Raw genomic sequence first — 89,685 nt, forward strand, 5'->3', positions numbered from 1 at the left:
GGCGCCGCCGCGGAAGGGCAGGCGCCAACTCGCGACATTTGCTTCGACTTCACGCTCGGACAAGCCCTTTACGGAGACGATTCGATCCGCACGGCGCATTTCGACCAGACTGTGCCCGAGTAGACCAGCCGCCGTGCCCAATCCAACGGCAATAAAGAGTCCTGCCGTGGCGACGCCGACCCCGGATTGTTTGATGATATTTGACAAAAAACTATCTCCCTCTCGCTGCTGCTTTGTCATGCAGCATCAGATCTGCCAGCCCAATCTGTCGGAAGTTAGGCAGCTTCAAGGCAGATCGTCTCCATAAAAGGGAAAGAGTTAGAGCAGTTTGCCTTCAAAGGGATGGCTGCCGTCGCGGGATTCGATTTCGACAACCCAGAGATCCGGATCACGTTTGACCGCGCGCTCGATATAGTCATCGGCGTCGCGCTCTTCGATCAGGTCGCCGTTTAGTGCCGGCATCCAGCCGAGCCTACCATCCATATCGCGCATCTGGGTCAGCACGCGGCAGCCCTGCCCAAGCTGATTGAGCTTAAGCAACAGCATACCGCTCATGCGTTCGCCTTTGTGCACGACGGTCGCGGGCGTTCCTTCTGCCGAACAACGTCGGATATGCGCCTGAATCCAGAGGTGCGTTGGCAGTCTGTCGTCGGACATAAAGTTGTGTCTTGGCTTTAGTTTCCAGGGGAATTGCTTGCTTGAGTTTGCGCCAGGCAAATTAGGCAGGTTCAAGGGCGTCGGTAAAGAACGAAGCGCGGCTTGCTGTTGAGCAACAACTGTCTATAGCCGGGCAGGGCGGCATCTTGGCGTTAGAAATGAGTGAAAATTACTTGAGAACAAATATAGAACATTGTACGGTTCTGGCGTTGTTTTACTCCTATGAGGCGGATCATCATTGGCTGAAACAGGTGAAATATCTATCCATGCGGCGACCGCTGAACGCTGGCCGGACTTTGTCGCTCTGATGGGTGAGCGTGGCGGGTACGGCGGCTGTTGGTGTATGAACTGGCGGCTAACCAGTAAGGCTTATGAGACGCACAAAGGCGAAGATAACCGTCAGGCGATGAAGGATCTTTTCGAAGCAGACCGCCCGCCTGGACTACTCGCGTACGAAGGCAGTGAAGCGGTCGCCTGGTGCTCGGTCGCACCACGTTCTGAATTTACCCGCCTGAAAGCCTCTCGCGTTCTAAAGCCGGTCGACGCGCAAGAGGTTTGGAGTGTTTCCTGTTTTCTGATCCGTAAAAGCCACCGCAAAAAGGGGCTGTCAGTGGCGTTGCTGAAAGCGGCATGTGAATTTGTGAAGGCGCAGGGCGGACGTATAGTCGAGGGCTATCCCATTGCGCCGAATAAATCTCCTTATCCGTCAGTATACGCCTGGACGGGTTTCGATTCAGCTTTCAAGGAGGCCGGCTTTAAGGAAGTGCTGCGGCGGTCTGAAACCCGGCCGATCATGCGGAGGAGCTTGAAGGCTCTATGAGGTTGGATCTTGCCTTTCCTGCCCGCATCAAGAGAAGGAATGCACCTGTTATGACGGATGATGTGACCGTAACGAGAGGATCTTGCCTCTGCGGCGCCGTGGCGTTTGAAATTGACGGGCCGCTTCAGCCCGTCGTGAACTGTCATTGTGGCCAATGCCGCAAGATGACAGGACATTATCTGGCTGCGACGGACGTCTCGCATGATCACTTCCGCTTCACCAACGATGATGAACTTAAGTGGTATCATGCGAGCGATATCGCCCGGCGCGGCTTTTGTGGTGCCTGTGGTTCAACGTTGTTTTGGGAACAGCACGGATCAGGACGAATCGCGATTGCTGCCGGCTGCCTGGAAAATGCCGAAGGCTTAACGACGGCGGCGCATATATTTGTGGCCGACAAGGGCGATTATTATGAACTTGCCGACGGTTTACCACAGTACGCGCGGAGTGATATGACCGATGAAGCAGAAAAATAATTCATAATAAACAAATCGTTATGTGCATTTTTCATGGTTCCGTCAGAGCACGAAATAACGCCGAAAACGAAGGATCGTTTTTTTGCAGCCACAGGCGCTCAATCTGGTTGCCATCACCGGAAAGAAGCCTTAGGTTCCGCGCTGTCGGGGAGTAGCGCAGCCTGGTAGCGCATCTGGTTTGGGACCAGAGGGTCGGAGGTTCGAATCCTCTCTCCCCGACCAACAGCAAAAAATGATTAATCTTCCCCTCGTGGTGTCTGATGATGCGCGCGGCTTTATGATGACCGAAGCCATCTTGCCTGCGGATACACTGGACCTTTAGGCCCGAATCACATTAACTTCGCTTCAAGATGGCGGATTAACCCACCATAGAGATTTATTCCGCTAGTTTGGGTCATTCCCCAGGTGGGATGTTCTTAGATGCGAGACGGCTGAAAAGCCAAGGAACACGTCAATGCAAGTGCGAATCTTCCAACCACCCAAGAACGCGATGCAGTCGGGGCGCGCCCGCAGCGAACGATGGCTCGTCGAGTTCGAGCCCGAGACCGCGCGTCAGGTCGAGCCGTTGATGGGTTGGACTTCGTCCGCTGATACCAAGACACAACTGCGTCTTTGGTTCGACAGCAAAGACGAAGCCATCGCCTATGCCCAGCGCAAGGGCTACATGTACACGCTGGAGCAGCCGCGCGCGCGTAAAGTATCGCCAAGAGCCTACGCGGACAACTTCGGCTTCAAGCGGTCGGGTCGCTGGACCCACTAATCTAAGCTTAAATACCTGTGCCGGCAGGTTTGCTGCCGGCAGGCGGGGCTTAGGTTTTTAATTGTAACGACGCCTGTTGCTCTCTCACCCTGGAATCTGTCATAAGAGGCGAGAAGGCGAGGCTCAGCCCCGTTTTACTCAATCTCTTTGGCGCCGCCAAAGACCGATATGCGCCCGTAGCTCAGCTGGATAGAGCAACGGACTTCTAATCCGTAGGTCGCAGGTTCGAATCCTGCCGGGCGCGCCACCCCATTTTCTTCAACAAAAATAGTGCCGTATCCGTTGCTGAGAGCGGAGTTCATAGGGTTCGAACTATTTTTATCGTTATGGCAAGAGTTCGAAGTTTCTCCTGCCGGGCGCGCCATTTTTTTAAACGCTTACATCATATGCACTTGTTGTAGAAACAATACTGAGGCCTGTACGTATCGGGTGTTTGCGCCTGTTTTGAGGTCAAATGCCGGACGGGGTAGAAATTTGCGCTATCGCCGTCCTTAAGGGGCACACTTTGTATTGCAGTCACATACAATTTCTAAATCTCGCAAAGTAAGCTGATCGGAAGTTTCATATAGCTGGTGCAATGAAGTTCGCGAGGCTGCACCCAAATCCGTACAGCGGTCAATCGCTGCGCTGCGCGCGAATTGTAAGGTGCGGACTTCGCTGCCGTTGGGTCTATTCGTAGTATTTTCCGCCAAGGAGGATTTCAGCGCAAACTCTCCAAGGATTTGCGCCTGGAGCAATTCCACCGTTGCTTAGATACGTTTGTCCAAATGCGGTTGCAGCCGAGAGGTAACTGGCAATACAACCATTTTCCCAACCGAGTTGGCCCGGCCCATATGGAGATGAAGGAGTTGTTGTTTCTAGTGCATCTTCGGCTTCTTTGTCCTGGGCAAGAACATCTAAAAACTCGATAAAGCTCGTTTCATCTCTGACTAGTTTGACCTGTTGCTCTGGATCTGCACGCATAAGTTTCAACCCGCCGAATCTCGCATTCGCCTGCAAAAATTATTTAAACCACTTGGCAGCTACAGCCACAAGCATCAGGAAGTGATGTCCTATCACTAAGGCTTCGTTCGGGCCGTTCGCTGCAACACGCGCGAAGGTAGGCTGTCCGCCGAAAGCGTAGGATTCTGCCCCGTCTGGCATTTGACCTCTGTCTTCAATCCCAAAAAGAGAGCCCCGGCACTTAGGTGGGGCGGTATCGTGAAAACTGCGTCACCTTTCTTCCGGGGCGGCGAGGCAGATTAATCGAACAACCGAATGACAAAGGTTGAAAGAACACATTCGGAAAGCACCGAACGCTTGCCGCCAAATCACATGAAGAATATTCACAATTTGTGCCGAGTTATTGAATTTGTGTCGCACGGGTTTTGAGCTTTAGTGGATCCACCGAGGTGGGATCAAGCATGGCAAGACGGACAGCGCGGCGACAGGCTAAAGAAAAGGGTCTTGGTGAAGATGCCGGGCCGAGCCTGCACGTCGGTGGCCGGTTGCGCCCGCTTTCAGCGGCTGATCTGTCTCTGATCGTGGATCATGCTTTTGAAATTCTGTCGACGATCGGCATATCGGGTTTGCCGCAACAGGCGAGCGAACGCGTGCTCAGACGTGGGGCGCGGCATCGCGATGACGGTCGTTTATGCTTCCCGGCGGAAATGATCCGCGACGCGTGTGATCGCGCACCCAAACATATTGACCTTCCCGGACTCACATCCGACCGGGATCTCAGGATTGGCGGGGGCCGGGTCCATATCGGCACCGGCGGGGCTGCAGTGCAGGTGCTCGATGCCGCAACCGGGTCTTACAGGGACAGCAACCTCAGCGATCTCTATGATCTGACGCGCGTTCTCGACGCGTCGTCCCATATTCACTACGGCGTACGTCCGGTCGTTGCCCGAGATCTCGTAGACCCCTTTGAGTTGGATATCAATTCAGCGTTCGCCTGTATGAAGGCAACATCGAAACCTATCGGCGTCAGCTTTTGCGACGCGGATCATATCGGTCCGATTGTCGATATGTTCGACATGGCCCTTGGCGGTGCAGGGGCGTTCCGGGAACGTCCGTTCTGTATGGCGGTCATTGTGCATGTGGTGCCACCGCTGACCTATGCAGCCGAAGGCATTGCCATGCTGGAACAGGCAATCGCTGCGGGTATGATCCCACAGATATGTTCGGCGGGGCAGGCGGGAGCAACCAGTCCGGTGACATTGGCCGGCGCCCTTGCCCAGGGTCTTGCGGAATGCCTGGCTGGCTTGATCGTGGTCGATAGCGTCCGGCCTGGTGCTCCCTGTATCTACGCATTCATGCCATTCATCTCTGATTTGCGAACCGGTGCGATGAGCGGCGGCGGCGGAGAGGCCGCGGTCGCCAATGCTGCCGCCGCCCAATTGCTGGCACATCTGGGCCTGCCGTCGACCGTTTCGGCGGGCATGACGGATTCCAAAATCGCGGATGCTCAGGCCGGATTCGAAAAGGGTTACACCGTCGCAATGGCCGGTCACGGTGGCGCGGACATGATCAACCTGTCGGTGGGCATGTTGGGATCCATCATGGTGGCAAGCCCCGAAGCGATGGTGATCGATGATGACATGTGCGGTGCCATTCTGCGTTCGATCAGGGGGATCGAAGTGTCCGATGCCACGCTCGACCTCGGATCGGTGGAACGCGTGGTGACGCAAGATGGGCATTATTTGGGCGAGGCCGAGACCCTCAAACGCATGAAGTCCGACTATTACTATCCGACACTTGCAGATCGCCAAAGCGTGGATGACTGGATCGATGCAGGCCGGAAATCCATCTGGGACAGGGCGCAGGCGCGCGTGGCTGATATTCTCGCAGGTCCCCCCCCAACACATCTGAGTGCTGAGATTGAGACGAAGATCCGCGCTGCTTATCCCATTCGCCTTGCGCCATAACAGGAGGACTTATGCAGATATTCCGCAGCATGATCATCGAAGCCCCCATTGAAAAGGTTTGGGCTGCGGTCCGTGCTTTTGATGGTGTTGCCGCCTGGAATCCGGGTGTGACCAATGCCAGACTGGAAAGCGGCGCAGCAACGGCGACCGGGACCATCCGTAGCCTGCAAATCGCCGACGGCACCGTCTTTCGCGAAACGCTGCTGGCGCATTCAGACGTCGAGACCTTCTACACCTACGACATTCTGGAGAGCCCGCTGCCGGTTACCGGATATGTCTCGACCCACCGGTTTTTTCCGATCACCCACAGCGACCAGACGCTTGGTGTTTGGGAAAGCCGGTTCGAATGCACGCCCGAGGACGCCGCCCAGATGGAACGGGTGGTTGGTGATGTCATTTACATCGGCGGAATGACCGGACTGAACATGTTTTTGAAGGAGAGCTAAAATGCCTGATACCCTGGCCCCGCGCGCTGTGATCGGCGTTATGACCCCCGCCATGAACACGGTTGTTCAGCCTGAATTGGAACTCCTTCGGCCGGACGGCGTAACCAACCAGATGCAGCGCTTTCGATTGGGCGGAGACTCAATTTCGGACGACCTGCCAGAGGAAGCCGCGAAGCTGATGGATTGCCAGCCCTCAGCCATTGCTGTGGGCCTGACCACAGATGCGGGGCCCGGTGGGCCGGATAAGCTGAAAAAGCGTTGTGATGAGGTTTCGGAGCAAATCGGTGTCCCGCTCATGGGGGCATCCTTCGCGGATTATGAAGCGCTGCACAGTTTGGGTGCGACTTGCATCGGTATTGTCACTCCGTTCGATGCCAAAGTGGATGCCGTCGTTAAGGCCAACACGGAAGCGGCGGGTTTTCAGGTCGTAGCGATCAAAGGTACCGAAGCTCCGTCTCTGCCCGCTATTTGCGAGACGCCGCTGGCAGACATTCGGAGAGTTTTTGCGGAAGTTGCCGCCTCCGATTGCGATGTGATCCTTCAGGTCGGCACCGCGCTGCCCGTTGTCGCGATGATTGCGGAGCTCGAAAAGGCGCACGGCAAGCCCATCGTCGCATGTAACGCCGCAGTTTATTGGCAAACGTTACGCAGTATCGGGATCACGGATCCCATCCATGGTTACGGTCAGTTGCTGGAGTCACATTAAGTGTCTGATCATGCCGAGGTGGTGGTCATCGGCGGCGGCGCTGTCGGGGCCGCAGTCCTTTATCATCTTGCCGAGGCCGGCATCACCGACACAGTCCTGATCGAAAAGAACGAACTGACATCCGGATCTACCTGGCACGCGGCCGGCAATATCCCGACCTACGCAAATTCCTGGCTCGGGATGCGGGCAGGCAACTATGCGTGGCAACTTTATAAAGAGCTCGCAAAAGACCCCGAGGCGCCGATCACCTATCGGCATACTTCCGCCATCTGGCCTGCACACAGCCAAGAGAGGATGCAGCTTTTTCAGCATTTGTGCGGTGTATCGCGCTCTGCGGGATTCGATCTTTCCATGCTTAGCCCGGCGGAGGTTGAGGCAATGCATCCCTATTGGCGGACCGACGCTACGGTACTGGGCGGCATCCTCGATCCTTATGAGGGCGACATTGACCCAAGCCAGTTAACACAGGCTCTGGCGAAACATGCACGTGCCAAGGGGGCTCAGGTCAAACGCTTTACACGTGTGACAGGATTGACGCAGCGGGCGTCGGGCGAATGGGAAATTGAAACATCCCGTGGGGAGATTGTAGCGGGTACAGTGATCAACGCCGCAGGCTCAAGCGGCGCACTCATAGCTGAAATGGCCGGATTGCATCTGCCGGTCATCACGCTGGAGCATCAATACATGGTGACCAGCGCGCTGCCTCAACTGGAAAAGGATACCGAAACCTTTCCTTTGATCCGGGACCCGGATCTCCGCTTTTACCTGCGCCGGGAACGCAATGCGCTGCTGTTGGGGTCCTACGCGCACGAAGGGCGTCCGGTCTGGCGCGACGGGGTGCCCGCCAATTTCGACCACCAGCTTTTTGCGGATGACATTGATGGCATGATGGCGGTTTTTGAGGCTGCGGCTTCGCACGTACCGCTTTTATCCGATGCAGGTGCGCAGCAGTTTGTAAACGGGCCGATCCCATATGCACCGGACGCGCTGCCCCTGGTCGGGCCCGCAGGCGGCATCCGCAATTTCTATCACGCCACGGGTGTTCAAATCGGCATCACGCATTCCGCGGCAATTGGCAAAGCGATGGCCGAATGGCTAAGCGAAGGCGAAACCGAATGGGATCTTTCCGCTTGGGACCCGCGCCGCTTCGGACGTTGGGCGACAGAAGACTATGCAGCTGCGCGCGCGTCCGAACATTACGATCTGCAATATGCCATTCCCTATCCGCACCGCATCCTGCAATCGGGACGGCCCGTAAATCAGACTCCGCTTTACGAACATCTGCGCAGCCAGGGTGCCGTGATCGGACAGATCGGTGGCTGGGAGCGGGCATTCTGGTTCAAACGGAACGCGGCGGATGATTCAGAGGCGCTGAGCTTTGGGTATGAACCATGGCAGGACGCTGTGCGCGTTGAGTGCGAAACCGTAAGAGATGCGGTCGGCATCATGGACCATGGCGGTTTCACAAAATACCTGCTGGAGGGGCCAGAGGCTGTTGCAGTTCTGAGCCGCTTAATTTGTGGCGCATTGCCCCGGGTTGGTCGTGTGCGCCTGTCATACATGCTGACCTCAAAGGGGCACATATGGTCGGAAGCGACGATCGCACGCCTGGCGGAAAACCGCTTTCTGCTATGCGGCCCGACGCTGGCCGTTGACCGGGATTTCGATTGGATTTCCACCCAAATCGGGCAGGCAGATGCAGCGCTTGCCAAAGGCTATGTGCATGACGCGGCTTTGCTGGTAATGGGGCCCAAGTCACGTGCGCTGTTGCAATCCCTGACATCGGCTGATCTGGGCTCAGAAACCGCCCCATGGATGAGCGTGACTGAGATCGAAATCGCGGGCGTCCCCGTCACGGCCATGCGGGTCAGTTATGTGGGCGAATTGGGGTGGGAGCTGCATACATCGTCTGATCATCTGACAGAACTTTATCGAGCCATTTGGCAAGCGGGTTTGCTGCACGGCATCTGTAATTTTGGCTCCTATGCACTGAACGCCATGCGGATCGAGAAAGGCTACCATGGCTGGGGGGCAGATTTCGGCACGGAATACACCTTGTTTGACGCGGGTCTGTCGAACTTCGCCAATATGTCGAAAGGCCCGTTCACAGGGCGAGAGGCAGTTGTCCGGCAAGCGAACAACGACGCTGACTGGAACTTCATCGGGATGGAAATCACAGACCCGGGTCCCGACCCGCTGCCGTCCGATCCAATTGTGAAAGACGGCGAAGTGATCGGCTATCTCACTTCGGTGTCCATGGGGTACCGAACCGGCAAGCTTCTGGCACTCGGCTATGTCGAGAAAGGGGCGTTGAACATGGGCGAGGCCTGCAGCGTCCAAGCGTTCGGGACCGAGCGCCGGGCTGTCCGGCATTCGCATCATGTCTATGACCCGGACAACCGCAAACTGCGGGCTTAGCCGAACCCTCCTTCTATATTCGACCACGTGGCCAAGGCCTGTCCGACGTCCATAATCGGACCGTTGTCCTCGTCTTCGGTGCGCATCAGAACCTGCCATGGAACCTCGATCCCATCCTTTCCAACGCGGGCTCCGACGATGCGTCCCGCCTCGATCGCCGGGCGGACGGCCCAGCCTGCCAATACGCTGCTTCCCTGGCCGGCGGCAACCAGTTCGACGATGGCTTCAGGCAACTCCACAGTTGCGGTCCAGCGGGGATAGCTTTCTGTAGGACGGAACAGACGCGCAAACTCCCGGTCCGGTTCAGGGGTCTTGGTGTAGGTAATGAACTCCTCGCCTTCGATATCCACGCCGTCTATGAAGGCTTTTCCGGCATGGCGGTGGTTGGGTGGCATGATGAACAGCAGCTCATCCCGAAACAGCGCGATCGGGCAGGTCCCAAAGGGGACAGCTTCGCCCGAGACAACGATCAAATCCACATGCCGATTGGTAAGTGCCTGAATCGGCTCGCGCCCGGCGCTTGCCATGACCTGCAGGTCTACGCCCGGAAGATGTGTTCGCAAATAGCTCGTGAAGCCGGGCAGCCAGTGATACGAGCTATAGGCTTCTACAGCGATGCGCACAACGTGCTCGGCCCCGCGATCCATACGCCGGACATCTTGTTCGGCACGGTCCATCTCAGACAAAACGCGTTCGGCAGTATCAGCGAGATAATCGGCGGCGGGCGTCATACGCAGTCGCTTGTGCATACGCGTAAAGAGGACGACATCCAGCCGGCGCTCCGCCTCTTTTATGCGATGTGAAAGGGCAGACGGCGTGACACCTAAGGCCTCGGCCGCATCGGTTACGCGCCCATGCATCGCAATGGCTCGAATCATCTTGAGGTGACGCAGTTCAAGCAGCGGGCCGTCTGGCATGAAATTACCTGAATTACTTTCACAAGAACTACCAATTTTCTTAATTGCTTTTCATCTGAGGTCAAGTCGAAACTCATGCTCACGTCAGCAGAGGAGTGCGCAATGACCGAATCAGTTCAGGATATGTGGTGTGCACGGGCGCGATCGGTTTTGCCAGCGGGCGGGTTTGGGAATTACGACCCAAGCATCGTTATCAAAAGAGGGCGCGGCGCCCGTGTCTGGGATGAAGATGGTAAGGAATACATCGACTACCTGATTGGCTCCGGCCCCATGCTCGTCGGTCACAACCACCCGGAAGTGATGGAGGCCGTACAGGAGCAGCTTGCCAACGGCATGACGTATTTTGCCAATAACGCCGCCGGAATCGAATTGGCTGAGGTCATTTGCGAGGCCGTCCCCTGTGCGGATCAACTGCGGTACGTCTCATCCGGATCTGAAGCAGACATGTATGCCATGCGGTTGGCCCGTGCCCATAGTGGGCGCAATCTTATTCTGAAGTTTGAGGGCGGCTATCACGGCATGTCCGGCGAAGCGCTCATGAGTATGGCACCCCAACGGCTGGAGAACTTCCCGCAAGCCGTTCCCGACTCTGCAGGCATCCCCCAGGCGACCCGTGATGGGGTTATTGTCGCGCCCTTTAACGACATCTCATTTGCGCGGCAGATTATCACCGAATATGCGGATCAATTGGCAGGAGTGATTGTCGAACCTCTGCAACGTCTGATCCCACCTCTACCCGGTTTTCTCGAAGCCCTGCGCGAAGAAACGACGCGCCACGGGATCGTGCTGATCTTCGACGAAGTCGTAACCGGATTCCGTCTCGCTTATGGCGGTGGTCAGGAGCTTTATGGTGTTACCCCTGATCTCTGTACTTTGGGGAAAGTCATTGGCGGCGGTTTTCCAATGGCTGCAATTGCCGGAACATCCGACATCATGGCCCATTTTGACGTCGAGAAAGTCGGTCCCGAAGGCCTCACTTTTCAAATCGGAACCCTCAGCGGGAATCCTGTTGCCGCCGCCGCTGGCTTAAAAACACTGGAAATTCTGCGTCGTGCAGGGGCTTACGAGACGCTTCGCGCCACCGGGCGCAAGCTGATGAAAAAACTTCAAACCGAGGCCGCCCGAATGGGTTTAACCGCGACCCTGGTCGGGGACCCGGTCCTTTTTGACATGGTTTTCGCGAAGGCGCCGGTGGCCGACTATCGCGATACCTTAAGAGCCAACTCCGACCAGCAGCGGACCTTCAATGCATCACTTCGCGCAGATGGGATTCTCAAAGCCCCAATGAAGTTTTACGTATCGCTTGCTCATACAGATACCGAAGCCGAAGTGACCGAACGCGCAATTACCCGCGCAATCGAGGCTGTTGCGACCGCGTGAAGAGCCTTTAGTGCGACATTGGCACAACTGACGGACTCTGCATCGAAATACACCCGAGTTGCCGGGCGTCGGCGATACTGTATTTGTTGTTTGTATCCGTTAGTCCCGCAATATCCCGGCTCAACTGGGACGATCGAATTAACCAGCGTGGGACAACAGGCACGCTAATTCCTATCAAGCCTTTCCTAGAAATATAAGAAACGATCCCGTTTTGACCGAGGCGCTGCGTCTCTGTTGGCTCACATCAGGGATGATTCTGACGCCAGACCTGCATTGATCACCAAAACTCAATATCATCGGTGTCGGCCAGGACCTTGGAGGCGGTGAAACCATCCGGCACACGCGCGCCGTCGTTGGTGAGCACCGCGCCGCCGCCGCACTTCAAACATTCATGCCAAATGGTGGTGAGCTGCGCTTGGCCGATGGTGTTGAGGACATTGAAATTGTTGAGCACGAAAAGCTGGTTGTGCGTATCGTTCACCTGAGTTGCGAACAGAGTCCAGACATAGTCAGCCACCTGAACATCCTTCTTCGTCTCACTTCCCGTCTTGTAACCCAAGCCCTCAAGGCGGACCTTTTCGGACGGATCGGTGGTCCCGACAGAAGTGGCGCCTTTTCTCTTCAGCTTGCCCGGTGGCTTCATCGTATAGAATTTGGCGGAGGTGGTTCGCTGGTTCACGCCAATCACCCGCTGACGGTCAACCCGCAGCTTGCCGCTGTGCTTTCCGGTGTCACTGGTCCAGAGCGTAGCGTTGGCTTGGCCGGCCCCCAGGCCAATCGGATTTTGACTGTGTGCCCGCAAGGTCGCGAGCGCGGTACTGACCCATTCCACGACGATCTTTACGTCTTCTTTCAGGACCGGCATTTCATCGTAATTGCCCATAACAATCGTCATTTCTTGTGCTCCCAAAGGATATTCATTTTAGTGACAGTAACATCGATCGATCGCGGCGATATTTTAATCTCTGAATGGGTTCCGCGATCGAATTGCTCTAGGGATGCGAGATGGTCTGCGCCCGGGCACTGTGGAAAACCGTAACCGATGACTTGATCAACCGAAAACGAAGGTATTGGACGTCGAAGAGCAACACGAGGAATTCAGCGAAGAAAACTTCAACAGCTTTGAGTTTTTTGCACTTGTTGGAAAAGCCGCGTCGGTCATAGCTTTGACACCTGCTTTGCGGCACTTGGTGATTCGGATAAGGAAGCGGCAGTTATGTTTTCAGGGCGAATGGACGAACTTCGAAGAAAACTGATTGAGTCAGATTTCGATGTTGCACTGATCACCGACGACGACAGTGTCTATTACTTCACCGGCTACTACGATTATCTCCATATGGAATTCGGGCGCCCCACGATCCTTGTCGTTCCCAGAGAGGGTGAAAGTCTGTTGATCACGCCCAGCATGGAACTGGACATGGCCGAAGCCGCAGCGGTCGTGGACCGGATCGAAGCCTGGAATGACGGTATGGGTGAGGAATGGCGCACGGCTCTGCCCGCATCGCTCGCCGGGTCGGGCAGGGTGGCAATTGAACCGGACGTCATGCCGCCGCTGGTGCGCAATTATCTTGATACCATCGTCGCGGTGTCGCGGCTGGGCGACGTTACACCCATCGTTTCGGATATGCGGATGATCAAGTCGGAGGAGGAGATGAACCTCGCCCGGCACGCGGGTCAGGTGGCGATGGCGATGATGGACGCCGGCCGTGAGGCAATCGGTGACGGTGTCCGGGAATACGAAGTGGCGCTCGCCACCTCGGCGGCGGGGACGCGCAAGGCGGCCGAACTGCTCGATGCGCACTATCAGGATGCGCGCATGTCACCCAACACCCATTTCCTGCAGATCATGGCTTCGGGCGCGGAAATCACCAAGCCGCATCATCGTGCGACAACCCGGGTGATGCGTCGGGGCGAACCTGTATTTCTATGCTTCTGCGGAATGACCAACTTCCATCGTTTCAAGCTCGGCTTCGATCGCACCTTCTGGATTGGCGAAATCGCAGATAAATCACAAGAAGCCGTCTATCGGGTCGCTGTCGAGAGTCAGGCAGCGGCACTCAAACTGCTGCGTCCCGGCATCACCGCAGAAGAAGTTCATGCTGCCTATGCCGACGTCATTCAGGGTGCCGGCTACGAGTATCCTTTCCGTTGCGGACGCGCCACCGGCTTTAGTTTTCTGGAGAAACCGCAATTGGTTTTTGGGGACAAGACAGTTCTTCAGCCGGGCATGGTTCTCGCCGTCGATGGGTCGGTCAGCGTGGCAAGATCTTTCCGCGCCCAGGTTGGCGACAGTTTTATTGTGACCGAAGACGGCTATGAGCAATTGACCATCCACCCCAAGTCTCTGAATGACGTCGTTCTCTAGTGGAGGCAGGCAATGTTTAATACAGGCGATAAAGTACGATCGGCGCCACGGACCCCTGAACTTGATGCAGGCCAGCACTGGCGGGCAAAGCTTGGCTTTATACTGATGTCCACGGATCTCGCGGCCGAATCTGATATGTTTGCCATGGTGCCGGAGGGTGTGGCGATACACTTCACGCGCCTTAAGACCGAGGATTATACGACCAATGAGACCCTCGCGCGGCATATCGACGCCATGGCGGATGCCGCTTCCCGCCTGCAACCGGACACCAGGCCTGACGTTATCAGTTACAGCTGTACGAGCGGCTCGATCGTAAACGGCGAAGAGCAGGTTATGTCTGAAATCAGGCGGGGGGCACCCTACGCGCAGCCCATGACACTGGTGACCGGTGTCGTCGACGCTCTGCGCGAATTGGGCGCAAAGAAACTGGTCGTCGGCACACCTTATCTCGACGAGGTCAATACCGCCGAAGCGGAGTTCCTGGTTGATAAGGGCTTTGAGATTCTCGATATCCAGGGTTTGAACCTGGAGACCGGCGTCGAATTCGGACGCGTGACACCGGACTATTGGAAGCGTTTTGCGCTGGAGATCGACCGACCTGACGCGGATGCGGTTTTCTTGAGTTGTGGCGGTATCCGGGCTCTCGAAGTTGCCGAGGAAATCGAACAGGAGATCGGGAAACCCGTCGTTACCAGCAATCAGGGTCAAATGTGGAGTTGCCTGCGCCGTGCCGGCATCAGAGATGAAATCAGCGGCTTCGGCCGGATCTTCTCCAGACCCGGAACATCACTCCTCCCCGCAGACTAAACGGCGTTGCTGCTTCAATTGAATGAATCACTCTTGATAGGAAAAACGCTGCGTCCGTATCTGCCTTCGTCATCGCATCCTTGCCATAGGCATGATTTACTTCCAGCTTCGAAGCGGAATCAACTGATCAAATTCGAGAACGAGGGAAGGGGCAGGGGCCTCGCAAAATGAAACTGATCCACTTGACCGACACGCATTTCGTACCTCGGGGAGAGACGCTCTATGGCGGTGACCCGCGCGCTGTCCTGGAAGCCGCGGTTGCAGATATCAATAAACACCACAGTGATGCGGATCTTGTTTGTATTACCGGCGATCTCACGCACTGGGGCGAAACGGAAGCCTTTGAAAGTCTCGCCGAGGTCTTGTCGCCTTTAACACCGCCGGTCCAGTTGTTGCTTGGTAATCACGATAACCGCCCGGTCTTTACCGCATGCTTTCCCGATCAGAAATGTGACGAAAGCGGATTTGTGCAGTCCGTGCGAAAGACATCGCAGGGACATCTGATTTTTCTGGATACCTATCTGGAAGGAAGCCATGCGGGGTGGTTTTGTGACAAACGGCGCGTCTGGTTATCGGAACAATTGAAGGGGGCGGAGGAGGCGGGGGCACCCGCTTTTCTCTTCATGCATCACCCACCTTTCAAGATCGGTCTGGCACCACTTGATAAGATTTCGCTCCAGGAACCTGAAGCCTTCGCCGCCGTTATTGCGCCTTACGCCGATCGTATTCGCCATCTTTTTTTCGGGCATATCCATCGGCCTTTATCAGGAAGCTGGAAAGGAATCCCGGTATCGAGCCTGCGCGGTATGAACCATCAATGCTGGTTCGATCTGGAGTCCGAAGATATCCTTTCAGGAAGTTTTGAACCGCCGGCCTACGCGGTTGTCTTGATAGCCGATGATACGGTCGTCATTCATACCCACGACTTCCTCGACGGCAGCAAAAAGTTTGATATACGCAACAGCCCGTTCGACGATTGGGCTGTCAGGTATAGCCATGCCTAATTCAACGGAGGCATTCCACCAGTGGATCATCCTCTAAAACCGCCCAAGCAAAATACCGTTGCACCAACCCGCCTGCCGTCCATGCAGTCGCTCAAGGCTTTTGACGCCGTCGCGAAATTCGGAAGCACGGTGCAGGCGGCAGAACACCTGCACATCACGCCGAGTGCCATCACCCATCAACTCCGTAAACTGGAAGAGTCTTTCGGTGCCCGTCTGGTCCGTAGGAACGGACGCAATTTAGAACTCACCTCAGCAGGCAATCGCTACGCCGCAGAAGTCAGGCGCGCCCTGCAGATTATCGCGCAGGCCTCGATCCCGGTTGGTGACGAGGAGCCCTACGGCCATCTCTGCATTAACTGTCAAAGCGGCTTCGGCGCTCATTGGCTCAGCCAGCACATAGGAAAGTTCAACGGACTCTATCCGAATGTTTCGATCAAGGTTGTCACACCCGACGACCGGATCGATGTCTTCAGCAATGACATCGATCTTTCCATCGTCTATGGCGACGGCGTCTGGCCTGGAATGCAGGTGGAGTTGCTCTATTCACCGAGGTTCTTTCCGGTTTGCAGTCCACGGCTTATCGAGGCCTTCGGTGAGGTTTCTCATCCCAATGACCTCTCAAACTATCCTTTGCTTCACCACAAGGATTACAGTGATTGGGCGATCTGGCTGGCCGCCGTTAAGGCCAACGGCGTCAAGTCCGACCAGGGCACGGTCTTTACCGACGTAAATCATTGTATCGCAGCGGCCCGGGCCGGACATGGTATTGCCATTGGCGACAATGTTCTTGCCAGTCAGGCCGTGCGTGACGGCGCCCTGGTGCGGCTGTTCCGTGGCGATGTTGTCGGCTCCAAGTCCTATTACCTCGTGACACAGGATGAAAAACGGAAACGCCTTGCTGTAGCCGCTTTTCGAAAATGGGTTTTTTCTGAGTTTGAGAAGTCGGTAGCTGACGGCTGAGAGTCCGGACCGTCTGGAGCGGAAGGTCGGTCCAGAGCAGCTTTAAGCCAACGCCAGTAACAGGCAATCGCTGAATAAAATTCATAAAATTGGGCAAAAACGTTTCAGTTGCGCGGAATTCGTTCGCCGTAATCATATGTGGCTGCGGAGAATTGCCGCGTCCGCGCTTGATTGAACGAAGAGATTACTTTGGCCCAAATATCTACGAACGGCGTGTCGAAACGCTACGGCGGCATCACCGTTCTGTCGGAAATCGGTATCGAAATCAACGACGGTGAATTCCTTACACTGCTGGGGCCATCCGGTTCGGGCAAGACCACATTCCTGATGATCCTTGCCGGTTTCGTCGAGCCTTCAGCCGGCCAGTTGTTTAAAAACGGCAGCGATATCACACAGCTGCCCGCCGAACAGCGGAACTTTGGTATGGTCTTTCAGGGCTATGCCTTATTTCCGCATCTCACAGCACGCCAGAACATAGACTATCCCTTGAGGATTCGCGGTGTTCCCCAGGATAAACGCCGGTCTGACGTCGAACGGATTATCGGGACCGTTGGGTTGGACGGACATGGGGACAAGAAACCTTCACAGCTGTCTGGCGGGCAGCAGCAGCGCGTCGCCCTGGCACGGGCTCTGGTGTTCGGTCCTGATCTTCTTTTGCTGGATGAGCCCTTGTCCGCGCTGGACAGAAACATGCGCGAACAGTTGCAGGTGGAGTTAAAGCGATTGCATCGGGAAACCGGAACGACCTTCGTGTTCGTCACCCACGATCAGAGCGAAGCTCTGGCGCTGTCCGACAAAATTGCAATCTTCGATCAGGGAAAATTGGTACAGACCGGTACGCCTGAGACGATCTATCGCGAACCGAACACCCGTTTCGTCGCGGAGTTCCTGGGCAGCATCAATATTGTCCCTCTACAGGGGCCGGTGCAGGACGGCTCGGTGCTGAGGGGGACTTTTGGCGGGCAGCTTCTGGCGGCACCTCAAAGCAGTGACATGAACGGTTATACCAGCTGTTGCCTCGCCATTCGGCCTGAACATATGCGCGTCAGCCGCGATCGGCCGCAGGATTCAACCAATGCTCTGAAAGTTCAGGTTCGCGATCTCACTTATCAAGGCGCTACGACCGATCTGGTTTTGTCGGCAGCCGATGAATTGATCCTGACGTTTTCGGTTCCGAGCACGACCGCTGAATTTCAACCTCGCGCCGGCGAAAAAATTTGGCTGAGTTGGCCCGCCGACAAAGGAAAAGTTCTGACCGTTTGACATAGAGGCTTTGAGAACCACCAAAAAGGGGAGAAGACATGAATAAAGACTTCAAACGCGATTGCGTCGACCTTCTCAGGTCGAAATACGAGGCCGGTCAACTCAATCGACGCACGCTTCTCGCGGGCTTGACCGCACTCGGAGTGAGCGCAGTATGGCGACCAGGCAAGGCGGGCGCCGCAGACCAGCTTGTGGTGGTCAATTGGGGCGGCGACGCGATACCGGCCTATGAGCAGGCCTTTACCAAAAGTTTCAGCACGGCCACGGGTACGACCATCCAAATAGACGGCTCCGGCCCGCTTGAAGGCTCAATGAAGACACAGTTTGAGAGTGGTTCAGTACGCTGGGATGTTTGCGATGCTGAGCCCTATTCAGCACTGCGTCTTGGCCGGGCCGGCATGATTGAGCCCATTGATTATTCAATCGTGGACAAATCCAAGATCGAGCCAGGATTCGCCGACGAATTCAGTGCGCCCTCCTACTTCTACAGCCATGTGATCGCCTATGACGCAACCAAGTTCGGCGCGAAGCCGCCGAGCTCCTGGGCTGATTTTTGGGATGTGGAAAAATATCCCGGTAAACGCACGCTCTACAAATGGATGACCGGCGTGTTGGAAGCGGCACTTTTAGCCGATGGTGTCGATCCTGCGGAGCTTTATCCCCTGGATGTGGATAGAGCGCTGGCCAAGATCGAAGGTTTGAAGCCCCACGTAGCGAGCTTTTGGCAGTCCGGTGCAGAAAGCCAGCAGCTTCTGCGCGACGGTGAAGTCTCGATGGGTTTTCTCTGGCATACCCGGGCGAGCCTTACCGAACGCGACACGGAAGGCGATGTCCGCTGGACCTTCGACCAAGGGCTGGTAACGCCGTCAGGCTGGACAGTCATTAAAAACAATCCTTCGGGTGCAAAGACGGCGATGGAGTTCATCGCGCACTGCCAGAAACCTGAGTACCAGGTGATTCTGCTGCAAGAACTAGGCAATGGCCCGGCGAACCCGGCGGCGCATGCCCTGGTGCCCGCGGACTTCGCGAGCGTTGATGCGAGCTCGAAGGAAAATTTTGCACGTCAGATTGCCATTCAAAGCGAATGGTATGCCGAACACTTTGGCGGTGCTCTCGACAAATATCTCGCGCTGATCGGTAGCTAAGAGACTGGAGCAGGGATGGGGAGCGTGCGGCAGACCCAAGTGTTGCAGACGGTGTTGCTTTGGACTCTGCCTGTCCTGGTGCTTCCGTTTTACATCGCGCCTTTGCTAGGCGTTTTCGAGTGGTCTCTGTCGCGCCCAGAACCCGGGTTGCAGAACTATGTTAGGCTGGTAACGGATGGAGACGTCATCGCTGTTCTCCTCCGAACTTTCCGCATCTGCCTGCTTGTGACTCTGATCAGCGTTCTCTGTGCGTATCTGCTCGCTTACCATTGGGTGTTCGGTTCACCGGCGCGACGCCTGATCATGGAGATCTGCATCTTTATCCCCTTTTGGATATCCGTGCTGATCCGTGCTTTCGGATGGATTGTTCTTCTGCGGACCAAAGGCGTGGCGAACGACATCCTGTTGTTTTCCGGGGTTATTTCGGATCCGCTTTATCTCGTGCGTACCGAGTTCTCAGTTGTCCTGGGTATGGTCCATTTCATGGTTCCCTTTGCGGTCTTCCCTCTGGCATCGGTGATGCGGCAGATCGATCCCAAGATCTTACTCGCGTCACGCGGCATGGGCGCCAGCGCCAGCTTTACCTTTTTCAACGCCTTTCTCCCCCTGACTCTGGCCGGAATCGTCGCGGCCATCATTATCGTGTTCGTGTTTTCGCTTGGGTTCTTCATCACGCCGGCCGTCCTTGGCGGCGGTAAGATCGTGATGATCGCGGAATACATCTACATCCAGATGTTCCAGACTACGAACTGGGGGTTCGGCGCTGCGCTGAGCGTCGGGTTGTTGGCGATCGTGGCGATTCTGAGTGCTCTGCTCTTTCGGGTTATTCGGCCGGAAAGGCTTGTCAGATGACCTCATTCGGCGAGCATCTCAAGCGGCGTTGCCTGATCGTCATGGCTTATCTGGTCGGCATTTTCATGTTGGTACCGCTGATCGCAGTCATCCCGATCTCCTTTACGCCGAAGCGGTTTTTGTCCATGCCGGGCTCGGACTGGTCGCTCCGGCACTATCACGCCCTTTTCACCAGCGACGCCTGGACAGGAAGTATCGCCGACAGCGCCGTGATCGCGCTCGTCAGCGCCTGCCTGGCGACCCTTTTGGCGACGGCGTTTGCACTGGGATTTTGGTACCGCCGGCCGCGTTTCGGTGCCCTTTTGGTTGGCCTGGCAATCCTGCCGCTTGCCGTGCCGCCCGTCGTCTCTGCCGTCATCATTTATTTTCTCGAGGCACGCCTGGGCATCATCGACAGCTATCTTGGACTCGTGATCACCCACGTCATCATGGTTTCTCCCTTCGCGGTTATCGTAATGCTGACTGCGGTATCGAGGCTCGACAGATCGCTCGAACTCGCATCGCGAAACCTGGGCGCATCGGCGGTACAGACGACGTTTCTGATCGTACTTCCGAACCTCAAGTTCGGTCTCTTCTCCGCCTGGTTTCTCAGTCTTGTGCTGTCCTGGGAAGAGATCGCGGTGACCCTGTTTGTCAGCGGCATCGATGTTATCACCCTGCCCAAACGCATATGGGATGGTTTACGCCTTAATGTCGATCCGGTCATCGCCGCTGTATCGGTTATCCTCATGGCGGTGACTGTCCTTGTCATCTTGGCCCGTTCATTTCTGGTCTACGCCGGAAGGGCGAAAAATCACACCTGATCTAACACTCCAAGCGGCTCAACGCATTTTAAACAGAGGAACGATTGCGATGCTCACCACGCCTGATCAAATGCAGACACAGGAACGTTTCACGCTTCAGCGCCGCCGCGAAGGCGGTTCCACGCCGCGTATGAACTTTTGGGGTGCAGAGGACGAGTACGGCATTTTGACCGACGTGTTGTTGGGAACGCCGGCAAACCTGAAACACCTCTCAACCTCCTCCTTGTCGCGCAAATACCTGCGTGAAGCCCCTTGCGACATCGCAGTTGCCAAAGATCAACACAAGGAACTGATTGCCGCGTACGAGCACTTCGGGGTGCGGGTGCATTACCAGTCGGAGGATTCGGCTCTGCCGATGCAGGTCTATACCCGGGACTCCAGTTTCATGACTCCGTTCGGCGCGGTCATCACCAATATGTGCAACTGGTGGCGACGGGGCGAGAACTTCGCTGCAATCCGCACCTATGAGAAGTTGGGAATTCCGATCTACGACTGTATTACGGCCGGCTTGTTCGAGGGCGGCGATTTTAACGTTATCGAGCCGGGATGTGTTCTGGTTGGCTGTGGTGGTGAGCGCACGCAGGATGAGGCCGTTCAACAGGTAAAAGGCTGGTTCGAAGCGGAAGGCTGGGAAGTCAAGCCAACCTATTTCGATCCTTACTATGTGCACATTGATCTGATGGTCGTAATGCTCGCTGAGAAACTGGCGGCGGTTTGCCTGGAATGTACGGCTCCGGACGTGGTTGACTGGCTGAAGGGCAAAGGCATTGAAATCATTCCCGTGCCGTTTCAGGATACCGTCACTTTGGGCTGCAACGTCATGTCTCTGGGTAAGGACAGGATTATTGCACCGAAGCACAGCCGCAGCCTGATCGAACAGGTGAAGGCACGGGGCTTCCAGGTTGCCGAGATCGATATGAGTGAAATCTCGAAAACCGGCGGCGGTATTCACTGCATGGCGCAGTCACTTCGCCGGGAGTAGAAAACATAGGGGGAAGAATGCTCGACGAAACATTAAGCCGGGAGATCCTGGCGGCGGTTGATGAAGGTTTCGGCGGGCAGCTTGCCTTTACCCAGAATTTGGTGCGGTTTCCCTCCCTGCGTGGCCAAGAACACACGGCGCAGGATTTCCTCTTTGAAGAGATGCGCGCCCGGGATCTGACAATGGATCGCTGGGCAATCGAGGTTGGCGACATCGAGCACCATCCCGGTTTCTCGCCTGTCAAAGTCGACTACAGTAATGCCATCAACGTGGTCGGTACGCATAGGCCAGGAGAGGAGCAGGGGCGTTCCCTGATCCTCAACGGACATGTCGATGTAGTTCCGACCGGTCCGCTAGATATGTGGAGCAAGCCGCCCTTCGACCCGCATGTGGAGGGTGACTGGCTCTACGGTCGGGGATCCGGCGATATGAAGGCGGGGATCGCAGCAAACATCTTTGCTCTCGATGCTCTGAAGAGGCTTGGGTTTCATCCTGCCGCACGCGTACATCTTCAATCTGTGACCGAGGAAGAATGCACCGGCAATGGAGCACTTTCCTGCCTTGTCCGCGGTTACCGTGCCGATGCCGCAATCATCCCTGAACCGATGGATGGCAAATTGGTCAGGGCCAACGTCGGAGTTCTGTGGTTCCGCGTTCATGTGCGTGGTGTGCCGGTTCATGTGCTGGAAGCTGGTTCCGGCGCGAATGCCATCGAGGCGGCTTTCCCTCTGATATCCGCTCTCCATGAACTGGAAGAACGCTGGAACGGCGAGAAGTCGGCGCAGAAATACTTTGAAAACCTTGAACACCCAATCAATCTGAATGTCGGCAAGATCGCGGGCGGTGATTGGGCCTCTTCAGTGCCTGCCTGGTGTTCCTTCGATTGCCGTATTTCCATCTATCCCGGTTGGAACCCGGCCGAACGGGCGGCGGAAATCGAAAGCTGCCTCAGAGCCGCGGCACAAAACCATCCTTTCCTGGCCAACAATCCGCCCGAGGTTGAATGGAATGGGTTCTTCGCCGAAGGTTATGTACTGGAGGAAGGCAGCGACGCAGAACGGTTGCTCGAACGCACGCACCTGGCGTCCCACGGGCATAACCTAGAGAGCATGGTCACACCGGCCTATCTGGATGGCCGCGTTTTCGTGCTTTACGATAACTGCCCGTGTCTCGTTTACGGCCCTTATTCAGAAGGCATCCACGGCTTCGATGAACGAGTGAGCCTGAGCTCCATCAAACGCGTGACCGGCGCCATAGCGCTCTTCATTGCCGAATGGTGCGGCCTGGAACGCATTTCTGACGGCTAGAGTCTAATCGTTAGCGTGCTGGAAGCTGTGTCTCGACCAGCTTGGTCCAGTAATCGCGGCCAATCGTCAGAATCTCGTCGTTCAGATCGTAATGCGGATTATGGAGCGATGATCCGCAGTGCCCCTCCAATCCGTTGCCGATCAGAATGTAGCAACCCGGTTTCTTCTGCAGCATACGCGCGAAGTCTTCCGAAGCGCCGCAGGTAGGGCAGTCCGGGTCGACGGCCGGTTCGCCCGCAACCATGCGCGCGGCAACGATTGCGGCCTCGGTTTCAGCCGGCGAATTCACCGTGGCGACAAAATCCTGTTGATAGTGAACGTGTCCCTCCGCGCCATAGGCGCCGCAGATTCCCGACACGATCTCACGCATACGCCGTTCAATGAGCTCCTGGGTATCGCTTGATAACGCGCGGCAGTCGCCTTTGATGGTCACCTCGGAGGGAATGATGTTCCGCGCACCGTCTGTGAGCATTTCAGTAACCGAGACCACACACCAGTCCTGGGGGCCGACAGAGCGGGAGGCGATCGTTTGTAACGCAAGCACGACTTCTGCCCCGATCACGACCGGATCGATGGTGCGGTTGGGCATGGAGGCGTGTCCACCACGGCCTTTGATCGTGATGACGAAGATGTCTTCCGAAGTCATCATCGAGCCCTTGCGGACAGCGAAGTGCCCAGCGGGTATGCCCGGCATGTTGTGCATGCCGTAGACGGCCTCCATGGGAAAGCGCTCGAACAACCCGTCATCGATCATGGAAAGCGCGCCGCGGCCGTCCTCTTCGCTCGGCTGGAAGATGAAATAGACCGTGCCATCAAAGTCACCACTCTCGGCCAGGTGCTTGGCGCCACCCAGCAGCATCGCGGTATGGCCGTCGTGACCACAACCGTGAAAGACCTTGTCGTTGACCGATCGATGCGCGAAGTCGTTGGCCTCCTGGATGGGCAGAGCGTCCATATCTGCGCGTAACCCAATGGCCCGGTTGCCCTGGCCCTTGCGCAGAACGCCTACGATCCCGGTGGTTCCGATGCCGCGATGGATTTCCAGGCCGAAACTTTCCAGCAGTTCAGCCACCTTGTCCGAGGTGCGGACTTCGTTAAAGCCAAGCTCGGGATGTTTGTGGATATCCCGCCGCCAAGCTGTCATTTCTGACTGAATGAGTTCTGAATTTTGTGTCATGGAAATCCCCAAACCCCGGATGTTTGCGCCATAGTCGGCTTTGTGTCTGATGAAACATGGAATGACAAGCCTGTAATGACGAGTCAGATTTAGACGCGACGAAGCCAATCAGATGTGACCGAATTTTTATGATAAGGACTGCCGTCTGTATCCGCCGTCACCAACGCGGCTATCAAATTCCGTCTACCGACTCCAAGTCTGGATCTGTATGTATTTTTGCCAACTCCCGTCCCTGAGAAACGCACAACCCCTATTGTCACGAAGGTCGTTCCGCTTGCTCGAGCGTTCCGTCAGATGGGTCTTATTGATCATCATAATGAGCGTGGCTGGCACGGCGATGGCGGACCCTGCAGCGGTTCAGGATTCTGATGCTCGTTCAAAGCCTGAAGGCAACGGGTGGAGGCAACTTGGTATCGGCATTTCGAGCCAAACCTTTACCAAAGTCATCTTTAACAGCGATGGCCGCCGTGGTTGGGCGCTTGGAAACGATGATTCGTTGTGGGCGACGACTGATGGCGGTGCCCACTGGGTAGTGCGATTCAGAGCTGGCATTGTTCTTCACAGTATTGCGTTTGCAGCTGATGGATTGAGAGGCTGGGCCGTTGGTGAAGATGGCACAATTATTTACAGCCACGACGGTGGCAAGAGCTGGAACTATAAACGTCAAGGAGGTTCCACCCTCTACAATGTCACGTTCGATGCAGCTGGCAAACTGGGCTGGGCGGTCGGTGGGACAGCTTATCCTGCCGATGGAGTCATCCTCGCGACCAAAGACGGTGGTGAGTCCTGGGTTCAACAGTACAGCGGGAGCCTCGTCTTTTACGATGTCGCCTTCACTGCAGACGGGCGCCATGGGTGGGTTGTCGGACAAATCGGGGAGATACTCGAAACGAGTGACGGTGGGACGACATGGAACGAACAGTTCAGCAGTGCGGATGGGCTTCTGGGGGTTGAGATCCATCATGACGCCGTTCGAGGATGGGCGGTTGGCGTAAACGGCGTGTTGATAATGACTGAAGATGGTGGCCAAGATTGGTCTGAACTCTACCTGGGCCGGCACAAACTGATTGATGTTACGTTCGTAGATGATGGAAAGCGTGGTTGGATCGTAGGGGATGACGGTCTGATTTTATCTACGCTCGATGGTGGCGAGACATGGCGGGAACAGCAGAAAGGCGGCCCAGATCTTCTCAGCGTCACGTTTGACAGTGATGGGCGACAGGGCTGGGTTGTCGGCGCGTCCGGCACAATTTTTACGACGGCAGATGGCGGGCAAAACTGGACCCAACAGCGACACGGCAGCCCAACCTTTTTATCCGCATCATTTTCTGATGATGGACAAACGGGCATCGCCGTTGGTGCAAGCTCCTACAATGATAGCGGCGTTATCTTCACGACGAAAGATGCAGGCACGACGTGGCTCGAACAGGTTAACGGCGTCGAACCTTTATTGAGTGTTGTTCTTCACGGCGATGGCAATAACGGGTGGGCCGTTGGTGCGAAAGGGGCCATTTTCTGGACCATTGACGGCGGGGAGCATTGGGTGAGCCAGACTGTCGGAATTCCAACTCTCCTGGATGTTGCATTCGATCGGAAAGGCCGGCGCGGTTGGGCGGTCGGTTTGGCGAGCGCCATTTTTTCTACCCGTGACGGCGGCAATACCTGGGTCTCACAGCGAGAATTGAAGGCGGGAGATTTCGACAGGGGCAGCTTATGGGGGGTTGCGGCCTCGGAAGATGGTTCACACGTGTGGGCAGTTGGGGGAACGGGATATCGCGGTTCCAGGCGCAGGCTGATCATGATGACTAAGGATGGCGGGCGGACCTGGACAGAAGAGACAAATGACTCGCCAACTCTCTACGATGTGTTTTTTCTGCCTGACGCTAAGACCGGTTGGGCTGTCGGAGGATATCAAGGGTGGGGCGACGCCGTGATCATGAAGACCATCAATGGCGGGGAAAGCTGGACCGAACAACAGCGTGACGGCCCAGCTCTAATTAGAGTTTCCTTTCAGCCGGACGGGCGGCATGGCTGGATCCTGGGTGAGGAGGGCCTCATTCTGGCGACTGTTGATGGCGGTGAGACTTGGTCGGAGCTAGAACTGCCCAAGGCCGGTTTGTATGCTGTTACGGCGCTCAAGGGTGGTCGGTTTTTAGCTGTTGGAGACTATATGAACACGGTCATCAGCACAGGAATTGCGGGCGGCCGTTAGACTGGCGTCAAATAAAATCGACGTCGTCTCCCAGCGAAATCCTGCCGCCCTTTATCACGCGGCAACAAACGCCGCCGCGCCAGTCCGGTTCCAATGCCCGGCGTAGACCGGGGCTGGCTTTATCCATGATGGTACAGGGATCGGTTTCGCAGTAGATCTCCAGAACGACATCGCCAATTTTCAAGCGCGAACCTGTGGCTTCTTTCAATGCAACGCCTTCGACCAGCAGATTGGCGCGGCGGGTGGTCCAGGCCAGGTCCTTGCCATGTTCGGCGCAGGTTGCTTCCCAATCTTCGCGGGCAAGGACCGAAATCTGCCGGCGGCGAAGCTTGCCGCGGTAGTCGCCTTCAAGGCCCTGTTCCACCGTAACTCCGGCGGCGTGAATTTCTTCCATCGGCGCTCCGCTCTTGGCTTTTCGGGCAATGCCCAGCAACTTTCCCATCTTGCAGTTCCTATTCGTAGAGGTCTGCACGGGTCGGCGGCATACCCGATAGGCCGCGAGTGCGCTTGGAGGCAAGGGTCTGAAAGATGTTCAGGGTTCCGCGTTCGAAGGCCATGGAAACGCCGGCGAGATAGAGCACCCAGAGCCGGTAGCGCTCCTCGCCGGCTTCGGCGATGGCGGCTTCGCGTTTGGCCATCAGGCGTTCCGCCCAGAGACGTGTCGTGCGTGCATAGTGTTCGCGCCAGGCTTCGACATCGTGCACTTCGAAGCCGTGGGCTTCCAGGTTTCGGATCGACATACCGACATGATCGACCTCTGCCCCTGGGAAGATGTACTTCAGCATCGAGGTGTATTCAGGACGCTTCTTGTTGAACTTCGCATCACTCGACTTGCCTCGCCGAGCAATGGAATGGTGCAGATAGAGGCCACGCGGCTCCAACAGCCGGTTTACGGTCTTGAAGTAGCTGGCATGGTTGGCGATACCCACATGCTCGAACATGCCGATTGAAGATACCTTGTCAAAGGTTCCTTCCAGGTCGCGAAAGTCGCGCAACTCGACGGAGACCTTATCGCTGAGACCCCGTTCCTCGATGCGTTTACGGGCCAGTTCCAGTTGTTCATCCGACAGAGTCACGCCGAGGGCCGTGACGCCGTAATGCTCGGCAGCGTGACAGATCAGTGCTCCCCAGCCGCAACCGATGTCCAACAGGCGTTCCCCGGGCTTCAGGCGCAGCTTTTTGCAGATCATGTCCAGTTTGTCGCGCTGAGCCGTATCGATATCGTTGGCCCAATCCGTGAAGTAACCGCAGGTATAAACCATCTCCTTGTCAAGGAAGAGGCGATAGAAATCGTTGGAAACGTCGTAGTGATAGGCGATATCCGCCTTGTCGCTGCCTTTGCCTGCGGTGGAACCCTCGCCCAGCTTGTCGCTTGAGCCGCCTGACTTTTTAAAGGCGACAGCAAGAGGTAGGGCGGCCTTCAGCAGCAAACCTTTGTCCAGACGTTCGCGCAGAACCCGGGATTTGCCTTGCGGGCGACGGGATGCGAGTTCGAACAAAGTCCCGCCGCGGATGTCGATATCACCGGCAATATGCAAGTCGATCAGAGTCTTGGCTTTTGGACGCCGCAGCAGGCGGGGCAGGGCCATTTCGTCAGTGATCGCAAGCCGCAGGTCGGAATCGCCGTTTCGCTCCGCTGGAATGGTCGAGCCATCCCAGAGTTCGAAGCCGAAATCCAATTCGAGGCGTTCATGAACGTGAGCGAGAGCCCGGCGCGCCGCATCGAGACGGCTTTGCCCATGATTCGAGGGCATGAAAACTCCTTGGAAGGTCGCGCATTACCGGATTGCTATCGGTTAGCGAATCCGTTGGATCCGGGCGATGCTATCCAAGCAGGAGGATAGCCGCAACGCCGCTTCGCAGACTGATTTTTTCTGAATAAACCGCGGCGCTGCGTTCCAGGCCACCGTCAATGTTGACGGGCGGCAACGATGAGGCATTCAATCTCGGTTTCACCCAAAGCGCGGGAGGCTTCAAGGCGGTTGAGACCCTTGACCAGAACAAAGCCTTTTTTGTCGTCACGACGAACCTGAATGGGGCTCTGTTCACCCTCTTCAAGAAGGCTTTCTGCCCGTTCGGCGATCTTGCCTTCGTCGAGGTCGTTTTTCAGCTTTGCCGGCACGTATATGCCGGCGATCGGTATCTGGTGTGTCTTCATTTAGTGACTACCGCTGTCAAACTGATGCCGGTCATCGGATTCTCAGGCTGTTCGAAGAATCAAATGATAGCCAAAAGGCGTCTCTACGACACCACTCAGGCCACCGACTTCAAGTCCAAAGGCAGCCTCGTCAAATTCCGGCACCATCATACCGCGGCCGAAGGGTCCAAGATCGCCGCCACTCTTTCCCGAAGGACAATCTGAATGGGCGCTTGCAAGTTCGCCGAAGTCCGCGCCTTCATCGAGTCGAGTCTTAAGATCTTCGATCTCGCTTAAGGCTTCGTCTTTAGAACGGGTTGCGCTGGAACGCTGTGATCCTGCATACATAAGTAGGATGTGCGAAGCAGCAACTTGAGCAGACATAGGGAACCTCTTGTAAAAAAAGCGAAAATTTCGAACATGGTTTTTCGAGAGCCGAAACGGCCTCGAGAAAGCTTTAACAGATTGAAAATAGTTTGTCCCGCAACCAATTTCTTATGGTAAACGGTTCTGTTAACCGAACTTTGCAAGACTTTAGAAAAATGTGATCTTTATCGTTAGACCTTCGAACGAAAGAGAAGAAAGAGAGAAGGAGTGGACCACATGACGCTCAGCGGACGGCAGGACCAACGCCGCAGATACCGGCGATACCGGTCGACCAATGGCGCGACCCTGAAACTGGGTAGCGACTGGAATCCATGCTCCGCTGTGGATGTGTCGGGTGGTGGCGTATTCCTTGAAACCTCTTGCCGTCCCGAAATCGGTGATCCAATCGAGATGAAGATTGAAGTGCTGGGGGATTTCACGGGCACGGTTGTCAGGCATGCCTGGAACGGCATCGGCGTGAAGTTCGATGAAGTTGATTTCAAAAACGAAGGCCTGGCGCAAAACCTGGCCAACCCGAGCCGCCGGCGACTGCACTAATTTCTGAAATTTCGGCTAAGCGCAGCCAAAGCTGCATTCTCTCTCGCCCGTCGATACAGAAATTGGTTCGACTGGTGTTTTAGTTTCGAATGAAACAATGAAGCTTTCGGTCTCTGGTCGGACTGGCGCCTAATTTGAAGCAATCTTGATAGTCAGGTGTGAAATCAGGTCGTCGAACCTGATATCTGGTGCCTGATCCACGATCAAATAGTCGCCTTCCTGCAGATTTGGCAAAGCAAGAGCCGCTTTGCGCTCTGAGAACTTGGAATGATCGACAGCCATAACACGTTGATCTGCAATAGACATCATCGCCTTCGTTATATCGACCTCGCATTGCTCCTGGACCAAAAATCCCCGTTGCGGGTGGATCGTAGACGCCGAGAGAATGGCGTAATCCACCTGCAAGGAAGCAATCACGTCAAACGCCGCGCGGTCGAAGGCAGCACCATCGTGACTGCGAAGCTGAGTGCCAGCCATAAAGACTTTGTTGCCGGGGATCATCGCCAAGGTGCTTGCGACGAAGGCCGAGTTGGTAACAAGCGTTAAATCACGATGATGCCGTAGTGCCTGCGCGATGAAGCCGGATGTGGAGCCCGTATCGATGGCCAGGGACTGCCCGTCGTTGACCAGGCGCGCGACCTCCCCGGCAATCGCAATCTTTTCTTCTCGGTTATGGTTCATCCGGGCCAGAAACGGCGGGTCTATGACGCTCTGTGTGCTGACAATCGCCCCGTGAACTTTCTGCAGTTCGCCACGTGCGACCATCGGTTTGACGATACGCCGTATGGTTTGATCGCTGACTTTTAAAAGATCTGCGAGCTCGTTCACGCTAATTCGGCCACGCAAGCCGATTGCGTTCAGAATGTCTTGCTCATACTTCGACATTAGAGTTTCCGGGTGCGACTGAATTCACATAGGGCCGGTGTTTCACTCATTCTAAAGTTTAATATCAACAAAAAACATCAAAATTATTGATTTATGTCGAAATAGAGGTTTTGCTTGAAGAGGCAAAACTGGAAAATCGAAGCAGGATATGAGCACGCACTCGGCAAAGCACCTGATCATCGGCGGCGGTATTATCGGTTGTTCCATCGCCTATCACCTCGCCAAAGCCGGAGAGCAGGATGTGGTTTTGCTGGAAAAATCCAGTCTGACAGAAGGCGCGACCTGGCACGCAGCGGGGCTCGTCGGTCAGCTGCGCTCCTCGCGTAATACAACGCGCATGCTTCAGAAATCCGTGGCACTTTATGACCGCTTAGAAGCTGAAACCGGCTTGGCCTGTGATTGGAAGAAGGTGGGGAGTCTCCGCCTGGCTGCATCACACGACCGGATGCTCGAGGCAAAACGCCTGGCGGCAATGGCCCGCAGCTTTGGGCTGGAAATGAACATCATTTCCGCTGCCGAAGCACAGGAACTCTTTCCCTACATTGAAACGAACGGACTTGAGGGTGCGGCCTTTATTCCCACAGACGGGCACGTTGATCCTGCCTCGCTATGCCAGTCAATTGCCGCTGGCGCACGCCTTCACGGCGCTTCTCTGCGGCAGGGCGTGAAGGTAACCGACTTTAAGCTCGAAAAGGGCCGTATCGTTGAAGTCATGACCAGTGACGGGAGTTACGAGGCGGAAACGGTGACCCTGGCAACCGGGATGTGGAGCCGTGAGCTTGGGCAAAAACTCAGGCTCCGGATCCCGGCTTGTGCGGTCGAGCATCAATATGTTGTCACCGAACCAATTCCGGATTTCCCAGATGGCTTACCGACTCTCAGAGATCCCGATCGGCTGGTCTATTACAAGCCGGATGCGGGGGGCAGGCTGGTCATCGGCGGTTATGAGGACGATACGCGGCCCTTTGGAGATTCCGGAATTCCAGGCGAGTTCGCCCGCCAGCTCTTACCGGAAAATCTCGAGCGCTTCGAGCCGTTGGCCGCCTGTGCAGCCGAGGTGACACCGGTCGTCAATGAAGTCGGTATCCGCCAATTCATCAATGGCCCGATACCTTATTCCGCCGACGGCGATTTCGTCATGGGCCCCGCACCGGATTTTCATAATCTGATGCTCGCAACCGGATTTCTCTATGGCATCGCGGCAGCCGGTGGCGCAGGTGAAATGATGTCGGAATGGATTCTGGAAGGACGTCCGAGCCTCGATCTCTGGCCGCTCGATGCGCGGCGTTTCGATCGTCATCATGGGTCCAGGGCCTTCATGTATCCGCGCGCCGTCGAACATTACGCGCACCACTATAAAATGCGCTATCCCGGTGCAGAAAGCAGCGTCGCCCGAAATCTGCGGTTAAGTCCCCTGCACGAACGTCTGAAGTCAAAAGGTGCCGTGTTCGGGTCAAAAAACGGTTGGGAACGGCCACTTTGGTTCGCGCCAGCCGGAACCGCTCCGGTCGATCAACTGGATTTTCTTGAGCCGGGTTGGAAAGCCTTCGCTGCCGAAGAGCATAGGGCAGTGCGCGAAGGTGTCGTCCTGATTGATCAGTCGAGTTTCTCAAAGTTTGAATTGTTCGGGCCAGGCGCATTGAAAGCTATGCAGCAGCTGGCTGTCTCCAACATGGATAAGCCCGTTGGTGCCGTCATTTACACTCAGCTCTGCAATGAGCACGGTGGGATCGAAGCCGATATCACTGTGATTCGTCTCGCAGAGGCGCATTTCTACATCGTGACGGGGGCGGGATTCGGGGTCCATGACGGCGACTGGATCCGCCGCAACCTGCCGAACGACGGATCGGCCACGCTTGTCGAAATGACGTCGGCACGGGCTGTAATCAACCTCTGTGGTCCACACGCCCGCGACGTCCTGGCGGTGGTATCAGAGGATGATGTCTCGAACGCAGCCTTTCCCTTCGCGACGGCGCAAACCCTCACCATTGGCGCGGCACCGGTGAGGGCCGTCCGCATCGGTTACGTCGGTGAACTTGGTTGGGAGCTCCATATTCCGAGCGAGTTTGGGCTCCATGTCTATGACCAGCTCTGGGACGCGGGACAGGAATTTGGCATCCGGGATGTTGGCTACCGCGCGATTGATTCTCTTCGCATGGAAAAAGGCTATCTCTACTGGAGTGCAGACATCACGCCCGACTACAGTCCATGTGAAGCCGGTCTTGGTGGGCGGATTCATCTGCGTTCAAAGGGCGACTTTACTGGCCGTTCGGCGCTGGAAAGCCAGAAGAAAGAAGGTGTTACGCGGCAACTTTGCAGCTTCATCTCTGAACAGCCGCTTCCTCTCTATGGAGGAGAACCCATCCTCGTCGGCGATCAGACCGTGTCGCTCGTTTCGAGTACAGCGTTCGGCCACACGGTGGGGCGGCAGATCATGACCGGTTACCTGCCGTCAGAGCTGACATCACGGCGCGAATTCAAGCTCGAAGCCTTTGGGGAACGATACGCGATCGAGCGCGTGGAAGGACCGCTTTACGATCCGGAGAACAAAAGGCTTAAGGCCTGAACTGATAGGGGGGGAGAAGACAGTATGTCCGACGATTTGAACGCGGTCCGGGAGGCTCTGAAAAATCTGCCGAGCGTGACAGGTGCCTTGATCGCTGCCGATGCAGTGACACGTCTTGGCGGCCTTACCAACCTTGTCTACCGCGTCGAACTGGAAGAGGGGGTTGTCATCGTCCGCATTCCCGGAAAGGGGACCGAGGGTTACATCGACAGAGCTGTGGAGCTGCACAATGCAATTGCGGCCGCACGCGCGGATGTTTCCGCCGAAGTGCTATGGGCGAATGCTGATACAGGCGTGATGATCAGCCGTTGCATCAATGAGACCGTCACCATGACGCCGGCAGAGTTCCAGTCGCGTGCAGGCTCGCCCGCCCGCGCAGCGCGTGCCCTGCGGCAGCTTCATCATTCGGGCGAGGTCTTTGAGTTCCGCTTTGAACTCTTCGCCATGATCGACGACTACCTCAATATTCTGTCGGGTAAGGAAATCAATCTGCCGGATGGCTATCAAAAAGTTGTCCAAGCTGCTGAACCAATAAAGAAATTGCTCGCGGACCGGCCTGGGCCACTGGCGCCCTGTCATTGTGACCCGCTTTGCGAAAACTTCCTGGATGACGGTGATCGGATGTGGGTTGTCGATTGGGAGTATTCGGGCATGAATGACCCATTGTGGGATCTGGGGGACCTGTCGGTCGAAGCGGGGTTCAATGCCGCACAGGACGAGGAGATGATGACCGCCTACTTTGGCGGCAGGGTGGATCCGTCTGATTTCGGGCGCATGGTCATCTATAAAGCGATGTGCGACCTGCTTTGGACACTTTGGGGACTGATCCAGCACGCCGACGGCAATCCAGCGGAAGATTTCTGGGCCTACTCAGTCGAACGCTTCGAACGCTGCAAGACCTTGATGAACAGCAGCGACTTTGCACGGCATCTAGAGGCAGTACGTCGGTAACTGAAACAGGTTCCAGGTCTCAGATATGATAATGGCGGCCAACTCACGTTGAACCGCCATAATTGCGCACTCAGTGTTTGTGTTGACGACGCTAGGTGATGTTGAACCGGTGCAATACGTCGGCCAGATCATCGCCGAAGCTGGGACCGCGGCGAATCAGGCCGGAATTCATTGGCAGAGCCGCAAGATCCGGATGGTTGGGCTCAAGGCTGGTCAGGACCGCGACAGGAATGCTCTTGGTCGACGGCATCGCTGCCAGCGCACAAGCCAGGTCAACACCGCTCAAACGCGGCATAACAACAGTTGTGATGACCAGGTCGGGACGGGTTTCCACAATCAGACCAATGGCTTCCAGGGGATCAAGGACAGTTGAGATCCGGTAACCGCAAGCCGCCAATTCGCGGCCGACTACATGGGCTGCAGAGCGTTGAGGGAGAACCACCGTCACTTCGGTATCCGTGATAGTCACGTCGCTAACGTTGAAAGACGTCACGTTCGGCAGATTACGAACGACCTCGGCTGTTTCTTCGGTCGTGACAACATCACCGTCCAACAGGGCGCCGATCCGGTCGCCGAAGGTCTGCAGATCCGCAATGTGCTGGTCTTCGATCATCTTGATCGATGACATGTATTCGTCGAGCCGGTGGGTGATCGGCGCCAGACCGTTAATCGCGACCGTACGTGCCTTCAAACGCAGATTGGAGGCATCCTGGGAAATGAGAACCGCAGCTTCATCCCGGTCAAGGCTGCCGGTACGTACCTGCTGTAGGCGAATTTCCAGATTCGAAACCACATCCCGGGCTTCGTCGAGAACTTCGTTTTCTGCGAGTTCGTCGGCTTGCTCTTCGGAAATTACATGTGCTGCGCTGGTACTCATATTCCATACCCCTTGAAAATTTCCCGCAGGATAAGGCTTAGGCGTTAAAGGCTTCCTAAGAAAATCTTGTTCAACCTGATACTCAATGTCTTAGAGGTATGGAATCGCTCAATTATTACCTGTCGTTAAAGAACTACGTTGAGTGGTCCTATCGCGATAGCGCGGCGATCGCAATCGGGCGGTTTCTCAACGAATAAAGTACAAATGGACGCTCGTTAACACGTAGGAGTGTTCATCCGCGCGCACCACCAGTACCTGCATGGCACGAAAACCACTTAGTTTCCTGACAGGAATCTATCACTACCTGTCACGCGACCCAGGCTATGGCGGTCAACGGCGATTGCCTTGACCATGGCGTAAACCTCCCGGCCGGGCTCCAGTTTCAAGGTGACCAGTGCGCGTTTGGTAATACGGGCCCATACCGCAGCCCCTCCCGCATCCAACCTCAAGTCGACTTGAGGGCCGGTCTCGCTGCCGATATCCACAATGGTGGCCTTGAAAACATTCTGAATGCTGATGTCGTTGGGAGGCCTTAGGGCCAGCGAAACATCACGGGCTCGGATTCTGAGACGCAGAAGCGTCCCGGTTGGCATGTCCAGGAGCGGAATACGCAAGGTGCCGCCGCCAAACTGCAGCTCCGTCAAGCCGAAGCTGTGATCGTGGGAAGAGATCTGCGCAGCGATAACGGCACCGGCTTCGTAACGGCCTGTCAGAGGACGCAGGTCGAGGCGCCCCATAATGTCGTCCACGGCCCCGACAGCTTCAACCTGGCCATCGGATATCAGCACCATCGTGTCGGCCAGCCGGACGATTTCTTCCATGCTATGGCTGACGTAGATGATCGGAACCTCGAAATCATCCCGCAAACGTTCGATAAACGGCAAAACATCTTCTTTACGGGCTTGATCCAGTGCAGCGAGGGGTTCGTCCATGAGCAAGAGACTGGGATTGGCCAGCAGCGCGCGTCCTAAAGCAACTCGTTGTTTCTCACCTCCCGAAAGCCTTCCTGGACGTCGCTCCAGCAGCGGCTCGATACCGAGAAGTGTAACAACCTGCTCCAACTGGATACGCCGATCTTCGCGGGGGGCCCGGTTCCAGCCATAGAGTAAGTTCCCGCGGACCGAGAGATGAGGAAACAGGCGGTCTTCCTGAAAGACGTAACCCAGTCGGCGTTTCTGAGGTGGGACATTGATCCCTTGATCGGAGTCAAACAACACCCGATCTCTGATCGCTATGTGACCACGGTCGGGCGAGAGCAGCCCGGAGAGCATATTGACAATTGAGCTTTTGCCTGCACCCGAACGCCCGAACAGAGCGATCACACCTGAAGATTCACACTCGAAACGGCTGGCGAGGTGAAAGGCCTTGAGATTTTTTTCAACGTCGACTTTGAGCACAGGCGATCGCCTCCTTATCCCGCCAGACGGGTACGCAGACGGCGCGCCAGGATTTCGGAAACAGCCAGAGCCGCGAAGGAAAGAACAACCGACAGGATCGCCAGACGAAGCGCCGGAAACTCACCATCCGGCGTCTGTATAACGCTGTAAAGCGCCAGGGGAATTGTCTGTGTGGCACCGGGAATATTCGCTGCAAAAGTGATGGTCGCCCCGAATTCGCCCAGGCTACGGGCAAAGGCGAGCAGGCATCCGGCAAGAATACCCGGAGAGATGAGAGGAAGCGTTATCGAGAAAAAGACGTTCCAGGAGCCGGCACCGAGGGTAAAGGCGGCGGCTTCCAGGTTCCGGTCGACCAACTCCAGCGCCAGACGGATGGATCTCACCATCAGAGGAAAAGCCATGACTGCTGCCGCGATGGCCGCACCCTGCCAGGTAAAGGCGAGCGTGATGTCGAAAACCTCATACAGCCATCGGCCGATCAGGCCTTCGCGTCCGAGCAATACCAGCAAAAGGTACCCGACAACGACGGGCGGCAAGACCAATGGCAGATGTACAATTCCATCAAACACCGCCTTTCCAGGAAAGTTACAGCGGGCGAGAAGCCAGGCGGCGGCAATTCCCAAAGGCACGCTAAGCGCCACGGCAAAAAAGGCGACCCGCAGACTCAGTTGCAGAGCGTCGAGTTCCAGAGGGGTCAGTGAATACATACGATCGAAGGCCCCTCGCTCATTACTTCGGCACTTTCGGGGCGCTGAAGCCGTGGCGCTCAAAGACTTCCAAAGCTTCCGGGCTTTGTAGAAAGCCATAAAAGGCATCGGTATTGCGCCCACCGTAATTGGCGACGATGGCCAGCGGATAAACGATAGGCGGGTGGCTGTCTTCGGCGAACATCCCGACAACTCTAAGCTTGGAGGCAATCAACGCGTCGGTTTGATAGACAATTCCAGCCGCAGCTTCACCGCGTTCAACCAAAGCCAGAGCCGTCCGCACGCTTCCGGAGAAAGCGAGTTTGTCCTTAAATGGCTCCCATAAATCCAGGTTTTGCAGTGCTGCCTTCGCGTAAATGCCTGCAGGTACATGATGGGGATTGCCGAGGGCGAGGCGGCTGCTGCCAAGAATTTTTTCCAACGGGAGAGTGCGTTCGATCACGGCTGGCGATAGATCTTCGGTAATCGAATGCCCGTTTGCGGTAACGAGAACCAGCCGATTGCTCAGAACCGGGATCTCGCTGCCGGTCTTGAGGGCCGACTTTTCACCCAGGTAATCCATCCAGCTTTGATTGGCCGAGAGGAAGAGGTCGGCCGGGGCGCCATTGGCGATCTGCTTTGCCAGAGTCGATGATGCGGCAAAGACCGTCCGGACCTGAGGGCCGTTTTGGGCGTTATAGCGTTGCACGATTTCAGTAACCGCGTTCGTCGTACTTGCAGCGGCGAAGAGAGTGACCGGTTTGGCAGGCGCCCCCGCGTGGCTGCTTACACTCAGAAATATCGAGGCCAATAGGCCGCTGGTCGGAAAAACTGCACCGCGTATGAAGCGTCTTGCGCGGCAGAGTCCAAACGATCGCATCACCTATTTCCCATAGAGATCTTTAGGATCCTTCAGCACGGGCATTCTGTCTTCCAACCTGCCCGATGAAGATAAAGAACGGTAAAAACAGCTTCGTCTACCCGTGTGACAGGCGACGCCCAACTGATCGACCTTCAGAAGCAGAGTATCACCGTCGCAATCGACTGTCAGTTCGACCAATCTTTGGACCTGGCCCGAGCTCTCGCCTTTACGCCAGAGACTTTGGCGGGAACGTGACCAGTAGCATACCTGTCCGGTCGCAACGGTTTCGGCCAAAGCGTCCTGGTTCATCCAGGCCATCATCAGGACTTCCCCGGTGTCATGTTGTTGGGCAATTGCGGCCACCAGTCCGCTGCTGTTGAAGGTGACTTTCCCTTCGAGGGCGGCAGGGAGGGCATGAGTATCGGTCATAGCTGGATGGCTCGCCTCGTAGAGATCTAGAAATTTACGATGGATTACTGCCTTGGCTTATTCTGCAGCCATTGCGCGATTGAGGCGGCTAAATCCAGCCTCAAGGTCTGCGATCAGATCGTCGATATCTTCCAGGCCGGCGTGAATCCGCAATGATGGTCCCGGATCGGTCCATTCGGTTGCCGTTCGAATCGACTGTGGGTCGGTCGGGATAATCAAGCTTTCGAAGCCACCCCAACTGTATCCCATACCATAGAGTTCAAGATGATCGAGCATCTCGTCCAGAGCCTGCTGGGCAACCGGATGGAGCACAAGTCCGAAGAGCCCGCAAGCGCCGCCGAAATCGCGCTTCCAGATCGCATGACCGGGATCATCCGGCAGGGCAGGGTGCATGACCCGCGCGACTTCAGGGCGCTGTTGCAGCCATGACGCCAGCGCCACGCCGGTCCGGTGATGGCGTTCAAGGCGCACCGACAGAGTCCTGAAGCCGCGGAGCCCCAGGTAAACGTCATCCGGCGCCGCACTGTGGCCCAACGACATCACGCAGCGGCGGACTGTTTCATAGTAGGCTTCGCTGGTCACGATCATACCGAGCATCGCGTCGGAATGGCCGACGATGTACTTCGTGCCGGCATGGATCGAAACGTCCACGCCCAGCTCAAAAGGCTTACAGTACAGCGGTGTTCCCCAGGTGTTATCCATCAGGACGGCCACGCCGGCCGCATGGGCAGCTTCGGCGATCGCGGGAATATCCTGAACTTCAAAGGTTTGCGAACCGGGCGATTCCGTGAAGACGATCCGGGTGTTTTCACGGATAAGCGACGCGATACCACCTCCGATCAAAGGATCATAATAGGTTGTCTCGACACCGAAACGCGCCAGGGTGGAATCGCAAAAAGCGCGCGCTGGCCCATAAACCGAATCGGTCATAAGGACGTGATCGCCTGCCTGAACCAAAGCCATTATACTGGCGGTTACTGCGGCCAGCCCCGAAGAGACGGCGATCGCGCCGTATCCGCCTTCGAGTTCAGCCACCGAATCCTGTAAGGCAAAGGTGATCGGAGTCCCCGCACGACCGTAGGTGACGGCGTCTTTACGCATCCGGATCGATTTTGCCGCACGCAGGCTCTCTACATCTTTGTAGAGGATTGTCGAGGCATGATAGACCGGCGGATTAACCGCGCCATGCTGGGATTTAGGATCGCGGCCGAGATGGGCAAGCTGAGTGTCTGGTTTCCGGGGGCGAGTGGACATGCGCAAGGGTCCGTCAATTACAATTACAGCGATTGATAACAGCATCCCGGCAAGTTGCTCAAAGACCAGGAGCTTTATGGTTATGACAGGCTGACGCTGCGGTTGCCAGCCCTTGGTTTGTTCGAATTAAGTCTTACAGCTACTGCCGGTTGGATCGCAGTGGTTATTTGGACGAAGGGGTGTCCGGCGGCTGTAACATACACCGGCTCCAAATTCGCTTTTTGGGGGATTAGGCAATGGCGGGTCGCAACCGTTATTTAGTATTCATCTGCATTTTTTTCCTTTTAGCTCAGATATTTACTGCCATTGTCCGGTAACAATTTGCATCTCGGGGGTTTAGCCCTGTTGCGTTTCCCGTCCTGATGGGACATGGTTTGTCCGTGATGTGCTGTCGCACGGCGACCCGTAGAAGGTCATTAAATAGCGAACGGCGTGAACACAGCTCTATCACACAAAAACAACAAGATATCTGAATTGAACAGCAGGGAAGATCCTACCAATGAAGCTTGGAAAGTTTCTCTTCGCCGCCGCGGCGGTAACAGCGTTGTCCACTGGTGCATCGGCGGGTACGCTCGACGACATTAAAGCCAAGGGCTTCGTACAATGCGGCGTCACCACCGGTCTTGCCGGTTTTGCGGCTCCTAACGATCAGGGCCAATGGGCTGGTTTCGACGTGGACTTCTGCCGGGCTATGGCTGCGGCCATTTTCGGCGATGCAGCCAAGGTGAAGTACACACCGACGACCTCTAAAGAGCGTTTCACTGCACTGCAGTCAGGCGAAATCGACGTACTGGCTCGGAACACGACCTGGACCTTCTCACGTGACGTCAACCTCGGTTTTGAGTTTGTTGGCGTTAACTACTACGACGGTCAGGGTTTCATGGTTCGTAAGAGCCTGGGCGTAACCAGTGCTAAGGAACTCGACGGCGCTTCGGTCTGTATCCAGACCGGCACGACCACCGAGCTTAACCTGGCTGATTACTTCCGTTCCAACGGCATGAGCTATGAGTCGGTTGTCATCGAGACTTCCGCCGAAGGCCGCGGCGTTTATGAAGAAGAGCGTTGCGACGTGTACACCACAGATGCCTCCGGTTTGGCCGCACAGCGTTCAACCATGGCTGACCCGAGCGAGCATATTCTCCTTCCCGAGATCATTTCGAAGGAGCCGCTTGGCCCGCTGGTACGTCACGGCGACAATCAGTGGGGCGACATCGCTCGCTGGACCCTGAATGCCATGATCGTTGCGGAAGAGCTCGGTGTGACTGCAGGAAATGCTGCGGACATGGCTTCCACGTCCAAGAACCCGGAAGTTCTGCGCCTGCTGGGTGCGGAAGGCGACATGGGTGCTCAGCTCGGCTTGTCGGCTGATTGGGCGAAAAACATTGTCATGCAGGTCGGTAACTACGGCGAATCGTACGAGCGTAACCTCGGCACGACAACGCCTTTGGCTCTGGAACGCGGCCTGAACGCCCTGTGGACCGACGGCGGCATCCTCTATGCCCCGCCGATGCGCTAATAAGGCAGACTAAAACTGCTTAAAGTGATCTGAAAAGCACGCCAGGCTCTTTGCTTGGCGTGCTTCAGGTCGTTTTCAGATACTAACGCTGTGGGTCTTAACAGGGAACCGAGCGGCGTTAGGTAAGCCAGCAGGGGGCGGCATGGCTACACAGACAGTAGATGGCCCGAAACGGGGCTCATTCCTGAGCGATCAGCGAACGAGGGCAATCCTTTTCCAAGGATTGGCATTCTTTCTGGTTGTCGTATTTTTCGTATACATCGGCACTAACACGGCGCGAAACCTTGAGGCCCTCGGGATCTCAACCGGGTTCGATTTTCTGAATGCTCCGGCAGGCTACGACGTAGCCATGTCGCTCATTCCCTACACCGCCACGGATACGCACGGTCGCGTTTTCTTCGTCGGTCTTCTGAACACACTTTCCGTTGCTGCCACAGGCATTTTTGCAGCGACAATTCTCGGCGTCATTCTCGGTGTGCTGCGGCTGTCAAAGAACTGGCTCGTGAGCAAGCTGGTCTACTGCTATGTCGAAGTCGTGCGCAACATACCCTTGTTGTTGCAGATTTTGTTTTGGTACGCGGTTCTGATCACACTGCCGCATCCCAAGAAGAGTATAATCTTCTTGAATGACTCCATATTTCTGAACAAGCGCGGGCTCTACATGCCTGAGCCGCTGACCGGTGACGGTTTCGGCCTGATCTTGATTGCGTTACTCGTCGCGCTGATCATCGTCCCGATCATGTCCAGAATGGCAAAAAAGCGCCAAGAAGCGACCGGGCAGATTTTCCCGGTTTTCCTGACATCCGTGGGATTGATTATCGGATTGCCACTGCTCGCCGCAATCGTAACCGGGTTTCCAGTGACCTTCGAATACCCCGAATTGAAGGGCTTTAACTTCAAAGGGGGGATGGTCCTTCGACCTGAGTTTGTCGCCTTGTGGTTTGCTTTGACGGTCTATACGGCCGCATTCATTGCGGAGATTGTTCGCGCTGGCATCCAGGCCGTTAGTCATGGCCAATCGGAGGCTGCCTTTTCACTTGGCCTCAAGCCAAGCTGGACGACGCGCATGATCATCCTGCCTCAGGCTCTCCGGGTTATCGTTCCGCCTCTGACCAGTCAGTATCTGAACTTGACGAAAAACTCGTCCCTGGCCATTGCGATCGGCTATCCGGACCTGGTTGCGACCTTTGGCGGAACCTCGTTGAACCAGACGGGGCAGGCTATCGAGGTCATCATGATCACTATGCTGGTCTATTTGAGTATCAGTCTGCTGATCTCAATGATGATGAATTATTACAACAAGCGCATTGCGCTGGTTGAGCGATAAGGGGGCGGGAAGATGAGCGATATGACTCAAGGCAACGCCCCAGGGCAGCATTATCCTCCGGGACAGCACCCGGACATGCCTCCACCGCCGGGAACCGTCGGTTTTGTCGGGTGGTTGCGGAACAACTTGTTCTCCAGCATTCCGAACTCGATCCTGACGATATTGGCGATTTATCTGCTTTACGCAGCTATTCCGCCGATCCTGGGATGGGCATTCTTCAATGCAGATTTTGAAGGCGCTTCGAGGACGGACTGTACGGCAGCAGGAGCCTGTTGGGCACTCATTGACGTTCGCGGCAAACAGTTCCTCTACGGTTTCTATCCCGATGAAGAGCTTTGGCGCGTCTATGTAGCGGGCTTCATTCTTCTTTTGGCAATCCTGCCGGTGTTGTTCGACAAGATTCCCTTCCGGAAACTGCTGTTCGCCAACACAATCCTGCTACCGGTCACCGGGTTCTTCCTTCTCAGCGGGACCAGCGGGTCTCCAGAGGCGATACTGCCGACCGTGGAAACGCCACAGTGGGGCGGCCTGCTGCTCACGATGGTAATCGGCGTAACCGGCATCGTAGCGTCTCTGCCCATTGGTATTGCACTGGCACTCGGCAGGCGGTCGAACATGCCGGTCGTACGAACCATGTGCGTCACCTTTATCGAATTCGTGCGTGGCGTGCCGCTGATCACGATTCTCTTTATGTCGTCGGTGATGGTGCCGCTGTTCCTTCCGGAAGGCGTGAACTTCGACAAGCTTTTACGGTGCCTGATCGGCGTGTCTCTGTTTTCCGCAGCCTATATGGCTGAGGTCATCAGAGGCGGGCTGCAGGCCATCCCGAAGGGCCAGTACGAAGCCGCGGCCGCGATGGGTTTGAGTTTCTGGAAGATGATGTACTTCATCATTCTGCCCCAGGCTCTGCGCATCGTTATTCCGGGGATCGTGAATACCTTCATCGGTCTGTTCAAGGATACCTCACTGGTTCTGATCATCGGCTTGTTCGATCTGCTTGGGATCGCCAAGACCGTTGTGACCGACGCCAACTGGATCGGACTCATCCACGAGTCCTATGCCTTCGTGGCGGTTATCTATTGGATATTCTGTTTCGGCATGTCCCGGTACAGCATTTGGCTTGAAGCCAAGCTGCATACCGGTCACAAGCGATAGGAGAAGTTTATGTCTGAAGCTGCTCAGACGGCGTCGGTGCCCGAGATTTCCGACGAAGTTGCCATCCAAATCATCGGGATGCACAAGTGGTACGGTCAGTTCCACGTCCTGAAAGACATCAATCTGACTGTTCGTCGCGGCGAACGCATTGTTGTCTGCGGTCCTTCCGGATCGGGCAAATCGACCATGATCCGTTGTATCAACCGGCTGGAGGAACACCAGCAGGGACAGATCATCGTCGACGACATCGAGTTGACCGGGAATCTCAAAAATATTGATGCGATCCGGCGGGAAGTGGGCATGTGCTTTCAGCACTTCAATCTTTTCCCACATCTCACCGTTCTTGAGAACTGTACTCTGGCTCCCATCTGGGTCCGTAAAGTTCCGAAAGCCGAGGCGGAAGAGACTGCCATGGAGTTTTTGGAGAAGGTGCGGATTCCCGAACAAGCCAACAAGTACCCGGGTCAGCTGTCCGGTGGTCAGCAACAGCGCGTCGCCATTGCGCGTTCGCTCTGTATGAACCCGCGCATCATGCTGTTCGATGAGCCGACGTCGGCGCTCGACCCGGAGATGATCGCCGAAGTGCTTGAGGTGATGGTCAATCTGGCAGAGACCGGTATGACCATGATCTGCGTGACTCATGAAATGGGTTTCGCGCGCAAAGTGGCCAATCGAGTCATCTTTATGGATGGCGGTGAGATCATCGAACAGAACGAGCCGGAGGAATTCTTCAACAATCCGCAGTCCGAGCGGACACAAAAGTTCCTCAGCCAGATCCTGGCTCACTAAGAGACCACAAAAAGGGCGCAATCATTTGGTTGCGCCCTTTCTCTTTGCGCCTTCATGAAATGCGACGGGCCGCGGAAAACTGCGTGCTGTTCCCCGGTTCCGCTAATCGGCTTGTCTGTGTTATGCCCAATGCTACTGGTCTTTTTCTGAACGTCTTCCTGGCGCTCATTTTCTCATTGTCGCCGCTTGCGCGCGCTGGCGAAGCATTTGACGCAATCCGCGACAGCGGCACCATCAGATGCGGGGTTCATTCAGATCGGCCTGGCTTGGCTGTTAAAAACGACCAAGCCGAATGGCAGGGGTTTGAAATAGATCTGTGCCGGAGCTGGTCAGCAGCTCTCTTTGGGAACGGCGATCAGGTCTCTTTCATTGAAATTGAGGGCGAAGAAGGGCTTTCGGCCCTGACCGACGGAACGATCGATGTCCTTGCTCTGAATGAGGATGCCCTTTTTGGCCGGCGCGATGTCAGTTTTGCGGGAAACGCCTTTGTAGACAGTCTCGCTCTGATGGTACGGCGGGCGGATGCGTTCTCCAATGCTCTGGAGCTTGACGGCAGGAACGTCTGCTTCAGCGGCGATGAAGAGGCGAAGGGCCGTATCGACGCCTTCGCGTCGGAAAACCGCATGAATACCACGACAAGTGATGCCGGTTCCATGCCGGAAGCGATGGATCGTTTGAAGGAGGGCGACTGCGATGCATTACTTGCCGGACGCCTTGCTCTAGCCAGCCTGCGTAGTAGCGAGCCGGATGGCGCGGAGCGGTATGAAATCCTTCCGGAGCTTCTTTCCAAACGCCTGCTCGGTCCGGTGACACTGAGCAACGACCGTGCGTGGCTGAATGTGGTTCGCTGGGGCGTGTTCGCAATGATCGTTGCCGAAGAAAAACAGGTTTCCAGCAATAACCTCGCTTCAATCGCGTCTTCGGCAAAAGATCCGGCCGTAAAGCGACTCCTCGGGTTCGAAGGCAATTTCGGTGAGCAACTGGGATTGCAACCTCTTTGGGCCTACAAGATCATCGAGACGGTAGGGAATTATGACGAGCTTTACGAACGCCATTTTGGCGCCGGTCTGCCGACCGCGCTGGAGAGGGGCCCCAACGCACTCTGGATTGACGGTGGCCTGATGCGCGCGCCGCCGTTCCAGTAACGGCAGTGCTCCGAATCTGCATAAACTCTAAAGATCACGTGTGGCCGATTAACACCGGGCAGGCTCACTCCCGTCCACGTTGTTCCTGACCGGGCCGATCCGTGCGTCCGCTGGTCGCCGCCATCCACTCATCGACCAGATGACGGCCGCTGTTTGCAAAGCTCTCCTCCAGAAAAGCGAGCCTTCTGATGCGATCGACTCGGAAGTGCCGAAAATCCTGACGTAGCTCACACCAGGCGCAAACCAGTTCGACTTCAACGTAATAGGCGACTGCAATTGGCCAGATCGTACGTGTGGTAAGCCGGCCTTCGACATCCTGGTAGTCGATATTGAGCTTTTTGCTGTCTCTGATGGTCTTGCGTATCTCCGCGAGATCGATCAGAGGCGATGGCTCGGCCCCGTAGTCGCAGACATAAAAGGGCCGTGTGGCAATAGGGGCTTTGCGATCACTCGGTAAAACTGCTTCGACTTTTGCGATGATGGAATCCGCAGCGCTATGAAGCCCCCGGTCACTTGTACGCCGCAGCATGCTCATGCCCACTAATAGAGCTTCGGTCTCATCGGAGGTAAACATAAGCGGAGGCAGATCGAATCCGGCCCGCAGGATGTAGCCGACCCCGGCCTCACCCTCTATCGGAACCCTACTGGCCTGCAGGGTGACGATGTCGCGATAAATGGTTCGGGAAGTGACTTCCAGGCGCGCGGCAATCTGATCGGCCGTGACCGGCTTGTCCGCAGAGCGCAGGATCTGAATGATGTCAAATAAGCGGTCGGCACGCCGCATTCGTCAACTCCTCCCACGACAGCTGCCAGACAAATGTTTAATCTGCCGGCGCAGGGAACTCAGAACGTTTTTCGAGAAGGACCGGTTCATCATCATGTCGAACGCCTTAATCATCATCGATATGCAGCAAGGGTCTTTTACTTCGGAGACACCGCGATACGATTCTGACGGTGTCGTTCTCAGGATCAATGCACTCGCCGCCAGGGTCCGGGCCGGGAAGGGTATCGTTATCTTCGTGCAGCACGATGGACCGGAGGGAGACCCCCATCATCCGGATGCCTCTGGTTGGCATTTGCTTCCTGAATTGGAGGTACGGCCAAACGACCGCTTCGTCAGAAAGGGGTCTTGCGATTCCTTCCTGACGACTAATCTGCAGGGCAGCCTCAGTTCCAGCTCCATCGAACACCTCATAGTCACCGGTTGCGCCACCGAGTTCTGCGTCGATACAACGATCCGAAGCGCACTGGCGCGCGGTTACCGGACCACCGTGCCGGCAGACGCGCATACGACCGCGGACCGGGCGCATCTATCCGCAAAAGAGATCATCACGCACCACAACGCGACTTGGGCCGACTTCATTTCACCAGCCGGCCCGGCAGAAGTTCGTCCAAGTTCCGATATCCATGTTACCTGAATAGCATAAGCCTCCTGACAGCATTATGTCAGGAGGCTTTCTCCAGCCCATGGCGCACGCCATGTTCAGGCGGGAAACCGGCCTGTCAGACGAGGGTCGTCGATGAGGGTCTTTTCCTGCTTATAAGGCTTGAAACCACAACGCTGATAAACCGGTAAGGCTCTGGGATGATCCAGGGTATTGGTATGTAGATGCAGCCGGTCGGGACTGTAACTCCAGGCGATATCGATTGCAGAAGTCAGGAGGTATGATCCCAGGCCCTGTCCGATAAAGTCCGGCATCAGACCGAAGTAAGCCAATTCGATATCATTGCCCAATCGGCGGTCGAGCTCAGCATAGCCGGCCGGTGCTCCATCAACGTAGAGAACATAAATCTCGACCTTGGAGTCGTGAATGATCTCCGACAGAGTTTCGTCGTCCATGCTCCGGCGCTCCCACCAGAGACAGGGCTCGCCGATGGTATCATAGAGAAATCGATAGAAGGCGAGTGGCGGCCGTTCGCACCTCAGCAGGGCGACTTTGCGTTCTCCGGTCACTGAGGGAACTGGCTGGACCGGGCGTTCATTCATTTCGAGATAGGTAATGACGTTTTCGAGCTTGCCCTCAGCGGTCGTTGCCTCGTTGCCAGGTGGCTTCATGCCGTCCACCAGCCAACGCTGCATGATGTGGCAGGTATTGCGATGGTATCCGATCCGCCGATAGAATTTTTTGACGCCCAAATTCGTCTCGCGGATCAACAGTTCGACCTTGGGAACCTTGCGTTCGCGCAGCCATTCCTCGGCAGCGGAGGCCATGCAGGATGCAAATCCGCGACCTCGATGTTCCGGGAGACAGGCGAGGTAGTTCATTCGCCCGCGATGACCGTCATAGCCAACGCAAACAGTTGCCACGATTTGATCATCGAGCACACCGACGATGATCTCGGAGGAGGGGTTTTCCAGCCAGCGCGCGATATCTTGATCCGGATCGTTGTACCAGACCAGAAGACCGCATTGCTTCCAGACCGCAACGACGTCATCTCGGTCGGCGGCAGCATAGGGGCGGAGCTTGAGATTAGATTCGCCGGTCAAGATAAGGTTCCGCTGACTTAATTCTAGACGGTCTTATTAAGCGTCGACGGGGGTCTCACCTGCAAGACCCCACTCGGACCAGGAACCGTCGTACACGGAATAATCGCGATGGCCGGTCATCTCCAACGCCAGCGCCAAGACTGCGGCAGTTATGCCCGAGCCACAGGTCGTTATGACCGGCCGCTTTGGATCGACCCCTGACTCCGCAAGCAGAGAAGCAATCTGCTCAACGGGCTTAAAGGTTTGCGTCGACGACTCGATTAAATCCGTGAACGGCAGATTGAGGCTCTCTGGGATGTGGCCCGACCGCAGACCCGGACGCGGTTCTGCCGCAGTTCCGGCAAATCGTTCCCGGGAGCGGGCATCCAGCACCTGCTCACGCTTGCTCGAAAGATTGCTCATCAATTGGTCTTTTTCGCGCACCAAGAAAGTATTGAATCGCGGTGTGAAATGGCGTTCGGCAGGTGTCGGCGGAAAGTCGGACAGAGGGCGGCCCTCGTGGCGCCATTTCGGCAGCCCGCCATCAAGCACGGCAACGTCGTCATGCCCAAATATTTTGAAGGTCCACCAGACCCGAGGGGCCGACATAATGCCGCGCTGATCGTAGACGACGATTCTATTGCCGTCGCCTAGGCCAAGACGCCGCACGCGGGAAGCAAACTTCTCGGGTGGCGGCAACATGTGTGGAAGACTGTTCGATGTATCCGCGATCTCGTCAATATCGAAGAATACGGCACCCGGAATGTGTTGGTCATCATACTCAGCACGCGGGTTCAGTCCCTCATGCGGTAGATAGTAACTGGCGTCGACGACCCGGACATCGGGCGCTTCGATGTGTTCCGCCAGCCATTCAGTGCTGACCAGGGAAGAAATGTTTGCGTCGGGCATGAAGACTGCCTTTTTACCGGAATCAGAAATTGCCGAAGCCGCGCGCCTCAGTCATGGCAAACCATGACACCTTCAGCCGTCGAAGTGAATATTGATCCGACGGTTCTGGCGTCCTTTATTCTCGATTTTTCCGATACGCACACGACCTATTTCGCCGGTCTCTCGAATGTGCGTGCCGCCACAAGGCTGAAGATCGACGCCGGCGATGTCCAACAGACGCACCTTTCCCGAACCACTGGGTGGCTTGACCGACATGGTCCGCACCAGATCGGGGCTGGCGGCCAGCTCTTCATCGGTGATCCAGCGTTCTGCAACGGAGTGATTTTCCGTGATCAGCCGGTTGAGCTCCGACGCAAGTGCCTCTTTATCGAGTTGCGTGTCAGGCAGATTGAAATCCAGCCGGCTCTTTTCCTCGCCGATCTGACCGCCGGTCACATCACCTGTAACTACGGCGCAGAGGAGGTGAAGACAGGAGTGCATCCGCATCAGGCGATATCGGCGGTCCCAGTCGACCTCAGCCGTGACTTTGCTTCCAATCTCAGGGGATACAGCATCAGGCTCCAGGATATGGACAACGTCTTCGTGGTTTTCGCCTTTGCGGGCATCGACGACGCGGATCTCTTCTCCCGACGCTGTTTTCAGGCGTCCGCTATCGCCCGGTTGGCCACCGCCCATCGGATAAAACACTGTGCGATCCAGCCGCACGCCCTCTTCGCCGACGGATACGACGGTGGCTTCACAGTCTTTCAGGTAAGCGTCTTCGCGAAAGAGAAGTTCCATCGTCGTCCCCAAGGTGTCGTTTCAACAGTTTTAGAAAAGCGGTCGTTACTGGCTCGAGCGTGAACAGGTTTCTAAGGTGCCTAAATAGCCTCAAGCCAAGCCGGAACCGGCAAGTCTTTTTCCCGCAGGAAAGCGGGGTTGAACATCTTGCTCTGATAGCGGGTTCCGTAATCGCAAAGCACGGTGGTAATAACGTGACCGGGGCCCATCTGCTTGGCCAGGCGGATAGCACCGGCGACATTGATGCCACTCGACCCTCCCAGACAGAAGCCTTCGTTTTCGAAGAGATCGAAGACGATGGGCATGGCCTCCTGATCGCTGATTTGGAAGGCATCGTCGATCGGCGCACCCTCCAGGTTGGCCGTAATGCGGCCCTGGCCGATGCCCTCGGTAATCGAACTGCCTTCGGCCTTCAACTCGCCATGCTTGACGTGATTGTAGATGGCCGAGCCCATGGGGTCGGAGAGTGCAATGACGATGTCTTTGTTACGCTCCTTTAAAGCCATACCCGTGCCGGCCAGGGTGCCACCCGTTCCGACAGCACAGACGAAGCCATCGACTTTGCCGTCGGTCTGCTCCCAGATTTCAGGACCGGTGGTTTCTATATGCCCTTGGCGGTTCGCCGTATTATCGAATTGGTTGGCCCAGATAGCGCCATTGGGCTCGGACTCGGCCAATTCTTTTGCGAGGCGCCGCGAAAAATGGACATAATTGTCCGGGTTTTTGTATGGCACGGCGGGCACCTGGCGCAGATCTGCACCGCAGAGCTTCAGCATGCTCTTCTTTTCTTCGGATTGCGTCTCGGGGATGACGATCACCGTGCGGTAACCGCGGGCACGCGCAACCAACGCAAGACCGATGCCGGTATTGCCGGCCGTTCCCTCGACGATGACGCCTCCAGGGCGGATCTGGCCCTTGGCTTCGGCATCCTTGATGATGGCCCAGGCCGCACGATCCTTGACCGATCCACCCGGATTAAGGAATTCCGCCTTACCCAAAATCTCGCATCCGGTTTCCTCGGACGCTTTGTTCAATCGGATGAGCGGGGTGTTACCAATTGTGTCGATAAATCCGTTTCGGACGTTCATGGACTCTTCTTCGTGTTGGGCAGGTTGACGACAGGGGTCGGGATCGCGTTGTGGAGACTAACGGTTCGGCAACACCGGTTTCAAGAACAAGCCAGTCACCGAAGCGTGAAGTCTTCACTGCCACTTAGCGCGCAATTCCTCACGATTCAAGACCAACCATTGCAGCGCGGCGAAGGTGAAAAGGTTGGTAATACGTCCCTGACGCAGCAATTCGTGCGCCTCTTGGTAGGGTAACACGAAGGCTCGGATATCCTCTCCCTCATGACTCAAACCGTGAATTCCGCCGATTGTCGCGCTCCGAACCCGGCCGCAAAAGAGCGAGAGTGTCTCCGAGGAGCCACCTGGGCTGACCAGAAATTTCCCAATTGATTCCAGCTCTTCTATTCTGCAGGCCGCTTCTTCCTCTGCTTCACGGCGCACAACATCTGGCGGGCTTTCGCCCTCATCAATGATGCCGGCTACAAACTCGTACTGCCAGGGATACAAGTCCGCCGCAAAGGCTCCCATCCGGAACTGTTCGATAAATACGATTGCGTCGACTTCGGGATCGTAGGGGACGACGGCGGCTGCATGCCCGCGCTCAAATATCTCGCGTGTGATCGGTTCGGACAGGCCGCCGGCAAAGAGGCTGTGACGCACGACATACTCGTCGAGCTGAAAGTAGCGCTTGAACAGCGTTGATTTTGTGAGGAGTTCGGTTTGCTGGGGTCCGTCCAGCGGATCGGATTGATTCATGGGTGAATCTGTCTCGTTTGTGTGGATTTCGCCTCCCGTGATCATCACCCGGAAACGCCAAAATGAAAAGTAGGGCAGGGGCATCATCCGGAATCGGCCCGGATTCCCATTCCGTCCGAAGAGTTTCTCCGGATCCCTGCTTACGATACTGGCAGGTGATCCGGGCTTGTGATCCGGGCATCGAGCGGCTATTCGAAGCAATGGCGTCGCTGTGGACAAGCAGGTGAAAGCAGGATAGATCGAGCCATGCAGACTATTCAATTCATCGACCTCAAGGCTCAACAGGCACGCATACATGCGGAACTGGACAGCGCCATCGACCGCGTTCTCTCGCATGGACAATACATCTTGGGACCCGAGGTTGCGGAGCTCGAACGTCAACTCGGGGCCTTTTGCGGCGCGGAACAGGTGGTGAGCTGCGCCAACGGAACCGACGCGCTGACTTTGGCTTTGATGGCAGAGGGCGTCGGGCCGGGCGATGCTGTTTTCGTACCAGCCTTTACATTTGTTGCCACAGCCGAAGCGCCGGCACAGCTGGGCGCGACGCCGGTGTTCGTGGATGTGGATGAAGAGAGCTTCAATCTCGACCCGGAAAGCCTTAAAACAGCCATCCGTTGGGCCAGGGAAGCGGGGCTTAGGCCGCGCACCGTTATTGCCGTTGATCTCTATGGCCTCTCAGCCGACTACGATGTCGTTACCCCTATCGCCAAACAGGAAGGCATGTTCGTGATCGCCGACGCCGCACAGAGCTTTGGTGGCGTCTATCATGACCGTTCCATCGGAACTTTGGCCGACTACACAACGACCAGCTTTTTCCCGGCAAAACCCCTCGGCTGTTACGGGGACGGCGGGGCCGTCTTGACTGCGAGCGATGAAAAGGCCGAGCTGCTCCGATCTCTCCGGTTCCACGGCAAGGGAGATGACAGATACGATAACATCCGCATCGGGCTCAACAGTCGGCTCGACACCCTTCAGGCGGCTATACTGATCGAAAAGCTGTCGATTTTTTCTGATGAACTTGATCGGCGCGACCGCGTCGCTCAGCGATACTCCGAAGCCTTTGAAGGCCTGAATGACATTCGCGCTCCCAAGATCCCGAAGGGATACCGCTCCAGTTGGGCGCAATATACGCTGCGGGTGACGGCGCGGGATGATCTGCTTGAACACTGCAAAAAGGCCGGCGTGCCGACCGCGGTGCATTATCCGATCCCCCTTGCGCAGCAGGAAGGTTATCGGAACTACCCCTCCGTTCCCGGCGGGATTCCGGTTTCTGAACGGCTTGCAGAATCTGTCGTCAGCCTTCCAATGCATCCTTACCTGGCGCCGGAAACTCAGGACATTATCATCGAGACCGTAAAGGACCATTACTAAGCCGTGCCCCCTGATGTCTGGCCGCTCGAGCATCTCGGTCGCGTCTGGCACCGCGACGCGCTTTGCAAGGAAGATCTATCCCGCTTAGATCACGCCTGCGCATCTGAAGGATCTCCAGGTGAACGCCTGGGGTGGAACCAAGATCTCGCGGCAACAGTTGGCGTGCATAGCCATTTGAGCAAACTGGTGCAAAGACATTTACCCGGAGCCGTCCCGGTCCGTATTGTCGTTTTCAACAAGACCACAGAGACCAACTGGACCGTGCCCTGGCATCAGGACCGGGTCGTTGCTGTTCGCGAACAACACGACGTGAAGGGATACCGGGTCTGGAACAGAAAAGCGGGAGCCTGGCACGTGGAACCGCCGATCGAACTCCTTGAATCCATGATCTTTGCGCGGGTTCATCTCGACGATACCAACGCTGAAAACGGATGCCTCGAACTGGCACTTGAAACGCACAAGCATGGTCGCGTGCTGGCCGAAGCAGCAGCAATAACCGCGGGCAAGGCAACGGCTGAACTCTGTGACGCGGAACGGGGCGACGTACTCTTCGTCAAAGCTCTTACCCTGCATCGATCTCGGTCATCACGCCGTGAGGGGACCCGAAGAACCTTGCGTATCGACTACTGTGCAGAGACTCTGCCGACGCCACTGCAATGGGCTCTTTAAGAACGACGAGCCGGCATCGTTGAAGTGTTTGCAGATTTATCAGAAGCGAAGGAAATCCAATGATTGGAAACGAGAGTCAAACAATGGCCTTTCGCCCTGCTGAAGCGAAGGACCTCTCAAATATTGTAGCGCTGCTCGCAGATGACGAACTCGGGCAAAGCCGGGAACTGCCAGGACCACCGTTGGATCCGCAGTATCTGAGTGCATTTGAAGCAATTGATAAAGACCCCAACCAACTGCTCGCAGTAGTGGAGCGGGAAGGGGTCTTAATCGGCTGTCTTCAGCTCACTTTTATACCCGGTCTCTCTCGTAGGGGTATGTGGCGCGGCCAGATTGAAAGCGTGCGTATTGCGTCTTCCTGCCGCGGCGAGGGACTGGGCGGGCAAATGTTCCGTTGGGCGATTGAGCAGTGCCGGGCGCGAAAATGTGGCCTTGTTCAACTGACCACCGACAAGACCCGGCCGGATGCTTTTAAGTTTTATGAAAAGCTTGGTTTTGTCGCGAGTCACGAGGGCATGAAACTCTCGCTCTGATACTCTGTATCCAATCTCTATAGCGCCCAGACTTACCGCCATGCCAGATTACTCTACGAAGGCCGATTGCGTTCGGTTAAGCTTCATCAAGCATTAGATTTCAGGAGAAGAGTTATGGCCGGCGGTTTCGAGAAGCTCACTTTTTCCGGCGCAGGAGGCGAACAGCTGGCGGCGCGCCTCGACTCGCCGGCAGGCAAACCCCGCGCCTACGCCCTCTTTGCCCATTGCTTCACCTGTACCAAGGACATCTACGCCGCGTCACGAATAGCCGCTGGACTGGCAGCAGAGGGAATTGCGGTGCTGCGCTTCGACTTTACGGGTTTGGGGGCCAGTGAAGGCGAGTTTGCCAATACAAATTTTTCTTCCAATGTTGAGGATCTTATCAAAGCGGCCGACTTTCTGCGCGAAACACGAGAAGCGCCGAAAATCCTGATCGGGCACAGCTTGGGCGGGGCAGCGGTTCTCGCCGCCGCCGGTTCGGTGCCGGAAGCTCTCGCAGTCGCGACCATCGGCGCCCCGGCAGAACCGGCCCATGTCGCGCATTTGTTCCAGGAGGCCAAGCCCGATATCGAAGCCCGGGGTGAGGCCGAAGTTCTGCTGGCCGGGAGACCTTTTAGAATCAAAAAGCAGTTTCTCGACGACATATCGGAACGTAACCTCACGCAATCGGTCGAGAGCATGAAAAAGGCGTTGATCGTTTTTCATTCGCCGATTGATCAGACTGTCGGCATCGAAAACGCCGCCAAAATTTTCTCTTCTGCGAAACATCCGAAAAGCTTCGTTTCTCTTGATTCGGCGGACCACCTTGTCTCAAAAAAAACCGATGCTTCCTACATCGCGACAGTCCTGTCGGCCTGGGCTACCAGGTACCTTGGTGAAGACACATCCCAGGATGCCGTGCGCGCACAACCAGGCCGCGTCGTGGTCAGGGAAACCGGAGAAGGAAAGTTCACTCAGGACATCGCCACGGAATTTTATCGCCTGCGCGCAGATGAACCGAAAAGCTATGGTGGGGATGAAAGCGGGGCAACGCCCTACGATCTTTTGCTCGGCGGTCTCGGGGCCTGCACGTCCATGACCGTGCGGCTCTACGCTGATCGCAAAGGCTGGCCGTTGGAGCAGGTGGAAGTCACCTTATCTCACGAAAAGATTCACGCCGAGGACTGTGCTGAATGCGAGACGAAATCCGGGCGTCTGGATCAAATCGAACGGCGATTGCATCTGACGGGCCCACTTGATGACGAGCAGCGGGCGCGCCTGCTCGAAATCGCGGATAAATGCCCTGTTCACCGCAGCCTCGAGAGCGAGATCATCGTTAAAACCGCTTTGGCGTGAGCTTGTCAGAGTCAGATCTTTCTCACCAAATCAGAGAAAACGTAATTCAGCCTCGCTATCTTATCGTCATAGGAGGGTTCATGTTCTGGTCTGAGGAGGCTTACGCCCGGCAGCGCGGATTTGCGTCGTGTTTGGCTAAGTTCTTGTCGGGATGTCACAACTCGCTGTGAGCTTCAGAAGATAACCTTTAGCCAGAAAAATCAATAAACAGAGCTAAGCAGGGGAAAAGTGGCACAATCGATCAGCATCGTGCCCAACAAAAAATCAGACACGACCGATACTTGCCACACGTCTTATGGCGTAGCTTGGCGGCACGCGAATGCATGTGCTGTTCGTCAGGCTTACCCGATGACGTCGCTTGGTATTTCCAGCCGCGAGGGTATTTGCGATATCTACCTTAAGGTGCCAAAATACTGATCGGCATATGGAATTTTTGAATGGCGGGAATCTCGATAGTCTTTTGAATAACGCACGTATCATGACCTGGGAGACAAAAATGAGTAAAGAAGCGATCAAAGATCAGGAAAAAAGGGTTCATCCCTACGTTCCGGAGCTATGTGAACAACTTAGCAAAGGCGAAGTAGACCGCCGCGAATTCATGCGTACCGCCACCTTGCTCGGCGTTTCAGCTACAGCTGCTTACGGCATGCTTGGCAAGATCACTGGTGAAGACGCTATTCCTACCGCCAAAGCACAAGGGACCCCGAAATCGGGTGGTTCTCTTAAAGTTGCAATGGTCGTGCAGGAGATGACCGATCCGGCCACCTTTGACTGGGTCGAAAAGTCCAACGTTGCCCGACATATCATTGAATATCTGACCATTACCGGTTCGGACAACATCACACGTCCGTATCTGGCCGAGAGCTGGGAAGCTTCCGATGACCTGAAGACCTGGACCTTCAAGTTGCGCCAGGGCATCAAATGGTCGAACGGTGACGACTTTAACGCCGATGACGTGGTGTTCAACTTCACGCGCTGGCTCGATCCCAACACTGGTTCCTCGAACATCGGGCTGTTCAAGTCCATGACCGAAACCGTCGACACCGGGAAAAAAGACGACAGCGGAAATCCGGTCACCGAGCAGCGGATGACCGAAGGTGCGGTCGAAAAGGTCGATGACCACACGGTCCGCCTGAATCTCAACCAGGCAGAACTGTCGATCCCTGAGAATCTATACAATTATCCCACAGCGATTGTGCATCGCCGCTTCACCGAAGAAGGTGGAGATCTTTCGAAAAACCCCATCGGCACGGGACCTTTCGAATTGGCGGAATTCTCGATTGGACAGCAAGCCGTGCTGCGCAAACGGAGCGAAGCCTACTGGGGTGGAGACGTCTATCTCGACGAGATCCGCTACATCGACACTGGTAGCGACGCAAACGCCGTTATGGGCGCCTTGGCATCCAAGCAGGTCGATTCCGTCTATCGCCTTGATATCACGGCGCTCGACGTCGTGGAACGGATCCCCGGCGTAACCATCCACCAGTCTGTCACGGCACAGACCGGCGTCGTACGGATGCAGGTAACCGAGAAACCGTTTGATGACGTGCGGGTTCGTCAGGCACTCGTCGCCTGTTGCGACAACGCCAAACTGTTGGAGCTGGCACACCGCAATTTCGGCGCCGTAGGTGAGAATCATCACGTCGCAAAGATTCACCCGGAATACGCTGAATTGCCGGCACTGAAGGTGGATTACGATAAAGCCAAGAAGCTTCTGGCAGACGCGGGCTATCCTGATGGTATCGATGTTACCTGTAACGTCGGCAACACAGACGGCCAGTGGGAAAGTGCCCAGGTGCAGGCGATCAAGGAAATGGCGGCACCAGCCGGCATTCGCCTCAATGTGAACGTGATGCCAGCAGCTCAATATTGGGAAGTTTGGGACAAGGCTCCCTTCAGCCTGACGACCTGGACCCATCGCCCGCTTGGCGTCATGGTTCTCAATCTGGCCTATCGGACCGGTGTTCCGTGGAATGAATCGAACTACGCTAATCCGGAGTTCGACAAGGCCCTTGATGAAGCCGGCGCGATCCTCGACGTGAATGCACGGCGCAAAGCCATGGAGAAGGTTCAGAAAATCCTCCAGGACGACGCCGTTATGGTGCAGCCTTTCTTCCGCTCGGTCTTTACCGCTACGGTCGACAAGGTAAAGGGCTATGAAGGCCATCCAACCCGTTACCACCAGTTCAATAAGGTCTGGATCGACGCTTAGGTAGCGTTTCAGCGGCAAATACAGCAGGCGGGCGGAGAAACAGCTTCTCCGCCCGTCAAAAAAAGAACTGTAAAAACCGCATCCAAAGGTCGTAGGTGGCTAGGGGACCTTTAATGCTTATTTTTATTATTCGGCGCACCGGCACGATGGCGTTGACCATGCTCGTCGTGTCTATTCTGCTTTTCATTCTTCTGGAACTCCAACCGGGTAACGTGGCAGTTAAAGTCCTCGGCCCCTATTCCTCAGAAGAACAACGGAATCTGTGGCTGGAAGCGAACGGCTATTTCGATCCGATCTATCAGCGCTATTTCAGTTGGCTGTTTAACTTTATAAGCGGCGATTTCGGCGATTCAGTCCGCTTCAAAGTCCCCGTCAGCGAAATTTTATGGCCCAGGTTGGGCAATACGGGAATTCTTGCTGCGGCCACACTCGCCGTGGTGATCCCAATTTCGCTTGGATTGGGCGTTCTGGCCGGCATGCGCGAAGGCTCAAAGCTGGACCGGACGATTTCCGTCGGCTCCATTATCACGACATCGATCCCGGAATTTGCTTCTGCACCGTTGCTGGGAGCGATTTTCGTTTTCTATCTCGGCTGGCTGCCCGGGACCAGCGGCATGATCGACGGCTTCGACATCGTTCAGTTGATCCTGCCTGTGATGGTCTTGGTGCTTTACGACTTCGGTTATGTCACCCGGATGACCCGTGCTTCCATGGCGGAAGTCATGATGACGCACTACATCCGGACCGCGGTGTTGAAGGGCTTACCCTATCGTACGGTCATCATGAAGCATGCCCTGCGAAATGCACTGATTGCTCCCTTTACGGTAATCATGCTGCAGATCAACTGGCTGCTATCGGGCGTAATCGTGGTCGAGTTCTTCTTTTCCTACAAAGGCTTCGGTGCGCTCCTTTTGGAAGCCTCGCTTAATCAGGACATCTTCATGATCGAAGCCTGTGCAATGGTCGCGGTTTTCGTGGCGGTTGCGACTCAAACGATCGCGGACGTGGGTTACACCTACCTCAATCCGCGTATCCGGTTCAGTTAGGGGGACGGACAATGGCTGTTGACGTACAAGACGTTCCTCGCCGTGAATCGGCATTGCTCCGTTCGCTCAAGGGTATTGCACTGATCCGCGAGAGTATGGTCGGCATGATCGGCCTGGGCATCATCGTGTTTTGGGTTCTCATGGCCCTGCTTGCCGATGTGATTGCGCCGTTTCCGCCGAACACCAACTACCTGCCGTTAGCCACTCCCTTTACGCCGACGCTCGACGGCGAGGGGATGTTCTGGCTGGGTACGGATCTGCAGGGCAGGGACATTCTTTCCCGGATCATCCATGGCTCGCGCAAAGTGCTGATGCTGGCACCGCTTGCGACCTTCTGTGCCTATCTGGTCGGGATCCCCATGGGATTGGCGGCCGGTTACAAACGTGGCTGGGTCGACGACGTTCTGTCGTTCCTGTCCAACGTGATCCTGTCTTTCCCGATCCTGGTTCTCTACGTGATCATCATCGCGACGATCGGCTCTTCGGCGATCAACATCCTGCTTGCGGTGACCTTCGCTTCGGCGCCGGGGATCATGCGTATCGTTCGGGGACTGGTGCTCGATCTTCGGAACCGCGAGTACGTTTTTGCGGCTGAAACGCGCGGTGAACCCTCCTGGCGCATCATGCTGATTGAGATCCTGCCCAATGCCCGGGGGCCTTTGATTGTCGATGCTTGCCTGCGTGTCGGCTATGTCATCATCACCATCGGCGTGCTTGGGTTCCTGGGTCTCGGTCTGCCACCGCCCGATCCCGACTGGGGCGGCATGATCAACGAATTCCGGGTCATGTCGATGTCGTTCCCGCATATGACAGTGTTCCCATGCCTCGCCATCTCGTCACTGGTGCTGGGATTCAACCTGCTGGCTGACGGCCTGCGCGAAGTATCGTTGCGAGATTGAGGAGGACCTGATGGCTGGCGTTGCTCAGGACTTTGACGGTCCAATTCTGGAGTGCAGAAATCTCTCGATTTCCTACTTCACCCGTGCCGGTGAGATACCGGCGGTTATCGACTTCAATCTGACTCTTCACCAGGGCGATTCCGTCGGCCTGGTGGGAGAGTCCGGTTGTGGTAAATCCACCGTTGCCATGGCGATCATGCGCTATCTGGGAGGTAATGGTGCCATCGTCGGCGGACAGGTCTTCTACAAAGGCCGCGATCTGGCGACCTGCAGCGAGGAGGAACTACGGCAGCTGCGGGGTAGCGATATTGCCATGGTCTATCAGGAACCAATGGCATCCCTGAACCCCAGCATGACACTGGGCAAGCAGCTGATGGAAGTTCCCCTCTGTCATGAGGACGTGACCGAGGAAGAAGCCTATGCCCGCGCGAAGCAGGTGTTGGCGGATGTTAAACTGCCCGATCCCGACCGGGTGATGAACAGCTATCCCCATCAGATTTCAGGCGGTCAGCAGCAACGTGTCGTGATCGCGATGGCGTTGCTTTCAAACCCGTCGCTCCTGCTGCTTGATGAGCCAACAACGGCTCTGGATGTCACTGTCGAAGCCGGCATTGTAGAACTGATTGCGGAGATCGCTGAAAAGTTCAATACCTCCATGGTCTACATTTCGCACAATCTCGGCCTGATCCTTGCGACCTGCCGCCGGGTAAACGTGATGTATTCCGGTGTTGTTGTTGAATCCGGCACGGTGCACGAAGTTTTCGATCAAATGCGCCATCCCTACACCAAAGGCCTCTTCAACGCGATTCCCCTGCCTGGGACCAACAAGAAAGAGCATCCGCTGGTTCCAATCCGTGGCCAGTTACCGCTACCCCACGACCGTCCGTCGGGGTGTTACTTCGGCCCGCGCTGCGATTTCTTCGAAGCGGGACGTTGTGACGTCGCTTCGGAGGGCTCGACAGTTGCAATGACCGAGGTAGAAGGGGAAGAAGGGCACGTCGTGCGCTGTACCCTCTGGCAGGAAATCGACTGGGCCAACTACAAGCCTGAAGGCCTGGACGGGACGGAATTGCAAGCCGGCGAAGAAGTGCTCACCGTCAAGGCGATGAAGAAGTACTATGAGATCCGGGACAATTCCATCGCGGCCATGATTTCCGGCGAACGCGTCCGGCATGTAAAAGCAAACGAACACATCAACCTGGAGGCACGCGCGTCTCAAACGGTCGCGGTCGTTGGAGAATCGGGCTGTGGGAAATCGACCTTTGCAAAGGTCCTGATGGGGCTTGAGACCGCCACTGATGGCGCGGTCGAATTCAACGGCCAGGATATCGCAAGCGAACCCGTGCAAAACCGCTCACCCAAACAGGTGGGTTCTATGCAGATGGTGTTCCAGAACCCCTTCGATACACTCAACCCGAGCCATACCGTCGGGGCGCAGCTGGCACGCGTGATCCGCAAGTTCGGGGTCGAATCTGATCCGGACAAGGTTCAGAACCGGGTGTTGGAACTGCTCGATCTGGTCAAACTGCCCAGGGAGTTTGTCTGGCGGCGGCCCCGGCAGCTATCAGGCGGCCAAAAGCAACGCGTCGGCATTGCCCGTGCCTTTGCGGGCAATCCGTCGCTTGTAGTCGCCGACGAGCCCGTTTCGGCGCTCGATGTCTCGGTGCAGGCGGCCGTTACCGGCTTGCTGATGGACATTCAGCGCGAATACCGGACGACGTTGATCTTCATCAGCCACGACTTGAGCCTGGTACGTTATCTCGCCGACAGGGTTGTCGTGATGTACCTCGGCCATATTGTGGAAAAAGGCACAACAGACGAGGTTTTTGCGCCACCGTATCACCCTTACACCGAAGCGCTGTTGTCAGCTGTTCCGATTGCCGACACTGCGATCCAGAAGAAGCGGATCATTCTGGAAGGCAATTTACCCAGTGTCACCAATCCACCTAGCGGCTGCTCTTTCAACACAAGGTGTCCGCGGAAAATCGGCGGGATCTGCGAAACCGAACCACCGCCCGATGTCGAGGATTCGCCCGGCCACGTGATCTCCTGCCATATTCCGCTGGAAGAACTGCGCGCGGTCGAGCCGGTCATTGTTCAGGTGGAAAACGACCAGCCGGCGGCAGAGTAACTAAGCTGAAGAAGGGAATGGGTCGCCCAACCGGCGACCTGTTTCTTTTTTTGGGGTTGGTGTGCTGCACGCCCTGATGAGGGGGCGCGCCCTACCTGGGCGCTGGATAGCGCCTACCTAGCTTTCAAACTTTAGCTCCACGCTGCTTAGCGTTGCGTGAAGCAACGTAGTAAATGAAACGTTATCGTTCGCGAAAGATCCGCTTTGATCGACAGAGTGTGTTCGTTCCTGATGGAAGCAATCGGGAACGTGAACTGTGTTTGCTAGTTTTACGTGTGATTAGTGGTGCGCCTTAAGGAATCGTATCGGCGACAACCTGGGCGACGCGGTCGTACATCGCTCCCATTTCCTGTCCCAGGTGCTGAAATCCGGCGATAGACGCAACGGCGACCAATGCGGCGATGAGGCCGTATTCAACAGCCGTCACACCCGATTCATCTCTAAGGAACTGGTTGATCATGCTGCAATCATATCGAGCATCTGATAACGAAAAATTAATAAAATAAATAACAGTAGATTAATAAATCAGATGATTTATTAAAATTATCGATTTTTTATTATAAAAGTTACGACTTATCTATTTCGGCAAGAAAATCAATTATTTTCGCGGCCTCGATTGGGCGCGAGTAGTGGTAACCCTGGACCAGATGACAGCCGAGGCGCAGCAATCCCTTTGCAGTTTCGGCGTCTTCAACACCTTCTGCAATGACATCCATATTCAATCCGTGAGCCAGAGTAATGATCGTTCTGACGATCTCTCTGATCTCTACGTCCTGCGTCATCTGAAAGACGAAACTCTGATCGATTTTAAGATAGTCGAACGGGAACTTGTGCAGATAGCTGAGGCTCGAATAACCGGTGCCGAAATCATCGATCGAAAGTTGAACCTGGAGTGTTTTCAACTCATCCAAGATCTTAACGGCGGCCTTGGGATCTTCCATCAGGAGAGATTCGGTAACTTCCAGCTTTATGCAGCTTGGATCGAGGTCATAGGCCGAGAGACAGTGGGCAACGTCGTCGATCAAACTCTCGTCCGTAAGCTGGCGGCTCGACACATTGACGCTCATGAACATCTTTTTGTCGATCACGCCCTCGTCACGCCAGCGCCGCAACTGGGCACAGGCTTCCTTCAGAACCCAACGGCCGATCTGAATGATCAGGCCGGTATCCTCCGCGATTGAAATAAAGTCAAACGGTCCGACCAACCCACGCGTAGGGTGCTGCCAGCGGATAAGCGCCTCAAAGCCGGCAACCTTGTGCACATTCAGTGCCATAATGGGTTGATAGAACAGGACAAACTCATCGCCGCTTTTTACCGCTCTCCGGAGGTCTGTTTCGATCTCCAGGCGAGGTATGTCGGCGCTGCGCATTGCCGGTTCAAAGAATACGTAGTTTGGACGACTCTTAGCTTTGGCCGTTTCAAGTGCACAGGTTGCGTCCTGGAGCAGGCTCTCCGCACGGCTGTAGTCAACACGGCTGTCGGCGATGCCGATACTGCCGCTGCAGAACACATCCCGGCCTTCGATTTCAATCGGCTCTTCAAGCAACGCCAATACCCGGCGTGCACAGGCCGTCGCATCGTCAGAATCGGAGACATTTTCTATCAGGATGCCAAAGTCGTCACCGCCAAGCCGTGCCAGCGTATCGCCGGGACGCAAGGCTTCGCGGATGCGCTGACTCACCAAGACAAGTAACTGGTCTCCAGCCTTCAGCCCCAGGCTGTCATTGACATCCTTGAAACGATCGATGTTGAACAAAAGCACGGCAAACCCGGGCTCTCCCCGCCGCTGTGTCCGCTGAATTGCGTGGTTGAGCCGGTCGGAGAATAAAGAGCGGTTCGGTAAAGCCGTGAGGCGGTCGTGGAAGATGTCATAACGCAGCTGATTCTCTGCCAGCTCATGCTCAACGATTTTTTGCTGGAGGGCTTCGTTAGCGTCAATCAGTTCTGCGGTGCGTGCTGAAAGCTCTGCTTCAAACTTGTCCGCAGTGTCTGTCAGGTCTTTCCGTGTCGTATCAATAATCTCTTGATACTCATGGCTTCGCCGCGCGAGCTCGCCCCAAACAGAAAGCAAACGTTCCAGACGACGCGGCGTATGACGCGCGAGATTCCCGAGCTCAACCTGCGCTGTCGTGTAGTCGCGTCTTTCGACAGCATCCGTCCAGCGGGCCATCGGCACTAGAAATGCGCGCTGTATAAGAAACAAAACAACGGCACCGCTCGCAAGACCGGCACTCCAAACGATGAGGAATATCCGTCCGTCCGGCACGGCTTTCCCATGGTCCAACCAACTGCAGAGAGACGCAATTCCCATTGCGACCAAGGAAATCCCGATGAAGGCACTGACGCAGATGCGCCGGTTGGCCAGCAACAGGCTCGTGCTAGGAAGCGGCTGATCAGTTGCGCCGGGAAGCGGTCCATCGGAAAGGGTCGGAGGGAGATCGGTCATATGCCTGCTTCAGTGATCCACTGCAGTGAAAACGCCTGGAAGAACCGCAGAACCTGTTCCCACGTGACGGGACTTCATACAGATATGCGAAACAAGGTGATACACGAACCACCTTAACGGGTGGTTAGCATTCGCAATGTGGTGCCATCGCTTAGCGAGACAAAATTCCAACATTGTGCAGTTCATTGAGATGGAGGTGAAAAACACTATTAGGTTGTAGAAAAACAACCGTACCAAAATCAGGATCAAGCGAATCTGATCAGAACAAAAGGAATGCGACTCTTCGCCTGGAGTGTGATCTTTCCAAGGAAAAACGGTCAAATCCGTGAATCGCTGACCGAAAATTGGAAAGAGCGACTGATTCACGTTTTCGCAGATACGGGGATATACGATCAGGCTCTAGAATATCTCTGTGGCACCAATAACGATCAATCCCCAAAGAGTGACCGAGAGCACACACAAAAAGGAAATCGACTGTTTGTGATTCCATCGCGTGTCATTGTCTATCTGATCGCTGAAAACAACTGCCGTATTAATCAGTTGTTGCCATCTTCTCACAACAGGCTCGCGCTCCACGCCAGCCCGGACAGCCAGTTCGCCAAGCGTTCGAACGGGCGAGGGTGCTACTTTTCGCGGTGCCGACGCCGACAACGTTGATTCCTTGAGGAGATCAGCCTCGCCATGTTTGGCCGGATGAAAAATACCTGCTTGCCGTTTCAACGTCTGCGCCATGTCAATTCCCCTTGTTTCCTTGTGGAAAATTGCAACCGTCTAACGCAAGAGTCTAAATTGGCCGGATGTTTAAAGGGTTAACAGATGACTGATAGCCACAATACGTCGTAAATTTTAGACAATTACCGTTCTCGATCTTGGAGTGGTTTTTTTTGTTGTCGTCGCAGAGTGATAGCCTGTGGGACGTTGCCGTAGTGCAACGGCTCGGCGATCGGTCCTTGCAGGAGGACCGGGCCGGTTTTCGGCTGATGGACGAACCTGCAAGCTGTTTATTAGTGGCGGCCGATGGATTGGGCGGTCATCGCGGTGGCGACGCCGCCGCGGCAGCGGCAGTAAACGCTGTCTGTACCACTTGGGAGAGCCAGCCCGAGGCAGATCCAGCCGCCTTGCGGCGCTGTATCAATCAGGCTCAAGAAAGCGTGGCAAAGGTCTCTGCAAACTATGGAAATGATGCACGCACGACCTGCGTTGCAGTTGTTTTGGATAGTAATGTCGCGTATTGGTCGCATCTCGGTGATAGTCGATTGTATGGTTTCCGCCAAGGCGATACCATTCATCGAACGAAAGATCACTCAGTGGCCCGTTTGATGTTTGAAATGGGTGAGTTGAGCGAAGAAGAGGCCAACAACGGTCCCGAACAGGGTCGGCTATACAAAAGCCTTGGTCCAGATGCAGCGCAGGAATTTAAAGTCGCAGAAGCGCCTGTGCGGCCTGGCGATGGATTTTTGCTTTGCACGGACGGTTTTTGGGTAAGCCTGTCCGAGACGGAAATGGCGACGGCAATGCTGGCGGAAAACCTTGAAGAAGCCCTGTCGGATCTGGCCGAACTTGCAGTAAATCGCTCGAACGGTCACAGCGACAATGTGACAGTTTGTGCCGCAAGATTAAGATATGATGCGAGGCTGACTCAGTGACTTTTCGTTTTCGGCGACAATTTGCATGAACGAACTTTACCACCACAACGCACTCCCGCCGGATTCGACTGTTGACGAATACCGGTTGATCGAAGTGCTGGGCGAGGGCGGGTTTGGCATCGTTTACCGGGGCGAAGGCCGTTATCTGGGTGATCAGGTTGCGATCAAGGAGTATCTGCCGCGTCACCTTGCGACGCGCACGGAAGGAACGACCGTCGCCCCGACTTCATCCGATTCCGAGGAAGCCTATAGCTGGGGGCTGAAGAAGTTCCAGGAAGAAGCCCGCATTCTCTGGAATCTCGCGCAACCCGAACGCCACCCCAATATCGTAGCTGTTCGGCGGTTTTTCGAGGCCAACGGCACCACCTACATGGTGATGGACTTCGAAGAGGCGCGACCGTTGTCGGATTTGCTGAAAGGCAACGCCACACTGCCTCAAAAGCGCCTGGAGGCGGCTCTCTTCAGCCTGCTGAACGGCTTGAAGCGCGTTCATGAAGCGGGAGTCTGGCACCGGGATATAAAACCGGCCAACATTCTCATTCGCGCGGACGGCAGCCCTGTGTTGCTGGATTTTGGCGCCGCCCGACAGACACTAGATACACAGACCCGCTCCGTCGTAGCGGCGATCACGCCGCCTTATGCAGCGTTTGAACAATACGCCGCCCGAGGGAACGATGGCCCTTGGACCGACATTTATGCGCTTGGTGTCACGCTTTACCGCTGTATCACCGGTAAGCTTCCGCCCGATGCTGCCGAACGGGCCGATGAAGACAGCCTGACACCATTGTCGGAACAGGATTTACCCGGCTACACCCCGACGTTCCTCGCGGCCGTTGACCGGGCACTGGAGATCCGGGCTAAGAACCGCCCACAGTCAGTCGACGAGTGGCGCAGCCATTTCGACGGCTTGAGTGAGGCAGCGGCCGACGCCCAAGATAGTGGCGGAGATACCACGGTGTTGCGGGCCTTCACGCCGCCCGCCGATGCGCCGGAACCCGCCTCAGCAGAAAGAGTTTCGGCGCCTCTTTTGGGTGAGAGCGAAAGACTGGCCGGAAGCGGGCGGGGCGAGGGGTCGTCCAATCAGAAGCTGGTCCTGTTCGGAGTGGCAATCGCCATCGTGTTGGCCGGTGTGATTGGTGCGACGCTTATCGACAGGGACAGTCTTTTCGGCGATCCGGAAGGAGATGCCTGGCAGGAGGCGCAGCAGGCGGGCGATGCGGCGTCAGTCTCGGATTTCATCCGCCGCTATCCCGATGGCGACTATACGCTGGAAGCGAACGCACTGCTTGCGAAGATCAAGCAGGAAGCGGCGGCCAAAGCGGCAACCGAGGCGGCAGCCCAGGCGGAAAACGCAGATGAAGCCGCTTGGGCGCAAGCTCAGGCCGGAAATACGTCGGCTGCATACACCGCCTATCTTACAAGCCAGCCAAACGGGAAGTTTACCGCCGAAGCGCGCAGCCGGCGCGACGTGCTGGAACGTGAACAGCAGGCCTGGAATCAGGCGGAACGCTCAAAGAATCTGGCAGGTTACCAATCTTATCTGCAGGCCTTTCCAGCAGGCGCGCATCAGCGCGAGGCCCAAAACCGCGTCGCCGACCTCAAGGAACAAGCTGCAGCTCAAGCACAGGCTCAGTCTCAGGCAGAAGCCAGGCAAAGAGCCGCAGAAGCGGCAGCGGCAAAGGCTGCCGAATTGGCAAAAGCCGAAGCCAAGACAGAAGCGCTTCGCCAGCAACAATTGGCAGCAAAGCAGGCCAGAGAACAGCTGAGTTGGGCTGCAGCTGAAGCCAGTGATTCGATCTCTGCTTACCAAGCCTATTTAAACGACTATAGCGACGGCGCCAATGCCACAGCAGCAAGAGAGCGGATTGCCGCTTTGCAGACGCAAGCTGAACTGCGCTCAAAAGAAGCAGCAGAGGCAGAGGCAGAGGCAAAAACGCAAGCCGACAAACAAGCCTGGGCGAGCGCCAGTGCCCGCAACAGCGTCGATGCCTATCGCGCCTACATGCAAGACTACCCGAGCGGTCAGTACAGTGATGATGCGCAGCAACGCCTGAACGCGTTGCTGACACCTGTCGTCACCAAAACAACTGGCCGTTATGCCGTGCGCCGTAACGCCAATGTTCGCAGCCAACCCTCGCGCGACGGCATCATCCTGGGGAGCTTGAGAACGGGTAACGAGGTGCGCGTCATGGCACGCGTGTCTGTTGCAGGCGAAACCTGGTTTCAAATCGAACGTGGCGGCGACGAGGCTTTTGTATTTGGCAGCCTGTTGAGGGAGATGCCCCGAGAGGAAATCATCGCCTGGAACGAACTACGGATCGTCGTGGATGAAACCTTTGGCGACCCTGTCTCTCCCGGCGAGAAGGCCGCCGCAATCACGTCTTTCCTCGATAGCTATCCGGACAGCCACCATGCCGCCGAAGCCAAGGCGGAACGGGAAACCTATCGGGAAGAGCAGGTACAGTTGGACAGGCAACGCCTCACCCAAGCCGCCGCCGAGGAGGCTGCAAGAGCAAAAGCCGCCGCAGAATTGGCCGAAGCACAGAGGTTGGCCGAAGCCCAGAAACTGGCGGAAAGCGAGAAATTAGAGGAAGCCCGAAAAACGGCGGAGGCGGCCAGGCTTCAAAAAGAAACGCAGGATAAGGCGCAGCAGCAAGCTGCAAACGACCAAACCGCACTGACAGCCTTCCCGGAACCCTCTATCTCGCGCGACGACATGCAGGCTTTCTTCGAGGACAAAGAATACGTCCTTCGGCAGATCATCACCGATTACAATCGTGAGAACCGCATCCACATCCGGGGCGCGGCGGCTGACCCTCGGGCTGTGCGCATCTTCTCTCTTTCGGTACGCAGCGCGCTACCGCCGTCTGTCGGAGATGGCCGCTACGCAGACGTCAATTTCGCGATAAAAGACGGACGCAATGAAGTCTTTCGGCCGTTCCGTTTCGGGATTCTGTGGAATGACGGCGAACCCGAAATCATATCCCACAGCCGCTTGAAATAATCTACTTTAAGTAGTATAAACGCATTTATTTCTAGCATAACTATTGGTGCCAAGGAATTAACGTGTCAAAGTAGCAAATTTAACCGCATTCAGATTCAGCGCCTCTGTACACAAGGTAGAAGGATCGAAGCCGTGGGTAAGATTGAGCAACACATACTCGACGATTCCGCACGAAAGAAAGCCTTGGGCCAATTCTCAAGCGCGAAAATACTCATCAATTACAGCCCGGTTGCCTTTGGGGAAAGCCACGCGTCAGTTATTGCGCGGGCAATTGTCTGGGATTTGATGGACACCGGATGTGTAAAGAGATTATTTACCGAGCAGGCAAATAGTCAACTTGGCGAGAGAACTCTTGAGGATAGACTTCAAACACTGGCGAAACCCAAAATCAGTGAAGAAGGGAATATATCGTATACCGGAGGCGGCACAGAGTCTGAATTGTCCGATCCGATCGAAGAACTCTATCTTGCTCGAGAGGCGCTGAACGAGATTAGTGGTCGCGAGAAGCCCGACATCACCTACATGAGCTTGATGCAACATGCTGTTCACTGCGGAGTATCTGTTTATTGCTATGATGTGAAAATCAGCAAAGACCGGCTGCCAGGAGGCCGAAGACGTTATCCACGCTTAACGGATAGCGAAGTCCTGGCGATGCGCAACGAGCATATGACAACAAAATACCTCAATACCCCAAATCGCACCGAAGCGGGAACCGTGTTGCTTGGTGGGTCAGATCATTTTGACGAACATTCCCGTCCCACTTTGTTAGAGACCATGAAAATTCCTGAAATGTCGTACATTCGTTGCGATTGATCGTTGAAAAAACCCGGCAGGTTTTTATCTAATTGATCATTCCGGCATAGATGCCGTCATCCGATAGCCCCGTCCACGGATCGTGGAAATAAGCTTGTTGTCCGCCTCGTCGTCAATTTTTATGCGCAACCGTCGAATATAGACGTCCACCACATTGGTCAGCGGATCTTCGTGTGCGCCCCAGACGTTCTGCAGGATACGGGCGCGGCTCACAACCTTGCCGGATTCCACCATCAGAAACTCCAGCAGAGCGTATTCCAGCGACGTCATCTCGATCTCCACGCCAGCGCGCCGCACGATTAAAGCCTCGCGGTCGAAGGTCAGGTCGTCGATGGTCAAAACCCGTGTCTTTTCTGCCCAGGATTCAGATTTAGCCAGGCGCCGCTGCAGGTTTTCCAGACGCGCCAGCAACTCGTCGAAGGCGAAAGGCTTGGTCAGGTATTCGTCAGCCCCCAACTGCAGGCCCCGCACAATATCCTCGGTGCTGTCGAGGGCGGTGAGCATCAGGACCGGTGTCGCGTTCTTTTCCATCCGTAACGAGCGGCAGATCTCGCGCCCATCGAGGATCGGAAGCATGAGATCCAGAATAATGCTGTCCCACTCTGAGCTGCGGGCAAGATCAAGACCGGTTTGGCCATCGTTCGCGACCTCCACCTGATGTCCCTCGGCGCGCAGTCCTCGGGCAAGGAACTCAACAATGCGTGCGTCGTCTTCGACCAGCAAAAGCTTCATGCTTGCCTCTCGTTTTGCTGGCGTTCCATCTCTAGATCTCCTTGTTTTGAGAACGGTTCTTCTGGGAGGGATTTGTCGGAAGCAGGCAGACTGACATGAATGGCCGTTCCCTGTTGCCGCTGAGCGTCGATCCAGATTCGGCCAGCGTGGGCCTGCACGATCGATTTGGCGATTGGCAAGCCAAGCCCTGTGCCTTGGGCCCGATCAGGCTCTGCGCTTGCGGCACCGCGATAGAACCGGTCGAAGACGCGTGGAAACTCGTCCGGCGGGATGCCCGGGCCCGTATCTTCCACACTCACCTCCCACTCGTCCTCACAGCGGCGGACCTCGATATGAACCCCCACGCCGGACGGCGAGTGCTTTACGGCGTTTGACAATAGAATTTGAAGTAACTGGCAAAGACGCTGTGAATCGCCTTCGATCGTGACGGGAACCGCCGGCAGTGCAGTCGTCAGAATCACGTCATGCGCGTCGATCAGCGTGCGGAGTTGACCAATCGCCGTACTCACGGCTTCCCTGAGATCAATTTCGGTACGGCGCATGTCGGCCACACCGGCCTGGGCGCGGGCAATCAGGAAGATATCGTTGACGAAGCGCGTAAGCTGCTCGCTGATCTCGACAATGCGGTCGAGGGCGGAGTGGTAGATATCCTGATGGTCGACTCTCGTACGCAGAGCAACTTCGGCTTCACCGCGGATCGCCGTTATAGGTGTCCGTAGTTCATGGCCGATATCAGCGAAGAACTGACGCCGCATTTCATCGCGCCGCTCGAGTTCCCGATTGGCCGCTCCGAGTTCCTCGGTGCGCTCCGCCACCCGCTGCTCCAGGGAAAACCGCGCTTTCTCAAGCGCCTTGCGCTGATCGAGCAGTTCCTTGGCCATATCGTTGAAGCGAACCGAAAGCTTTGCGAATTCGTCATGACCCGAAACCGGAATTCTGTGCTCCAGTTGACCGGCTGCAAAGATTTCCGCGCCACTCTCCAGGTTTTTTAGATTCTGGCGTAAACGAAGCAGCAGGATATAGACGACGCTGCCGGTCAGAACAAAGCCTGCCAGCGTGGCGGCGATAGCGGCCCAAAAGGCGACCTGATTGACCAGTTCGATTTCGCTGAGTGCCTGTGCGAGTTCCTCCCGCTCGTCCGTCACGGCAGATTCGATAATCCGGCTGATGCGACCATCTATCCGGCTGGTAAGGCTGGCGCTCAAAAAGGCACGGGCTTCAACAGCGTCATTCTCCGACATCAAACGTTCGCTCGTTCGGATATCCTCAAAGACCTGGGCAAGCTCGTTTCTGAGCAGAGTCAGGCGGCGGGAGTCGTTGACGTTTTCGTTCGACCTCAATCCAATGACATCGAATTCTTCGGTCACATTGGCGTCGATCTCATCGATAATCCTGGAGAGCCGCTGTTCCACCTCTGACAGGTCGAAGGTCAGAACGCCGCTCCCGTCCATCAAATCCCGGCGCACCTGCTTGAACGTTCTGAAGACTTCCCCGGAGAGCTGCAGGTAACCGCCCAATTCCTGATAGGCAAGGCTCGTGCGCTGATGGTTATAGGTCGTGCGTTGAGTATTCCACAACAAAAGGCCCGCGCAGGCGACGATGACGACGGCGAGTGTGCTGACGCTTAGGCTTATTTTGGTGCGAACCTGCATGCAATAAAACTAGTGGTTTAGCGTGGCAACGACCATGGCTCATTAATGAACGCAGCATTAACAGCTGCAACAGTCCAGAACGCGTAGAGAGCTGCATTGTCGCGCAGAAGTGTTCATTAAGAACCTGATTCGTACACCGCAAAATCAGAGAGATTAAAACGTAGGGCGGGGCCTAATAACCCCGCCCTGAACACTGGCCGGTAAAGGCCCGAGACGCTTCGTCCCGTCTGCCTACTTGACGCTGTAGGGCAGGGAAGAGTGGTGCAGGTTGATCAGAAGTTCGCCGGTTTCGGCCCGCAAGTATCCAAAGGAGTACTCGACCTTCACCTCGCTGCCGGCGCTATCGGTGAAGTAGTAGTTCCCCATCGCCAGGGCACTGTCGCTGTCGGTCATGATTTCTTCGTTTTCAAAACGCACTTTGGTCCAGGGGTTGATGGCGAAACCCTTATCCTCTGAAACGATCCCTTTAACGAAGTAGGAGAGGGCTTCTTGCTCCGTTCCCCGGAACTGGTTGGCAGCCGCCTTGGTTGGTTTGAACAATACGGGCGACTCGCCGTAAGCATAGAGATCGTCGATATGTTTCTTCGCAATGCCGACATAGTCGCCGCCACTGGTCTTCGCGTTACCGATTGCGACGATGCCAGCGCCCCAGGCCTGCTGAGCGGCAAGAATCTCGTCTTTGGTAATGCTGTCACTGCTTGCGGCGACCTGCGTGGCCGCAAGAGCTGTAGCGGCGGCGATCGTGGTGATGGTCCAGGTTTTCATTGCGTTCATCCCTTCAGTCTCCGTTCTGTGTCAAGGACGGCGTTTGACGTCAGGACTACGCCCGAGGATCGCCGGCCTCGCACTGAAGTTGGACTCCCGAAGTGACAACGAAAAGCTGCTTAACCAATGGGTAACAGCGCGTTCAGGCTCCCGTCATCCGACAGTCATCTGGAGTTCATAAAGAGCAAGTTGGGAAACAAGCAGGTGCGGTCACTTAGACAGCAAAATTTTCGTGACGCTTGGCCATTTCAACCCGGTAGGCCGGGAAAATCAGTGAAACCTTGGTGCCTCTACCTTCAGTGCTATCGACGGCAAGCTGTCCACCGTGCAGTTCGATCAGCCGCTTGACGAGCGGCAGACCAATTCCAACACCACCGGCCGCGTTTCGTCCCGATTGTTTAAGCTGTTTGTAGGGCTGAAGCGCAAGCGCCAAACCCTCACTGGACATCCCGATCCCATTATCTGCCACGGAAATTGCCAGAACGCCTGTTTCAGAGGTTTCTGCACTGAGCTCGATCCTGGGATCGCCATTGCTGTATTTGATAGCGTTGGCCATCAGGTTATGCAGCATCTGGCTAACGTAGGCACTATCCGCCGTCAGGACGATGTCTTTCTGCGGTGGGACAATTTCAATATTCCGGTCATCCTGACCGGTAATTTGAACAGTGCTTCGTTTTGCTTTGCTCAAAATCTCCACAACCGACAAAGGCTCGTCACTGATCTCGATATCTCCAGTCTTGAGTCGGGCAAAATCAAGCATGCGGTCCGTCAGCGTCATCACCTGCTCGGCGGTTTCCGCCATCACCGAAAAAAACTCAAGATAACGCTCGTCGCCCACAGGGCCGAAAATCTGACTTTGCAGGATATTCGCCGAACTGTTGAGGGCAGCGATAGGAGATCTGATTTCATGCGCAACGGTGGAAAAGAGATCGATGCGCGCATCTTCCGCAATACGCCCTTCGATATCCTGATCGTTCTTAATCTTGGCCTGTCGCCGTAACTCAAGGACCTGCATGGCCGACCGTGCAAAATCCTTCAACGCGGAAACATCCTCGACCGAAAAAGCATCGCGCGCGGTAAAATCGATGACGCAAAAAGTGCCAAGACGAAAACCAGTGTGGGTTACCAGTGGCACGCCGGCATAGAACCGAATGCCCGGCTGATCACAAACGAGAGCGTTGGCGGCAAAGCGCTGATCGTTTGTCGTATTCAGCACGACCAGTGGTTCATCAGATAGAATTGCATAGCCGCAAAAGGCCGACTCGCGGTCTGTTTCCCGAACATCGAGGCCTTGAACCGATTTGAACCATTGCCTCGACTGATCGACCAGTGAAACCAGAGCAACCGGCGTATTGAATTGCCGGCAGGCTAGCCGCGTCAAACAGTCGAAGGCCTCTTCAGGCGAACTGTCCAGAACATCATATGACTCTAAAGCCATAAGTCTCTGTGCATCGTTGAAAGGCACCGGGAACATAAATCACAATCGCCTTAGCCGTTGGGAGACAACTTAATGTTAAGTCCACGCGCGGTTATAAGTTTTTCAAGTGTAAAATGAAACTCCAAAAATACATCGATAACACCTTAATGTATGAAAATATTGATTAACCTTTGCAGATTGAGGTGGTTTTTTCATACGTTTGAGTAAGTAAAAAAGGAGAGTATCAAACGTTTCTCTTTAGAGTTGGTCTCTTGGTTACTAGGAAGACCTCACGAATTTGTGTCGACCAAATCAAATAGGGATAGGACATTGGCCGTTGAATACCCCCAATGCCGCGAGAACCTCGTTCAATAATCGCTTTATGCCGATTTGGCTTAGCCTTGTTCTTACAAGCGCAAAACCTATTCGTCTCCCAAGGCACGCGGACCATTGGCTATCCTAGGGGCTCGGTTAGCCACACAGTCGCGTGCAGTTACCTTAAAGATTGAGTCGATGATCAGCCTGACTTGCGGCGACGGCCAGCAGGCAGCGGCGACCGCACGCCATACAATGCGTTACGGCGTGGAGAAAACCGACGAACATATTGACTGCCTAAACATCATATGTTTACCGTAACTGCATGTCCGAGATGATCTACTACGATCTGAAACAGGTTGCTGGTCTTGCGCCGAGCCTTGCAACGCACATGGCGCGTGAGCTGGGACGCCGGATCGTTGCGGGAGGCTATGAACCTGGCCGCCTGGTGGAGGACGAAGCAGCGCTGGCCGAACGCTATCAGGTCAGTCGCTCAGTTGTCCGCGATGCAGTAAAGATCCTCGTTGGAAAAGGTCTGTTAGAGGTGCGTCGCGGCATCGGCACGCGTGTACGCCCGCGAGATAGCTGGGGACTACTGGATAACGATGTGCTGGCTTGGTACCAGTCGGCTCCGCCCAGTGGAGAAATTCTGCGACAGTTGATGGATGTCCGTCGGGTTTTCGAACCAAAGGCGGCTCTTTGGGCAGCGGAGCGCGCCACGCCGGACGACCTTGCAATGATCGAAACGGCCATCGAGCGCATGGAAGACGAAAAGGGATCCGTCGAGGACTTCGTGGTTGCCGATGCCCTGTTCCATCGTTCCATTCTGCGCGCTGCTCAGAACGAATTTCTGTCAGCGATGGAAGGAATCATCTTTTCTGCGCTGTTGAGCAGCATCCGGCTGACCAATAAAGATCCCAGGGAAAATCAAGATTCGATCCCGTTTCACCGTGAAGTCTACGAAGCAATCGCCGCTGGAGACGGTGAACGTGCCGAACGCGTCATGGAACGGCTACTTGGTGACGCCGGCAATCGGCTTGGAGACAGACTCAACGAAAATCAGCCTGACAAAGCTTTATAGCGTCATCAAATGATGCATCGCTGCACGCAAGCCTATCGTAAAAACCGCAGATAATCAGGAAAAACCGCAGTAACACAGAAGGAGGTTTATGACATTTAATCGGAATAGCGACCACTAAGAGTCGTTACACGTCCACTTTCCAATGTATCTTTAGATCGGTTCCCGCTTGTCGGGGCGATTGAGGAATTTGACAAATTAAGAGTAAATGGGAGGAATCATGCTCAAGAAACGAAACTTAACCCTGGCAGGCTGCGCCACGGCGATTGCCTTAGTGGGCCTGTCCGGCTCGATGGCAACTGCCGCGGAAACCAACTTGCGGATCCAGACTCACTTCGGGCCTGAAACGGTATCGGGCAAACTGGCGGCCGAATACATCGATGACATTCAGGTCATGTCCGGCGGTGAGATCAAAGTAGAGATGTTTTACTCTTCCTCAGTCGTCAAATCGGCCGAGACCTTTGATGCTGCAGCTTCGGGTATTCTCGACTGCGACATGACCGGCGGCGCCTATCAGACCGGTAAAAATCCGGCCTTCCAGTTTGTCGGCGACATCATGGGCGGATATGACACGCCGTATCAGCAGTTGTCTTGGCTGTACTATGGCGGCGGCCTCGAAGCGGCACAGAAGCTTTACAATGTCTATGACATGCAGCTCGTCGGTTGGTGGGTGCCCGGACAGGAATCTCTCTCGTCCTCCAAGCCGATCCGCAACGCCGCTGACTTCAAGGACTGGAAATTCCGTTCGCCTCCTGGCATGGAAACCAAGATCTTTGAGAATCTCGGTGCCAGCCCAATCGTAATGGACTTTACCGAAATCTTCACGGCTCTCGAAACTGGTATTATTGACGGTGCCGACGCATCCGGTCTCGCCAACAATGTTGGCCTGGGCCTCTACGACCTGGTGAAGCACACCAACTACCCTGGCTTCCATTCCATGCCGTCGGACCATCTTGCCTGTAACAAGAGTGTTTGGGACGGCATGCCGGAAAACCATCAGCGCATCATGTCAACGGCGATGATGGCTCTGGCCCTGAAAACGGCCCTCACGTTTGAAAAGAAGAACGCTGAAGCGGCTGCCAAGCTGAAAGCTGAAGGCGTAAACATCTACGACTGGTCAGCAGAAGACCGTCAGGCTTTCCGTGAAGCAGCTCAGGCTGCATGGGGTGATTTCGCGACCACTCCGGAAGCGAAGGCTCTGGTTGAGAGCCACACGGCTTATCTCCGTCAGCTCGGCCTGGCGAAGTAGTACCCTGTTCCAGCACGGGCGGTCTGAAGCTCAGTCCGCCCGTGATCAGGAAAAAATCGCAAAATTTTAAGAGGTTTGAGAACAGACAGCCCTTTGTCTGTCTGCGGAGAACTGTGCGTCGCTTTGTCGAGAATTCAGTGCATAGAAATCTCTGGGACCTGCGCCAAGTTTAGCTACTTTCGCATTCATAGCAGTTGGGTCGGCCTATTCGACCGACCCAAAGATTGCCATGCGATTACCCTTTAGACCGTTTCACCCATTGGCAGGTCGCGTATCCGCTTTCCGGTCGCATGGAACACGGCATTCGCAATTGCCGGCGGGATCGGCGGCACGCCCGGTTCACCCACACCCGAGGCATGAACCGAGAAGGGATGCTCAACGATGTGTGTATGGACCTTCTGCGGGAAGTTATCGGAGCGAACCATCTTATAGTCGTGGTAGTTCGACTCGACAGCCGCGCCGTTTTCGTAGTTCACCCCGCTGAAGAGTGCAGCAGTCATGCCCATGACGCAGGCGCCCTCCATCTGACTGCGGATCCGTTCCGGGTTAACCGCAAAACCACAGTCGAGGCCCATATGTATTTCGGGCACCGTAATTCTGCCGTCGACGATCTTCACCCGAACGGCTGACGCGACATAGGTGACGAAGGAGCGGTGAACCGCGAGGCCCAGTCCTTCGCCCTCCGGCAGTTCCTTGCCCCAACCGGCTTTGTCGGCCGCGAGCTTCAGGACATTTTTCAGCCGGGCCGTATCGATCGGATACTCGTCATAGATCTCTCCGTAGTCCCAGAAGTCCTCGGGGAAACCCTGTTTCGGCGGATCGAGTACACGGTCCGATCCGATCAGTTCCAGCATCACCTCCAGTTCGTCTTTGCCTAGTTCTTGTGCCAACTCAGACGCGAAGGACTGGATCGCCCAGGCACGCGGAATATTCGAGACTGAACGGAACCAGCCGATCCGTGTATGCGCCATCGCCTTGCCATTTTCGACCGAGATGTTCGGGATCTCGAAGGGCATGTCGAGATGCCCCATCCCACTCTCGATGAAGAACTGATGGCCGCTGTCCGGCGCGAAGGTCGAGAGGATCGACGGCGCAACGGAATTGTGCCGCCAGGCTGTGGCCCTGCCATCGGCATCCAACGCGACTTCGATCCGCTCGACCGAGGTCGTGGCATTGAAGCTATGCTGGATATCGTCCTCGCGGGTCCACTGGACACGGACCGGTGCCCCCACCTGCTGGCTTAACAGCGCCGCCTCGATGGCAAAGTCACACTTTGACTTCCGACCGAAACCGCCGCCCAGCAGGGTCACGTTTACGCGGACATTATCGACCTCCAACTTGAGGGCGGCCGCAATATCGCCGCGGGCGCCAAAGGGCGACTGAACAGGCGCCCAGATCTCGGCCTTGCCGTCCTTCACGTCCGCAATGGCAACGGGTGGTTCCATCATGGCGTGGACCATATGGGCCTGGCTGTATTCCCGCGCGAAGACCTTGGCAGCGCCCGCAAAGGCGGCATCCGGATCGCCTTCTTTACGGAGAACATTGCCGGGCTTCTTTGCGGTTTCACGCATTTCGGCCATAAAAGCTTCGGAGTTATAGCCACTGTGCGGACTGTCACCCCATTCGATTTCCAGGGCATCGCGGCCTTTGATTGCAGCATCCGTGTTGGAGGCAACAACCGCAATCCCGCCAAGCGGCGCGAATTTAGCCGGCATGATCGAACCTTCCAGCTCCAGGACCTGCTCGACCCCGGCGACCTTCATGGCCGCGCTGCTGTCATGGCTGACGGGTTTGGCGCCGACCACAGGTGGACGCGCTATCACCGCTACCTTCATACCAGGCAGGATCACGTCGGCTCCGTAGACAGCCTTGCCGGTCGTGATGTCATGCAGGTCGTAGGCGCCGATAGTGCCCTTGCCGATATAGCGAAACTCCGAAGCCTCCTTGAAACTCAGCTCCTCAAAGGCCGGAACCGGCTGACTCATCGCCAGCTTTGCAAGTTCGCCGAAGCCCGCTTTATTGGCACCGGCGGTGACCTCATGCACACCGACCTGCACGCCTGAAGGCTCGACGCCCCAGCTTTTGGCCGCGGCATTGGCCAGCATATGGCGTACCGAGGCGCCCATCTGCCGCATCGACTGAACGTGGTGGCGCATAGAGCGTGAACCGTCGGTATCCTGATTGCCGTATTTCAGTTCGTCGCCTTCGGCCTGCGTAATCTTCACACGGGCCCAGTCGGCACCCATTTCGTCGGCCAGCACCATCGGCAGGCTGGTGCGCGCGCCGGTGCCCATCTCAGAGCGGTGGGCGACGATGGTCACGGTGCCGTCCGGATCGATTGAGACGAAGATATGCGGATCGTACCGCAGTCCGTTCGCCATGGTGTCGCCACCCGTTTTATAGCGGGCGAAGGCGTTCGCCTCTGCGGAGAAGGCGGCAACCGCAAAGCCGGCAGCCGTACCTTTCAGAAACCCGCGGCGTGAGACATTGGAGAAAACCAGGGCAGGGGCCCTATCAGCCGATGCCGGGTTTATCGCTTGTTCCATGAAATGCAGCATGACTTATGTCCCCGTTGCAGCTTGGCGAACGGCCGAAACGATTCTCTCGTAACACCCACAGCGGCAGACGTTACCGGCCATACCGTCGAGGATTTCCTGGTCGCTCGGATTAGGTTTCTCGGACAACAGGCTGGCTGCCTGCATGATCTGCCCGGCCTGACAAAAGCCGCATTGCGGCACATGCTGGTCGCGCCAGGCGACCTGTACGGGATGATCGCCATCGGGCGAAAGCCCTTCAATTGTCGTGATGTCCTTGCCGGCAACTTCGCCAAGGGTCGTCAGGCAGCTGCGGACGGCCACGCCGTCCACGTGGATGGTGCAGGCACCGCATAGGCCGATGCCACAGCCGTATTTGGTTCCGGTCAGGCCGGCGATATCGCGAATGGCCCAGAGCAGGTTCGTATCATCCGAACCCTCGATGCTCCGGCTCTCGCCATTGATATTCAGGGTAGCCATTCAGTCCTCCTCGTTCGAACAAGTCGAAGTTTGATAGTGAATTTTGTTTTTTGCGTCGCGGTTCATTTGGAAAGCGGGCGCCACGATATTGAAAGGCGCTGCCTGCGCAGAAGAAACCCGTTTGAAAGCGGGTTTGAAATCGCACGCTCTAAAGCAATCAAGGACGAGAAGGTCCTCTTGCTGTGTGAACAGGGGCTGATGCACGTTATTCCCTTCTTCAGTGAATAACGGGTCAGACTCTGGGGTTGCAGATACGTGCGATTGTGTTCGTTTGAGTTTAAGTCAGGCACAGATTTATGCAAGTGAGCGAAGGTCGTACATAAGTGTCACGCTTCCCACGACAAGGCGCCCTCAATCCAATGAAAGCACGTTACGAGTGTAAGTTTGGCGTTGGAATATTGCTGAAACAATGCCACTAATTCGGCATTCTACAGTGAGTAAAATTCAGCAATGTAGAAACCCAGTCTCTCCGAACTTACGGCATTTTTCGGCAGTCGCGCGGCATCGAAACTTCCGCATGGCGGCAGACGAACTCGGCGTCTTGCCTTCCGCGCTCAGTCACACGCTGCGCAATCTCGAACAGCGCATGGGCCTGCGCCGATGTTTCCGGACGCACGGTTGGTAGATCGCCGCTGTTGCGCTCTGAAGGCAATTTGCTTGCGGTGATTGGGCGTACCGAGTGAACGCCATTTTCTGAACTAACGTGCCTGTCCACTTCCGCCCGCAGGCGGGTTTAGGCAAACATTGCTGCATCTTGGACAAAATTGCCCGCGTTTTGGACAAAATGCGGAGTGCCTCTTCAAATCTCTGCCCCAAAGTGGGCTAATTCGCGGCGGCTAGACCAGCACAAAGATTAGGGTGCACCAGAAAACCGCTCCGAAGAACAATTATGTGAATACGGGAGGCCCGGCATACCACTCAGCCGCTACGTCATAATGCTGATTCCTACAGGCCAAGCTGACCAAACGTTAATCGACAGTCTTCGCATAACCTAACGGACCCCGGAGTTTGGAGCGCTAGTCCTGCTGGAGATGAGTTTGATTTGGTCCTGATCTGGCGTGGCGAGAAGAAAGCCTGAACCGATTTGTTCGCAGCGTCGGCAATTTTCTTTTGGATTCTGGTGAAGTGGGACAGTCAGATGTTGAGTGTTGATGATTTCGAATGCATGGAAGCTCTGGCGGCGAGCCATGGGGGAAGCTTGAAGCAAAGATACGACCAAGATAGCGACGAACATAGTAGAGCCGGTGGTATCTTGGACAACGGATGGTGCCTTGGTGTTGCCGTAAATTGGATTGGCCGTACAAGGGATAATAAGTCTTTTTGGCCATGGCTCGAGACCGCAGAGGGACAGGCAGCATGCGTCAATATAATGGTAAGTCAGAAACTCCTGGGCAGTCTCATTCGGGTTTCAACGGGTGAGAGGGAGACGAGCGATAATGTTGGGGCCCTCGTTTCGAAAGCAAAGGCCAATTCCAAAACATTGCAGTCCGAACAGATAACGCTTGCCACGAAAGAACTGAAAAAAAGATATGAATTGGAGCCTGACCGCAGCAATTCACTTGCCGGATGCACTTTTGCTGAAGGCCAGTTAGCTTCTTCCTTCAACTTGGCCGTAGAATTGTGCAAAATAAACAATTATGCACTGATTGGCACCACCAATGCTCAGGGAGGCCATGCCATGGCTGTTGCAATGAATCCGGTAAGATTTATGGACCCCAACGTTGGTGAGTTCGAATTCTCTGACGTCGACAGGGTGGGCGATTGGCTGCAAGACCACTTCAAGCACATGGCTAGTTTGAATTTTGACACCTACGACGAACTCAAACTCTATTGCATCAGTTATTTTTAGCAGGCCGGAGTTCTGGTTCGCTCCGATATTGAACGTCCGTTAAGGATCTGGGATGCGCGGCATGTAAGTGGGAATTTATTTCCCACTTCATCTGGAGCAACCGACTCACAGGGCGGGGGATGCAAAAGCTTTGCCGCCAAAAAAGTTGAGGCGACCGGGCAAAGCAAGGGGCGTTTCAATCAGCTTCTTGCCGATCCGAAACGTAAGCCTATGGAGGCGCCTGCAGAGCGAATTTCGTCAGCAGAACGCGCCCGCGCGTGAGGCTATGACCCTTTTGGCAATTTATGAATAGGGGATATGCAGAACAGCCCCCCCCAAATCATCCCGACAGATCCCGCGAACCCCAGGAAACTGCCTGAAAATTTTGCTCGCGGGTGTTCTATGGGTACTTGGCACAGCCAAGCCCAGTGAGAAAATAAGCGAAGTATTTGGAAGGAATTGGCTCCGCGGGCAGGACTCGAACCTGCGACAAGGTGGTTAACAGCCACCTTTTCTGACTATATCCATGCGTAGTCAATCGGATATGATTCGCCGTAAATATCGGTTTTTGTTGATTTTAGCGCTCGCCATTAATCGTTGAACGGTGTCGATTCGTTGCTATATGCTGGGTACTCAATGGGTACTCGGCTAGAGCAGGTGGTAATGGCAACCAAGCTGACCAAGACACTGATTGATGGAACGGCCTATCAAGGCGGCACTCATATTGTCTTCGATACCGAGGTAAGAGGCCTGGGTGTCAGAGTTTATGCAGGCGGCGAAAAGGCGTTCGTGCTGTCCTACCGCTTCAAGGGCAAAAAGAAGCGAATCACCCTCGCGACCTATGGAACGCTGACGCTCACAGAGGCCAGGAAGCTTGCCAGGAGGAAGCTGGCCCAGATAGCCGATGGGATCGATCCTGCTGAGCAGCGGGCACAGGAGCGGACGCAGGGCACGCTCAAAAAGCTCGCTGAGGCTTATTTCGCGGAGAAGACGGAGCAGGGGACCAAAACCGTCGCAAAGATGCGATGGCGCTTCGACCGGCACACCCCAAAGACCTGGCTGGGCCGAGTGGCTGCCGAGATCTCGCGCTCGGAGGTGAATGGCCTGCGGTCCAAGATCGGAAGGCTGGGGCCTTATGAGGCGAATAGGTACGTCCAGATTCTTCGGCCAATGTTCAATCGCGGGCTATCCGGCAGTTACGACGATGTAGACATCGGCCTTTGGTTCTTTGAGCGAGGGTCTGAAAACCCAGCCGCAGAAATCGAGATGTTTAAGGAGCGAAAGCGAAAACGCTTCATGCGGGAGTCTGAGCTGCCAAACCTCGCGAAGCAGATCGATCAGTGTCCGAACGTCTATGTCCGCGGTGCCATATGGCTGTTTCTCCTCACCGGGTGTCGAAAGTCCGAGATTCTTGGGCTGCGACGAGCGAAACACGAGACTGAGCCATACGTGGATCTGACGCACGAGCAGATCGTAATCCCCGATCCGAAGAGCACGGGCGATGACGAGCAGACAGTGCCTCTCACCGGTCCCGCAATCGCCGTAATCCAAGCCCTGCCTATTGAGGAGGATAATCCCTTTTTGCTCCCTGGCAGAAGGAAGGGTCGGCCTCTCGTGAACATCGATAAGCATTGGGCCGCGATCAGGAAGGACGCAGGCTGCGAAGACCTGCATATTCACGATTTGCGGCGCACAGTCGGATCATGGATGACCGCTGCCGGTGAAGACCTGAACGTGATCCGGCACGGATTGAGGCATGCGAGCCTTAGCACCACCCTGATTTACGCCCGGCTTGGCGCAGAGCCAGCCCGTAAGGCCCTGGACGATCACTCCAGAAAGGTCATGGAGATCGCTGGAAAGGCGAGGGCGTCTGGAGACGAATAGATTTCGAACGTGGGCGGCTAGGTTTAGCGGCTGAAAGACCGGATTCCTGTTCCGGTTGCGCCGTCCACACCATTCAACAGGAGCGCCGAGCAGGAGGCGCCGTTGCCAAAGTTGCCACCCAAGGAATACCTCACCCTAAGAGAGACCCTGCAGTTCATGACTGATCGGGGCTTTTCTGAGGAAGAGTCCAAGCCAGCATTGGTTGATGCGTTTCTAAGTCGGCGGCATTACATCGAGGTGTTGGGGCGCTCAAAAGAATGGTTCGGGCTAGGAACTGAAATACTTAAAGATATTGGCCCGGTAGCATGGAACAGTGCTGTTCCGGACTGGGAGAGAAACGTGCTCGTAAGGCAAGGTCGGACTCGTGGAAGGTATTACGAGATCACCGAGATCGGTGTCAGCCGAATCGGTTTAGAGAGGTGGTTTAGGGTAGCGGTGAGCGCTGAAGTGCCACCCCCCGTTTCTGGCAACGCGCTCGCCAAGGAACAGGGCACATCCACAAAAGGAAGGCCCAAGGGTAGTGGCGGGATAGATGACAGCTCAACGCTGTCAACAGTGCGTCAGTTGATCTCTGAGGGCGAGGAGCGTGGGAAAGCGATAAATCGGGTGATTGGCCGTGAAGGGCAGGGCGTGAACGATAGGCTCGACAGCACCTATAAGCGCATCCTCCGCAAACTTAACGCTGGCAAAGAAAAGTAGACCCAGGGCCCGTTAGTCACATCAATTCACACCAGTCATTTCTGTGACTTAGTGTGACTTTAAATTACTATATTTCAATGCGTTAACCCGGTTAAGTGGCTTCATTCGCCACCTAAACGGAGTAACGCGGCCATGAATGCCGAAAGCCCCAAAATCCATAACTTGAAGGCTTCTGGGTCAGCCCAGACCTCAAGCCACGAAGCTGATTCCGATTATTGGAATGCGTTGATCACTCCGGAGGAATCCGGCGTGTTTTTGGGAGAGGTGTCTCCTCTGACGCTGAAGTCCTGGCGGCATCTGGGGGGAGGCCCCCCTTACATCAAAATCGGTCATAGAACTGTCAGATACCGCCGGTGCGATTTAAGGGCTTGGGCAGATGCTCGTGTCCAGGTCTCCACCAGCGACACCGGCAATCAAGCGGCGTGACCTATCCCCACAAGACGAGCCCCCAAAGCAAAACCCTCCGCCGGATCAGGGCGGAGGGCTCAAGATTTGCTTTGGCAAGCTGTTCCCCAACCACAAGGAACCCTCAACATGTACAACGAATCCCCTAGAAATTCAACTGTCGACATCGAACTTGAGGTCTCTCCGGCTTCTAAACCCCGGCGCAGTGTCGCTAACCTTCCCGGCGTTCACACCAAGCCTCAGCGCGTCACGGACAAGTACCGTCTTCGCCCTGCTATGGCTCGCGGAAATCTGCTGACATCGGTGAGTGTGCAGCAGCGGTTTAAGAAGCTATGGAGCTTGGGACCTCGTGCAACCTTGGAGTTCGCCATAGAGGTCTCGGAAAAGGGATTGCGCGGCGATGACCTATTGGATTGCCTGGACGCCTATTGCCGGTTGGATCTGCAAAGTCTTCAAGTGACCGGCGGCGATAAGTTCCCGGCTCAACCCATTTATGCTGTCACGGGAGGGTTGGGCCAATGAGTAGCGAAGACACTGGTCAAGACATTGCGGTTATCCCCAAGAATTCCCGCGAACAGATCCGTATTAGCCTGTCGGAGTTCATGGACTTCCGCTTGGTCAACATTCGTGTTTTCACCGATGACGGCGCTCAGTGGATACCCACCAAGAAGGGCCTGAGCATCCGCGTTGAACGCCTTCGTGATCTGCAGGAGGCACTGCGCAAGGCCGAATACGCATCTGTTCGCGCCGGGTTGCTTTCCGAGATCCAGGAGGCCACCCAATGACTGATCATTTCATGACTGCGGATGACCTCGAGTTCGTTGCCAAGCAGCTTCGGGGTTATCGCAAGGGTGCTGGCTGGATGTGTTGTTGCCCGGCCCATGATGACCGCAGCCCAAGCCTAAGTCTCGACATCAAGGGCGGGAGGCTTCTCACCCATTGTTTCAGCGGATGTTCTCCACAGGACGTCTGGGACGGCCTCAAGGACTACTTCGCCAGCGGTGAAGGCCTTTCCGAAGAGGAGATGCAGAAGGCCTTGGAGCGACAACGGCGTGCGGATCGGAAGCACGCTGAGAAAGAACGCTGGAAGACGCAGGAGGCCCTGCGGATATGGCGGGAGGCGGTACCGGCCAAAGGCACCCCGGTTGAAACCTACCTCCGCAGCCGGGCAATCACGATCGATGTTCCGCAGAGCCTTCGATATCACCCGAATGTTCAGCACGATTTTACCGGCCTGTGGATGCCCTGCATGGTCGCGGGCGTCCAGGCACCCGACCGGAAGGTGATCGCGATACAGCGCACCTTCCTGGCCCATTGCGGGACAAAGAAAGCAGGGCTGAGAGAAACAAAGCTCAGCCTTGGCCGTCCCGGTGCCGGTGCAGTCCGCTTCGGCCCTCCTGGCCCTGCCCTGGGCTTAGCAGAGGGCACAGAGACCAGCCTCAGCGCTCAAGAGATGTTCGGTATGGTCACATGGTCATGCTGCGGCACCCGCTTTGATGCGGTCGATCTGCCGGAAGAGGTGAAGGAAGTTCATTTCTGCGCTGACAACCCAAGACCCACAGCAAAAGACGGTGGCAAGGCTGCCCGCTCTGCCGTGGAGCGCGGTATCGAGAGATTCACCTCTGAGGGCCGCAAGTGCTTCGTTCGCCGTCCTCCGCCTTCGTTCGAGGATTGGAATGACCTGGCGCAAGCGAAACTCAAGGGGGATGCAGCATGACCGATATTTTCCGTCCAATAACTGACGATGAATTTCCGCCGGTCGAGGTCTACGAGACTCCAGGCGCGCCCTGGGAGCCACTGGACGAGCGATTGCTCAACGATGGTCGTCAGCAGGCTGTACCGTTCCCGATCGAACTCCTAGGCCCCTGGAAGGGCTGGGCATGCATTGCGGCCGAGGGGGCAAGCGCCCCGGTCGACTTCGTTGCAACAGGCATGATCACCGCTGCAGCCGCGGCTATAGGCAACGCCAGGCGAGTAACAGCTTGGTCCGGTTGGTCAGAGCCCTGCTGCCTTTGGTCAATCCTGGTGGGGCTTCCCTCCAGCGGCAAATCACCCGCTGTGACAGCCGTTACCAATCCCATCAAGGATATCGAAGCCGAACTCTGTGGAGACTTCCCATATCGGCAGTCCGAATTCGAGAGGGACAAGGAAGTTGCGAAGATCTCCCGGAGCAAATGGGAAGATGACGTTCGCACAGCAGTTAAATCGGCGCACCCGGCACCGGATATGCCAGCCTTGGCACAGGAACCAGAACCGCCTGTAAAGCCTCGCTGTATCATCAACGACCCCACCATTGAATCAGTTGCCCGGCTTCAGTCCCGCCACCCTCGCGGGCTGCTGTTCGTTCGTGACGAGCTGGCCGGCTGGATACAGGGTTTCGGGCGATACAACAGTGGTGCCGATCGGGCGTTCTGGATCGAATGCCATGGCGGCCGCTCGTACGTCGTGGATCGGGTCAAGCATGAACAGGCAATTTCTATCAGGCATCTGAATTCGTCCGTCACCGGCGGCATGCAGCCTGATCGCCTCAGCAGCTTGTTTATCTCCGGTGAAGACGATGACGGACTGCTTGCCCGCTTCCTGATCTCGTGGCCTGAAAAGGTTCCGCCGCGGCGCCCGAATGTCGCTGTAGACGAAACGCCTTATCGGGAAGCTCTGCACCAGGTAATGACTTTGACTATGGGTGTGGATGAGCAAGGTAGTGCTGAGCCTATCGACATTCCATTGGCTTCTGATGCTGCGGATACTCTCCAGGCCTATCGCGAAGATAATGCACGGACTGAGGACACCTTATCAGGTTTGGCCCTCAGCCACGCCGGCAAGGGTCCTGGTATGGCTCTCCGGCTTGCCCTGGTGCTCGAATACTTGTGGTGGGCCGCTGAGCCCGAGGGAAGTCCGGAGCCGTCAGAGGTAAGCCTGAAGGCCATGCAGGCCGGTATCGCGCTCTTTGATGGTTATTACCTGCCTACAGCCATTCGCGCCTATGGCGATGCCGCTCTACCCAAGAACGAGCGTGGAGCCGCAGCCATTGCACGCCGCATCACGAAACAAGGCCTGCGTACAGTGAACGCAAGTCAGATTCGCCGCGGCTGGAGATTGCCAGGCCTCTCGACCGCCGACGACGTGAAGGAAGCCTTAGATGTTCTCGAGGAGGGCAATTGGGTCAAGCGCGTTGGGAACAATCGAGACGGCAGGTCCCCCGGTCGCGGCAAGTCAGATTATCTCGTTCACCCCTCAGCCTGGAGTGAAGCCCATGAGTAAGTGGCTTGATCTGGCTCTCGCCAGCATGGAGGAGCACGAGCCTTCCGCTTCTGATTTCCCTTATGCAGTTAGTGCAGTTAGTGCAGATAGGTCTAAGGCCGCACCCACGCCCATAAAAAACAATGACTTAGCGCCAGACCTAACTGCAATGCAGAAATTGCAGTTAGCTGCAGTTAGGTCCGAAAACGCCGTTTCCGCCGTCGAATTGCCAACTTCAGGCCGACTTACGGGCGTTCCCGGCGAGTGGCTTCACGGCTTCGACCGCCTCGTTTCCATGCCAGTGCCGCTGGGCCTGGAGGTAACTCGCTGGCTCGAAGTCCGGGCTGATACCGAGCGCTTCCTGGTGCAATGGGGCGCCCGTGCTGCTGCGCTGGGCTGGGACACACTTAACCTCTTCGGCGTTGGCCGCGACGCTCCGGAAGAGCAGATCCACCTCGCGGGCCTTGCCTGGCTCCTGAAGGGCAAGACGGTGGCGGCCATGACCGAACAGCTGGCAATGGTTGATATGGGCCGCGGCGTTAAGCAGAGCTTCCCTCGTCGCGACAGGCCCGGACAAATCCCGATCTGGTGCCTTCCTTTACCACAGAAACGCAAACGCCAGGAGGTGTCTAACCATGACTGACGAGAAGATCACAGCCTTGCGCGAACGGCTGGTCCTATCGCGGCGAAACCAAGTGAATTGGTTGGCCGGCAGGCCTCTGGATGAATGCATGTCTCCCGCTGCTGTCGCCGGGATAGTAGACGCGCACATCGCGCTGCTGGCCATTGATGCGGTGTTACAGGAGGACATCGCGGATGAATAACCCAACCGATCCGCATGAGCCTACTGGTTGCCGTTGGATCGACGGCCACCCCGGCCAAGGCCATTGGCGATACTGCCAACAACCGCAGCAACGAAAGAGCGCGTTCTGTCCGGAGCACCATCGGCGCGCCTACTTCGATCCCCGAAAGCGCGAAGAGGCGAGCCAGGAGCCGGGCGAATGACAATGACGCCGGCAGAGAGGCAACGACGGTTTCGGGAACGCCTGCGCAATGGCGCTACGCAGGTGACTATCGAACTCCTGCCAATTCATATCGAACGCCTGCTCGACTGCGGGTGGTTGACGGAAGAGGAATCGGAAAGAACCTCAGCACTGGCGCGCGCGTTCCTGTCGTCGTGGGAAAGGTCGCCGCCCGTCAATTCACCGGAAAAGACCGTCACAGCGTTACGCACAGGACTGTTTGACCCTGATAGAATCTCGAGAATCAAACGGGATCGTGAGCATGAATGATTTTGAGAAAGTGCTGGCACTGGGCTTAGGCTCACATATCGCAAATACGGCAGGGTTCGTTATCGACGATCTCGCTGCAGCGGGTGTTATGCCATCCGATGGCCCACAAACATCCGCGCAAGCTGCCATCGTGCTGCTTGGTGTTATGGGTCTGCCCGCGCCTGGCGACACTGTTGCGGTGGTGGATTACTGGCGGCACGCGATGCTCTCCGGTGCCTCCACGATTAAGACAACGGGAAATTTCAGAGTCCATGAGTCTTACTGGCATGACGTCGAGACCATGGAAGAGATGCGGCAGGCATCTCCCGCGCTATTCCAGCCCCTGCTGGATCTCCTCACAGGTGCAATCGAGTGTCATCGGAGTGCTGAGCAAGTCGACACCATTGGCGATCATAAAGTGTTGGCCTTTTCCTTAGATCACAAAACTAACCGCGCACAATTGGATATCAACCTCCATGCGAGCTATGAGGGCGGTGCCTTGGTCTCGCGGCACGAGTACACGGTTAGTCCAGACTATCAAACCTTGGTTGACAGCGATCAGTGGCCACCAGCTCAACTTCAGCAATTTGGGGCTTCTGTGTCGGTTGCTGCTGCTGGTTCGATTTTCTTCGACATTGCGGACTATTTGAACAATCACGCGCAAGCGGCGGCTGGGTTGCCGGTCACGAAACGTATAGCTGCAGAGAGGCGGGCTCACTGATGCCACGAAACGCGTTTAATCACTGGATGAGAAATCAAAGCGACGGCGGCAAACGGGCCTACGC

General features: G+C 55.9%; 86 protein-coding genes and 2 tRNA genes (1 of these 88 only partly in view). 56 read left to right on the forward strand and 32 right to left on the reverse strand.

What is annotated here, in order from left to right:
* Positions 1-207 carry the 5' portion of an SIMPL domain-containing protein gene (locus tag QMZ18_RS26110; protein ID WP_282609315.1) on the reverse strand. It extends 543 nt beyond the left edge of the window, so the window shows 207 of its 750 coding nt (coding positions 1-207); it begins with the start codon at positions 205-207; the stop codon falls past the left edge of the window.
* A gap of 111 nt (positions 208-318) precedes the next feature.
* Positions 319-657: a DUF1491 family protein gene (locus QMZ18_RS26115; RefSeq protein WP_282609316.1), complete on the reverse strand. Its 339-nt coding sequence runs from the start codon at positions 655-657 to the stop codon at positions 319-321.
* A 238-nt stretch (positions 658-895) separates the two neighbouring features.
* Here QMZ18_RS26115 and QMZ18_RS26120 point away from each other — a divergent pair, with 238 nt between their 5' ends.
* From QMZ18_RS26120 to QMZ18_RS26140, 5 genes are all read left to right on the forward strand, one after another.
* The gene (locus tag QMZ18_RS26120; RefSeq protein WP_282609317.1) at positions 896-1,477 is read left to right on the forward strand and encodes a GNAT family N-acetyltransferase; all 582 of its coding nucleotides are present in this window, start codon (positions 896-898) and stop codon (positions 1,475-1,477) included.
* On the forward strand, positions 1,474-1,953 hold the full coding sequence (locus QMZ18_RS26125; RefSeq protein ID WP_282609318.1) for a GFA family protein: 480 nt from the start codon (positions 1,474-1,476) through the stop codon (positions 1,951-1,953). The genes QMZ18_RS26120 and QMZ18_RS26125 overlap by 4 nt, the downstream gene beginning before the upstream one ends.
* Positions 1,954-2,098: 145 nt before the next feature.
* A tRNA-Pro gene (locus QMZ18_RS26130) sits at positions 2,099-2,175 on the forward strand.
* Between the two features lie 232 nt (positions 2,176-2,407).
* Positions 2,408-2,713, forward strand: coding sequence for an ETC complex I subunit (locus QMZ18_RS26135; RefSeq protein WP_282609319.1), 306 nt, complete (start codon positions 2,408-2,410; stop codon positions 2,711-2,713).
* A gap of 170 nt (positions 2,714-2,883) precedes the next feature.
* Positions 2,884-2,960: transfer RNA gene (locus QMZ18_RS26140), tRNA-Arg, on the forward strand.
* A gap of 422 nt (positions 2,961-3,382) precedes the next feature.
* On the opposite strand, the gene QMZ18_RS26145 is transcribed toward QMZ18_RS26140, so the two are convergent.
* A complete protein-coding gene (locus QMZ18_RS26145; RefSeq protein ID WP_282609320.1) occupies positions 3,383-3,676 on the reverse strand; it encodes a hypothetical protein in 294 nt (97 codons plus the stop codon).
* Positions 3,677-4,116: 440 nt separating this feature from the next.
* Here QMZ18_RS26145 and QMZ18_RS26150 point away from each other — a divergent pair, with 440 nt between their 5' ends.
* From QMZ18_RS26150 to QMZ18_RS26165, 4 genes are read left to right on the forward strand one after another with little or no spacing between them, the layout of a single operon-like run.
* On the forward strand, positions 4,117-5,622 hold the full coding sequence (locus tag QMZ18_RS26150; RefSeq protein ID WP_282609321.1) for a trimethylamine methyltransferase family protein: 1,506 nt from the start codon (positions 4,117-4,119) through the stop codon (positions 5,620-5,622).
* A gap of 11 nt (positions 5,623-5,633) precedes the next feature.
* Positions 5,634-6,068 carry an SRPBCC family protein gene (locus QMZ18_RS26155; RefSeq protein WP_282609322.1) on the forward strand — a complete coding sequence of 145 codons (435 nt, stop codon included), beginning with the start codon at positions 5,634-5,636 and terminating at the stop codon, positions 6,066-6,068.
* 1 nt (position 6,069) lies between these two features.
* Positions 6,070-6,774 (forward strand): hypothetical protein, encoded by a 705-nt coding sequence (locus QMZ18_RS26160; protein WP_282609323.1) that lies wholly within the window; start codon positions 6,070-6,072, stop codon positions 6,772-6,774.
* Entirely contained in the window at positions 6,775-9,192 is a 2,418-nt protein-coding gene (locus QMZ18_RS26165; RefSeq protein ID WP_282609324.1) for an FAD-dependent oxidoreductase, read from the forward strand.
* On the opposite strand, the gene QMZ18_RS26170 is transcribed toward QMZ18_RS26165, so the two are convergent.
* A complete protein-coding gene (locus QMZ18_RS26170; RefSeq protein ID WP_282609325.1) occupies positions 9,189-10,109 on the reverse strand; it encodes a LysR family transcriptional regulator in 921 nt (306 codons plus the stop codon). The two genes, QMZ18_RS26165 and QMZ18_RS26170, sit on opposite strands and share 4 nt — an antisense overlap.
* A 102-nt stretch (positions 10,110-10,211) precedes the next feature.
* Between QMZ18_RS26170 and QMZ18_RS26175 the strand changes: the two genes are divergently transcribed.
* Positions 10,212-11,489: an aspartate aminotransferase family protein gene (locus QMZ18_RS26175; protein WP_282609326.1), complete on the forward strand. Its 1,278-nt coding sequence runs from the start codon at positions 10,212-10,214 to the stop codon at positions 11,487-11,489.
* Between the two features lie 277 nt (positions 11,490-11,766).
* On the opposite strand, the gene QMZ18_RS26180 is transcribed toward QMZ18_RS26175, so the two are convergent.
* Positions 11,767-12,384 carry a hypothetical protein gene (locus tag QMZ18_RS26180; RefSeq protein WP_282609327.1) on the reverse strand — a complete coding sequence of 206 codons (618 nt, stop codon included), beginning with the start codon at positions 12,382-12,384 and terminating at the stop codon, positions 11,767-11,769.
* A gap of 321 nt (positions 12,385-12,705) precedes the next feature.
* On the opposite strand from QMZ18_RS26180, the gene QMZ18_RS26185 reads away from it, so the two are divergent.
* The 10 genes from QMZ18_RS26185 to QMZ18_RS26230 all read left to right on the forward strand — a co-directional run bounded on the left by QMZ18_RS26185 (position 12,706) and on the right by QMZ18_RS26230 (position 22,977).
* Positions 12,706-13,854: a Xaa-Pro peptidase family protein gene (locus tag QMZ18_RS26185; RefSeq protein ID WP_282609328.1), complete on the forward strand. Its 1,149-nt coding sequence runs from the start codon at positions 12,706-12,708 to the stop codon at positions 13,852-13,854.
* A gap of 12 nt (positions 13,855-13,866) precedes the next feature.
* Positions 13,867-14,661 (forward strand): arylmalonate decarboxylase, encoded by a 795-nt coding sequence (locus QMZ18_RS26190; RefSeq protein WP_282609329.1) that lies wholly within the window; start codon positions 13,867-13,869, stop codon positions 14,659-14,661.
* A gap of 167 nt (positions 14,662-14,828) precedes the next feature.
* Positions 14,829-15,665, forward strand: a complete 837-nt coding sequence (locus QMZ18_RS26195; protein WP_282609330.1) for a phosphodiesterase — start codon at positions 14,829-14,831, stop codon at positions 15,663-15,665.
* A gap of 21 nt (positions 15,666-15,686) precedes the next feature.
* On the forward strand, positions 15,687-16,625 hold the full coding sequence (locus QMZ18_RS26200; RefSeq protein WP_282609331.1) for a LysR substrate-binding domain-containing protein: 939 nt from the start codon (positions 15,687-15,689) through the stop codon (positions 16,623-16,625).
* Between the two features lie 189 nt (positions 16,626-16,814).
* On the forward strand, positions 16,815-17,888 hold the full coding sequence (locus QMZ18_RS26205) for an ABC transporter ATP-binding protein (RefSeq protein ID WP_322097302.1): 1,074 nt from the start codon (positions 16,815-16,817) through the stop codon (positions 17,886-17,888).
* A gap of 38 nt (positions 17,889-17,926) precedes the next feature.
* A complete protein-coding gene (locus QMZ18_RS26210) occupies positions 17,927-19,033 on the forward strand; it encodes an ABC transporter substrate-binding protein (protein ID WP_282609332.1) in 1,107 nt (368 codons plus the stop codon).
* Between the two features lie 24 nt (positions 19,034-19,057).
* On the forward strand, positions 19,058-19,885 hold the full coding sequence (locus QMZ18_RS26215; protein WP_282609333.1) for an ABC transporter permease: 828 nt from the start codon (positions 19,058-19,060) through the stop codon (positions 19,883-19,885).
* Complete coding sequence (locus QMZ18_RS26220; RefSeq protein ID WP_282609334.1) at positions 19,882-20,688, forward strand: ABC transporter permease; 807 nt, start codon at positions 19,882-19,884, stop codon at positions 20,686-20,688. Before QMZ18_RS26215 ends, QMZ18_RS26220 begins: the two co-directional genes overlap by 4 nt.
* 49 nt (positions 20,689-20,737) lie before the next feature.
* Positions 20,738-21,670, forward strand: a complete 933-nt coding sequence (locus QMZ18_RS26225; protein ID WP_282609335.1) for a dimethylarginine dimethylaminohydrolase family protein — start codon at positions 20,738-20,740, stop codon at positions 21,668-21,670.
* A 17-nt stretch (positions 21,671-21,687) separates the two neighbouring features.
* The gene (locus QMZ18_RS26230; protein ID WP_282609336.1) at positions 21,688-22,977 is read left to right on the forward strand and encodes an ArgE/DapE family deacylase; all 1,290 of its coding nucleotides are present in this window, start codon (positions 21,688-21,690) and stop codon (positions 22,975-22,977) included.
* 10 nt (positions 22,978-22,987) lie between these two features.
* Here the strand turns inward: QMZ18_RS26230 and QMZ18_RS26235 are convergent, their stop codons facing one another.
* Positions 22,988-24,154 carry a M20 aminoacylase family protein gene (locus tag QMZ18_RS26235; protein ID WP_282609337.1) on the reverse strand — a complete coding sequence of 389 codons (1,167 nt, stop codon included), beginning with the start codon at positions 24,152-24,154 and terminating at the stop codon, positions 22,988-22,990.
* 316 nt (positions 24,155-24,470) lie between these two features.
* Between QMZ18_RS26235 and QMZ18_RS26240 the strand changes: the two genes are divergently transcribed.
* The gene (locus QMZ18_RS26240; RefSeq protein WP_282609338.1) at positions 24,471-26,366 is read left to right on the forward strand and encodes a YCF48-related protein; all 1,896 of its coding nucleotides are present in this window, start codon (positions 24,471-24,473) and stop codon (positions 26,364-26,366) included.
* A 7-nt stretch (positions 26,367-26,373) separates the two neighbouring features.
* Here the strand turns inward: QMZ18_RS26240 and QMZ18_RS26245 are convergent, their stop codons facing one another.
* From QMZ18_RS26245 to QMZ18_RS26260, 4 genes are all read right to left on the reverse strand, one after another.
* Positions 26,374-26,808 carry an MOSC domain-containing protein gene (locus QMZ18_RS26245; protein WP_282609339.1) on the reverse strand — a complete coding sequence of 145 codons (435 nt, stop codon included), beginning with the start codon at positions 26,806-26,808 and terminating at the stop codon, positions 26,374-26,376.
* A 10-nt stretch (positions 26,809-26,818) separates the two neighbouring features.
* Entirely contained in the window at positions 26,819-28,120 is a 1,302-nt protein-coding gene (locus tag QMZ18_RS26250; RefSeq protein WP_282609340.1) for a cyclopropane-fatty-acyl-phospholipid synthase family protein, read from the reverse strand.
* A gap of 155 nt (positions 28,121-28,275) precedes the next feature.
* Positions 28,276-28,524, reverse strand: coding sequence for a ParB N-terminal domain-containing protein (locus tag QMZ18_RS26255; protein WP_282609341.1), 249 nt, complete (start codon positions 28,522-28,524; stop codon positions 28,276-28,278).
* Between the two features lie 42 nt (positions 28,525-28,566).
* Entirely contained in the window at positions 28,567-28,887 is a 321-nt protein-coding gene (locus QMZ18_RS26260) for a peptidylprolyl isomerase (protein ID WP_282609342.1), read from the reverse strand.
* Between the two features lie 219 nt (positions 28,888-29,106).
* Between QMZ18_RS26260 and QMZ18_RS26265 the strand changes: the two genes are divergently transcribed.
* Positions 29,107-29,427: a PilZ domain-containing protein gene (locus tag QMZ18_RS26265; RefSeq protein ID WP_282609343.1), complete on the forward strand. Its 321-nt coding sequence runs from the start codon at positions 29,107-29,109 to the stop codon at positions 29,425-29,427.
* Between the two features lie 129 nt (positions 29,428-29,556).
* Here the strand turns inward: QMZ18_RS26265 and QMZ18_RS26270 are convergent, their stop codons facing one another.
* Positions 29,557-30,312: a DeoR/GlpR family DNA-binding transcription regulator gene (locus QMZ18_RS26270; RefSeq protein ID WP_282609344.1), complete on the reverse strand. Its 756-nt coding sequence runs from the start codon at positions 30,310-30,312 to the stop codon at positions 29,557-29,559.
* Between the two features lie 148 nt (positions 30,313-30,460).
* Here QMZ18_RS26270 and QMZ18_RS26275 point away from each other — a divergent pair, with 148 nt between their 5' ends.
* Positions 30,461-32,878 carry an FAD-dependent oxidoreductase gene (locus QMZ18_RS26275; RefSeq protein WP_282609345.1) on the forward strand — a complete coding sequence of 806 codons (2,418 nt, stop codon included), beginning with the start codon at positions 30,461-30,463 and terminating at the stop codon, positions 32,876-32,878.
* Positions 32,879-32,902: 24 nt separating this feature from the next.
* Positions 32,903-33,829 (forward strand): choline/ethanolamine kinase family protein, encoded by a 927-nt coding sequence (locus QMZ18_RS26280; RefSeq protein ID WP_282609346.1) that lies wholly within the window; start codon positions 32,903-32,905, stop codon positions 33,827-33,829.
* 91 nt (positions 33,830-33,920) lie between these two features.
* Here QMZ18_RS26280 and QMZ18_RS26285 read toward each other — a convergent pair whose 3' ends face one another.
* The 6 genes from QMZ18_RS26285 to metC all read right to left on the reverse strand — a co-directional run bounded on the left by QMZ18_RS26285 (position 33,921) and on the right by metC (position 39,334).
* On the reverse strand, positions 33,921-34,706 hold the full coding sequence (locus QMZ18_RS26285) for a PleD family two-component system response regulator (protein WP_282609347.1): 786 nt from the start codon (positions 34,704-34,706) through the stop codon (positions 33,921-33,923).
* 275 nt (positions 34,707-34,981) lie between these two features.
* Positions 34,982-36,103: a molybdenum ABC transporter ATP-binding protein gene (gene modC, locus QMZ18_RS26290; protein ID WP_282609348.1), complete on the reverse strand. Its 1,122-nt coding sequence runs from the start codon at positions 36,101-36,103 to the stop codon at positions 34,982-34,984.
* A gap of 14 nt (positions 36,104-36,117) precedes the next feature.
* Entirely contained in the window at positions 36,118-36,810 is a 693-nt protein-coding gene (gene modB / locus QMZ18_RS26295) for a molybdate ABC transporter permease subunit (RefSeq protein ID WP_282609349.1), read from the reverse strand.
* A gap of 22 nt (positions 36,811-36,832) precedes the next feature.
* The gene (gene modA / locus QMZ18_RS26300; protein ID WP_282609350.1) at positions 36,833-37,669 is read right to left on the reverse strand and encodes a molybdate ABC transporter substrate-binding protein; all 837 of its coding nucleotides are present in this window, start codon (positions 37,667-37,669) and stop codon (positions 36,833-36,835) included.
* 3 nt (positions 37,670-37,672) lie between these two features.
* Positions 37,673-38,080: a phosphoribosyl-AMP cyclohydrolase gene (hisI, locus tag QMZ18_RS26305; RefSeq protein ID WP_282609351.1), complete on the reverse strand. Its 408-nt coding sequence runs from the start codon at positions 38,078-38,080 to the stop codon at positions 37,673-37,675.
* A 57-nt stretch (positions 38,081-38,137) separates the two neighbouring features.
* Complete coding sequence (metC, locus tag QMZ18_RS26310; RefSeq protein WP_282609352.1) at positions 38,138-39,334, reverse strand: cystathionine beta-lyase; 1,197 nt, start codon at positions 39,332-39,334, stop codon at positions 38,138-38,140.
* Positions 39,335-39,833: 499 nt separating this feature from the next.
* Here metC and QMZ18_RS26315 point away from each other — a divergent pair, with 499 nt between their 5' ends.
* From QMZ18_RS26315 to QMZ18_RS26335, 5 genes are all read left to right on the forward strand, one after another.
* Positions 39,834-40,850, forward strand: a complete 1,017-nt coding sequence (locus tag QMZ18_RS26315; RefSeq protein ID WP_282609353.1) for an amino acid ABC transporter substrate-binding protein — start codon at positions 39,834-39,836, stop codon at positions 40,848-40,850.
* A 142-nt stretch (positions 40,851-40,992) separates the two neighbouring features.
* Entirely contained in the window at positions 40,993-42,177 is a 1,185-nt protein-coding gene (locus QMZ18_RS26320; protein ID WP_282609354.1) for an amino acid ABC transporter permease, read from the forward strand.
* Between the two features lie 12 nt (positions 42,178-42,189).
* The gene (locus QMZ18_RS26325) at positions 42,190-43,332 is read left to right on the forward strand and encodes an amino acid ABC transporter permease (protein WP_322097305.1); all 1,143 of its coding nucleotides are present in this window, start codon (positions 42,190-42,192) and stop codon (positions 43,330-43,332) included.
* A gap of 9 nt (positions 43,333-43,341) precedes the next feature.
* Positions 43,342-44,121, forward strand: coding sequence for an amino acid ABC transporter ATP-binding protein (locus QMZ18_RS26330; protein ID WP_282609355.1), 780 nt, complete (start codon positions 43,342-43,344; stop codon positions 44,119-44,121).
* Positions 44,122-44,243: 122 nt separating this feature from the next.
* Positions 44,244-45,266 (forward strand): transporter substrate-binding domain-containing protein, encoded by a 1,023-nt coding sequence (locus QMZ18_RS26335; protein ID WP_282609356.1) that lies wholly within the window; start codon positions 44,244-44,246, stop codon positions 45,264-45,266.
* Positions 45,267-45,330: 64 nt separating this feature from the next.
* Here the strand turns inward: QMZ18_RS26335 and QMZ18_RS26340 are convergent, their stop codons facing one another.
* Positions 45,331-46,050, reverse strand: coding sequence for a YafY family protein (locus QMZ18_RS26340; RefSeq protein WP_282609357.1), 720 nt, complete (start codon positions 46,048-46,050; stop codon positions 45,331-45,333).
* A gap of 94 nt (positions 46,051-46,144) precedes the next feature.
* Between QMZ18_RS26340 and QMZ18_RS26345 the strand changes: the two genes are divergently transcribed.
* Complete coding sequence (locus QMZ18_RS26345; RefSeq protein ID WP_282609358.1) at positions 46,145-46,684, forward strand: cysteine hydrolase family protein; 540 nt, start codon at positions 46,145-46,147, stop codon at positions 46,682-46,684.
* A gap of 65 nt (positions 46,685-46,749) precedes the next feature.
* Here the strand turns inward: QMZ18_RS26345 and QMZ18_RS26350 are convergent, their stop codons facing one another.
* The 5 genes from QMZ18_RS26350 to QMZ18_RS26370 all read right to left on the reverse strand — a co-directional run bounded on the left by QMZ18_RS26350 (position 46,750) and on the right by QMZ18_RS26370 (position 51,245).
* Positions 46,750-47,754: a GNAT family acetyltransferase gene (locus tag QMZ18_RS26350; RefSeq protein ID WP_282609359.1), complete on the reverse strand. Its 1,005-nt coding sequence runs from the start codon at positions 47,752-47,754 to the stop codon at positions 46,750-46,752.
* A 36-nt stretch (positions 47,755-47,790) separates the two neighbouring features.
* The gene (sseA, locus tag QMZ18_RS26355) at positions 47,791-48,642 is read right to left on the reverse strand and encodes a 3-mercaptopyruvate sulfurtransferase (protein WP_282609360.1); all 852 of its coding nucleotides are present in this window, start codon (positions 48,640-48,642) and stop codon (positions 47,791-47,793) included.
* Between the two features lie 72 nt (positions 48,643-48,714).
* Positions 48,715-49,422 carry an alanyl-tRNA editing protein gene (locus QMZ18_RS26360; protein WP_282609361.1) on the reverse strand — a complete coding sequence of 236 codons (708 nt, stop codon included), beginning with the start codon at positions 49,420-49,422 and terminating at the stop codon, positions 48,715-48,717.
* Between the two features lie 80 nt (positions 49,423-49,502).
* Complete coding sequence (locus QMZ18_RS26365; RefSeq protein ID WP_282609362.1) at positions 49,503-50,510, reverse strand: cysteine synthase A; 1,008 nt, start codon at positions 50,508-50,510, stop codon at positions 49,503-49,505.
* A 114-nt stretch (positions 50,511-50,624) separates the two neighbouring features.
* Complete coding sequence (locus QMZ18_RS26370; RefSeq protein WP_282609363.1) at positions 50,625-51,245, reverse strand: NUDIX domain-containing protein; 621 nt, start codon at positions 51,243-51,245, stop codon at positions 50,625-50,627.
* Positions 51,246-51,491: 246 nt separating this feature from the next.
* On the opposite strand from QMZ18_RS26370, the gene QMZ18_RS26375 reads away from it, so the two are divergent.
* The 8 genes from QMZ18_RS26375 (at position 51,492) to QMZ18_RS26410 (ending at position 61,441) form a co-directional block, all read left to right on the forward strand.
* Positions 51,492-52,616, forward strand: coding sequence for a DegT/DnrJ/EryC1/StrS aminotransferase family protein (locus QMZ18_RS26375; RefSeq protein WP_282609364.1), 1,125 nt, complete (start codon positions 51,492-51,494; stop codon positions 52,614-52,616).
* Between the two features lie 3 nt (positions 52,617-52,619).
* On the forward strand, positions 52,620-53,285 hold the full coding sequence (locus QMZ18_RS26380; RefSeq protein ID WP_282609365.1) for a phytanoyl-CoA dioxygenase family protein: 666 nt from the start codon (positions 52,620-52,622) through the stop codon (positions 53,283-53,285).
* A gap of 83 nt (positions 53,286-53,368) precedes the next feature.
* Positions 53,369-53,818 (forward strand): GNAT family N-acetyltransferase, encoded by a 450-nt coding sequence (locus QMZ18_RS26385; protein ID WP_282609366.1) that lies wholly within the window; start codon positions 53,369-53,371, stop codon positions 53,816-53,818.
* A gap of 114 nt (positions 53,819-53,932) precedes the next feature.
* Positions 53,933-55,153, forward strand: coding sequence for an alpha/beta fold hydrolase (locus QMZ18_RS26390; protein ID WP_282609367.1), 1,221 nt, complete (start codon positions 53,933-53,935; stop codon positions 55,151-55,153).
* 496 nt (positions 55,154-55,649) lie between these two features.
* Positions 55,650-57,365, forward strand: a complete 1,716-nt coding sequence (locus QMZ18_RS26395) for an ABC transporter substrate-binding protein (protein WP_282609368.1) — start codon at positions 55,650-55,652, stop codon at positions 57,363-57,365.
* Between the two features lie 113 nt (positions 57,366-57,478).
* On the forward strand, positions 57,479-58,411 hold the full coding sequence (locus tag QMZ18_RS26400; RefSeq protein WP_282609369.1) for an ABC transporter permease: 933 nt from the start codon (positions 57,479-57,481) through the stop codon (positions 58,409-58,411).
* An 11-nt stretch (positions 58,412-58,422) separates the two neighbouring features.
* Complete coding sequence (locus QMZ18_RS26405; RefSeq protein WP_282609370.1) at positions 58,423-59,310, forward strand: ABC transporter permease; 888 nt, start codon at positions 58,423-58,425, stop codon at positions 59,308-59,310.
* A 10-nt stretch (positions 59,311-59,320) separates the two neighbouring features.
* Positions 59,321-61,441 carry an ABC transporter ATP-binding protein gene (locus tag QMZ18_RS26410; protein ID WP_282609371.1) on the forward strand — a complete coding sequence of 707 codons (2,121 nt, stop codon included), beginning with the start codon at positions 59,321-59,323 and terminating at the stop codon, positions 61,439-61,441.
* Between the two features lie 292 nt (positions 61,442-61,733).
* On the opposite strand, the gene QMZ18_RS26415 is transcribed toward QMZ18_RS26410, so the two are convergent.
* The 3 genes from QMZ18_RS26415 to QMZ18_RS26425 form a co-directional block, all read right to left on the reverse strand.
* Positions 61,734-61,901 (reverse strand): Flp family type IVb pilin, encoded by a 168-nt coding sequence (locus QMZ18_RS26415; protein WP_282609372.1) that lies wholly within the window; start codon positions 61,899-61,901, stop codon positions 61,734-61,736.
* A gap of 106 nt (positions 61,902-62,007) precedes the next feature.
* Positions 62,008-63,888, reverse strand: a complete 1,881-nt coding sequence (locus QMZ18_RS26420; RefSeq protein WP_282609373.1) for a bifunctional diguanylate cyclase/phosphodiesterase — start codon at positions 63,886-63,888, stop codon at positions 62,008-62,010.
* Positions 63,889-64,287: 399 nt separating this feature from the next.
* Positions 64,288-64,620, reverse strand: coding sequence for a hypothetical protein (locus tag QMZ18_RS26425; protein ID WP_282609374.1), 333 nt, complete (start codon positions 64,618-64,620; stop codon positions 64,288-64,290).
* A 155-nt stretch (positions 64,621-64,775) separates the two neighbouring features.
* On the opposite strand from QMZ18_RS26425, the gene QMZ18_RS26430 reads away from it, so the two are divergent.
* The 3 genes from QMZ18_RS26430 to QMZ18_RS26440 all read left to right on the forward strand — a co-directional run bounded on the left by QMZ18_RS26430 (position 64,776) and on the right by QMZ18_RS26440 (position 69,351).
* Positions 64,776-65,534, forward strand: a complete 759-nt coding sequence (locus QMZ18_RS26430) for a PP2C family serine/threonine-protein phosphatase (protein ID WP_282609375.1) — start codon at positions 64,776-64,778, stop codon at positions 65,532-65,534.
* A gap of 25 nt (positions 65,535-65,559) precedes the next feature.
* Positions 65,560-68,538, forward strand: a complete 2,979-nt coding sequence (locus tag QMZ18_RS26435; protein WP_282609376.1) for a serine/threonine protein kinase — start codon at positions 65,560-65,562, stop codon at positions 68,536-68,538.
* 132 nt (positions 68,539-68,670) lie between these two features.
* Entirely contained in the window at positions 68,671-69,351 is a 681-nt protein-coding gene (locus tag QMZ18_RS26440) for a hypothetical protein (RefSeq protein WP_282609377.1), read from the forward strand.
* 36 nt (positions 69,352-69,387) lie between these two features.
* Here QMZ18_RS26440 and QMZ18_RS26445 read toward each other — a convergent pair whose 3' ends face one another.
* The 4 genes from QMZ18_RS26445 to QMZ18_RS26460 form a co-directional block, all read right to left on the reverse strand.
* Positions 69,388-70,083: a response regulator transcription factor gene (locus tag QMZ18_RS26445; RefSeq protein WP_282609378.1), complete on the reverse strand. Its 696-nt coding sequence runs from the start codon at positions 70,081-70,083 to the stop codon at positions 69,388-69,390.
* Positions 70,080-71,735, reverse strand: a complete 1,656-nt coding sequence (locus QMZ18_RS26450) for a cell wall metabolism sensor histidine kinase WalK (protein WP_282609379.1) — start codon at positions 71,733-71,735, stop codon at positions 70,080-70,082. The genes QMZ18_RS26445 and QMZ18_RS26450 overlap by 4 nt, the downstream gene beginning before the upstream one ends.
* A gap of 231 nt (positions 71,736-71,966) precedes the next feature.
* Positions 71,967-72,509 (reverse strand): phosphoribosyl-AMP cyclohydrolase, encoded by a 543-nt coding sequence (locus tag QMZ18_RS26455; protein WP_282609380.1) that lies wholly within the window; start codon positions 72,507-72,509, stop codon positions 71,967-71,969.
* 205 nt (positions 72,510-72,714) lie between these two features.
* Complete coding sequence (locus tag QMZ18_RS26460; protein WP_282609381.1) at positions 72,715-73,938, reverse strand: GAF domain-containing sensor histidine kinase; 1,224 nt, start codon at positions 73,936-73,938, stop codon at positions 72,715-72,717.
* A 619-nt stretch (positions 73,939-74,557) separates the two neighbouring features.
* Here QMZ18_RS26460 and QMZ18_RS26465 point away from each other — a divergent pair.
* Entirely contained in the window at positions 74,558-75,313 is a 756-nt protein-coding gene (locus tag QMZ18_RS26465; RefSeq protein ID WP_282609382.1) for a FadR/GntR family transcriptional regulator, read from the forward strand.
* Between the two features lie 217 nt (positions 75,314-75,530).
* Complete coding sequence (locus QMZ18_RS26470) at positions 75,531-76,559, forward strand: TRAP transporter substrate-binding protein (protein ID WP_282609383.1); 1,029 nt, start codon at positions 75,531-75,533, stop codon at positions 76,557-76,559.
* 242 nt (positions 76,560-76,801) lie between these two features.
* Here QMZ18_RS26470 and QMZ18_RS26475 read toward each other — a convergent pair whose 3' ends face one another.
* Together QMZ18_RS26475 and QMZ18_RS26480 are read right to left on the reverse strand one after the other, a co-directional pair.
* A complete protein-coding gene (locus QMZ18_RS26475; protein ID WP_282609384.1) occupies positions 76,802-79,117 on the reverse strand; it encodes a molybdopterin cofactor-binding domain-containing protein in 2,316 nt (771 codons plus the stop codon).
* Between the two features lie 3 nt (positions 79,118-79,120).
* Entirely contained in the window at positions 79,121-79,573 is a 453-nt protein-coding gene (locus tag QMZ18_RS26480) for a (2Fe-2S)-binding protein (RefSeq protein ID WP_282609385.1), read from the reverse strand.
* 409 nt (positions 79,574-79,982) lie between these two features.
* Here QMZ18_RS26480 and QMZ18_RS36965 point away from each other — a divergent pair, with 409 nt between their 5' ends.
* The 13 genes from QMZ18_RS36965 to QMZ18_RS26545 all read left to right on the forward strand — a co-directional run bounded on the left by QMZ18_RS36965 (position 79,983) and on the right by QMZ18_RS26545 (position 89,621).
* Complete coding sequence (locus QMZ18_RS36965) at positions 79,983-80,198, forward strand: LysR family transcriptional regulator (RefSeq protein ID WP_322097309.1); 216 nt, start codon at positions 79,983-79,985, stop codon at positions 80,196-80,198.
* 513 nt (positions 80,199-80,711) lie between these two features.
* Entirely contained in the window at positions 80,712-81,422 is a 711-nt protein-coding gene (locus tag QMZ18_RS26490; RefSeq protein ID WP_282609387.1) for a YopT-type cysteine protease domain-containing protein, read from the forward strand.
* A 642-nt stretch (positions 81,423-82,064) separates the two neighbouring features.
* A complete protein-coding gene (locus QMZ18_RS26495; RefSeq protein ID WP_282609388.1) occupies positions 82,065-83,285 on the forward strand; it encodes a site-specific integrase in 1,221 nt (406 codons plus the stop codon).
* A gap of 102 nt (positions 83,286-83,387) precedes the next feature.
* Entirely contained in the window at positions 83,388-83,984 is a 597-nt protein-coding gene (locus QMZ18_RS26500; RefSeq protein ID WP_282609389.1) for a hypothetical protein, read from the forward strand.
* 534 nt (positions 83,985-84,518) lie between these two features.
* The gene (locus tag QMZ18_RS26505) at positions 84,519-84,911 is read left to right on the forward strand and encodes a hypothetical protein (RefSeq protein WP_282609390.1); all 393 of its coding nucleotides are present in this window, start codon (positions 84,519-84,521) and stop codon (positions 84,909-84,911) included.
* Positions 84,908-85,174, forward strand: a complete 267-nt coding sequence (locus tag QMZ18_RS26510) for a transcriptional coactivator p15/PC4 family protein (RefSeq protein ID WP_282609391.1) — start codon at positions 84,908-84,910, stop codon at positions 85,172-85,174. Before QMZ18_RS26505 ends, QMZ18_RS26510 begins: the two co-directional genes overlap by 4 nt.
* Positions 85,171-86,106, forward strand: coding sequence for a toprim domain-containing protein (locus tag QMZ18_RS26515; protein ID WP_282609392.1), 936 nt, complete (start codon positions 85,171-85,173; stop codon positions 86,104-86,106). Before QMZ18_RS26510 ends, QMZ18_RS26515 begins: the two co-directional genes overlap by 4 nt.
* Positions 86,103-87,650 (forward strand): DUF3987 domain-containing protein, encoded by a 1,548-nt coding sequence (locus QMZ18_RS26520; RefSeq protein WP_282609393.1) that lies wholly within the window; start codon positions 86,103-86,105, stop codon positions 87,648-87,650. Before QMZ18_RS26515 ends, QMZ18_RS26520 begins: the two co-directional genes overlap by 4 nt.
* A 148-nt stretch (positions 87,651-87,798) precedes the next feature.
* Positions 87,799-88,272, forward strand: a complete 474-nt coding sequence (locus QMZ18_RS26525; RefSeq protein WP_282609394.1) for a hypothetical protein — start codon at positions 87,799-87,801, stop codon at positions 88,270-88,272.
* Positions 88,265-88,453 carry a hypothetical protein gene (locus tag QMZ18_RS26530; protein WP_282609395.1) on the forward strand — a complete coding sequence of 63 codons (189 nt, stop codon included), beginning with the start codon at positions 88,265-88,267 and terminating at the stop codon, positions 88,451-88,453. Before QMZ18_RS26525 ends, QMZ18_RS26530 begins: the two co-directional genes overlap by 8 nt.
* Entirely contained in the window at positions 88,446-88,634 is a 189-nt protein-coding gene (locus tag QMZ18_RS26535) for a hypothetical protein (RefSeq protein WP_282609396.1), read from the forward strand. Before QMZ18_RS26530 ends, QMZ18_RS26535 begins: the two co-directional genes overlap by 8 nt.
* Complete coding sequence (locus QMZ18_RS26540) at positions 88,631-88,921, forward strand: hypothetical protein (RefSeq protein WP_282609397.1); 291 nt, start codon at positions 88,631-88,633, stop codon at positions 88,919-88,921. Before QMZ18_RS26535 ends, QMZ18_RS26540 begins: the two co-directional genes overlap by 4 nt.
* Positions 88,914-89,621: a hypothetical protein gene (locus tag QMZ18_RS26545; protein WP_282609398.1), complete on the forward strand. Its 708-nt coding sequence runs from the start codon at positions 88,914-88,916 to the stop codon at positions 89,619-89,621. The genes QMZ18_RS26540 and QMZ18_RS26545 overlap by 8 nt, the downstream gene beginning before the upstream one ends.
* The last annotated feature ends 64 nt before the right edge of the window (positions 89,622-89,685 follow it).

The sequence above is a fragment of the Pelagibius sp. Alg239-R121 genome (assembly GCF_947331435.1).
GTDB lineage: Bacteria > Pseudomonadota > Alphaproteobacteria > Kiloniellales > Kiloniellaceae > Denitrobaculum.

Bases quoted from the DNA above. Each gene is read 5' to 3' on its own strand.
- QMZ18_RS26545 (WP_282609398.1), top strand. From the start codon at position 88,914: ATGAATGATTTTGAGAAAGTGCTGGCACTGGGCTTAGGCTCACATATC.
- QMZ18_RS26195 (WP_282609330.1), top strand. From the start codon at position 14,829: ATGAAACTGATCCACTTGACCGACACGCATTTCGTACCTCGGGGAGAG.
- QMZ18_RS26285 (WP_282609347.1), bottom strand. From the start codon at position 34,706: ATGAGTACCAGCGCAGCACATGTAATTTCCGAAGAGCAAGCCGACGAA.
- QMZ18_RS26315 (WP_282609353.1), top strand. From the start codon at position 39,834: ATGAAGCTTGGAAAGTTTCTCTTCGCCGCCGCGGCGGTAACAGCGTTG.
- QMZ18_RS26540 (WP_282609397.1), top strand. From the start codon at position 88,631: ATGACAATGACGCCGGCAGAGAGGCAACGACGGTTTCGGGAACGCCTG.
- QMZ18_RS26465 (WP_282609382.1), top strand. From the start codon at position 74,558: ATGTCCGAGATGATCTACTACGATCTGAAACAGGTTGCTGGTCTTGCG.
- QMZ18_RS26265 (WP_282609343.1), top strand. From the start codon at position 29,107: ATGACGCTCAGCGGACGGCAGGACCAACGCCGCAGATACCGGCGATAC.
- QMZ18_RS26270 (WP_282609344.1), bottom strand. From the start codon at position 30,312: ATGTCGAAGTATGAGCAAGACATTCTGAACGCAATCGGCTTGCGTGGC.
- QMZ18_RS26405 (WP_282609370.1), top strand. From the start codon at position 58,423: ATGGCTGTTGACGTACAAGACGTTCCTCGCCGTGAATCGGCATTGCTC.
- QMZ18_RS26245 (WP_282609339.1), bottom strand. From the start codon at position 26,808: ATGGGAAAGTTGCTGGGCATTGCCCGAAAAGCCAAGAGCGGAGCGCCG.
- QMZ18_RS26360 (WP_282609361.1), bottom strand. From the start codon at position 49,422: ATGGAACTTCTCTTTCGCGAAGACGCTTACCTGAAAGACTGTGAAGCC.
- QMZ18_RS26530 (WP_282609395.1), top strand. From the start codon at position 88,265: ATGACTGACGAGAAGATCACAGCCTTGCGCGAACGGCTGGTCCTATCG.
- QMZ18_RS26415 (WP_282609372.1), bottom strand. From the start codon at position 61,901: ATGATCAACCAGTTCCTTAGAGATGAATCGGGTGTGACGGCTGTTGAA.
- QMZ18_RS26255 (WP_282609341.1), bottom strand. From the start codon at position 28,524: ATGAAGACACACCAGATACCGATCGCCGGCATATACGTGCCGGCAAAG.
- QMZ18_RS26230 (WP_282609336.1), top strand. From the start codon at position 21,688: ATGCTCGACGAAACATTAAGCCGGGAGATCCTGGCGGCGGTTGATGAA.
- QMZ18_RS26335 (WP_282609356.1), top strand. From the start codon at position 44,244: ATGCCCAATGCTACTGGTCTTTTTCTGAACGTCTTCCTGGCGCTCATT.
- QMZ18_RS26435 (WP_282609376.1), top strand. From the start codon at position 65,560: ATGAACGAACTTTACCACCACAACGCACTCCCGCCGGATTCGACTGTT.
- sseA (WP_282609360.1), bottom strand. From the start codon at position 48,642: ATGCCCGACGCAAACATTTCTTCCCTGGTCAGCACTGAATGGCTGGCG.
- QMZ18_RS26125 (WP_282609318.1), top strand. From the start codon at position 1,474: ATGAGGTTGGATCTTGCCTTTCCTGCCCGCATCAAGAGAAGGAATGCA.
- QMZ18_RS26330 (WP_282609355.1), top strand. From the start codon at position 43,342: ATGTCTGAAGCTGCTCAGACGGCGTCGGTGCCCGAGATTTCCGACGAA.
- QMZ18_RS26400 (WP_282609369.1), top strand. From the start codon at position 57,479: ATGCTTATTTTTATTATTCGGCGCACCGGCACGATGGCGTTGACCATG.
- QMZ18_RS26220 (WP_282609334.1), top strand. From the start codon at position 19,882: ATGACCTCATTCGGCGAGCATCTCAAGCGGCGTTGCCTGATCGTCATG.
- QMZ18_RS26275 (WP_282609345.1), top strand. From the start codon at position 30,461: ATGAGCACGCACTCGGCAAAGCACCTGATCATCGGCGGCGGTATTATC.
- QMZ18_RS26340 (WP_282609357.1), bottom strand. From the start codon at position 46,050: ATGCGGCGTGCCGACCGCTTATTTGACATCATTCAGATCCTGCGCTCT.
- QMZ18_RS26175 (WP_282609326.1), top strand. From the start codon at position 10,212: ATGACCGAATCAGTTCAGGATATGTGGTGTGCACGGGCGCGATCGGTT.
- QMZ18_RS26180 (WP_282609327.1), bottom strand. From the start codon at position 12,384: ATGACGATTGTTATGGGCAATTACGATGAAATGCCGGTCCTGAAAGAA.
- QMZ18_RS26450 (WP_282609379.1), bottom strand. From the start codon at position 71,735: ATGCAGGTTCGCACCAAAATAAGCCTAAGCGTCAGCACACTCGCCGTC.
- QMZ18_RS26170 (WP_282609325.1), bottom strand. From the start codon at position 10,109: ATGCCAGACGGCCCGCTGCTTGAACTGCGTCACCTCAAGATGATTCGA.
- QMZ18_RS26325 (WP_322097305.1), top strand. From the start codon at position 42,190: ATGAGCGATATGACTCAAGGCAACGCCCCAGGGCAGCATTATCCTCCG.
- QMZ18_RS26520 (WP_282609393.1), top strand. From the start codon at position 86,103: ATGACCGATATTTTCCGTCCAATAACTGACGATGAATTTCCGCCGGTC.
- modA (WP_282609350.1), bottom strand. From the start codon at position 37,669: ATGCGATCGTTTGGACTCTGCCGCGCAAGACGCTTCATACGCGGTGCA.
- QMZ18_RS26225 (WP_282609335.1), top strand. From the start codon at position 20,738: ATGCTCACCACGCCTGATCAAATGCAGACACAGGAACGTTTCACGCTT.
- QMZ18_RS26235 (WP_282609337.1), bottom strand. From the start codon at position 24,154: ATGACACAAAATTCAGAACTCATTCAGTCAGAAATGACAGCTTGGCGG.
- QMZ18_RS26260 (WP_282609342.1), bottom strand. From the start codon at position 28,887: ATGTCTGCTCAAGTTGCTGCTTCGCACATCCTACTTATGTATGCAGGA.
- QMZ18_RS26190 (WP_282609329.1), top strand. From the start codon at position 13,867: ATGTTTAATACAGGCGATAAAGTACGATCGGCGCCACGGACCCCTGAA.
- QMZ18_RS26390 (WP_282609367.1), top strand. From the start codon at position 53,933: ATGGCCGGCGGTTTCGAGAAGCTCACTTTTTCCGGCGCAGGAGGCGAA.
- QMZ18_RS26425 (WP_282609374.1), bottom strand. From the start codon at position 64,620: ATGGCGCAGACGTTGAAACGGCAAGCAGGTATTTTTCATCCGGCCAAA.
- QMZ18_RS26320 (WP_282609354.1), top strand. From the start codon at position 40,993: ATGGCTACACAGACAGTAGATGGCCCGAAACGGGGCTCATTCCTGAGC.
- QMZ18_RS26115 (WP_282609316.1), bottom strand. From the start codon at position 657: ATGTCCGACGACAGACTGCCAACGCACCTCTGGATTCAGGCGCATATC.
- QMZ18_RS26185 (WP_282609328.1), top strand. From the start codon at position 12,706: ATGTTTTCAGGGCGAATGGACGAACTTCGAAGAAAACTGATTGAGTCA.
- QMZ18_RS26155 (WP_282609322.1), top strand. From the start codon at position 5,634: ATGCAGATATTCCGCAGCATGATCATCGAAGCCCCCATTGAAAAGGTT.
- metC (WP_282609352.1), bottom strand. From the start codon at position 39,334: ATGTCCACTCGCCCCCGGAAACCAGACACTCAGCTTGCCCATCTCGGC.
- QMZ18_RS26480 (WP_282609385.1), bottom strand. From the start codon at position 79,573: ATGGCTACCCTGAATATCAATGGCGAGAGCCGGAGCATCGAGGGTTCG.
- QMZ18_RS26145 (WP_282609320.1), bottom strand. From the start codon at position 3,676: ATGCGTGCAGATCCAGAGCAACAGGTCAAACTAGTCAGAGATGAAACG.
- QMZ18_RS26470 (WP_282609383.1), top strand. From the start codon at position 75,531: ATGCTCAAGAAACGAAACTTAACCCTGGCAGGCTGCGCCACGGCGATT.
- QMZ18_RS26135 (WP_282609319.1), top strand. From the start codon at position 2,408: ATGCAAGTGCGAATCTTCCAACCACCCAAGAACGCGATGCAGTCGGGG.
- QMZ18_RS26210 (WP_282609332.1), top strand. From the start codon at position 17,927: ATGAATAAAGACTTCAAACGCGATTGCGTCGACCTTCTCAGGTCGAAA.
- QMZ18_RS26490 (WP_282609387.1), top strand. From the start codon at position 80,712: ATGTTGAGTGTTGATGATTTCGAATGCATGGAAGCTCTGGCGGCGAGC.
- QMZ18_RS26455 (WP_282609380.1), bottom strand. From the start codon at position 72,509: ATGAACGCAATGAAAACCTGGACCATCACCACGATCGCCGCCGCTACA.
- QMZ18_RS26385 (WP_282609366.1), top strand. From the start codon at position 53,369: ATGGCCTTTCGCCCTGCTGAAGCGAAGGACCTCTCAAATATTGTAGCG.
- QMZ18_RS26395 (WP_282609368.1), top strand. From the start codon at position 55,650: ATGAGTAAAGAAGCGATCAAAGATCAGGAAAAAAGGGTTCATCCCTAC.
- modB (WP_282609349.1), bottom strand. From the start codon at position 36,810: ATGTATTCACTGACCCCTCTGGAACTCGACGCTCTGCAACTGAGTCTG.
- QMZ18_RS26375 (WP_282609364.1), top strand. From the start codon at position 51,492: ATGCAGACTATTCAATTCATCGACCTCAAGGCTCAACAGGCACGCATA.
- QMZ18_RS26370 (WP_282609363.1), bottom strand. From the start codon at position 51,245: ATGAATCAATCCGATCCGCTGGACGGACCCCAGCAAACCGAACTCCTC.
- QMZ18_RS36965 (WP_322097309.1), top strand. From the start codon at position 79,983: ATGCCACTAATTCGGCATTCTACAGTGAGTAAAATTCAGCAATGTAGA.
- QMZ18_RS26510 (WP_282609391.1), top strand. From the start codon at position 84,908: ATGAGTAGCGAAGACACTGGTCAAGACATTGCGGTTATCCCCAAGAAT.
- QMZ18_RS26515 (WP_282609392.1), top strand. From the start codon at position 85,171: ATGACTGATCATTTCATGACTGCGGATGACCTCGAGTTCGTTGCCAAG.
- QMZ18_RS26150 (WP_282609321.1), top strand. From the start codon at position 4,117: ATGGCAAGACGGACAGCGCGGCGACAGGCTAAAGAAAAGGGTCTTGGT.
- QMZ18_RS26460 (WP_282609381.1), bottom strand. From the start codon at position 73,938: ATGGCTTTAGAGTCATATGATGTTCTGGACAGTTCGCCTGAAGAGGCC.
- QMZ18_RS26535 (WP_282609396.1), top strand. From the start codon at position 88,446: ATGAATAACCCAACCGATCCGCATGAGCCTACTGGTTGCCGTTGGATC.
- QMZ18_RS26445 (WP_282609378.1), bottom strand. From the start codon at position 70,083: ATGAAGCTTTTGCTGGTCGAAGACGACGCACGCATTGTTGAGTTCCTT.
- QMZ18_RS26505 (WP_282609390.1), top strand. From the start codon at position 84,519: ATGTACAACGAATCCCCTAGAAATTCAACTGTCGACATCGAACTTGAG.
- QMZ18_RS26475 (WP_282609384.1), bottom strand. From the start codon at position 79,117: ATGCTGCATTTCATGGAACAAGCGATAAACCCGGCATCGGCTGATAGG.
- QMZ18_RS26410 (WP_282609371.1), top strand. From the start codon at position 59,321: ATGGCTGGCGTTGCTCAGGACTTTGACGGTCCAATTCTGGAGTGCAGA.
- QMZ18_RS26240 (WP_282609338.1), top strand. From the start codon at position 24,471: ATGAGCGTGGCTGGCACGGCGATGGCGGACCCTGCAGCGGTTCAGGAT.
- QMZ18_RS26280 (WP_282609346.1), top strand. From the start codon at position 32,903: ATGTCCGACGATTTGAACGCGGTCCGGGAGGCTCTGAAAAATCTGCCG.
- QMZ18_RS26250 (WP_282609340.1), bottom strand. From the start codon at position 28,120: ATGCCCTCGAATCATGGGCAAAGCCGTCTCGATGCGGCGCGCCGGGCT.
- QMZ18_RS26160 (WP_282609323.1), top strand. From the start codon at position 6,070: ATGCCTGATACCCTGGCCCCGCGCGCTGTGATCGGCGTTATGACCCCC.
- QMZ18_RS26495 (WP_282609388.1), top strand. From the start codon at position 82,065: ATGGCAACCAAGCTGACCAAGACACTGATTGATGGAACGGCCTATCAA.
- hisI (WP_282609351.1), bottom strand. From the start codon at position 38,080: ATGACCGATACTCATGCCCTCCCTGCCGCCCTCGAAGGGAAAGTCACC.
- QMZ18_RS26420 (WP_282609373.1), bottom strand. From the start codon at position 63,888: ATGACCGATCTCCCTCCGACCCTTTCCGATGGACCGCTTCCCGGCGCA.
- QMZ18_RS26345 (WP_282609358.1), top strand. From the start codon at position 46,145: ATGTCGAACGCCTTAATCATCATCGATATGCAGCAAGGGTCTTTTACT.
- QMZ18_RS26525 (WP_282609394.1), top strand. From the start codon at position 87,799: ATGCAGAAATTGCAGTTAGCTGCAGTTAGGTCCGAAAACGCCGTTTCC.
- QMZ18_RS26365 (WP_282609362.1), bottom strand. From the start codon at position 50,510: ATGAACGTCCGAAACGGATTTATCGACACAATTGGTAACACCCCGCTC.